Source organism: Granulicella mallensis (assembly GCF_014203225.1).
In the GTDB taxonomy this organism is placed as follows: Bacteria; Acidobacteriota; Terriglobia; order Terriglobales; family Acidobacteriaceae; genus Granulicella; species Granulicella mallensis_A.
Genome location: NZ_JACHIO010000012.1, coordinates 112,966 through 216,879 on the forward strand (window position 1 = coordinate 112,966; position 103,914 = coordinate 216,879).

79 protein-coding genes, 1 tRNA gene and 1 pseudogene (1 of these 81 only partly in view) are annotated in these 103,914 nt (G+C 57.0%); 30 read left to right on the forward strand and 51 right to left on the reverse strand.

Going from position 1 to position 103,914, the window contains the following annotated elements; all coding sequences use genetic code 11:
* On the reverse strand, positions 1-70 hold the start of the coding sequence (locus HDF15_RS14880; protein WP_184256872.1) for an acyl-CoA thioesterase. The gene continues 452 nt to the left of window position 1, outside the view; the window shows 70 of its 522 coding nt (coding positions 1-70); its start codon is at positions 68-70; its stop codon lies beyond the left edge, outside the window.
* 14 nt (positions 71-84) lie between these two features.
* On the opposite strand from HDF15_RS14880, the gene HDF15_RS14885 reads away from it, so the two are divergent.
* The 6 genes from HDF15_RS14885 (at position 85) to HDF15_RS14910 (ending at position 6,320) form a co-directional block, all read left to right on the forward strand.
* Positions 85-462 carry a tetratricopeptide repeat protein gene (locus tag HDF15_RS14885; protein ID WP_311733114.1) on the forward strand — a complete coding sequence of 126 codons (378 nt, stop codon included), beginning with the start codon at positions 85-87 and terminating at the stop codon, positions 460-462.
* Between the two features lie 335 nt (positions 463-797).
* The gene (locus HDF15_RS14890; RefSeq protein ID WP_184256874.1) at positions 798-2,360 is read left to right on the forward strand and encodes a sigma 54-interacting transcriptional regulator; all 1,563 of its coding nucleotides are present in this window, start codon (positions 798-800) and stop codon (positions 2,358-2,360) included.
* 341 nt (positions 2,361-2,701) lie between these two features.
* Complete coding sequence (locus HDF15_RS14895) at positions 2,702-3,376, forward strand: class I SAM-dependent methyltransferase (RefSeq protein ID WP_184256876.1); 675 nt, start codon at positions 2,702-2,704, stop codon at positions 3,374-3,376.
* Between the two features lie 364 nt (positions 3,377-3,740).
* Complete coding sequence (locus HDF15_RS14900; RefSeq protein WP_184256878.1) at positions 3,741-4,412, forward strand: trans-aconitate 2-methyltransferase; 672 nt, start codon at positions 3,741-3,743, stop codon at positions 4,410-4,412.
* 113 nt (positions 4,413-4,525) lie between these two features.
* Positions 4,526-5,758, forward strand: coding sequence for a VWA domain-containing protein (locus HDF15_RS14905; RefSeq protein WP_184256880.1), 1,233 nt, complete (start codon positions 4,526-4,528; stop codon positions 5,756-5,758).
* 1 nt (position 5,759) lies between these two features.
* Positions 5,760-6,320 carry a DNA-3-methyladenine glycosylase I gene (locus tag HDF15_RS14910; protein WP_184256882.1) on the forward strand — a complete coding sequence of 187 codons (561 nt, stop codon included), beginning with the start codon at positions 5,760-5,762 and terminating at the stop codon, positions 6,318-6,320.
* Between the two features lie 232 nt (positions 6,321-6,552).
* Here the strand turns inward: HDF15_RS14910 and HDF15_RS14915 are convergent, their stop codons facing one another.
* The 4 genes from HDF15_RS14915 to HDF15_RS14930 all read right to left on the reverse strand — a co-directional run bounded on the left by HDF15_RS14915 (position 6,553) and on the right by HDF15_RS14930 (position 13,688).
* A complete protein-coding gene (locus HDF15_RS14915; protein WP_184256884.1) occupies positions 6,553-7,149 on the reverse strand; it encodes an NUDIX hydrolase in 597 nt (198 codons plus the stop codon).
* 9 nt (positions 7,150-7,158) lie between these two features.
* Positions 7,159-8,916, reverse strand: coding sequence for a malto-oligosyltrehalose trehalohydrolase (gene treZ / locus HDF15_RS14920; protein WP_184256886.1), 1,758 nt, complete (start codon positions 8,914-8,916; stop codon positions 7,159-7,161).
* Between the two features lie 24 nt (positions 8,917-8,940).
* A complete protein-coding gene (gene treY, locus HDF15_RS14925; RefSeq protein ID WP_184256888.1) occupies positions 8,941-11,589 on the reverse strand; it encodes a malto-oligosyltrehalose synthase in 2,649 nt (882 codons plus the stop codon).
* Between the two features lie 254 nt (positions 11,590-11,843).
* Positions 11,844-13,688: a glycoside hydrolase family 15 protein gene (locus HDF15_RS14930; protein ID WP_184256890.1), complete on the reverse strand. Its 1,845-nt coding sequence runs from the start codon at positions 13,686-13,688 to the stop codon at positions 11,844-11,846.
* Positions 13,689-13,900: 212 nt separating this feature from the next.
* Here HDF15_RS14930 and HDF15_RS14935 point away from each other — a divergent pair, with 212 nt between their 5' ends.
* From HDF15_RS14935 to HDF15_RS14955, 5 genes are all read left to right on the forward strand, one after another.
* On the forward strand, positions 13,901-15,922 hold the full coding sequence (locus HDF15_RS14935) for an alpha-1,4-glucan--maltose-1-phosphate maltosyltransferase (RefSeq protein ID WP_184256892.1): 2,022 nt from the start codon (positions 13,901-13,903) through the stop codon (positions 15,920-15,922).
* A gap of 157 nt (positions 15,923-16,079) precedes the next feature.
* On the forward strand, positions 16,080-19,427 hold the full coding sequence (treS, locus tag HDF15_RS14940) for a maltose alpha-D-glucosyltransferase (RefSeq protein ID WP_184256894.1): 3,348 nt from the start codon (positions 16,080-16,082) through the stop codon (positions 19,425-19,427).
* 32 nt (positions 19,428-19,459) lie between these two features.
* Positions 19,460-20,686, forward strand: coding sequence for a hypothetical protein (locus HDF15_RS14945; protein WP_184256896.1), 1,227 nt, complete (start codon positions 19,460-19,462; stop codon positions 20,684-20,686).
* A gap of 63 nt (positions 20,687-20,749) precedes the next feature.
* Positions 20,750-21,508, forward strand: coding sequence for a hypothetical protein (locus HDF15_RS14950; protein WP_014264391.1), 759 nt, complete (start codon positions 20,750-20,752; stop codon positions 21,506-21,508).
* A 25-nt stretch (positions 21,509-21,533) separates the two neighbouring features.
* On the forward strand, positions 21,534-21,788 hold the full coding sequence (locus tag HDF15_RS14955; RefSeq protein WP_014264390.1) for an acyl carrier protein: 255 nt from the start codon (positions 21,534-21,536) through the stop codon (positions 21,786-21,788).
* A 98-nt stretch (positions 21,789-21,886) separates the two neighbouring features.
* Here HDF15_RS14955 and HDF15_RS14960 read toward each other — a convergent pair whose 3' ends face one another.
* Genes HDF15_RS14960 through cysD form a run of 5 tightly spaced genes read right to left on the reverse strand, consistent with a single transcriptional unit; the run spans position 21,887 to position 26,801 of the window.
* Positions 21,887-22,447: an NTP transferase domain-containing protein gene (locus HDF15_RS14960; RefSeq protein ID WP_184256898.1), complete on the reverse strand. Its 561-nt coding sequence runs from the start codon at positions 22,445-22,447 to the stop codon at positions 21,887-21,889.
* The gene (locus tag HDF15_RS14965; RefSeq protein WP_184256900.1) at positions 22,444-23,505 is read right to left on the reverse strand and encodes an XdhC family protein; all 1,062 of its coding nucleotides are present in this window, start codon (positions 23,503-23,505) and stop codon (positions 22,444-22,446) included. The genes HDF15_RS14960 and HDF15_RS14965 overlap by 4 nt, the downstream gene beginning before the upstream one ends.
* A 21-nt stretch (positions 23,506-23,526) precedes the next feature.
* Positions 23,527-24,216, reverse strand: a complete 690-nt coding sequence (locus tag HDF15_RS14970; RefSeq protein ID WP_184256902.1) for a phosphoadenylyl-sulfate reductase — start codon at positions 24,214-24,216, stop codon at positions 23,527-23,529.
* Entirely contained in the window at positions 24,213-25,856 is a 1,644-nt protein-coding gene (gene cysN, locus HDF15_RS14975) for a sulfate adenylyltransferase subunit CysN (protein ID WP_184256904.1), read from the reverse strand. Before cysN ends, HDF15_RS14970 begins: the two co-directional genes overlap by 4 nt.
* Positions 25,857-26,801: a sulfate adenylyltransferase subunit CysD gene (cysD, locus tag HDF15_RS14980; RefSeq protein ID WP_184256906.1), complete on the reverse strand. Its 945-nt coding sequence runs from the start codon at positions 26,799-26,801 to the stop codon at positions 25,857-25,859.
* Between the two features lie 421 nt (positions 26,802-27,222).
* Here cysD and HDF15_RS14985 point away from each other — a divergent pair.
* A tRNA-Pro gene (locus HDF15_RS14985) sits at positions 27,223-27,299 on the forward strand.
* A 73-nt stretch (positions 27,300-27,372) separates the two neighbouring features.
* Here the strand turns inward: HDF15_RS14985 and HDF15_RS14990 are convergent.
* Together HDF15_RS14990 and HDF15_RS14995 are read right to left on the reverse strand one after the other, a co-directional pair.
* Positions 27,373-27,687, reverse strand: a complete 315-nt coding sequence (locus tag HDF15_RS14990) for a recombinase family protein (RefSeq protein ID WP_184256908.1) — start codon at positions 27,685-27,687, stop codon at positions 27,373-27,375.
* A gap of 187 nt (positions 27,688-27,874) precedes the next feature.
* Positions 27,875-28,984 carry an acyltransferase gene (locus HDF15_RS14995; protein ID WP_184256910.1) on the reverse strand — a complete coding sequence of 370 codons (1,110 nt, stop codon included), beginning with the start codon at positions 28,982-28,984 and terminating at the stop codon, positions 27,875-27,877.
* Positions 28,985-29,108: 124 nt separating this feature from the next.
* Here HDF15_RS14995 and HDF15_RS15000 point away from each other — a divergent pair.
* Positions 29,109-29,282, forward strand: a pseudogene (locus HDF15_RS15000) (transposase); the annotation flags it as partial.
* A 287-nt stretch (positions 29,283-29,569) separates the two neighbouring features.
* On the opposite strand, the gene HDF15_RS15005 reads toward HDF15_RS15000, so the two are convergent.
* On the reverse strand, positions 29,570-29,887 hold the full coding sequence (locus HDF15_RS15005) for a hypothetical protein (protein ID WP_184256912.1): 318 nt from the start codon (positions 29,885-29,887) through the stop codon (positions 29,570-29,572).
* Between the two features lie 67 nt (positions 29,888-29,954).
* A complete protein-coding gene (locus HDF15_RS15010; protein ID WP_260331110.1) occupies positions 29,955-32,237 on the reverse strand; it encodes a sulfatase-like hydrolase/transferase in 2,283 nt (760 codons plus the stop codon).
* Positions 32,238-32,745: 508 nt separating this feature from the next.
* Between HDF15_RS15010 and HDF15_RS15015 the strand changes: the two genes are divergently transcribed.
* The 3 genes from HDF15_RS15015 to HDF15_RS15025 all read left to right on the forward strand — a co-directional run bounded on the left by HDF15_RS15015 (position 32,746) and on the right by HDF15_RS15025 (position 37,616).
* Entirely contained in the window at positions 32,746-34,245 is a 1,500-nt protein-coding gene (locus HDF15_RS15015) for a multicopper oxidase family protein (protein ID WP_260331104.1), read from the forward strand.
* 230 nt (positions 34,246-34,475) lie between these two features.
* The gene (locus tag HDF15_RS15020) at positions 34,476-36,452 is read left to right on the forward strand and encodes an alkaline phosphatase family protein (protein WP_260331105.1); all 1,977 of its coding nucleotides are present in this window, start codon (positions 34,476-34,478) and stop codon (positions 36,450-36,452) included.
* Between the two features lie 81 nt (positions 36,453-36,533).
* Entirely contained in the window at positions 36,534-37,616 is a 1,083-nt protein-coding gene (locus HDF15_RS15025; protein WP_184256918.1) for a YncE family protein, read from the forward strand.
* Positions 37,617-37,683: 67 nt separating this feature from the next.
* Here HDF15_RS15025 and HDF15_RS26460 read toward each other — a convergent pair whose 3' ends face one another.
* On the reverse strand, positions 37,684-38,241 hold the full coding sequence (locus HDF15_RS26460) for a transposase (protein ID WP_409254880.1): 558 nt from the start codon (positions 38,239-38,241) through the stop codon (positions 37,684-37,686).
* An 853-nt stretch (positions 38,242-39,094) separates the two neighbouring features.
* Between HDF15_RS26460 and HDF15_RS15035 the strand changes: the two genes are divergently transcribed.
* The gene (locus HDF15_RS15035; RefSeq protein ID WP_184256922.1) at positions 39,095-40,642 is read left to right on the forward strand and encodes a glycoside hydrolase family 71 protein; all 1,548 of its coding nucleotides are present in this window, start codon (positions 39,095-39,097) and stop codon (positions 40,640-40,642) included.
* A gap of 1,476 nt (positions 40,643-42,118) precedes the next feature.
* On the opposite strand, the gene HDF15_RS15040 is transcribed toward HDF15_RS15035, so the two are convergent.
* Together HDF15_RS15040 and HDF15_RS15045 are read right to left on the reverse strand one after the other, a co-directional pair.
* Positions 42,119-43,030 carry an alpha/beta fold hydrolase gene (locus tag HDF15_RS15040; RefSeq protein ID WP_184256924.1) on the reverse strand — a complete coding sequence of 304 codons (912 nt, stop codon included), beginning with the start codon at positions 43,028-43,030 and terminating at the stop codon, positions 42,119-42,121.
* A 222-nt stretch (positions 43,031-43,252) separates the two neighbouring features.
* Positions 43,253-44,149, reverse strand: coding sequence for an alcohol dehydrogenase catalytic domain-containing protein (locus tag HDF15_RS15045; protein ID WP_221314439.1), 897 nt, complete (start codon positions 44,147-44,149; stop codon positions 43,253-43,255).
* 759 nt (positions 44,150-44,908) lie between these two features.
* On the opposite strand from HDF15_RS15045, the gene HDF15_RS15050 reads away from it, so the two are divergent.
* Positions 44,909-46,999 carry a hypothetical protein gene (locus tag HDF15_RS15050; RefSeq protein WP_184256926.1) on the forward strand — a complete coding sequence of 697 codons (2,091 nt, stop codon included), beginning with the start codon at positions 44,909-44,911 and terminating at the stop codon, positions 46,997-46,999.
* Between the two features lie 606 nt (positions 47,000-47,605).
* Entirely contained in the window at positions 47,606-48,580 is a 975-nt protein-coding gene (locus HDF15_RS15055) for a patatin-like phospholipase family protein (RefSeq protein ID WP_184256927.1), read from the forward strand.
* A 144-nt stretch (positions 48,581-48,724) separates the two neighbouring features.
* On the opposite strand, the gene HDF15_RS15060 is transcribed toward HDF15_RS15055, so the two are convergent.
* The 12 genes from HDF15_RS15060 to HDF15_RS15115 all read right to left on the reverse strand — a co-directional run bounded on the left by HDF15_RS15060 (position 48,725) and on the right by HDF15_RS15115 (position 62,258).
* Positions 48,725-50,095, reverse strand: coding sequence for a DUF1624 domain-containing protein (locus tag HDF15_RS15060; protein ID WP_184256929.1), 1,371 nt, complete (start codon positions 50,093-50,095; stop codon positions 48,725-48,727).
* 230 nt (positions 50,096-50,325) lie between these two features.
* Positions 50,326-51,723, reverse strand: a complete 1,398-nt coding sequence (locus HDF15_RS15065; RefSeq protein ID WP_184256931.1) for an NAD(P)/FAD-dependent oxidoreductase — start codon at positions 51,721-51,723, stop codon at positions 50,326-50,328.
* Between the two features lie 135 nt (positions 51,724-51,858).
* Complete coding sequence (locus HDF15_RS15070) at positions 51,859-52,422, reverse strand: DUF417 family protein (protein ID WP_184256933.1); 564 nt, start codon at positions 52,420-52,422, stop codon at positions 51,859-51,861.
* Positions 52,423-52,642: 220 nt separating this feature from the next.
* On the reverse strand, positions 52,643-53,263 hold the full coding sequence (locus HDF15_RS15075) for a sigma-70 family RNA polymerase sigma factor (RefSeq protein ID WP_260331106.1): 621 nt from the start codon (positions 53,261-53,263) through the stop codon (positions 52,643-52,645).
* A 106-nt stretch (positions 53,264-53,369) separates the two neighbouring features.
* Positions 53,370-53,987, reverse strand: coding sequence for a TMEM175 family protein (locus HDF15_RS15080; protein WP_184256937.1), 618 nt, complete (start codon positions 53,985-53,987; stop codon positions 53,370-53,372).
* A 66-nt stretch (positions 53,988-54,053) separates the two neighbouring features.
* Positions 54,054-54,827 (reverse strand): SDR family oxidoreductase, encoded by a 774-nt coding sequence (locus tag HDF15_RS15085; RefSeq protein WP_184256939.1) that lies wholly within the window; start codon positions 54,825-54,827, stop codon positions 54,054-54,056.
* 89 nt (positions 54,828-54,916) lie between these two features.
* The gene (locus tag HDF15_RS15090) at positions 54,917-55,618 is read right to left on the reverse strand and encodes an alpha/beta hydrolase (RefSeq protein ID WP_184256941.1); all 702 of its coding nucleotides are present in this window, start codon (positions 55,616-55,618) and stop codon (positions 54,917-54,919) included.
* A gap of 20 nt (positions 55,619-55,638) precedes the next feature.
* Positions 55,639-56,520, reverse strand: a complete 882-nt coding sequence (locus HDF15_RS15095) for an alpha/beta fold hydrolase (protein ID WP_184256942.1) — start codon at positions 56,518-56,520, stop codon at positions 55,639-55,641.
* Positions 56,521-56,766: 246 nt separating this feature from the next.
* On the reverse strand, positions 56,767-57,636 hold the full coding sequence (locus HDF15_RS15100; RefSeq protein ID WP_184256944.1) for a class II fructose-bisphosphate aldolase: 870 nt from the start codon (positions 57,634-57,636) through the stop codon (positions 56,767-56,769).
* A 355-nt stretch (positions 57,637-57,991) separates the two neighbouring features.
* A complete protein-coding gene (locus HDF15_RS15105) occupies positions 57,992-58,348 on the reverse strand; it encodes a response regulator (protein ID WP_184256946.1) in 357 nt (118 codons plus the stop codon).
* Between the two features lie 203 nt (positions 58,349-58,551).
* Positions 58,552-59,814 carry an ergothioneine biosynthesis protein EgtB gene (egtB, locus tag HDF15_RS15110; RefSeq protein ID WP_184256948.1) on the reverse strand — a complete coding sequence of 421 codons (1,263 nt, stop codon included), beginning with the start codon at positions 59,812-59,814 and terminating at the stop codon, positions 58,552-58,554.
* Between the two features lie 287 nt (positions 59,815-60,101).
* Entirely contained in the window at positions 60,102-62,258 is a 2,157-nt protein-coding gene (locus HDF15_RS15115; protein ID WP_184256950.1) for a sigma 54-interacting transcriptional regulator, read from the reverse strand.
* A 436-nt stretch (positions 62,259-62,694) separates the two neighbouring features.
* On the opposite strand from HDF15_RS15115, the gene HDF15_RS15120 reads away from it, so the two are divergent.
* A complete protein-coding gene (locus HDF15_RS15120; protein ID WP_184256952.1) occupies positions 62,695-63,609 on the forward strand; it encodes an MIP/aquaporin family protein in 915 nt (304 codons plus the stop codon).
* A gap of 237 nt (positions 63,610-63,846) precedes the next feature.
* Here HDF15_RS15120 and HDF15_RS15125 read toward each other — a convergent pair whose 3' ends face one another.
* From HDF15_RS15125 to HDF15_RS15155, 7 genes are all read right to left on the reverse strand, one after another.
* Positions 63,847-64,452 (reverse strand): hypothetical protein, encoded by a 606-nt coding sequence (locus HDF15_RS15125; RefSeq protein ID WP_184256954.1) that lies wholly within the window; start codon positions 64,450-64,452, stop codon positions 63,847-63,849.
* The gene (locus HDF15_RS15130) at positions 64,453-64,848 is read right to left on the reverse strand and encodes a hypothetical protein (protein WP_184256956.1); all 396 of its coding nucleotides are present in this window, start codon (positions 64,846-64,848) and stop codon (positions 64,453-64,455) included.
* 25 nt (positions 64,849-64,873) lie between these two features.
* A complete protein-coding gene (locus HDF15_RS15135; RefSeq protein WP_184256958.1) occupies positions 64,874-65,665 on the reverse strand; it encodes a hypothetical protein in 792 nt (263 codons plus the stop codon).
* A 39-nt stretch (positions 65,666-65,704) separates the two neighbouring features.
* On the reverse strand, positions 65,705-66,211 hold the full coding sequence (locus HDF15_RS15140; protein ID WP_184256960.1) for a hypothetical protein: 507 nt from the start codon (positions 66,209-66,211) through the stop codon (positions 65,705-65,707).
* Positions 66,212-66,255: 44 nt separating this feature from the next.
* The gene (locus tag HDF15_RS15145) at positions 66,256-67,827 is read right to left on the reverse strand and encodes a hypothetical protein (RefSeq protein WP_184256962.1); all 1,572 of its coding nucleotides are present in this window, start codon (positions 67,825-67,827) and stop codon (positions 66,256-66,258) included.
* Positions 67,827-69,374: a pyridoxal-dependent decarboxylase gene (locus tag HDF15_RS15150; protein ID WP_184256964.1), complete on the reverse strand. Its 1,548-nt coding sequence runs from the start codon at positions 69,372-69,374 to the stop codon at positions 67,827-67,829. Before HDF15_RS15150 ends, HDF15_RS15145 begins: the two co-directional genes overlap by 1 nt.
* Positions 69,375-69,918: 544 nt before the next feature.
* Positions 69,919-70,482, reverse strand: coding sequence for a methylated-DNA--[protein]-cysteine S-methyltransferase (locus tag HDF15_RS15155; protein WP_184256966.1), 564 nt, complete (start codon positions 70,480-70,482; stop codon positions 69,919-69,921).
* Between the two features lie 125 nt (positions 70,483-70,607).
* On the opposite strand from HDF15_RS15155, the gene HDF15_RS15160 reads away from it, so the two are divergent.
* On the forward strand, positions 70,608-70,928 hold the full coding sequence (locus tag HDF15_RS15160) for a GNAT family N-acetyltransferase (RefSeq protein ID WP_184256968.1): 321 nt from the start codon (positions 70,608-70,610) through the stop codon (positions 70,926-70,928).
* Here the strand turns inward: HDF15_RS15160 and mug are convergent.
* From mug to HDF15_RS15180, 4 genes are all read right to left on the reverse strand, one after another.
* Positions 70,895-71,434 carry a G/U mismatch-specific DNA glycosylase gene (mug, locus tag HDF15_RS15165; protein WP_221314440.1) on the reverse strand — a complete coding sequence of 180 codons (540 nt, stop codon included), beginning with the start codon at positions 71,432-71,434 and terminating at the stop codon, positions 70,895-70,897. The genes HDF15_RS15160 and mug overlap by 34 nt on opposite strands.
* Positions 71,435-71,533: 99 nt before the next feature.
* Positions 71,534-72,367, reverse strand: coding sequence for an oxaloacetate decarboxylase (locus HDF15_RS15170; RefSeq protein ID WP_184256970.1), 834 nt, complete (start codon positions 72,365-72,367; stop codon positions 71,534-71,536).
* A 108-nt stretch (positions 72,368-72,475) separates the two neighbouring features.
* A complete protein-coding gene (locus tag HDF15_RS15175; protein WP_184256972.1) occupies positions 72,476-72,856 on the reverse strand; it encodes an MGMT family protein in 381 nt (126 codons plus the stop codon).
* Positions 72,857-72,864: 8 nt separating this feature from the next.
* Positions 72,865-73,383 (reverse strand): DoxX family protein, encoded by a 519-nt coding sequence (locus HDF15_RS15180; protein ID WP_184256974.1) that lies wholly within the window; start codon positions 73,381-73,383, stop codon positions 72,865-72,867.
* A 233-nt stretch (positions 73,384-73,616) separates the two neighbouring features.
* On the opposite strand from HDF15_RS15180, the gene HDF15_RS15185 reads away from it, so the two are divergent.
* From HDF15_RS15185 to HDF15_RS15195, 3 genes are all read left to right on the forward strand, one after another.
* On the forward strand, positions 73,617-74,819 hold the full coding sequence (locus HDF15_RS15185) for a Gfo/Idh/MocA family protein (RefSeq protein WP_260331108.1): 1,203 nt from the start codon (positions 73,617-73,619) through the stop codon (positions 74,817-74,819).
* 175 nt (positions 74,820-74,994) lie between these two features.
* Positions 74,995-77,529 (forward strand): glycoside hydrolase family 2 TIM barrel-domain containing protein, encoded by a 2,535-nt coding sequence (locus HDF15_RS15190; protein ID WP_184256976.1) that lies wholly within the window; start codon positions 74,995-74,997, stop codon positions 77,527-77,529.
* A 73-nt stretch (positions 77,530-77,602) separates the two neighbouring features.
* On the forward strand, positions 77,603-78,808 hold the full coding sequence (locus tag HDF15_RS15195; protein ID WP_184256978.1) for an alginate lyase family protein: 1,206 nt from the start codon (positions 77,603-77,605) through the stop codon (positions 78,806-78,808).
* Positions 78,809-79,164: 356 nt separating this feature from the next.
* On the opposite strand, the gene HDF15_RS26260 is transcribed toward HDF15_RS15195, so the two are convergent.
* The 8 genes from HDF15_RS26260 to HDF15_RS15235 form a co-directional block, all read right to left on the reverse strand.
* Positions 79,165-79,857, reverse strand: a complete 693-nt coding sequence (locus HDF15_RS26260) for a response regulator transcription factor (RefSeq protein WP_014264345.1) — start codon at positions 79,855-79,857, stop codon at positions 79,165-79,167.
* Between the two features lie 11 nt (positions 79,858-79,868).
* Positions 79,869-81,314, reverse strand: coding sequence for an ATP-binding protein (locus HDF15_RS15205; RefSeq protein ID WP_184256980.1), 1,446 nt, complete (start codon positions 81,312-81,314; stop codon positions 79,869-79,871).
* Positions 81,315-81,475: 161 nt separating this feature from the next.
* The gene (locus HDF15_RS15210; protein ID WP_184256982.1) at positions 81,476-85,432 is read right to left on the reverse strand and encodes a carboxypeptidase-like regulatory domain-containing protein; all 3,957 of its coding nucleotides are present in this window, start codon (positions 85,430-85,432) and stop codon (positions 81,476-81,478) included.
* Between the two features lie 844 nt (positions 85,433-86,276).
* The gene (locus HDF15_RS15215) at positions 86,277-87,665 is read right to left on the reverse strand and encodes an APC family permease (RefSeq protein WP_184256984.1); all 1,389 of its coding nucleotides are present in this window, start codon (positions 87,663-87,665) and stop codon (positions 86,277-86,279) included.
* Positions 87,666-88,060: 395 nt separating this feature from the next.
* A complete protein-coding gene (locus tag HDF15_RS15220) occupies positions 88,061-89,521 on the reverse strand; it encodes a rhamnulokinase family protein (protein WP_184256986.1) in 1,461 nt (486 codons plus the stop codon).
* Positions 89,518-91,719: a bifunctional rhamnulose-1-phosphate aldolase/short-chain dehydrogenase gene (locus tag HDF15_RS15225; RefSeq protein ID WP_184256988.1), complete on the reverse strand. Its 2,202-nt coding sequence runs from the start codon at positions 91,717-91,719 to the stop codon at positions 89,518-89,520. The genes HDF15_RS15220 and HDF15_RS15225 overlap by 4 nt, the downstream gene beginning before the upstream one ends.
* Before the next feature lie 594 nt (positions 91,720-92,313).
* Positions 92,314-93,525, reverse strand: coding sequence for a substrate-binding domain-containing protein (locus HDF15_RS15230; protein ID WP_184256990.1), 1,212 nt, complete (start codon positions 93,523-93,525; stop codon positions 92,314-92,316).
* 144 nt (positions 93,526-93,669) lie between these two features.
* Entirely contained in the window at positions 93,670-94,863 is a 1,194-nt protein-coding gene (locus tag HDF15_RS15235; RefSeq protein WP_184256992.1) for a TIM barrel protein, read from the reverse strand.
* A gap of 228 nt (positions 94,864-95,091) precedes the next feature.
* Here HDF15_RS15235 and HDF15_RS15240 point away from each other — a divergent pair, with 228 nt between their 5' ends.
* From HDF15_RS15240 to HDF15_RS15265, 6 genes are all read left to right on the forward strand, one after another.
* Positions 95,092-96,240 (forward strand): L-rhamnose/proton symporter RhaT, encoded by a 1,149-nt coding sequence (locus HDF15_RS15240; protein ID WP_184256994.1) that lies wholly within the window; start codon positions 95,092-95,094, stop codon positions 96,238-96,240.
* A 326-nt stretch (positions 96,241-96,566) separates the two neighbouring features.
* Positions 96,567-97,313 (forward strand): (Fe-S)-binding protein, encoded by a 747-nt coding sequence (locus HDF15_RS15245; protein WP_184257035.1) that lies wholly within the window; start codon positions 96,567-96,569, stop codon positions 97,311-97,313.
* On the forward strand, positions 97,310-98,797 hold the full coding sequence (locus tag HDF15_RS15250) for a LutB/LldF family L-lactate oxidation iron-sulfur protein (protein WP_184256996.1): 1,488 nt from the start codon (positions 97,310-97,312) through the stop codon (positions 98,795-98,797). The genes HDF15_RS15245 and HDF15_RS15250 overlap by 4 nt, the downstream gene beginning before the upstream one ends.
* Positions 98,794-99,432 (forward strand): LUD domain-containing protein, encoded by a 639-nt coding sequence (locus HDF15_RS15255; RefSeq protein ID WP_184256998.1) that lies wholly within the window; start codon positions 98,794-98,796, stop codon positions 99,430-99,432. The genes HDF15_RS15250 and HDF15_RS15255 overlap by 4 nt, the downstream gene beginning before the upstream one ends.
* A gap of 73 nt (positions 99,433-99,505) precedes the next feature.
* Positions 99,506-99,844 (forward strand): L-rhamnose mutarotase, encoded by a 339-nt coding sequence (locus HDF15_RS15260; protein WP_184257000.1) that lies wholly within the window; start codon positions 99,506-99,508, stop codon positions 99,842-99,844.
* Between the two features lie 280 nt (positions 99,845-100,124).
* On the forward strand, positions 100,125-100,598 hold the full coding sequence (locus HDF15_RS15265; RefSeq protein WP_184257002.1) for a hypothetical protein: 474 nt from the start codon (positions 100,125-100,127) through the stop codon (positions 100,596-100,598).
* A 226-nt stretch (positions 100,599-100,824) separates the two neighbouring features.
* Here the strand turns inward: HDF15_RS15265 and HDF15_RS15270 are convergent, their stop codons facing one another.
* The 3 genes from HDF15_RS15270 to HDF15_RS15280 all read right to left on the reverse strand — a co-directional run bounded on the left by HDF15_RS15270 (position 100,825) and on the right by HDF15_RS15280 (position 103,649).
* Positions 100,825-101,256, reverse strand: a complete 432-nt coding sequence (locus tag HDF15_RS15270) for a hypothetical protein (protein WP_184257004.1) — start codon at positions 101,254-101,256, stop codon at positions 100,825-100,827.
* A gap of 447 nt (positions 101,257-101,703) precedes the next feature.
* A complete protein-coding gene (locus tag HDF15_RS15275; protein WP_184257006.1) occupies positions 101,704-101,871 on the reverse strand; it encodes a VOC family protein in 168 nt (55 codons plus the stop codon).
* A 692-nt stretch (positions 101,872-102,563) separates the two neighbouring features.
* A complete protein-coding gene (locus HDF15_RS15280) occupies positions 102,564-103,649 on the reverse strand; it encodes an IS110 family transposase (RefSeq protein ID WP_184257008.1) in 1,086 nt (361 codons plus the stop codon).
* Positions 103,650-103,914: the final 265 nt, after the last annotated feature.

Genomic DNA, 103,914 nt, shown 5'->3' on the forward strand with positions numbered 1-103,914 from the left:
CCGGAAAAATAATCTCGCTGCGCTCCGATTGCGACTCACTCACGGGCCGCACTAACATGCCTTCACTCATCTCTCCATTCTAAATTGCCCGTCAAATCATTGCTCTCCGGCACCCCTTTTGCATTTCGCCAGCGTTCCCCGCATCCTAAGCAGATGGACAAGATCGCGATGCTCACCGAAATCCTGAAGCAGAACCCCACCGACGCCTTCGCCCGCTATGGCCTCGCCATGGCCTACTCCTCCGAGGGCAAGCAGGAGGCGGCGCTCACGGAGTTCTCGACCATCCTGCAGTACACTCCGGACTACGTGCCGGCCTATCAGATGTCCGCCCAGGAGCTGCTGAAGGCCGGCCGTGCAGACGAGGCCCGCGAGCGCCTTACTGCCGGTCTGGCCGCCGCTGCCCGCACCGGCAACGCTCACGCTGCCAGCGAGATGCAGGCGATGCTGGATGATTTGAGCTAAGCCTTAGCATGTTGAAGAAAGAATCAGGGCGCCCCCTAACGCGAAGCGCAAACCGTGACGCTTCAGCGTCACGGGGCGGAGGGAGCCGTAGCCTTCAGGCTACGGAATAAGGGCCAGGCGAGAATCGGGCTTTAGCCCCGGGCTCTTTGCCCGCAGCCGAAAGAAGGCCCGGGCCTAAAGGCCAATTCTTTGCTAAGCCTCTATTCCGTAGCCTAAAGGCTACGGCTCCCTCCGTCTCGCTGACCCTAAGGCGTCAACGAACGCGCTTCGCGCAATTGAGAACAGACAGCCATCCGCGAATCCTCCCTCCCTGTAAGACATCTATACTTCTACATATGCCGTCGACTGCACTTCCGCGCACCCTGGGTCAACTCCGCACCTCTGCTTACACCGCCGATCGCGTCTCCCGCAGCGTCAAGGACGAGCTTCGCGACAACCTGATCGCCCGCCTGCGCGAGATCGCTCCCGGTGGGCCGAAGGAAGGCGAATCGCTCTTCCCCGGCATCGTCGGCTATGACGACACGGTCGTCCCGCAGGTGATCAATGCCGTGCTTTCGCGGCATAACTTCATCCTGCTGGGCCTGCGCGGCCAGGCGAAGTCACGCATTCTGCGCTCGCTGACGACGCTGCTCGATCCCTTCAGCCCCTACGTCGCCGGCTCCGAGCTGCGCGACAACCCCTACGCCCCGCTCTCGAAGTTCTCGCGCGACCTTGTCGCCTCGCTCGGCGACGACACCCCCATCGCGTGGATGACGCCAATAGAGCGCTACGTCGAAAAACTGGCAACGCCGGACGTGACCGTGGCCGATCTCATCGGCGACGTCGATCCGATCAAAGCCGCGCGCAGCGGCCACGAGCTCGGCAGCGAGCTGACCATGCACTACGGGCTGCTGCCCCGCGCCAATCGTGGCATCTTCGCCATCAACGAGGTCCCCGACCTCGCCGGCAAGATCCAGGTCGCTCTCTTCAACATCATGCAGGAGGGCGACGTACAGATTAAGGGCTATCCCGTGCGCCTGGAGCTCGACGTCGCCATCGTCTTCTCGGCCAACCCCGAGGACTACACAGCGCGCGGCAAGATCGTCACTCCGCTCAAGGACCGCATCGGCAGCGAGATTCGCACGCACTACCCCGAGTCGCTCGACGAAGCCATCAGCATCACGGAGCAGGAGGCCTGGACGGCGCGCAGCTATGCCCCTTCGAATGATGCCATCCAGCGTATCGAGATTCCGCATTACATCCGCCAGATCGTCGAGCAGATCGCCTTTGTCGCGCGTGAGGACAAGAAGGTCGACAAGCGCTCGGGTGTATCGCAGCGTCTGCCCATCAGCACGATGGAGCTTGTGGTCTCGAACGCCGAACGCCGGGCATTGATTCATGGCGAGTCGCTCGTCGTCCCTCGGGTCGGCGATATCTTCGCCGCGCTGCCGGGCATCACGGGCAAGATCGAGCTTGAGTACGAAGGCGAGATGCGCGGTTCGGACAACGTCATCCGCGAGTTGATTCGCAGCTCTGTCGCCAACATCTTCGACAGCTACTTTGCCGATACCAACACGCAGCAGATCGAGCAGTGGTTCAACCTCGGCGGTGCTGTGGAGTTGAACGACAAGCAGCCCGCCGCAACTGTTCTGGCAGAACTCCAACAGATCCAGGGCCTCTTCGAGAAGCTGACACCGTTCAAGATCACCTCGAAGTCTCAGCCTGAGGTAGCCGTCTCAGCGGCGGAGTTCCTGCTCGAAGGTATGACCGCGCACAAGCGCATCTCGCGCAGCGAGGCACGCAAGTTCAGCGCCGGTGAAAAACGCAAGCGAAACGAAGAGGCAGCGAACTTCGCCGAACGCAAGCGCGAGCAGGAGCGGGAAGACGCACACAACCGCACTCGGCGCGGATTCAACTAAACGGTTCCGCAACAGAGGGGTCACCTAACAGCTGCGTTTCACGTGTGTTACCGAAACGCTGTCATCTCGACCGATGCATGATGACTTTATCGTCATGCGTAGTGGAGAGACCTGCAGTTTGCTTATGCGGGGCATCGGTGCTAGCGCAAGCAAGCTGCAGGTCTTTCCACTACGACGGCAAAGAACGCCGTCTTCGGTCGAGATGACAGGGTTTGGGTAGTACGTGAATACAACTTGCCGCGTTCACACCTCTGGGGCAACTCCAATCTCATTAGCTTTGAAACCCATTAGATTTTCTTATTCTTATTGCGCTATCCATCACATCCACTTATGTTCTAGGCATGAGATCGAATAACACTCGCGCCGTCTTTGATGCCACCGCCGCCACCTACAACCGTGATCGCATGCGGCTCATCCCCGGCCATGAAGCCTTCTATGCCGCCGCACTGGAGCAGATTCCCGCAGAGGCTACGCGCATCGTGGAACTCGGCGCGGGTTCGGGACTCTTCTCCGCGATGATCCGTGCGGCCTTTCCTGAGGCGCATCTTCACCTGATCGACTTCTCTCAGCCGATGCTCGATCTCGCCCGCCAGCGGCTTGGGGACAGTCCTACCCTCACCTATACGCTCGCCGATTACACCACCGAGCCATTGCCAACACCCTGTGATGCCGTGATCTCTGCGCTCTCCATCCATCATCTTGAGGACGAACAGAAACGCGTCATCCTTCCCTTGATCTTTGCGGCGCTTCGGCCGGGCGGGCTGTTCATCAACGCCGACCACATCGCCGGTCCTACCCCTGAGCTCGAAACGCTCTACCAGCAGCGCTGGCTGAACGACGTCCGTGCCCTGGGCGCGACCGAGCAGCAGGTCGCCGACTCGCTTTATCGCCAGCAGGAAGATCGCCGCACCCCCGTTGAGCCGCAACTTGCATGGTTGCGCGACGCCGGGTTTACCGAGGTCGACTGCTGGTACAAGGCCAGCAGCTTTGCCGTGCTTAGCGGTGTCCGGGGCTGATTCTTATTGTCTTTGCTTTTGCTTTTGCTTTTGCTTTTGCTTTTGCCTTTGCCTTTCTGGTTGTCATTCCGAGCGCAGCGAGCGAACCTGCTGTCTCCCGTTTTTTGCTGATGTCGCCATGAATGCTATGCGGCGGCGAAGAGAACTCCTTGCTTTTCGCCTATATTTTCTGGGCAGTTCAGTCGAAGAACGGGAGACAGCAGGTTCGCTCGCTGCGCTCGGAATGACAACCAGAAAAACAAAAGCAAGAACAAAGACAGAGGCAGTCACAGCACCAAAGCGGGTTCTAAAGTGAACCGTACTACCCACCCGTCACTCCAGCCAGCGACATAATTCGCTCAAACGCTTATCCTTGGAAACAACCATGTCTAACCCTACCCAGGAAATCTTCGATATCACCGCCGCCACCTACGACGCCGACCGCGCCAAGCTGATTCCCTGCTATGACGCCTTCTATCGCCGCACCACAGACCTCATCGTCGGCGGCGCAGAACGCGTGCTCGACCTCGGCGCAGGTACAGGGCTGCTCTCGACCTTTGTGCGCACGTGGTATCCCAAGGCTCACATTCACCTGATGGACGTCTCCGAGCCGATGCTCGAACGGGCTCGCACCCGTCTCGGCACCGATTCGAATGTGAGCTTTGAGGTCGCCGACTACGCCACAGCAGCGCTGCCTCACAACCAGGACTCCATCGTCTCGGCGCTCTCGATCCATCACCTCGACAACGAGGCCAAGAAGTCGCTCTTCAAAAAGATCTACGCCGCGCTCCGGCCCGGCGGCACCTTCGTCAATGCCGAGCAAGTGGCAGGCCCCACGCCCGCCCTCGACGCGCACTACAAGGTGATCTGGCTGCAGCAGGTACGTGAAGCCGGGGCCACCCCCCAGCAGATCGCCGACTCACTCTACCGACAGCAGGACGATCGCTGCGCCTCCGTCGAAGACCAACTCCACTGGATGCGTGAAGCGGGCTTCACCGATGCCGATTGCTGGTTCAAGGACAACCGGTTCGCCGTTCTCTCAGGAACCAAGTCGTAGTTTGTAAGGTAGTTGTCAGCTCTCCTTTCGCTGGTTCGGCGGAATGGAGAACTGACAACTACTCCCCGCATCCTCCACCATCGCCGAGCGTCTAATGTAGAACGCAGGCCCCTATGAAGCTCACCCGCTATACCAAGTTCACCGGCGACCTCTCCACGAGCTTCGGGCTCGACGACCTGATGCAGGCGCTCTCCGACTTCCTGCTCGACTCCGGCTTTCAGGACCCCTTCTCGCCTTTCCAGAACATGGACGGCGAGCAGACCATGGACGACCTGCGCGAGGCCATCCGCCAGGCGCTGGAGTCCGGCGACCTGCTCGACGAAGACGCGCAGGAGCAGTTCGACAGCCTGCCGGAAGATCAGGTCGAGGCGCTGATCGATAAGATCGTCCAGCGCATGAAGGACGAGAACTTCCTCAACGCCGAGGAGCCCGCCGAAGGCCAGGGACAAGGCGAAGAGGGAGACGGTGAGTCCTCGCGCTTTGAGGTCACCGATAAGGGTATGGACTTCCTCGGCTACAAGGCGCTGCGTGATCTGCTCGGTCCTCTGGGCAAGTCGTCGCTCGGCCGCCATGACACGAGCTACGAAGCCGCCGGAGTGGAGACCAATGGGTCTTCGAAGCAGTATGAGTTCGGCGATTCGCTCAATCTCGACATCACCGCCACGCTCAACTCGGTCTTCGCTCGCGAAGGCGCGCCGACGGGCAGTGGCGTACTCAACCTGGAGTACAGCGATCTCCATGTGCAGCAGGCCGACTACCAGAGCTCCTGCGCTACTGTCGTTCTGCTCGACTGCTCGCACTCGATGATCCTCTACGGCGAAGACCGCTTCACCCCGGCGAAGCGGGTCGCGATGGCGCTCAGCCATCTCATCCGCACGCAGTATCCGGGCGATACGCTTTCGCTGGTGCTCTTCCATGATTCCGCCGAGGAGATTCCCATCTCGCAACTGCCGCGCGTCAAGGTCGGCCCGCACTACACCAACACCCGCGAGGGTCTGCGTGTTGCGCATCGCATCCTGCAACGGTCGAACAAGGACATGAAGCAGATCGTGATGATCACCGACGGCAAGCCCTCCGCGCTGACACTCGCTGACGGCCGCATCTACAAGAACGCTTTCGGGCTCGATCCCATCGTGATCGAAGAGACGCTGCAGGAGGTCAGCCGCTGCAAGCGCGCGGGCATCATGATCAACACCTTCATGCTGGCGCAGGACTTCGCCCTCGTCCAGTTCGTGCAGAAAGTCAGTGCCATGTGCCGCGGCAAAGCCTACTTCACCACGCCGCAAAACCTGGGCAACTATCTATTGATGGACTTCATGTCCCGCCGCCAGAAGATGGTGAACTGAGATGGCAAAACAGGATCTCCAACGCTGCGCGTGGTCTGGGAATGACCCGTTATACCAGACCTATCACGATGAAGAGTGGGGCGTGCCAATGTACGACAGCCGCGCGCTCTGGGAGATGCTGATGCTGGAGGGCTTCCAGGCCGGACTCTCCTGGATCACCATCCTGCGCAAGCGTGAGGCTTTCCGTGAGGCCTTTGCAGACTTCGATCCAGCCATTGTCGCGAAGTTCTCAGAGCGCGATATTACACGCCTGATGAAGAACGAGGGCATCGTCCGCTCGCGCGCCAAGATTGAAGCTACGATCAATGGTGCTCGCATCTTCGTTGAAATGCAGAAGGCTGGTGAGGATTTTTCCACCTATATCTGGAACATGGCCGGGAATAAACCGATCCGCAACAAAGGTCCTGTGCCGGCGAAGACACCGCTCTCCGAAGAGATCTCCGCGACGCTTAAGAAACGTGGCTTCAAGTTCGTCGGGCCGGTCATCGTCTATGCCTGGATGCAGGCGACGGGGATCGTCAACGACCACAGCGCGGATTGCTTTCGGCGCAATAAGGTTTAGGGCAGAGTTCAGTGTCAATGATGAAACGCTTCTACCTCTAAATAGTCCCCACAAATCTGTCATCTCGACCGAAGGCGCGCACTTTGCGCCGTAATGTAGAGCCTGCAGTTTGCTCGTGCAAGCACTATTGCCTGTACGGGCAAGCTGCGGGTCTCTCCACTACGCATGACGATAAAGCCATCATGCTTCGGTCGAGATGACAATGTTTCGGTGATCCGATAATAAAACCATTTTACGAACCGCGAACAACGCCATCCCTGCGATCGCGCCAGACCCGATACACCCCCCAGGCTGACGCCGTGCAGTTATCCATCACGCGGCCATCCAGCAGCATCGCTTCAAACTCACTCACCGGGACTCGATGCACGGTCATGTCCTGCTCTTCGGGATCGCGTTCCGTCTCGCCGTGCGTCAGCCCTTCAGCCAGATAGACATGGTGAATCTGCCGCATCGCTCCATAGGCAATCCATAGATCGGTCAAGTGTGTCATGCGATCGACCAGCAGACCGGTCTCCTCGCGCAGTTCACCGCGAGCCAGCTCCTCGGGGTCGACGTCGGCCGTCTCCCAGCCGCCCTGCGGCAGCTCGAAGAACGTGTCTCCCACCGTGTAGCGATACTGCCGCACCAGCCAAAGAAAATCGCCCTCCGGTGTTTGCTCCAGCGGAATGACGATGCAGGCCGGGTCCTTGTCCATAACACCGTAGATCCCACGCGTGCCGTTCTCGCGCTCGATTACATCCTCACGCACACGCGTCCACGGGTTGCGGTACACCTCTCGGCTGCTGATGGTCTTGATGGGGGGCGACTGTACATCCTTTATAGATGGCATAAATCGATGCTACGACACCCGCTCCCTGCCCTCGGCGGAGAATACCGCAAAGCTCATGGGAGGCATGCCCACCTCACCCGGTGCGACCGCGACCTCCGGCTTCGACGCCAGCGCCAGGACATATTGTCCCGGCGTCTTTACCCGCGCCAGCTTGTCTCCCAGGTTCAACACCACAAGCATCCTGCCGCGCTGCATCGTGAGCCACCGCTCTTCTTCGTGGCAGTCGATCAACACGTGGCTCAGATCGCCATCATTGAGCGAAAGCGAGTGACGGCGCAGATGAAGCAGCTTCTTCGTCCAATCCAGCATCTCCGCATGCTTGCCTTCATGGACTTCGTCCCATTTCAGCTTGGACGCTTCAAAGGTCTCCGGCTTCTCCGGGTTGGGGATCTGTTCCGCCTCTTCAAAGCCGAACGCTGCAAACTCATTCTTACGGCCCTCGAAGACCAGCTTCGCCATCTGCTCGTCTTCGTGATCGGCAAAGTAGAGGAACGGTGTCGATGCGGCGAACTCTTCGCCCATAAACAGCATGGGGATAAAGGGCGCGGTCAGCACCATTCCCAGCGCAACCTTTGCCGCATCAAGACCAACAATGTGCTCCAGACGATCTCCTGTCGCGCGATTGCCGACCTGGTCATGGTTCTGGATGAAGCTAATGAAGTGGTGCGCCGAGAGTCCATCGATCGGCCTGCCGTGCGAGCGGCCGCGATAGATGGAGTAGTTGCCGTCAAACACGAACATCTCCTTCAGAGCCTTCGCCAGGTAGGAGAAGCGTCCGAAGTCGTCGTAGTAACCCCCGTTCCCGGTGTGCAGCAGAGTAAAGAGTGCGTGATGGAAGTCATCCGACCACTGAGCATCCATTCCGTACCCACCCGCTTCGCGTGGGCGTACGACCTTCGGATCGTTCAGATCGCTTTCGGCGATGAGCACCAGCTTGCGCCCGAGCATCGCGCCGACCGTCTCCACCTCGGCCGAGAGCTGCTCCATGAAGTGAACGGCGGACCGGTCTGTAAGCTCGTGCACGGCGTCCAGGCGCAGACCGTCGATGTGATATTCGAGCAGCCACATGATGGCGTTGTCGCAGAAGAAGCGGCGCACTTCGTCGCTGCCGGTATCTTCGAAGTTCACGCCATCGCCCCAGGGCGTCTTGTGCTTTTCGGTCAGGTACGGTCCGAACTTATGCGTGTAGTTCCCTGTCGGGCCAAAGTGGTTGTAGACGACATCGAGAATGACGGCGAGGCCCTTGTTATGGCACGCGTCGACGAAGCGCTTCAGGCCATCCGGCCCGCCGTACTTGTTCGTCACTGCGGACAGAGCGACGCCGTCATAGCCCCAGCCGTGATTGCCGGGAGACTCCGCCACCGGCATGATCTCCACATGTGTAATCCCAAGCTCTACCAGGTGATCGAGCCTCTCAATCGCGGAGTCAAACGTTCCTTCCTTCGTGAAGGTCCCGATGTGCAACTCGTAGAGGACTGCTCCGAACAGAGGCGGCCCCTGCCAGCGCTGGTCGGTCCACGGAAAGAGGCGATGGTCGTACAGCCGCGAAACTCCATGGACTCCATACGGCTGCCACAGGCTGCGGGGATCGGGATAGGGAGTCGGATCATCGTCGATCAGATAGGCATAGTCATCGCCACACCGCGCTTCCATGCAAACCGTACGCCACCAGCCATGATCGTTCGGGCCTTCCATGGGGAGCAGTTGCTCACCCAGCTTCAAAGTCATGCGTTTCGCCTTCGGCGCCCACACTGCAAACTCATGCATTGATTCTTTTCTCCTAAAGAAACTTCACCCCTCACGGGTCAACAAAGCGACGGGAAACTCTCGCAACAGCTCGGAGAGCCTTATCGTTCCGCCAGGCATCGTCTGGTTGGTCATCACATTCTTCCAGTTGCCGTCGGGCAGCACGATCGAGGTGTCACCCCAGTCACCGCGCAGCGTCATCCAGAAACGAGGCATCACGGTCAGTACATAGACCCCACGGCGATACGCGATCACATGCCCGCTCTTTGTTCCGTTCGCCAACAGAGGCACATAGTCTGCTTCGCGGCCAAACCAATCCGGATGCCGTTCCCGCAACCGTAGTGCGCGACGAATCACCCACAACTTCGGCAGCCCTTCATCCATTCTCGCCATGACGCCTGCAGCGTCAAGATCTTCCATCTCCGCCAGCAGCTTGCGTCTCAGCTCATACTCTACCGGCCTCCGATTATCCGGATCGACCAGCGACAGATCCCATAGCTCGCCGCCCTGATAAAGGTCCGGCACACCGGGCGCGGTGTACTTCAACAAGGTCTGCGACAACGAATTAATGCGCCCGGCGAGAAGGATGTTGGATACAAACTCCCCAAGCTCACCAACGAACTCTTCATCGCCGAGGATCGAATCGATGAATTGATTGACCGCATTCTCGTACGCCTCGTTATTCGCGACCCAGCTGGTGCGCACCTTGGCTTCGCGCATGGCCTTCTGCATGTACTCCCGCAGACGTTCCGCGCTGATGGGCCACGCTCCGATCATGGTCTGATACAGAAACCATTGCGTGCCCCGATCTGGAAACTCACCGGTACGATAGTGCGCATTGCGCCTGGACCATCGCCTGACCGTCTGCGCAAAAGCCTTCTGCACCTCGGCAAGCACGATCAGGCGCGCGCGCACGTCGTCGCTGCGCTTGGTGTCATGCGTGCCCAGCGAGGTCATCGTCTCCGGATGGGTGTGCTGCATCGTCGAGTTGTACTCATGGAACTGCGCGAGACTGATGCCATCGTGCGAAGGGTCGGAGCCCACTTCATTCAGCGCGATCAGCCGATTGAAGCAGTAAAAAGCCGTGTCCTCCACGCCCTTTGCCATCACCGGGCTGGTGAACTGCTGAAAGCGATAGACAAACTCGCTCTCGTTGGCGCCCCGCACCTTCAGTTGCAGAACATCGCGCATGAAGTCGAAGAGCGCGCCATCGATGTCCGGACGATTGTCCTTGGCGCACTGGGTTGCGCGTTCGATCACCTGGCGATCCTCGTCGTTGATCTCCTCGCGATCGGGCATTACATACGTTCGATAAACCGAGAAGCAGGCGGCTACCTCGCGGATCGACCGGCGAATCTCGGCGCGTGTAAAGTCGCGTTGCTCACGATGGCTCTCGCAGATGTCGACGAGGATGTTCGTTAGCCGGTTCACATCGCTGCCCAGGGCCTCCTGGGCAACGGCGATCTTCTTGTCGTGCACGATCACCGGAAAGTCCGTGGACTCACCTGTAAATTTCTCGTAGTACCTGCCCAGCTCGCGCAGGCCTTCGGGCTTTACAAGTACGTTCATGGCGGCGTTCAGAAAGTCGTAACCGCTGGTTCCCTGTATCGGCCACGTATCGCGCAGAAACTCTCCAGGCTCAAGAATCTTTTCGCCGACGATCCATGCGTCCGGCGCACGATCGCGCAGGCGCTGGCAGTATTGCAGCGGATCGCGCAAGCCGTCCGGGTGGTCAATACGAACGCCGTCGAGCAGCCCCTGCTTCAGCCACTTCACGATCAACGCATGCGTCTCATCGAAGACATACTCCCGCTCGACGCGCAGGCCGATCAGAGTGTTGACATCGAAGAAGCGGCGATAGCCAAGCTGCTGGTCCGCCGTCTTCCAGTAAGCGAGGCGATAGTGCTGTTGCGTCAGGAACGCGTCGAGCGCGTCCGGGTTCGCGTTCAACTCCTTCACCGTTCGATCGATAGCTTCGCAGATATCGATCTCTTCCCCGCATAGCCGGTCGAGCAGGCGATGCAGCACGTTCTTATCGCGGTGGCGCGCCAGTGTAGTCCGCCGGTCCGACAGGTCCGGATACGGCAGCCGTCCATAGCTGGCGGCCAGAAAGTTCAGCGTGTCGCTCTTGGCATACTCCGCAGCTTTGTTCAGGATGGCAAACAGGCTCTCGGGAGCAACCGGAAGCGCCTGCCCAGCGGCTTCCACCGTGAAGGCGCTTCCTCTCCGCACAACTTTGATGCCGCCCTCTGTGACGACATGGCCATACTGGTCCGCAAGAATCGGCACCAGAACCTTGTCGCGCAGACGCTCTTCCGCCGAGTTCCAGTCGATGTCGAAGAAGCTGGCATAGCGGCTGCTGGTGCCGTTTTCCAGCACATCCCACCAGTAGCGATTCTGTTCGCCAAGGCTCATGTGGTTCGGCACGATGTCCAGCACCTGCCCCAGCCCCAGCTCTTTCAATCGTGCGCAGAAACGCTCGTGCGCCTCCGCGCCGCCAAGTTCCTCATTCACCTTGCGATGGTCGACCACATCGTAGCCGTGCATACTTCCCGGCGCTGCCTGTAGATAGGGCGACGTGTAGACATGGGTAACACCAAGAGCCTTCAGATAATCGGCGATCGACGCAGCATCGTCGAACGTAAAGTTTTTATGCAGCTGCAGCCGATATGTCGACCCCGGAGTCTTCGCCATAGGTTAGGTTTTGTCCCATCTGTGGTTATGTACGTTAGGGCGGTTTCACGATTGCGGTCATCCCGCAACCTTGCGCCATGTGATTTCCCATGAGGAAACCCATGAGTCTCCTACACTTTTGCTCTACACATAGGATGAAACCGCTTGAGCCCGCAGGAATGCCCCACACTCGTGAGCCACCTATAGTATCGATAGAGTCACTTCACGAGGTATGAGGTTGCATTGGGGCGATAATCAACTACTTCTGGGTAACCTCAAGGGGTATAAGGAGTGGGTTTCCAGTGATCTGAAAGTGTAAAGGCTGTATGAACCAGCGCAATATGAGAGAGCGCCTGTGGAAAGTTGCCCAGCATGCGTTTATTGACCGGATCGTACTCCTCACTCAATAAACCTACATCGTTACGCAGTGCCAGCAGCCTGTGAAATATCTCCCTGGCTTCCTCTCTGCGCCCCATAAGGTGCAAGCAACTTACCAGCCAAAAGCTGCACGCCAGGAAAGTACCTTCATCCCCTTTCAATCCATCGGGAGCCTCCGCCGGAATATAGCGTCGCACCAATCCGTCTTTCATGAGGTCTCTCTGGATCGCATCTACAGTACCGATGATGCGTGGATCGTCCATCGGCAGAAATCCGACAAGACCTAAACGCAGGCACGACGCATCCAGCTCCTTTGAGCCATAGCTCTGCGTAAAGGCGTTTTGTTTCTTATCGAAGCCTTTCTCGCAGATCTCCTTGTGCAGCATGTCGCGGTTCTTACGCCAGCGTTTGACGTCACCCCGCCCATCGAAGCGCTCATGATTCTTGAGCGCGCGATCGAGCGCCACCCACGCCATGACCTTGCTGTGTACAAAGTGTTTGCGTCCTCCACGCGTCTCCCAGATACCCTCATCCGGCTCCTCCCAGACATGGCATAAGTGATCGACGAGGGAAGCCTGTAGCGCGGAGGCCGGAACTCGGATATCTTCATCGGCGTCGGGCACACGATACAGTGCCGTCACGACCTCTCCAAAGACATCCAGTTGGAACTGCCCGGCCGCAGCGTTACCAAAACGTACCGGCGAGGAATCCTCATAGCCGCGTAGCCAGGTCGCATTCCATTCAACCAGGAGCCGTTCGCCACCGATGCCATAAAGACTCTGCACCTGGCCGGGGGCTCCGGCGATGGCACGCAGCAGCCATAGCCGCCACTGCACCGCCTCTTCCGTATAACCAGCGCTCATCAGCACCAGCAGCGTAAAGGACGTGTCGCGCAGCCAGCAGTAGCGGTAGTCCCAGTTACGCTCACCGCCAATCTTCTCCGGCAACCCCGAGGTCACTGCGGCAACGATACCGCCCGTCGGACGATAGGTCATCGCCTTCAGCGTCATCAGGCTTCGCGCCACAGCATCGCCATACTCGCCCTCGTACTTCGAGCGCGCCGTCCACTCACACCAATAGTCCTGCGTGTCGGCAAGAGCGTCTTCTGGAGTTACCGGCGTTGGCGCCTCTTCCGTCGAGTTCGCGTACGTCAGCACGAAGCAAGCACGATCCCCTTCCCGGAGCGTGAACTCGCTGACGGTCTTCAGGCCTTCGCCCTCTAACTCGATAGCTACGCCACTCGTGCATATGCTGCGCAGCACCACCATGTGCGGCCCAGCGACGGCGCGCAGGTCCTGATCTTTTTTAGTGACCCAGGGAACAGTAAGACCATAGTCGAAGCGTATCGCGAGTTCCATGCGCATCTTCACTTTGCCGCGAACACCGGTCGCGATGCGGATCACGTCGGAGTGCTTGCCGCGCGGCGGCATGAAGTCGGTAAGAGTAACCTCGCCCTCTTTGGTAACAAACGTAGTCTCGACGATCATCGTGCCGGGAAGATAACGCCGGGTAGTCGACTGAATTTCAGCCTCGGGCCTCACTCTCCAATAGCCGTTATCTGCCGTTCCCAATAGAGCCGCAAAACAGGCGCCGGACGAAAAGGACGGCCAGCACAGCCAGTCGATCGAGCCCTCACGGCTAACCAGTGCCGCCGTCTCGCAATCTCCGATGAGAGCGTAGTCTTCAATGCGAGCCGCATGGAGCGGAGCTTGCTTTTCTTCTTTCCCGAACCACTTCGACACAAGTTCCTCCGTGCTGGCTCAGCCCTATCACTATCCACGGCACAACCAGCTCTTACCCCAGCGCATCCCTTACCCTAGAGAAAGAACGGTGTAAGGTGGAGACGCTGGAAAGACATCTTCCACCGTTGGATGCGTCGTAGCCGGACAAGCGTTTCGCGTTGGCTGCAAACGATTGAATTTACATAAAGATTGACGCAGGAGAGACGTACAGCATGAAACCGAGTGAAGGCCGCCGCCGCATTGTCATCGAAGAGATTCAACCCCAGGTCGATGCAGGCCGCTATCCCGCAAAACGCGTCGTCGGAGACCTCGTCGAGGTCACGGCAGCGATCTTTGGCGATGGCCACGATCATGTTGCAGCCCGCCTGCTCTATCGGCACTCCTCACAGCGCAAATGGAACTCCGTTCCCTTCAGCGAGCTTTCGAATGATCTGTGGACGGCAACCTTTCCCGTCGACAAGGTCGGCCCCTGGAACTTCACTGTCGAAGCCTGGGTCGACCACTTCGATACGTGGGTGCACGATCTCGGCAAACGGCTGGCAGCTCAACCGGACCCGAAAGAGCCAACGCAGCAAACGACGCCGCAGGACATTCCACTGGCGCTTCGCATCGGAGCCAACCATCTGGATGCGGCCTCTTCGCGGGCCAAGGGAGGCGACGCGAAGGAACTGAAGCTTGCCGCCGGACAACTGCGAGCCCTCGCCGAGGCGAACCTGCCGTTCTACGAATCGCCCATCACCGCTGAACTGGAAGCGCTTGTAGCGAAGTATCCCGACCTCTCGTTTGCTACGAAGTACCCGGTGGAGTTGCCGCTTTGGGTGGATCGCGAACGCGCGCGCTTTTCGAGCTGGTACGAGTTGTTTCCGCGCTCCGCCTCTTCGGTTGCGGGCCGGCATGGCACCCTGAAGGACGTCGAGGCCCGGCTTCCGGAGATCGCCGCGATGGGCTTCGACGTGGTCTATATGCCGCCGATTCATCCCATCGGTGTCGCGTTTCGCAAGGGGAAAAACAACTCCGTAACCGCTGAACCCGGTGAAGAGGGCAGTCCCTGGGCTATCGGTGCGGTGGAGGGTGGTCACACCGAGATTCATCCGAAGCTGGGCACACTGGCCGACTTCGACGACCTGGTAAAAGCAGCGCAGGAGCAAGGCATGGAGCTGGCACTGGACATCGCCTTCCAGTGCTCGCCCGATCACCCCTGGGTAAAACAGCATCCTGCTTGGTTCGTTCACCGTCCCGACGGCACGATCCAATACGCCGAGAATCCCCCGAAGAAATATCAGGACATCTATCCGCTGAACTTCGAGTCGAGCGACTGGCGCGGCCTCTGGGATGCTCTCTTCGGCGTCTTCAAGTTCTGGGTCGACCGCGGTGTACGCGTCTTCCGCGTCGATAACCCCCACACCAAGGCGCTGCGGTTCTGGGAGTGGTGCATAGCCGAGGTCCAGGCCGTCGCCCCCGATGCTCTCTTCCTCGCCGAGGCCTTCACGCGTCCGCACGTCATGTACTCGCTGGCCAAGGGCGGCTTTACCCAGAGCTACACCTACTTCACCTGGCGCACCGATAAGCCCGGCCTGCAAAGCTACTTCGAAGAGCTGATAAAGCCACCCGTCTCGGATTTCTTCCGCCCCAACGTCTGGCCGAATACGCCTGACATCCTGCATGAGCAGCTCCAGACCGGCGGCCGGCCCATGTTCATGCAGCGCGTGATCCTGGCAGCCACACTGTCTGCCAACTACGGCATCTACGGCCCGGCCTATGAACTGTGCGAGGGCCGTCCCGCCAAGCCGACAGCCGGAAAGACCGGATCGGAAGAGTATCTCGACAGCGAAAAGTACCAGATTCGCGAGTGGGATCGCTCATCGCCGCTGTCCATCGCTCCGCTCATCACGCAGCTCAACAAGATTCGTCACGAGAGCCTTGCGCTGCAGCGCAACGAGAGTCTGCACTTCCACTCGTGCCCCAATCCAAATCTGCTCTGCTACTCGAAGTCGACTCCGGATTTTTCGGACACGATCCTCATCGCGGTCAATCTCGACCCGCTCCATGAGCAGGCCGGGATCATCGACCTCGCGCTCGACAAGCTCGGTCTGCCCTGGCAGGGCAGCTTTGAGGTCGAAGACCTGCTCACCGGCGCGCGTTATCAATGGCACGACCAATGGAACTACGTCGCGCTCAACCCCAGCGTGATGCCGGCGCATGTGTTCCGAATTGTGAGGCCGCAGAAGGCCTAAGCCTTGCAGCTGCCTTTGTGGTTGCCTGTATTTCGTCGTCATCCTTCGCCTATGCTCAGGATGACGACGAAATACAGGCAACCACAATAACCACCGCGAACCATCAAATCTGCATCCAACCACCTCAGAAGCCCCGCACGAGAGAGGCATTTCACGAGTGAAGAAATCCTGCAGCGCCACCGACCCACTTTGGTATAAAGACGCGATCATCTACGAGTTGCACGTACGCGCCTTCGCGGACTCCAACGACGACGGCATCGGCGACTTTCAGGGCTTGATCTCCAAGCTCGACTACCTGCAGGACCTCGGCGTCACCTGCCTATGGATTCTGCCGTTCTTCCCCTCACCGCTGCGTGACGACGGCTACGACATCGCCGACTACACCAACGTCAATCCTTCCTACGGGACCATCGCGGACTTCCAGCAGTTTCTCGACGCTGCGCACGCGCGCAACATGCAGGTAATGATCGAGCTGGTCATCAACCACACCAGCGACCAGCACCCCTGGTTCCAGCGTGCCCGTCACGCGCCCAAGGGCAGTCCCGAACGCGACTACTACGTGTGGAGCGACAGCGACCAGATCTACAAGGACGCCCGCATCATCTTCACCGACACCGAGAAGTCGAACTGGACCTGGGACGAAGAGGCCCAGCAGTACTATTGGCATCGCTTCTTCTCCCACCAGCCCGACCTGAACTTCGACAACCCGGCCGTGATGGAAGAGGTGCTGAAGGCCATGCGCTTCTGGCTCGACATGGGTGTCGACGCCATGCGCATGGATGCGATTCCCTACCTGGTGGAACGCGACGGCACCAACTGCGAGAACCTGCCCGAGACTCACGCCGCAATCAAGGCCATCCGCGCTGCGATCGATGAAGGCTATGAGAACCGTCTGGTGCTGGCCGAAGCCAACCAGTGGCCCGCCGACGTGCGACCCTACTTCGGCGACGGCGACGAGTGCCACATGGCCTTCCACTTCCCGCTGATGCCGCGCATGTACATGGCGCTGCGGCAGGAAGATCGCCTGCCTATCACCGACATCATGGCGCAGACCCCGGACATCCCCGCCAACTGCCAGTGGGGACTGTTTCTGCGCAACCACGACGAGCTCACGCTCGAGATGGTGACCGACGACGAACGCGACTACATGTACATGGCCTACTCGGCCGATCCGCGCATGCGCGTCAATGTCGGCATCCGCCGCCGCCTCGCTCCCCTGCTCGACAACAACCGCCGCCGCATCGAGCTGATGAATTCCCTGCTGCTGAGCTTTCCCGGAACGCCGATCATGTACTACGGCGACGAGCTGGGCATGGGCGACAACATCTATCTCGGCGACCGCAACGGCGTGCGCACCCCCATGCAGTGGAACTCCGACCGCAACGCCGGATTCAGCAAGGCCGTGCCCGCGAGACTCTACTTCCCGGTCATCATGGACCCCATCTGGGGCTACCAGGCGATCAACGTGGAGGCTCAACTCAGCGATCCCTCCTCGCTGCTCCACTGGACGCGCAACATGATTGCGCTGCGCAAGCTGTTCCAGGTCTTCGGCCGTGGCTCGCTCGAATTTCTGCACCCGTCGAACCGCAAGGTTCTCGCCTACATCCGCGACCACAAATATGAGGACGGCGCGTCGGAGACGGTGCTCTGCGTCGCCAACCTGTCGCGCTTTGCCCAGCCTGTCGCGCTCGACCTGGCCCAGTTTGTCGGACGTCAGCCCATGGAGATGCTGGGCTACGTCGCCTTCCCCGAGATCACCGATCAGCCCTATACTCTGACGCTTGCGCCGTACAGCTTCTTCTGGCTCGAACTGCAGCCTGCACCACCTAAGCCGGAAGCCCCGACCATTGAGGCAACCGCTGAGAACGAAGCTCTGGCGGGCATCGTGCCAAACAAGACGCAGGCATCGCCCACCTTGTCCATCGGAATCCTTCTGCAGGGCGGCGGGCACGAACTCCTGCAGCAATTGCTGCCGAACTATCTCGAGCAACAACGCTGGTTCGGCAGCAAGTCGCGCAAGATCCGTTCCGCGACTGTTGGCTCTTCGCTGGCGCTCGCCAACAGCGAGTATGCCGTTACGTTGATCGATGTCACCTATGACAACGGTAGCTCCGAGCGTTATCAGCTTCCACTCGCCATCGCCGCAGGCGATGCAGCAGAGGCCCTGCGCAAGAACTCACCGAAGGCGATCCTGGCAACGCTGGGAGATGCTTCGAGCGGTTCGGTGCTCTACGACGCCACCGCAAGCGAGGGCTTTCGACAGGCGCTGCTGGAGATGTTCATCACCTCTCCGAAAGCCGGTGCAACGCTTGTGGCCTCGCATTCCCCCGCCTTCGATCCCGCGAGCCTCACGCAAACGGAGTCGCGCGTCGGCTCCGCGGAGCAGTCCAACACCAGCCTCCTGTTCGGTCAGACAGCCATCCTCAAGCTCTTCCGCCGCCTGCAGCCCGGCGAAAATCCAGACGTCGAGATCAGCCGCTTTCTCACCGATGTGGCGCACTTCGACCGCATCCCCGCCTATTTGGGCGAGCTGCATCACGAGGCCGATGGAACAACCCTCGCCTTCCTGCAGTCCTTCGCAGCCAATGAAGGCGATGGATGGTCGTGGTTTTCAGAAGAGTTGATTCGCTTCTATGAGTCGGTCGCGAACACCCCGCAACCTGCGTCGTACGGCAAGCCCGCAAGTTTCCTTACGGAAGCGGAGATCCCGCAGGATGCGCAGGAGCACGCAGGTTTCTCGCTCGAGGCCGCGGCACTGATCGGCACTCGCACCGCGCAGATGCATCTTGCCCTGGCAACGCCAACAGACGATGCCGCCTTTGCCGCAAAGGCTACCGCAGCCAAGGATCTCGCTCTCGATTCCGCACGCATCCGCGAACAGGTCGAGCACACGCTCGGAGCTCTCAAGCGCAACCTTGCAGCGATTCCCGACGACCTGGTCGACCGTGCAGCCTTGCTCCTGAGCCACCGCAGCGAACTCTTGAAGCGCACCCAGTCCCTGGCTGCGGCTGCCCCCGAGGCCTTCGGTCAACGCATCCGCATCCACGGGGACTATCATCTAGGTCAACTGCTGCATGTAAAGTCCGACTTCCTCATCGTAGACTTTGAAGGAGAACCTGCGCGGCCGCTGGAAGAGCGGCGTCTGAAACAATCTCCGTTGAAGGATGTTGCCGGAATGTTACGAAGCTTCAGCTATGCTTCGCGCTCCACGCTTGACCGCTACACCCAGCGCCGCCCGGAACAGTCGGTAACTCTCACGGGATGGGCGTCACTCTGGGAAAATGCCGTATCCACAAAGTTTCTTCAGGCCTATCGCGATGCAATCCACTCCGCCGGTAGGCAGGGGGAGTCACTGCTTCCCAGATCGTCTCAGGCAGATACGATGCTGCGTGTCCTGCTGCTGGAAAAATCGCTCTACGAGTTGCTGTATGAATTGAACAATCGTCCCGAATGGCTGCATATTCCCTTGAGTGGCCTGTTGGCACTCGCCCGTGATACTGCTTAACCGTCTACTGTTGCACTGTCTAGTGAACCCTCATGTCCTCATTGCCCATCGCCGACATCTCGAATGAAAACCCGCTGGGAACAGCGGCACGCAGCGCTGCCTCGGTGCTCATCTGCCTTCCGTCACTAAGCGCTGAGGCGTTGCAGACGATGCACGAACGCATCGCCGCCGCTCTTCCCGGGCAATCCGTTCTGCTCGCTTCGCCCGATGTTCTGCCGGAGAACACACCGGCCAGCGAGACCATTCAACTGGTCGAATATCCCGCATCGCTTCCCCATGCAGGTTGGGCCCTTACAGCGAGCGATTATCTCGGCGCGGCCGATCTCGCACAAAAACACGGGGCATCGACGATCTTGGTGCTGGGTGCGGAGACCGTTTCGCTCTCGACCGGCGGCCTGCATGCCCTGGTCGCCTCCGTCCTGAGCCAGCGGGTCGACCTGGCGTTGCCGCGCTACCAGACAGGTCCGCACGATGCCCTCGTGAGTTCCGCGCTGCTCTATCCCCTGACACACGCGCTCTTCGGAGCGGGCACGCATCTGCCCCTGCCCCTCGACGTAGCCTTCTCTTCGCGTATGGCGGAACGTCTCGCCGCAGCCGCCCGCAGATTGGGAAGCGCCGCTCAGAGCACGCCGCTTCTCTGGCCAGTGGCGGAAGCTTCCGTCGCGGCATTCGTTGTTCGTGAGGTCGAAGCGGGTGAAAGGACGATGCCGCACCCCGGCGATGCCGATCTGAACTCGCTGCTTGCCGAGGTCGCAGGTTCGCTCTTTACCGACATCGAAGCCAAGGCTCCCTTCTGGCAGCGCAGCCGGGCTTCCATCTCTGCCCTTCCGACCGCCGAGCCCATCCCCCTGGGGGCAGAAACCGAAGAGCTTGCGGAAGTTCGCGCCATGGCGGAGAGCTTCCGCAGCGCCTATCTGAACCTGCAGGAGATCTGGTCGCTGGTGCTTCCGCCGCAGTCCTTGCTGGCGCTGAAGAAGCTGTCGCTCGCACCGGCGGAGAGCTTCCTGATGCCGCCAGACCTGTGGGCGCGAGTCGTCTATGACTTTGTCCTCGCCTATCACCTGCGGACGATCAATCGCGGCCATCTGCTCGGCGCACTGACACCGCTCTACCTGGCATGGGTCACCTCGCATCTTCGCCGCGCAGCCGGCGATGCAACGCGCTCCGCCCTTCATGTCGAAGAGACGGCCGCTGCATTCGCCGCCGAAAAACCTTACGTCGTTGCCCGCTGGCGCTGGCCGGACCGTTTCAATCCTTAGCAATCGGCCGATACCCTCGGAATCACAGCATCCCGGCACCAACGAACTCAGGAGCCAATCATCATGGGTCAGCAAATCAAATTCGCCCTTCTTCAGTCCACCCATCGCGTAGTGGTCGTGCTCGTCCGCTTTCTTCCCGGCTTGCTGGCCTTTCTGCTCGCTGTCTTCGTGCTGACAGCCATAGGCTTCCTGCTTGCCTCACTCGTACGACGACTGCTTACCGCAACTCGCTTCGACGAACGCATCGCCGCCAGCGAGAAGATCAGTTCGCCGGTCAACTTCTCTGATTGGGCACCTTCTAACTCGCCCACACTGCTGGTTGCGCGTGTGGTCTTCTGGCTCTGCATCCTTGCGGGTGTCGCCGTCGGTATCTCTGCCTTCGACGCGTCCTACTCCGCCGACGATCAGGTCTCGCTCTTCGTTCTTCCCTACCTGACACACCTCCTCGGCGCCATCCTGATCCTCTTCACCGGCAATCTGCTGGCGCGGTTTCTCGCGCGTTCCGTGCTCATTGGAGCCGTCAACGCACAACTGCAATATGCGCGTTTTCTTTCGTTTGGTGTGAAGTGGCTCGTTCTGGTGCTTACCGCAGCCATGGCGCTCGACCACCTGCACATCGGCGGCACGGTCGTTGAACTGGCCTTCGGGATTCTCTTCGGCGGCATCGTCCTGACGCTTTCGCTGGCAATCGGACTCGGCTCGCGCGACCTGGTCAGCCGCTCCATCGAGAAGAGCATCGAAAAACCACTTCCCAGCCGTCCAGAGGCCTCGGCCGCGACCGAAATACGCGAGACCCCAGGCCCCAAGCTGCGCCACTTCTAACAGGAGCCGCCGATATAATGTGCTGATGCAACAGCACGATATTTACGAGCGGCTCACCACAATCTTTCACGATCTCTTTGATGACGATTCCATCGAACTCAGCCCCGGCCTCACGGCTGCGGACGTTCCCGAGTGGGACTCGTTCAACCACATCAACCTGATCGTAGCCATCGAGTCGCGCTTCGGCATCAAGTTCCAGACCGCCGAGCTGGAATCGATGCACACGGTGGGCCACCTCGCCGACATCGTTCAGTCGAAGCTGGTCGCTCAGGGACGCTAAACCCGTTCGATCTTGTGCTTCGCAGCCAAAACCACCTCGTAGCTCGTCACCTCATAGCTCGAAGCTGAACAAGACATCTGCCCCAGTCCGGACCCACGCTACGAGAGCGTATCTCGTACGCGTGCTAGATCCTCTTCCGTATCGATATCGAGCTCAAGCTTTTCATTCGCCACCACTCGCGCAGTCCGCAGCAGCTCACGCGCACCCACATCGCCACTCAACTGCTGCAAGCCTTCGAAGCTCGACGCAGGAAAGTACGCTGGAATGCCAACTCTGCCTGCGTATCCTGAACCAGCGATGTTTGCAGGCTCCTCGCATAGAGCCCGCAGATGCTCAGGACTTATTGCGACCTGATCGCAGGTCATCAATACGGCGCCACTGACCTTCAGCATCTTCGCCACAACTACACCGCGGCGAATCGAGGACGCCATACCCTCTGCGGCACTTTCGTTGATCACGACAAGGCAGCCCAACTGTTGCAGCGAGTGACCGAAGTCGCCCTCAGGATTAATAACAGCGATCACCGGCGAAAGTCCGGCCTCCTGCGCCACACGCACGGCACGCTCCACCAGCGTTTCACCATCGAGCACAACTGTCTGCTTTGGCCTGCCCAGCCGGGTCGAAGAACCTGCTGCCAGAACAATACCCGCAATACTCATAGAGCACACTGCGTCTGTACGTAGCGCGACGCTCCTTCTTTGGCGATCAGCGCCATAACCGTTTCGGGGGCCATGCGCCGCGAGGCACCAAGCTTCCCTTCGCGACAGGCTTGAATCTCCGCAACGATTGAAAGAGCAATCGCCTCCGCGCCATCGCCGCCAAGATCCAGCCCAACAGGAGCGAAGATTCCCGCGCAGACACGTTCCAGCGTCCACCCCAACAGGACAGCCGCTTCGCTCACCAGCAGGGCGCTGCGATGCCGCGCTCCCAGCAATCCGAGATAGCGTGGGCTGTGGGGCAAGACAGCCGCAAGCCACGCTCGGTCCTGCTCATAACTATGCGTCATCACGGCAACGGCATCTCTTGAATCGATATGCAAATCGTCAGCAACTGGCAATACGAGCACACGCTCCGCTTCGGGAAAGCGCTCGGCCCGCGCCCATTGGGGACGCGCATCCACCACAATAACGCTCCACCCCAGCAGCGATGCCATGCGCACAACCGGCCGAGCATCGTCGCCCGCCCCAAAGACAAAGAGCCGCTGTGGCGGCTCAAGCGTTTCGCAGAAGGTGTTGCCGGAATCGGAATGACAGTCAGAACTGACACGTGAAGGAAAAGCAGTCTTCACGCTCTGGACGATACGGTACAGTGCCGTTCCAACGATCGGAAGCCCCGTTTCGACAAACAGCGTCTCGCCCCGCAGGGACGAACGCATGGCCTCCATCAGCCTCTCGAACTCGGGTGTCCCCGCTGGTTCGAGCAAGAGGTTCACCGTGCCACCGCACCCGAGACCGTAAGGAATCTCAGCCGTGTCATCGAACAAGGTCGAGTAGCGCTGAATCGTAGCGCCCTCGCGGACGAGCCATTTCGCCTTGCGAACGACCTCGGCCTCCAAACAGCCACCAGAGATAGAACCTGCATAATCGCCGTTCGCAGCCACCAATAGCCGTGCGCCTGTACGACGATAGCTCGAGCCTTCCACGCGCACGAGCGTTACCAGGGCTTCGGCATCGCCCCGCTCCCAAAGCTCAACAATCTGGCGACGTTCGCGCATCATGCGCAGAATACTCCTTTGCGCTTATTCTTTCTCGCTAAAGGTATGGATGCCGCATTCCAGCTTTTTGCCGCCCCAGCGTCCGCTGCGCGCATCCGCACCCGCTGCTGGAATGGCCGTGCAGGGCTCGCAGCCGATACTCGTATAGCCCTGGTCGTAGAGCGAGAGCCGTGGAATCCCGTGCTCCTGCGCGTAGGCCTCAACCCGTGCCCAGTCCCAGTCCGCCAGGATGCTGATCTTCTTCATCTGCTTGCCGGTCGGCAGCTTATGGTCTTCAATCTTCTTGAGCCCCGCGCGTGTCGGAGACTGCTCACGCCGCAGCCCTGTAAACCACCAGGAGTACGGCTCCAGCGAGCGCATGAGCGGCTCGACCTTGCGAATCTGGCAGCACTTGGTGGGCTCCACAATATGCAGGAGGCCAAACTCTTTCTCATGCTCGGCGAGCGTCGTGCGCGGCATCGCGTTAATGAGGTTCAAATCCCACTCCTGCGCCAGACGATCGCGATACTCGATCAGTGCGGGAAAGTGATATCCCGTCTCGAGAAAGATCACCGGCACATGCGGCAGCTGTTTGCGCAGCAGATGCAGCACGACCATGTCTTCGGTCTGGAAGCTGCTCGTCAGGCACACAGATTCACCGTGCGACTCGCGCACGATCTCTGCGACCAGCTCTTCCGCCTGCAACGATTCGACATCGACTGACACCGTGCTCATCGCTTCGCCTCCAGCCAGGTCCGCGCAGCCTCAAGGCCCTGCACGAAGTGGTCTTCAGTAGATGATTGAAGCGCGGCAACAGTTTCAGAGCTCAGAGCTGCGCGCGCGGAGATGGCTGTTACACCCGCAAGCTGCAGAGCACGAGTCACCGCTACCAGAGCACTCTCCGGAATCAGTGAATCGTCGACGATCACCGCCCGCTGACCGAGATGATGCAGTTCTTCACGGAACGAAATGGCCGCAGCTTCATCGCCCTGGAAGAAGAGGAAGGCCGGTTTGTGCTCGATGGCACTCTCGGAGTCATCTATCGACGCGTTAATCATCGCCGCACCCACCGTTGCGTTGGTTACCGCGTCGATCAGGATCAACGATCCCGCGCCGCGGCTCTCGGCATAGGTATCAAAGAACAGCGGCAGGCTGGTCTCGAACTCCACCTCGGCGATGTCGTTCATCGCGAGCTTCGCAGCATCGCGATGCTCGGTCGTGTTCACGTCCACGCGATAGCGGATCGTCCGCACAGTGGCACGCACGGTGCGGGTCGTGTGTTTGGCCAGGTAGGTCTTGCCTACGACGAGCGGGTCTTCGCCCATCCACACCACCATCGCGCGGAACTGCGTGCTGATGAGCGGCGATGCCTGATCTTCTGCCACCAGCATCTCGCCGCGGCTGAGATCGATCTCGTCCTCAAGCTCAAGGGTTACGCTCTGCGGAAAGCTCGCGGACTTCAACTCGCCATCGTAGGTCACGATGCTCTTCACGCGCGTGGTGCGCCCGCTCGGCAACGCCTTCACCCGCAGACCGGGCTTCACCTCACCGCGTTCAACGCGGCCGGCAAACCCTCGAAAAGTCGCATCGGGCCGTACAACCAACTGCACGGGAAAACGCAGTGGTCCATGCTTGGCCTCAACCAGTTCCAGAGGCACGGTCTCCAGGTACTCCAGCAGCGTGGGACCGGTGTACCACGGCATGGCCGTCGAGGGCTCCACTACATTGTCGCCAGCCAACGCGCTCACGGGGATGATCTCCACACTCGGCAGACCGAGCTGCGTCGTAAGTTTGCCGTACTCCTCGCGAATGCGCTGGAACAGCTCTTCGGAGTAACCGACGAGATCCATCTTGTTCACCGCCGCCACCACATGCGGAATCCGCAGCAGGCTGGCGATATACGTGTGGCGGCGCGACTGCGGCAGTAAGCCATCGGCCTTCGCAAAAGCGTTCGCATCGATGAGAACAATTGCTACGTCGGCGGTGGAAGCTCCAGTCGCCATATTGCGCGTGTACTGCTCGTGCCCGGGAGTATCGGCGATGATGAACTTCCGCTTCGAGGTCGAAAAGTAGCGATAGGCCACATCGATCGTGATGCCCTGCTCGCGCTCCGCCTTCAGACCATCAGTCAGCAGCGAGAGATCGACGACACCCGCACCCGCGCGGTTCACTCGGCTGGCACGGATCGAAGCGAGTTGGTCTTCATACACACTCTTGGTGTCGTGCAGCAGACGGCCAATGAGCGTGCTCTTGCCGTCGTCGACACTACCGGCGGTAGTAAAGCGCAGCATCTCCTGGTCGAGATGCGCATCGAGAAAAGCGCGGAAGGCCGTCTCGCGCACACTATCGTTCAAACCCAATCCCTGTGTGCTCATTTAGAAGTAGCCCTCCCGCTTCTTCAGCTCCATGGAGCCCTCTTCATCGTGATCGATCGCGCGGTTCTCGCGCTCGCTGCGGCGGAACGTAATCAGCTCCTCGATAATCTTCGGCAGCGTATCCGCATCGCTGCGAATCGCACCTGTGCAGGGCAGGCAGCCCAGCGAACGCATCCGCACCTTCATCAGCTCAGGCTTCTCGCCGGGCAACAGCCGTACGCCATCATGTATCAGCGTGATCGAACCGCCACGCACAACCGCCAGACGCTCTTCCGCAAAGTACAGTGGGACGATAGGGATCTGCTCCGAGTAGAGGTAGAGCCAGATATCGAGCTCCGTCCAGTTTGATAGCGGAAATACGCGGATGCTCTCGCCCTTGCGCAGGCGCGAGTTGTAGAGGCTCCACAGCTCGGGCCGCTGGTTCTTGGGGTCCCACTGTCCTGCCCCGTCACGGAAGCTGTAAACACGCTCCTTCGCACGGCTCTTCTCTTCATCGCGCCGCGCGCCGCCAAAGGCAGCGTCAAAGCCTCCCTCTTCCAGGGCATCCAGCAGAGACCGCGTCTTCAAAGCACCGCAGCAGTTCTGCGTGCCGAGCTTCCAGGGGCTGGCTCCATCGGCGATCGCCGCCTCGTTACGATGCACAATGAGATCGGCGCCGATCTCCTTCGTATAGGTGTCGCGAAATGAGATCATCTCCGGAAACTTGTAGCTGGTATCGATGTGCAGCAGCGGAAACGGAATCTTGCCCGGATAAAACGCCTTCTGCGCCAGCCGCAACATCACGCTCGAGTCCTTGCCGATGGAGTACAGCATCACCGGCTTCGCGAACTCGGCCACAGCCTCGCGCAGAATATAGAGGCTCTCGGCTTCAAGCGCCTGCAGATGGTTCAGCCGCTCGCGCAGCACCTCCGAGACGTTTTCTTCTGGAGCAGTTTTGATTGGCAAGGAATCCTCCTGGTTCGGCGCATTTGCACCCGCGCCTCCGGCTGACCTGCCGGCAATGGATAAATCTGGAATTTGATGGGGGTAAAGGTACCAACTACAGGCTGTAAAAGAGAAGGACAGCCAGGTTGCGGAAAGGTGTCAACAACAGCCAAAGAGCTGTGGACAGCGACAACCGCACATACAGGTAACATTCACTCCTTCTATTCTACGCGGGCCGTATAGCTTCAGCAATCTCCGGCTCAACGTTCAGAAGATGCCCTGGAACAGTTTTGGACAGCTTCTCAGGTCGCAACATCGAGGCAAGACCCTTATTTTCTGCTAGACTAGATCAGTCGGTCGGCAAGTGGCAGGTTCCAGAGGTTTTAGGAACTGAGCGTCTTGCTCCCCATCACAAGCCGGCAAGACAACACCACCAGAGGTTCGGGGCGTAGCGCAGTCTGGTAGCGCACCTGGTTCGGGACCAGGGGGTCGGAGGTTCGAATCCTCTCGCCCCGACCATTTATAGAATCAATGAGTTATGCGGTTTCCCCAATGGCCTGAATTCCAAGCCGGGGGTCAATCGCCGCAAGCATCAGGCCGTCCGGCTCATCGCGCGGGACACTTGCATGGGCGTCCACTCGCCACCCCGCCGCGTCACAATGCCACGCTCATTTAGACCCTCGGCGATTGCCTTGAGGCTGACAGGGTCAGCCAGTTGAATATCTTCGATCACAGGCAGAACGTCGTGCGCCCACTCATCGGCTTTTTGCGACCGTATCGCTGTCCCGGCTTTGCGCCCCTCAGCCGCGATACCGACACAGGCTTTCGCAGATACGCGGCGTCCGCCTAGCACCGTGCCGCGAGCCTTCGCAGCCTCAAGAGCCGCTTTTGTGCGTTGGGAGCTCAATTCGGGCTTTAGCGCGAGTCTGCCAGGAAGCGGAGCAGGAGGTCGCTCAACTCCTCGGGCGCCTCCAGGAAACGCCTCGGTCTGCATGGAGCTACAACGCACATTTCAGATACTACCGATGCAATGGCGAGTGCGAATATCCAGCAAGAAAACGGATAGAGGCAGACGAAGTGTTTTCGACTGCATGTTAAGACGTGAATACGACCTGACGGGCCTTGACGAAGCGAGCGGCCAGCTTCCGGGGCCAGTTGGGGTCCATGCATGGCCGTTCGATGAAAACAAAGTAGGCCGTACAGAAGAAAAAGATGCAGATCCCAAGGGGGACAACCTGGAGGAGAAAGCTTATCGGGATGCTGGACGGAACAATCAGACGGCGGGTGACCTTGAAGGCCATCGTGATGACGAGTATGTGCATGAGGTAGAAGGAGTAGCACATACCGCCAGTGAGAGCGACCCATCGGGTCTGGAAGAAACGCCGGGTGATGGGGCCATTGAACGCAGAAAGATAGGCTGGGAGCATGAGAAGGGGGAGGGAAAACGAGATGTACCGGTTCGGAATCGCAAAGATTGCAATCCAGGCGACAAAACCGACGATATCCCACCACGGCTTGATGGTCGATGAGGTGCGAGTGGCGCGGAGATCGGCCACCAGAAATCCCACGAGAAAGAACTGCAATTGACCAGGCAGGCTGGTGGCAGCGATGCCAGGCAAGAGACGTTGGAGAGTGGCGCTGGCCAACAAGATCGCGAGGAGAATGCCCCGGCGCTTTGCCGTGGATGAGATCGCGTAGAGATATCCAAAGAGGGGAGCAAGAAGATAGAACTGGACCTCCACTTCAAGGCTCCAAGTGACAAAGTTAAGCTGCATCAGGTGGGTGAAGTTGTGCACGTAAAAGATGTGGGCCAACAGAGGCTCGATCAACATGTGCAGAGGATGATGCACGTGCAATGCAGTGGTGTAGATGAGGAGGGAGAGAATGTATGGCGGCTCGAGTCGCGTCAGCCGACGGCGATAGAAACGCCTGACGGAGACTGCCTCGCCGTGGAGCAGATGATGGCGAAGGAAGGGTTGAGCCAGAATGAATCCGCTGATGGCAAAGAACAGAGGCACTCCGCGGCCCCCACGATACATAACTTCATTGAAGAGTTTGTGAGAATCAGGGGAGAGCACCCATCTGCCCTGGATGACCGTCTCGCCGAGGATATGGGTAAACAGCGTGGAGACGATAGCGATGAAACGCAGGCTGTCGACCTCCGGAATCCAGTTGCCATGTGTCGTGATCCGGCGGAGTTGCATTCAATCCTAATCCGAACGGGAGTTCCCCGGCTCAGCCGGGGAGGCAGTAGAAGTTTGACATTTTCGTGAGTCACCCAGAGACTCCGAGTCGTGAGCCGCCAAGCACACTTCAAGGAGAAACTGGATGGACGACTTCGAGAGCTTGAGCCACTCGAAGTGGGAGTGCAAGTACCACGTTGTATTTATACCGAAGTCCCGCCGGAAGGTGTTGTACGGCAGTCTTCGGAAGCATTTGGGCGAGGTGTTCCGGAAGCTTGCCGAGCAGAAGAAGTGCAGGATCGAAGACGGGCATCTGCTGTGCATCAGATTGGCGACGTAGCCAAAGGGAACGTCGCAGTTGAGAACATAGTCGAAGGCGGCGTCAATGTGGCCGTGTTCGAGCATGATGTTGAGGAGCCTCTCGGATTGGTAGTCGCTCGGAAAGGGGTATGGCAACGATTCGGCACAAAATGGGCCATTTTGCTGAATACAACGGTTCGCTGCAGCCGTCGGATAAGCCGGAACCCACTTGGCATTACATGGAACGGACAACCAGCATCGGTATATCCCGTTGCTCTGGTATTAACGCGAGTCCCAAATGCTCTCTCAGCATGTCGAAGAACTCATCGCGTGCGCGATCTTCCCTGACCACATTGAAGTCATAACGACCGTGAGGTAGGTCTCATCGACGACCTTGCGATCCAGCCCTTTTTCCAGCTCTTTGCAGAAATCTGCGATGGTGCCGCTGGATACCGAAGTGCTTCCCAGGGTAATACCGCCTGATGCTCTCTGCTGTTCTATGGAGTTTTTTATGTTCTCCGGCGTCGGCTGCTGTCCCTTGCGCAAAGCAAAGACCGCACTGGAAGAGCCAATACTGCCTCCCAGGGAATTCTCCGCAGGCCGGATACTACGAGGCTGTTCCATGGGATGAGCCGATTATTGAAGACATCTTTGAAATCTCCCCTGGCATAGAAATGATCAGCTAAGCCCTCTAGGGTTCAATATCCAGATCGATATGCTCGATGGTGCCGGTGAACGGGAAGGGACTCTCGTAGTCTCCAACGGGCGATGCGGTATCCTCGCCGATATCGAACGTATCTTCGAACGAGAACGCCATTTTAACCGTTTCAGGCAGCCTGCCTGCTGCCACGGGCTTATCGTTCACTAACAACGTAATGTTCGCGCCTTTGCCCGAGCCAAGCCCGTCATAGGCGAACTCCAATGTCACTTTAGCTCGACCCGGCTGAAGAGGTTGAGGTGAGGACAACGTGGTCACGCGGCGTTTAAAGTAGTTGTACGTGTACGTCGGTCTCCCATCCTTTAGGAAGAGACTGAAGCCCCCGTTCTTTGAACCGTCTGCCATAAGGACACCGTTCGCACCGTCGCGGGGAATATCCAGATAGGCCGTAATTCTATGAGAATGATTCTCATAAGCGGGCGTAAGTGAAAGATACAGGTGTCCTGTGTCCGTAAAATACGTGAAATGTCTGCCTTCCGGCCGAGGCTGCCTGCCTCCGAACCTCGGATCCAGAGGATAGACATTGTTCCTCTTTGCCTCGGCGTCAAAGATCGTCGCAAGTTCAGCAACCTTTTCGGGATATTGCAAGGCGACATTGTTTGCTTCGGAGTAGTCCTGACTCAGGTGATAGAGCTCCCATGGCCGGGAATTCGGGTCTGGAGGAGGCTGATTCGTGTACACCCACGGGAGCAAGCCGCTCGTGGACGCCGCCATCCACCCGTCGTTATAGATCGCTCGATTTCCCAGCATTTCGAAGTATTGTGTTGTGCGCAGACCGGGTGCTGACGCAGAGGCAAACGTAGGTAACATGCTGATACCATCCATCCGTTGTTGCCTGACGCCATTCACCTCAACGGGGATTGGAACATGTGCTGCATCCAGAATCGTTGGAGTTACATCGGTAAGGTCTTCAAACTGGTCGCGTATTCCGCCGTGATCGTGAATTCCCTTCGGCCAGGACACGACCAGAGGGTCGCGAGTACCGCCAAGATGTGAGCCTATTCGTTTTCCCCACTGAAACGGGGTATTCCCAGCCCACGCCCAGCCGACAGGATAATGTGGCGTCGTTGTTGGACCGCCAAGTTGGTCCAACAGTTTCAATACGTCATCGGTGGATTCGGGGACGCCATTGATCGCAGCCATCCCATTGGCCGTTCCATTCAGGCCACCTTCCAAACTGGCGCCATTGTCACCGGCGATAAAGAAGATCAGCGTATTGTCGAATTGGCCTGTGTCACGAATGGCCTGAATCACGCGCCCGACCTCATGATCGGTCTGCGCCATGAAGCCGGCAAACACCTCCATCAAGCGGGCGGCAACCTTTTTCTGATCGGGGGTAAGCGAGTCCCATGCGGGAATTTCCTTCGGGCGCGGTGTCAGCTTCGCGTCAGCAGGAATTACCCCCAATGCCTTCTGACGTTCAAAGACAAGCTCACGATATCGATCCCACCCCATATCGAACTTGCCTCGGAACATGTCGATCCACATCTTCGGAGCCTGTAGCGGCGCATGCGTTGCCCCGGGCGCGAAGTATACGAAGAACGGCTTGTCCGGCGCTAACGACTTCTCAGACTTGATCCAGCGGATCGCATGATTAGCAAGGTCTTCGTTCAGCGTGAAATCAGCTTTTCTGCCCGGCGGTGGAATCATCTCCACGGGCTGAGTGCCGGACGTAAGCTCTGGAAACCACTGATCTGTTTCGCCGTTCAGGAAACCGTAAAACTCGTCAAACCCTTGCCGTGTGGGCCAATGATCGAACGGCCCCGAAGGCGTGTCCTCATTCTCAGGGATCAGATGCCACTTCCCGAAAGCCGCAGTAGCATAGCCGTTCATCTGTAGCACTTGAGGCAGAAGAGCGGCACTCTTCGGTATAGCTCCCGTGTATCCGGGGAAGTCGGTTGCAAGGTTTGTAATTGTGCCCATTCCCACAGCGTGGTGATTCCGGCCGGTCAGTAAGGCGGCCCTGCTGGGCGAGCAAAGTGCAGTGACGTGAAAACGATCATAGCGGAGGCCCGACGAGGCAAGCGAGTCCAGGGTCGGCGTCGGAATGAGCCCGCCGAAAGTACCGCATTGCCCATAACCCGCGTCATCCATTAGCACTAGCAGAACATTGGGCGCACCCTCTGGTGGTCGGATGGTCGACAGAGCTACACCGGTAGAATTTGCGAGGCTACTCCCGATTTTCCCTCTGAAGGGCGCTGGCTGAATCGGCAGAACTGATCGGTCTGGTGCCTGAGCATCAAGCGCCTGAGACATACCGCTCGCCGCCAATGCACAGAGCAGCAATGTGGATTTGTATTTCAACGATATATGCCTCCTGAGGATGTCTACACCAAGTATCACTCATCGCACTTCAAGCAAATCATCACAAATACGCTCACTTTACTTCCTCCCATTCTGGACGAATGCTAAATCGCCGATGCACGAAGCCATTCACGTATTCGTAATAGATGATGGATATATTTCTTTGGAAGTCTTATGCTTCAGGGGCAATTCGAAGAACACGCCTAATGCAAATTCCACCATCCATCACTGACATCGGCTTGGGCTCCAAGCCATGTTGAGCAGGCGACGACTTCTTCGTAGCAGCTTCTACACTGCAGCAGGGCTCACCCTCAAGAAGGGTGTTCCGGCTCTCGGTCAGGCCATGGCCTCACCCCCTCCGGTTCGAAGCGCCGTCAAATTGACTCGCTATATTGATCCGCTGCCCCTTCCGCCCGTCATCCGCCCTACCGGGGATGTTGACGAACTGATCGAGATAGAAATGCGACAGTTCCAGCAGAAGGTGCATCGGGATCTTCCCCCTACGCTCCTCTGGGGCTACAACGGGTCATGGCCGGGACCGACTATCGAAGCACAAAGCGCGCATCCTCTCAGCATTAAATGGATCAGCAAACTACCTACAAGGCATCTCCTCCCTATCGATCACTCGATTCACGGTGCGGAATCCTCTCTGCCTGCGGTCCGAAACGTTGCCCATCTCCACGGCGCCTGCGTTCTTCCAGACGACGACGGTTACCCCGAGGCGTGGTTCACTGCAAAGGGTGAGCACGGCCCCAAATTCAATCCCCGGCCGTCGTCTTATCCAAACTGCCAGCCCTCAACGACGCTTTGGTATCACGATCATTGCCTCGGCCTCACCCGGTTGAACGTATACGCCGGTCTGGCTGGCTTCTATCTCATCCGCGACGAGGCAGAGAAGGCCCTTAACCTTCCTCAAGGTGAGTTTGAGATTCCACTCATGCTGCAGGACCGCCTCTTCCATCACGACGGTTCTCTCTACTACCCCACCGTCGTCAACGGTCCCAAAGAACATCCTGTCTGGGTCCAGGAATTCTATGGTGACTACAATTGCGTCAACGGCATGGTAACGCCGTTCCTCAACGTCGAGCCAAGAAGATATCGCTTCCGCATCCTTAACGCCGCTAACTCTCGTTTCTACCATCTCCGTCTTTTCAATTCAGACCCAACAGGTAAGATCCAGAACGAATCCTTCGATGTGCCAGCGTTCCATCAGATTGGATCCGACGGCGGTTTACTTCCTGTTCCCTTAGAGTTGCGTTACCTGTTGTTGGGGCCGGCGGAGCGTTTTGATATCGTTGTCGATTTTTCCGGCTTCGAAGGCAAATCTTTCGCTCTTGTTAATGATGCTCCTGCTCCGTATACGATGGGCGGCCAGTATCTTGCCGAAGATGTCATGCTGTTCAAGGTAACCAAGCCCCTCACAGGTAAGGACACTAGCTCCCTGCCAGAGACGTTAGTCCCGTTCGTGCCCCTCAACCCGACCTACGCCACGCGCGAACGTCTTCTTCTCGTATCGGAGAAGGAACGGCCGTCCGACGGCTATGTGATCATCGGTCTCCTGGGCAATGCACGCTGGCACGAGCCCATCACCGAAGACCCGAAGGCCGGCAGCACCGAGATCTGGTCTTTCGTCAACATCACAGGCGATGTTCATCCGCTGCACGTTCATCTCGTGCAATTCCAGGTCTTGAATCGTCAGTCCTTCGATGTGCCAACCTACCAGCAGACCGGCAAGCTGGTCTTCACCGGCAAACCCATGCCTCCCGAAAGTAACGAGCGTCCCGCAAGCAAGGACACCATTAAGTCCTACCCCGGCTACGTCACCCGCGTCATCATGCGCTTCGATCTACCGCCGGGTGCAGCCGTTACACCTGGCCAGGAACTTCTATACGTATGGCACTGTCATATCCTCGAGCACGAGGATAACGAGATGATGAGACCGTACAAAGTTATCGCCTAGCTCGCATCGAACAACTCGAATTTAATTCGCATAAGATGCGAATGATTTATATTGCGTTGCCGCTTCTTTCATTATTTTTTTTGCGACGGAATATAGCGAATTTCGTAAGCGTAATTCTTGATCAATTCATCTTTGCATGACAATTTCACGATCCCAAACCTCTACTTTTGTCTGGCTGAGGGTTATTGCCCAACGGTCCAAACCGTTCCTCAGTTTCTGGAGGTTGCATCTTGAAATCGAGCCGTAAAGCTACTGTCCATAATGGAACATTGAAGTGTGGCGCAATGATGTTGATCGCGCTGCAAGTGTTCGCGGGACTTCAACAATCCGTGTACGCCCAAACTGCTGCTCCTGACACCACCACTCCGATCAAGCACGTCATCGTCATCATCGGAGAAAACCGCAGCTTCGATCACGTCTACGCGACCTACACCCCAAAGGAAGGTGAGACCATCACCAACCTTCTCTCCAAGAAGATCGTCAAGGCGAACGGCAAGCCTGGCGTCAACTACGCCCTCTCCGCACAGTTCTCTGCAGTCGATAGCACCACCGCCGGCATCGGAGCTTACGCCATCAGTCCCCAGTCCAAGAGCATCTTTGGCATTCTTCCTCCCGCTCTGGCCGGTGGTCCGGAAGCGCCTACTGTAGCTGGCCCCGCTCCCTTTACGACTCTGAAGGTTGCTAAACTTGTGGATCAGGGTCTTGCCCCTGCCTACAACCAGTTCCTCATTACGGGTGCAACCGGTATCCCTAGCGGTCAGATAGATACCCGCATCACCGATGCAACCTCCTTGCGCGAAGGTGTCTTCCAGATCAGTGGCCCGAAGATGCCATACGACGCCTACACCGCAAGCCCCGTCCACCGCTTCTTCCAGATGTGGCAGCAAACCGACTGCAGCATCGACTTCACCACGGAAGAGAACGCCAGCGGCTGCTTGAACGACCTCTTCCCCTGGGTTGAGACCACGGTCGGTACCGGCAGTAACGGCGCAGCCCAGCCTAGCAACTTCAACAACACCAGCACCGGCGAAGGCTCCGCATCCATGGGCTTCTACAACATGGCGCAGGGTGACGCCCCCTACCTCAAGCAACTCGCCGACGACTACACCATCAGCGATAACTTCCACCAGTCGGTCATGGGTGGAACCGGAGCTAACCACATCATGTTTGGCTTCGGCGACTCGATCTTCTTCACCAACGCCAATGGAGTTGCTGTACAACCTCCGATGACGAACCAGATCGAGAACCCCAACCCGCAGGTCAACACCAATAACTTCTATGACCAGGACGGCTACAGTGGCGGCAGCTACGTCAACTGCGGCGATATCAGCCAGCCTGGCGTCCCGGCTGTTACTAACTACCTTCAGTCCCTCAAGCACCCCATCAGCCCCAACTGCGTCAAAGGCAACTACTATCTCGTCAACAACTACAACCCCGGCTTCAACGGTGATGGTAGTTCCACAACCGCCCTGTCGCCCTTCACCATTCCTCCCACCAGCCAGAAGAGCATCGGTGACGACCTCGTTGCCCACAACGTGCCCTTCAAGTACTTCGGCGAAGACTGGGATCTCTATGTAACCGACCCCACTGAGTCGAACACCTCCGACGAATATTGCAACATCTGCAACCCCTTCCAGTACCAGACCCAGTTCATGGGCACCCAGGCTACTCGCGAGCAGTTCATCGCGGACACGACCGAGCTCTACGAAGACATCGATACGGGCAACCTGCCGGCAGTCTCCATCGTCAAGCCCAGCGGCTTCAACGATGGTCACCCGGCATCCTCCAAACTCGATCTCTTTGAAGGCTTCACCAAGAAAATCGTCGATGCGGTCAAAGCCAACCCGGCTCTCTGGGCTGACACTGCCATCTTCATCACCTGGGATGAGGGCGGCGGATACTATGATTCGGGTTACATTCAGCCGGTTGACTTCTTCGGCGATGGCACTCGCATCCCCCTGATCGTCGTCTCGAAGTACTCCAAAGGCGGCCACGTATCGCACGAGTATGGCGATCACGTTTCTCTCCTCAAGTTCATCGAAAAGAACTGGAGTCTCCCAACTGTCTCCACTCGTAGCCGCGATAATCTGCCGAATCCGGTCCAGAAGGAAGCCAATCCCTACGTCCCGACCAACAGCCCGGCTATCGGCGACCTGACGGATGACTTTAAATTCCCCTCCAAAAATTCCCCTCCAACTAATAACTAATGCAATTAGCTTCACCGCTTCGACGGCCGGTCTACACTGGCCGTCGAAGCAGATTTTCTTGAGAAGGAATTCAAAGTAAAAATGAACAATCTGTGCATCCGGAAATTGGCCTCAAAGACCTTTGCTTTTCGATTCTTCATGCTGGCAATGGGAGTCCTCTTCTTACCCCACTGCCTCCAGGCCTCCGGCCCAACGGTCCTGCCGCAGTTTCACGTGAAGAGCCAGTGGAATCTGGGTGGCGAAGGAGGATGGGGATTTCTCGTTCTTGACGCTCCCGCACATCGTCTTTACATTCCCCGCACCAATCTCGTGATGGTCGTCGACAGCGAGACAGGCAAGTTGATTGGCGAAGTCGAAGACATGAAGAATATTCGTGATATCGCTCTCGACGATTCCGGTAGATACGGTTATGTCACCGACCTCACCGACGGAAGCGAGGGCTTTGTCCGCGTCTTCGATCGCTCCAGCCTCAAACTCGTGACCTCAGTGAGCACAGGAGCAGTGCCCGCCGCCATTATCTTCGACCCGGTCTCTAAATCTGTCTTCGCCTTCAACTCGCACGGCCACAGCGTAACCGTCATCGACGCCGCAACCAACCAGGTTGTCGCAACCATTCCTCTCTCCGGCCGCCCGAGCTCAGCTATCACAGATGGAAAGGGTTCCATCTTCGTAGCACTGCCCGCGCGGGGCGAAATCACTCGCATCGATGCAGTGACGCGAAGCGTTGCAGCTAACTGGCAGCTTGCGCCCTGCACTGGGCCTAACAGTCTCGCTATCGACGCGGCCCACCATCAACTCTTCACGACCTGCGAAAACCATAATCTAGTCGCCGTCGATGCGGGGACAGGCCATGTTACAACCATCGGTCAGGTTTCGCCGGGAGCCGGGGATATTGACTTCTCTCCGAAACAAAACCTGGTCTTCGTAGCCGATATCGACGGAACACTTTCCATCTTCCGCCGTGAATCTCCGACTCGATATGCCAAGGTGCAACAGGTAAAAACTCAGACGGGCGCTAGAACGATGATCGCAAGCCATCAAGATTCGAAAGCCTATCTTGTGACCTCAAAATATGGACAAAACTCCACAGTAGTTTCCGAAGAGCTTCAATATCGTCCAACTCCTGTTCCAGGAACTTTCTCTGTGATTGTTGTTCAACGCTGAAATGCTTTTGTCGAGTTCGGCGGGAAGGCTACATGGGGTCAACCCAACATTGACACTGGTAGCGAAATCAAGCTGCTTGGAATTGCAAAGCGGCGAAGTGTGAGCAGCCTGTGCTTGCGACGGGTGTTCCATTCGTCCAGGATGCGATCCGCACTATGTTAATGGCGGCTGCGGTGAGGACGTGCTGAAGATGGGTCTTCGCAAGTCCTCGATAGCGGGCATTTCGCAAGCCGCTACGCCGACTTGCCTGAGCGTGGGTGCTTTCGACGCCCGCACGTAATGCATAGGCTTTGCGGAACTCCTCAGTTGTCTGTTGCGTTCGCATCGTCTGTAGCGCTTCATGATGTTCGCGGCTTTGCAGACCGACGATACGTGGCTCCAGCTTTGATCGCGTGCATTGAGGCCGAGAGGGGCAGGGCGTGCAGTCGCGTCGGGCAAAGCGGGCCTCGAAGACCACCCCATTTGACGGATATGTGTTTGGCAACCAAGAGATGCTTTGTTTGCCAGAAGGACAGGTAACCGTCTTGCGTTCCCAGTCGACAGCGAAAGCACTCTTGTCGAATCCGGTTTTCTCTCGAACTTGCCAACCTGGGCCTGTGCCACAGGACTGTAGCTTAGATCGCAATATGGCGTAAATCTTTGAGCAGTCTATGGCGCTTAAGAGGTCAGCCGCTGCAACGGGAGTTCAGGATTTCATTGCGGATTCCGATGCGGTCGTGCTCATTGTCGAGTAACTGACTCATTCTAAGTGGTACGCGGCAATTGAGCCTTTTTCGGCGACGGCTCAGCTCGCAGTCTTGGGATGTTCATTACGCCATTTATCGCTCAAAGATTTACGCCAAATAATTCTCAAAGCAACATGCTTCATGGCCGATGAAGATGGAACAGCTTTTAGAGGGTGCTGCGATCTTCGGACTGAATGGTGTGCCACAAAGGAGCGGTTTGGGTCTCTTGAAAAGCCCAATGATTTATTAGGTTTGAGTGCCTCGAATCGTGCGGGCACAAACGACCGTTTGTGGCACAGCGTGCGAAATTCGCGCCCCGCTCATTAGGGCGCACAGCTGCGAAGCGGCAAGACTGTAGAGCATCATTGAGCACTTCCGATCAGCGAAGGCCCGATAAGCCAGCAATTCAGGCATAGTGTGACAATCCAACACGAATCCTTACCGTGGGGCAATTTCTCCCGGATTGTCAGCAATACAGAAGTAACTGCCTCGCCTTGGCTAGCCAACTACTCAATAGGTAAAAAATGCCTCAATCTCAACCAAGCCCTATCTCTCTGTTCAAGGCGTGCCGATCATACATCCTCGCTTGCCTATTGCAATTTTTCAGACTTATTTTTTGTTAGAAGTAAATCGCCCTTGACAGTACTCCTTGGCATGCTATGGTGGCTGGTGCCAGTGTCCCGCGCATATTTGGATTGAACCTGGAGGTTACCCGCCGTGCCCTCGCCTAAACAAACGCTTCGAATCTCACGCATGGACATCCTTTTGCCGCTTCTGGTGCTCACACTCTTCTCTCTTCTGGCCCCGCAGAAGATCATGGGGCAGAAAAAAGTCTTCGCTCACTACCTGTTAACGAATCAGGACTACCAAGGCAATACGGATACGACAGGCCAGCTGAAAGTTCAGGCGTACGAAAAAGAGATCCAGCAGGCGCAGGCCGCCGGCATTGACGGCTTTGCCCTCGATGTTGGAAGTTGGCTGAGCGAAGGTGTCTCCTCGGAATATTACATTGCGTATGCCTCGCAGATGTTTGAGGCAGCTTACGAACTCCATACCGGATTCAAACTGTTTTTCTCCGACGATTTTTGCTGCGGCAACACGGTCAGCGACGCGGAAGACATGATGCGGCGTTTCGCCAACGACCCCATCTTTTCGACTGTCTACTATCAGTACAACGGTGCTTTTGTGCTGAGCACGTTTTCCGGTGAAACACAGATCGGGACCTCCGGCTTTCAGCAAATCCGCTCCGACCTGGCCAACGGGACCAAACCATCCATGCAGTCGGTTTCTTCCACATGGCCGACGATTGAGGTGGGTGGAGCTCCGAGCAACGCCGACTTACAGATCTTCCTGGTTCCGGCGTTCTTTAACGGATGGGGCGGAGATATCCCAACCCTTTCAGAGGTTCAATCCGGTTTCAATTCGTGGAGCTCTACTATCAACGGATCGCTCTACTGGGGAATCGCAGGCGTTCCAGGGTCGGGTGGAACGATCGACCAGATTCCCAGCAGCGAAGACTATGCCACCGTTGTTCAGGATAATGGAGGCAAGGTCTATATGGCGCCGATCGCCCTGCAGTTCTGGGGCGCGAACGCAGCCAGCTCCTATAAATACTACGAATACAGCGGATATAGCGGCATGCGGAAGATGTGGATGGACGCCATCAACGTCTCTCATCCCGACTGGGTCGAGATCATCACATGGAACGACTTCGTGGAAGGCACTTATGTAAGTCCCATCGACGACCCTAATAAATACGAGTACGCAAACTATCTCACCGGGAGCGGACTGCCGACCGGAGTGTTACGTTACTTCCACACCCATGCCGGAGCCACGGCTCTACTGCCGTACTTCATCCAATGGTATAAAACAGGGGTTCAGCCCGCGATCACCAACGATTCGATTTATTGGGCGTATCGAACACAATCGGTGAACGATAAGGCATCCAACAACACTCCCACCATCTCCGCAAGCACCGATAACGGCCCCATTGCCGACGAGATCTATGTCACCGCCAACCTGGCGCAGCCGGGAACACTCGTCGTTACATCGGGCAGCAAAGTAACCGCCTTCACTCTTGCCGCGGGCAGCACCGACGTGAAGGCGCCCTTCGTGGATGGCAACACACCAACCTTCACCTTCCGTCCCACCTCAACCGGTACCGTCGAACTGAGCGGAACCGGCACGGACCCGATTGGCCTCGCGACCTATGCAATAGCTTCTTGGGCCGGATCTTCGAGCACGTCGACCGCCGCGAACGATTACTACTATTCGACGGGATCGGTGGCTGGCAAACCTTGACGACCGTGCCAGCCACCGTCACACTCCCCGCAGGCCAGCAGGTTTTAACGATCAACCAGGATAACGCCGTTCCGTGCTAACCTCCCTCATCTCACAGAGGGTTCGGCCCCATGCTCACCTATAGTTCCGAATCCATGGGCTTCTCGTTCTCATGCCCCGGCTGTGGCAAAGCCATCTGCACCTTCCCCCGATCACGAGTGGCGCATTTCCGAGCACTATTCACTAAGGCGACAGAACTGCTCGTCGGTAAGGTCGAGATAGGTCGATCCCTTCCCGGCTTCCGTCACCCTCCTCAGCGGGCCTGCTCGAGTCTGTTACGAATGTACGGTCCGCAGAATCGATATGATTTTTTGCAAATTTAGGGAACCATAGAAAAACTCCCTTCGTATGAGTCTATGTAAGCAGAGATGAGATCGCTAAGCGGCAAACAACGCCAAGCGACCAACCTAATAACCTACTACTGAAAAGTTGAATGCTTTTACACAAGCGGTCGCTGCCCCCGTGCGCGACAAAGGAGACCTACCTATGTACTTCGCTATCGCTACAACCGTCCTTGTCCTCACCGTGTTCGTTCCGTCCTTCATCGGACTTCGCTCAAGCAGCAATGCCAACTGGCACTCGCTGTAATCGCAAACGGAACACAACACCCAACTCCAACCATTCACCGAATAAGGAGACTCACCATGTATTTCGCTACTGAAGTTGCCGTTTTTGCTCTTATCGTTCTCGTTCCTTCGCTCATCGGCCTGCGCGACCGCTCCAACGCAAACTGGCACAACAACAACTAAACAAACCAGGTCACGTAACTCTAGCTTGCGCAGATGGGCCGCCCCAGTGGTGGCCCTTGGTGTGTTCGGCCTCCTCGAGTTCTGGCCCAGTCATCTGTTGAACGTCTCCTGAAACGCAGGCTCGAACGAGGGAGTTACGAAACTCTTGCGGCACTAATCCACATCAGAAGCGCGTTCAGAAGGAGCAGCCGTTCAAGCCGTCTGCTTTATGCGCATTTCACCAATTCAGGGCTTGACTGGACAGGTCAGCTTTGCAGATCGGTTGGGCCAACATATCAGCCAGAGATTGGCTGGGAAACCGGCCATCTCTCTCGCCAAGTAGCACAGCCGGAACCATTCCGCGGATCACACAGGGCATTCCATAAATTGGGCCTGCCTGATGTAATACGGGGTTTTCGGCAACTACGGTCGGAGTGAAGGTCTAAAGGGACCCCAAAGGGAGCCAAGGGCTGATTCTGAACCCTGGAAAGTTCGAAAATCGTCCACCAGGGCCGACCATTTACACACCAAAGAATCAACTAGTTAAAGCCATGGGCATTTTCGCCCCAGACCCAATTCGGGTCCATTTGGCATGATGTACTCATGCCCCAGCGCGTATAGTTTCGCCATCGGAAGACGGCCATAGGCATGTTCTCTCTTCTCGACTAATCGCGGCTACCCCTAAAAGCGCGAAAGCATGGCGGCATCATTACTCTTCGCCAAGAAACGCATTTACCACCCGCACATACTTCTCCGGTTCTTCATAGCTTGGCAGATGCCCGCTCTCTTCGAAGACTTCAAACTTCGCTCCGGGGATCGCCTTATAGATGCGCCACGCCGTCAGCGGCGCCACGTTCATGTCATAGCGCCCCGTGATGACCAATGCCGGAACAGAGAACTTCGGTAGCGCCGGCATCAAGTCCAGGTCTTCCGTTGCAGCCTGCACCGCCTGGCCCGTCGCAGGCGAGTTGCCCAAGTCCTTCGCGTGGCTCATGTAGTAGTCCAGCTTCTCGCGGCTGTAGAAGATCATGCCGAAGTGGTCGCGCAGCCCCTGCTGCGCCTTCTCCTCGTCGTTTGCGGTGGAGGCCCTCATACTCGCCTCCTGCGCCTCCAGTTTGTCCGGAAACACCTGCGGAAACAGGTGTACGATGCTCTTCCAACCCACTGTGCCGTCGGAGATGATCAACTTATGTACGTGCTCCGGGTGAGCCGCCGTGTAGGCCGTCACCAGAAAGCCTCCATACGAGTCGCCACACAGATCGATCTTGTCCAGGTGCAGTGCCGCGCGTACGGCATCAAGGTCTGCCACCTGTGCGTCCATTCCCATCGCCGCATCTGCGTGCTTCAGAGGAGACCTGCCCGTCCCGCGCTGGTCATAGAACACCACCTGCCGATGCCTCGCAATTTGCAGCCATACATCGTTCTGCACCATGTAGATGTGCGAAAGCCCTGGACCACCGTTCACCGCAAACACCGGCGTTGCCTTGCTCGGCTGGCCATAGACCCAGTACGCGAGATTGACATCGGCACCCCCAACGTAACCTGTGGGCGGAATCAACGGCATCGGTGTTTGCGCCGCCACCGGCGCAGATAGAGCAAGCAATGCAAGCAGCATCTTCATCACAGACCTTCCTCAGATCCTTGAATTTGTCTAATGCAACTTTACGACAAATCTCTGCAGCGCCCGAAATGAACGCGCAGCTCAACGGTATCCTTCCTCCCAACCGCTTGGTCGACTTGGAGAAAGAATCAATGCAAGCGTGAAACGTCAACGACGACCTTGCCGATCGTCCCTGCCGCTACCAGGTCGAAAGCTGCCGCCGTCCGCTCGGGCGTGAAGACCTCACTTGCGAGCATGGGGATTAGCTTTCCGGCATCGGCTAATGCGGCCGCGTTTCTTAGAATCTGGCCGTGCTGTTCTTGCCCTCTGCCAGTCAGAAGCGGAAGTAATGTGAACACTCCCGAGTAGCTGGCGGCGCGAAAGGATAATGGCGCAAGGGAGTGGCCTCCCCCAGCCGAGACAGCTGACAACATGCCCTGTGTAGGTCTTGGCCGCATGGAAGGACGCATCGAGCGTGGAACCACCGACCGTATCGTAGACGATGTCGAACCCGGCGCCATTTGTGTATTTCTGGACGTACTGCTCAACGGAGTTAGAACGATAGTCGATGGGCGTCGCCCCAAGCCGGACGACAACGTCCTGCTTCTCTGGAGACACGGTTGCAAATACCTCAGATCCTTGAGCCCTCGCGAGTTGCACGACGATATGTCCCACCCCACCCGCCCCAGCATGCACGAGCACGGTTTGGCCTGCATGAACTTTGGCGCGGTCGATCAGTCCTTCCCACGCAGTGATCGTGACGAGCGGAAGCGCGGAAGCTTGATGCATGCTCAGCATCCTGGGCTTGTGGGCGAGCAGAACTGCGGGTACGGAGATATACTCCGCCAAGGTCCCCTGATGGCCACCTACACCACCGACCATGCCAAAGACTTCGTCTCCAACCGAATAATCCAGGACACCTTTGCCCACGCGCTCCACCACCCCTGCCATGTCAAGTCCGAGAACGGCCGGGAGAGGCTGTTTAGCGTGAGCGGCCGCTCCGGCGCGGATCTTTGTGTCGAGGGGATTGATGCATGACGCCTGAATCCTGACCAGCACATGGCCAGGCTCCGGCTCTGGTGTGGGGACAGAATGAACTTCGAAGTCCCCGCCCGGTTGACTCACCACAAGTGCCTTCATGAGTTCTCCTTTACCTGGATCGAGGTTCTCGGAACCAGGTTCAACAAGCTCTCAGCCGAGGCTACTACAGCTTCTTCTCCTGACCGAGGCGACCAGCCCAGGATTAAGTCGCTGGTGTTTTACGGTCATCACTTCAACAAGCACGCTCGCCTCTTGGAGAGCATTGCGAATAAGCAACCAGCTAGCTCGAAAATATTGTGCATGCACAACGGATTCTCATCGAACACGCTAAATAGACCTAGCTTCGTACCTACACTCGCATCTGAGAAGCGCCTAGCTGTATGCCTTGTTAGTTATCTGCCATTTCCTATTTCCCAGGTATGGGGAGGCAACCGAAATTCAATCTTCGATCAGCGCCCCCCAGGGTAATCGGAGTTATGCACCGAGACTCCGACCCCTAGCAAGTTATGCCACCTTGGGCACAGGCCTCTTCAACAAAGAGTGCGTGGCGCAAAAAATGTGGCGGCCAATGGAGTGTCTGCGAAACAACGCTTGCAGGAAAATTCGTTGAATTTTTTTAAATCTCTTGACCAAAAGCCACATGAATAGCAAAGTAGAATTCTCACCAAATTACTTGCGGGCCATTCAACCAATCTAGAGACAGAGGGCTGGCATGGCGGGTAACGCGCGGGATATCAATCCGTCAGCAACGCTGCGGAAAATATCGACGCCTATCCAACAGCACAACATGCCGGCTGGACCTATATCGATTGCGCAAACGATTCGGAGATCTCGCTGCGACTTTCAGCGCAGCTTCCGGTGGGAACCGCGCTCTCGACGACAGTCGTATCTCCAGATGGAAAAACTATTGTCTCAGAAGGCTGGCACACGATCTCGGCCACGGGTTCCGGTCTGGCGGCAAGCGGCACAGGCTATCAATTTGTAGTTAATTACAGGGGGGACATCACGTTGAGAATTTCTCTGATCTCAAAGATTTTTCGCATAGCAGCCGGAACGATCGGTCTGCTCTCTTTTCTTCCTCTCACGGCCCAAACCATGGTGCCCTGGGTTACCCGCTCGGCGGACAACTCCAGGAGCGGCTGGAACTCGCACGAGACGATACTGACGCAGGCGTCCATTGGCACCAAAGGCATCGTGAGAAGCACAATTATCCCACTGGTCGGAGACGCTCGCGGCATGGAAGCGCAGCCGCTCATCCTGCCGCAGGTGACAACTCCACGAGGGGTACGGGATGTCATGGTGCTGCCGTCGATGGCCAACGTTGTGCGCGGAGTGGATGCGCATGACGGATCGGGCATCTGGCAGGTCCAGCTGGGAACCCCGATCGACGGGACCAGGGCTATTGATGGCTGGGGCATCAACCAACACTGGGGCTGCGTGTCGACAGGGGCCATCGACCCGGAACTGAAGCGTCTCTATCAGGTTTGCTGGGTGGTGCCGAATGCCCAGGGGACTCCCATGCCGGCTGCTCCCGCCAGTAGTGATCCGAAGGCAGCGCGATACTTTATGTTTGTTCTCAATGTGGGCGACGGCAGCATGGTCACCCCGCCGGTCATGATCCAGGGATCCAGCAATGGGCAGGACTTCAACGGTTTTCCCCGGAAGCAGAGATCCTCTCTCGTCGAAACCAATGTCGCAGGCGTCAAGACAGTGCTTGGCTGTTCAGGCACCATCGATGAGACAGACCCTGGCGCCGCCGGCTATTGCTTCGCCTTCGATGTTGCCAGCAATACCCAGACGGCGATCTTCGCGACCACTGCCGGAGAGGGTGCCGGCATTTGGATGGCCGGACAAGGCGCAGCGGCAGACGCGCAGGGCAATCTGTACGTGATTACCGGTAACGGAGATTTCGACGGCGCGACCCAGTGGGGAGAGTCATTCCTCAAGCTGAAGTACACACCCCCTTCAGGGAACACCAAAGCCAGTATTGCGGTTGTGGACCATTGGACTCCTTGGACCGATATGGGCCGAAGTGGCGGCCAGGCGCCTCCCGCTGGCAAGCTCGCCGGAATGAATGCCGCGACCGAGGCGATGAGCAAGCCTGTGGGCAGCGGGATGAACATGTCGCTCAAGAATGCCAGAGTGGAAACCTCCATGAGCGCGGAGGGCAAGCTGAGCGTCCGCGTCTATCCCGATATGGCCCAGGGCGCCTGGGCGGACGAAGACTGGGGCTCCGCCGGTCCGGCCTGCATCTTTCCCCTTGGCGTATGTGTCGCCAGTGGTAAGGATGGAATTGCCTTTCCCATCAAGACGACGAACATGGGAGGAACGACCGTTGCCGATCTGAAGAATTCCCCGGCCAACTGCGCGAAGCTCGCCGGCGCTCCAGTGTGGCTGACGGTTGATCCGGGACCAGTCGATCCATGTCCCACAGATCCGACGGTCCTGAACTTCTTTCCCTGGGGAGACACGGCGCACATGCACATGACGCCGGTCCAGTATTTCGATCCTGTCTTGAATTCATGGACGATCTTCGCCTGGGGCGAGAACAACCAACTCCACAAATGGAAGGTGAGTGACACAGGAACGTTGTCCTATCTCGCCCAGAGCAATGAGTTTGCCAGCTCAGAGGTTCGCACAACCGTTCAACACGGTGGCATGCCCGGAGGCTTCTGCAGCGGATCCAGCAATGGGGCCGACCCGAACACGGCTATCCTGGCCTGCACGATTCCCTACCGCGACGCCAACAAGGCCGTAACGAACGGGCGCTTACTGGTATACGACCCGGTCCACGTTGCTGCCGATGGCTCGTTGAAAGTCCTATGGGATTCGCAGGCCGAAGGCATTGCATTCCTGTTCAACAAGTTTGACCCGCCGGTGATCGACGGCGGCCACATCTACGTACCGAATTACAACGGCGGCGTCGATGTATACCAATTGACACGATAACGACCACTGGTGATCGGGCCGAACTCAACTCTCGCTTGAAGGCGAGAGTTGAGTTCGGTTCGCATTAGTATAATGGCTCCCGCCTCAGGAGAGGCCTTTGCACTAGGTAATGTCTGACGAATCGGAGATAGCGGCTTTTGCTTTTGTCTTTGCTTCTGAGATAGGTCCGGGCTTTAGCCCGGACATTCAAGACAGCCGATAAATGGGGCTTCAGCCCCTGGGATAGGCTCTCCCCTCCACAGGCAGAGATACCAAGGGAAAGGAAGACTTGTCCCAGGGGCTGAAGCCCCATTCGTATTGGTCCCGTATTGCACGGACTAAAGCCCGGGCCTATCTCCACCTCCTCTTTCGGGACCAGAGGACGGAGATAGTTACCCATGAACGATCTTCATGATGCTTATGAAGCAACCATTATGAAGATCGAATACTCCGTCAAGAAACAGAGGAACTTCCCTAATATGCCATTTACTTAATTCCCGGACTGAAACCCTGCCCATGCCGGCTACGAGGCCAAAGCAAGCGTTCTCATCTCCGCTGTAGCTGCGCGATCATCCACCCACATAGCCCCGTTCCAAATGGCCGGGCAACACAAGCAGGAGAATCATCATGAGCAGTTTTACGATTCTGTCGTTCGTCGGCGGGGGCATCCGCGGACTAGCCTCCGCTACGTTGTTGAATGCGCTTTTTGAGAAACACTCCAATGTCGTCTCAGGCGCCAGCATGCTGGCTGGAACCTCCACCGGCGGTACCATCATCGCCGCTCTGGTGAATGGGGTGAGCCCGCAGGAGATCGTCACCACCTATAGGACCACGGACCGTGAGTTCTATATCAAATACTACAGCGGCGGCGATCCTACCAAGCCAGCCTATCCCGTCGAGCTCTTTGCTGCGGGGATGTACGCAAAGTACGGACTCAAGAAACTCAGTGACATCAATCAGAAACTTCTCTTCACGACCTTCGACGTCGGCCAGAAGGGCACGCCCTGGCAACCGCTTCTCCTTAACAACTTTCCCCAATCGACTACCTCCGACACCAAACTCGCGGATGCGGTCGTTGCCACATCGGCCATGCCTGGCATGTTTGGCTCCCATCAGTTCGGCAACTATCAAGGCACGATAGATGGTGCCTTCGTTAACCACGACCCCACCCTCGCGGCGATCGCCCTGGCCATTCACTCGGGTGTCAATCCAAGTGATATCGTTGCTATCTGCTTCGGTACAGGTCTCATGGCAAATAGTCTTGGAAGCGCAACGAAGACCTGGGGCTTCCAGCAATGGCAAACAGGCGACCCCGACAACCCTTACAACGTTCCGCCTCTCCTCATCAACGGAACACCATCGCCAATCCTGAACGCCTCTCTCAACGGAACGTCCACCTGTCTCATCCCCGACCTCGCTCGCATGATGCTGCCTGGTCGCTATGCCTATCTCAACCCCACCCTCCCCAACTACATTCCCGAGAATGAGACCGACAATCTGGTGCTCGATGAACTGGAAGGACTGGCGAAAGCTGTCACCCTTACCCCCGAATTCGATACCGCAGAAAGACTCGTAAAAGACCACTGGTCCCTGGCCATCTAACCCTTCCCTGCTCCCGCGAGAGATGCGAGTGGCCCCACTCGCATCTCTCACAAATACAGAGTCACAACTACTTTTCTTACAGCTGCAACTGGTACTTGGCCGAACCGCCTATGGAAAACCACTTAGGTGAACGCTTCACCGCGATTAGAGATAACTGAGCCATTTGTTTTCGGGATAAGTTCTCTTATAGTTCGCGTAACGCTTCATAGGCCAATATAGCGATGCGACGATGCCAATCCAGATGAGATAAATAATAGGCAAGCTAAAGCCGTAACCTTGCGGCGTCCCAAGTGCCACGCTGCCGTATGGAAGCGGTGTCGTGAAGCGATGCCAGTCATGGCCGGTAAGAGCACACGTAATAATCGTGAGGAGATGGATCAAGCCCACGTGCAGTACGTAGTAGGCGAGAGGAACACGTCCATAGACTTCCGCGGTGCTCCGCAGCCAGGGCGCGCGGCCGGAAGAGATCAACGATTCGAACCAGGCTAAGAGCAGGAGGGAGAGTCCCATCGTGATGCAGATATATTGCAGCGAGGGTGGGTACTTTTCTACGTTGAGGAAGGTCGTAATGGCAGGCGCTATGCCGTGCTGGCTGGTCCACGTATTGGGATCGCCGTATCCGTGGAAAGCTCGGAGTATCGAAAAGAGTGCAACGAACCCCGCGCCCAGCCCGGCTGACCAGCGAATGCGCTGCGCAGTTGGCGATATCCATAAGCGGCCAAAGCAGAAGCCCAGGGCCATCAGTCCATTCCAGGGAACGATAGGGTACAAAATATACAGGATCGGTCTGCCGTGAAAATTCACGAAGCCCGACTCGTGTCCGATCATCCAAAGACCGGACCAATGCCCCAGGGAAGCCGCATGGATGCCATCCAGAGCGTTATGCCCCGCAACGAAGATCACTCCTATCGCAGCGACCACGGGAATGGGTAACCAGACCAATCCGGACAGAAAGACCATCGACACGCCAATCGCCCAGATCACCTGCAGAATGCTGACTCCAGGCATCCCGATCCAGACAAAATAGACGACTGTCAGTTCAAGAAAGATCAACCAGCAACCGCGTATGGCGAGAAAACGCGAAACTGCGCCTTTGCTTTGTCCCCGTGCGAGTTGCATGTACGCTCCCACTCCAGCGAGAAAGACGAATGTAGGCGCACAGAGGTGAGTAATCCAGCGGGTAAAGAAATAAGGCAGGCTCAGATGGGAAGGGTCCATCAGGTCGATGTTCTGATTCGTGAAGAAGTCCCTTGTGTGATCGAGCGCCATGAGAATCATGACCACACCACGGAGCACATCAAGCGAGGGGATACGTGAATTGCTCTTCACGCGATCTGAAGTGGATGTTCCGTTCAAGCCCTCGTATTTGTCTTGAGGTCGACGAGCGTCAGTGACTTCGTTGCGGGAGTCATGGGCCATCTGTTCGTGCTTAAGTTCCTTCGCCGACAGTTTTAGATCAGATTGGCGCTGAGTGAAGCCGCCAATGGCAAACTCCGTGCGGAGAAATCGTAGCAATGGATGAACCTCGTCGAGTGGGAGCTGCCTATGGGGGTGCAGGAAACGCAAAGAACCCCATAGGCATTACAACCCGCTAACTCACGAAATATTCCCGGAGAATGAACGATTCAGGCGCTAGAGCAAATCTCCTGTAGGTGTATAGCGAAGCCACGACCTTTATGGCCGTTTTTCCCCAGAAAAACGGTACTGCACGCCCGATTCAACTTCCCAGTAACAGGAGATTTGCTCTAAGATGCAGCGGAAGAAAACAGAGCGATCAATCCCTCTGGAATCGTAGGATGTGCGAGGATAGCCTCTCGTAGCAAGGTGTAGGGCATCCCTCCCAGCATGGCAATCTGCACGCAACCCATAATCTCGCCTGCTCCCACACCGAACGCCGCAAATCCGAGGATGCGGTCGCTGTCTCGCTCCACCAGGCACTTGAGGAATCCACGCGTTTCCATAAGGCTGCGCGCCCGCAGCACATGCGTCATCGGGACCTTGAAGAGACGGTAGGCGATCCCCCTGGCCCGGGCCTCCTTCTCGTTCATTCCAATGCGTGCGAATTCAGGGTCTGTAAAGAGACAGAAGGGTACCTGTCTCCCCGTAGTCACGTGGTTCCCGCCGAGCAGGTTGTCGCGAACAACGCGGAAGTCATCCTCGCTGATGTGGGTGAACTGCGGGCTGCCCGCGACCTCACCCACCGCCCACACTCCGGGCGCAGTCGTCTCCAGGCGCTCGTTTACTTTGATGTAGCCGCGCTCTGTCAGTTCCACTCCAACGAGGTCCAGCCCGATGTCTTTCGTGTTTGGCACACGTCCAGCCGCTACCAGAAGATGCGTTCCCTCCAGCAACTTCTCCGTACCATTCTGCGAGAGAGTGACACGGACTGACTTTCCTGAGACTCCAGCGATGCTCTTCAACTTGGCATTCAAAACCAGTTTGATGCCTTCGTCTTCGAGGAGGCTCTGCAATCCCTCCGTGGTGTCTTCATCCTCGCCATGAATCACACGCTCGTTGCGGTCTACGACCGTGACCTGGCTGCCGAACCGGCGCATCGCCTGTGCGAACTCCAGCCCTACGTACCCGGCTCCGAGAATGATCAGGTGCTCGGGCACGACATCGAGCTCCAGAGCCTCAACATGGGTCAGCGGCTGTGCCACTGCCATCCCGGGAATGTTCTCGATAGCCGCGTGCGTCCCTGTTCCGATCACAATATTCTTGCCGGTCAGCAATCGCTTCGTTCCATCCGCCAGAGTTGCTTCCAGTATCCTGGGTTCCACAAATCTGCCGGATGCCATGATCAGCTCCGCGCCACTCTGCTTGTAGAGAGCGAGATGCGTGTCTACCAATCCCTGGACCATCCTGCGCTTGCGATCTCTAACCGCCGGCATATTGACACGAAAGTTATCAACGCTGACGCCAAACTCGTCGCTGCGCCGAACGTTGTGCGCGATCTGCGCCGTATGAATCACATTCTTACTGGGAAGGCATGCGATGTTCGGGCAGGCTCCTCCAACATACTTGCGCTCGACCACAGCGACGCGCTGGCCTTGCCCCGCAAAGGTCCAGGCCAGCAATTTCGCGCCTGCACCGCTACCAAGGATCAGAAGATCGTAAACTTCGGGTTGTGCTTGAAGATCCATAGGTGATGTTCTCCGTTGTAGAGGATGCGTGTGAGGATCTCGGCCTCTTTGCATGCTTGTGCCATCAACGCCCTGTTGTCATCCCGAGCGCTCCAAACGGAGAGGAGCGTTGCAACGCTTCGTCCCGCTTCGCGATTAGCTTTTATTCTCGGAGAGGATAGCCCTTTTGCCGAAATAGGTGACGAGGTAGAACGCTACCCCAAGGGAGATGATGTCCTTGAAAAGAAACAAGCCCGTGAGACTCATATACCGTAGCCCTTTAACCACAATCGTTGCGCCCGGAGTAGTAATGATCATCGTACTGGTGATGAAGAACATGACGCATGCGATGAGCCCACCCACGATACCGGCTTTAGGTTTCAAATAGCCTACGATCATCAAGGTGGCAGCGATCCATTCGGTAAGGCCAATTAAATCAGAGCCGACATAAGGACCGAATACTTTAAAGTGCCAACTGATCAGCGGGCTATTTGAAACCAGCGGAATAATGCCTTCGGCACCGGGAGCCGTCATCTTGAAAGACCCCGCCCAAAGGAGCATCACGATCATGCCGATACTGGAAATCAGGAAAGGGATATTACGATCACTTACCCAGGCAGCTACCTTGGTTAGGATGCTTTTGGCTTCCATTGAGGAGCCAGCAGAAACCAGGTCTTGATTCTCCGCGTTCATTGATTGTCCAGACGAGACCCGATCCATAAGTACTTCTCCTTACTGTGGTTGATGTAACTGCATATAAGCGATGACGTAACGAAAGTTAACTGTTTGGCTGCAATCGAAAGACCAAACTCAGCGCATCCCCTTTTCAACCAGGTTATCGAGCTAAGTGATTCCTGCTCTGCAAAATCGATTGCAGCGTCATGATCAATCGCCGTCTCCAACTGACGAAGCCACGACGGATCTTCGACAGTGACGGACTTTAGCTGCTTGATTCGTCGCAGTGCGTGAATACCTTCTTGAACCTCATCTCCTTAGAGGTGACGTTGATTGCCTTCAATTGTGGCGTCAGCAAGCTCTGCAGCATGATTCGAGCCCGGTGGGACATGATATTCACCAGCGAGGCATCCATCTCCAGAATCTGTGCCGTGTCATTTAGATCGAGTTCCTCTACATCGCGCAGGAGAAACACTCGCTGGTAAATGTCAGGAAGCCTCCCAAAGCCATGCTGCAGCAGGCTTCTGATCTCCTCGTGCTCGACCACGTCAGAAAGAACTTCTTTCCAGTCGCTCAAAAGTGCCGGAGACATAAGCCACTCTTCGCTCTCAGGTTCTAGTAGAGAAGCGGTCTGGATGATCGCCTGTTGCTGCAATCGGCTCTTTGCCTCATTGATCGCGATATGGATAAACCACGTCCTGAGTTTTCTATCGCCCCGGAAGGAGCCTAGATTCTGAAAGGCCCTAACGAACGTTTCCTGCGCTACGTCCTCAGCATCCTTATCGTTCTTCATGTAGGAAAGCGAAATCAGGTAGACGCTCCGCTCATAAGGGAGAATTAACTGATGATAAAGCTGGGTATTTCCAGCCAAAATAACATCAATCAACTCCGACTCTCCTCCGCTTTGGACCATGGGGATCATTCTTTTGAAGCTGTTTCCAGCGATGTCTTAACCAAACGAGCCCGGCTGCTGTTGAGTCCTTCCAGGGCAGTCATACCGTTTTCAGAGAGATCGAGTCCGTGCTCTCACCTGGGGGCACTGGAGGTTCCGGCACCAGATAAAGCAGGACAGCGCAACACACCAGTGCGAAGCTGCATCGCGGAAACTCGAACCATACGAGCATCGCAGTGAGAAAGAGTCCGAGCGCAACGAGTGAGCGTATCCAGGCAAGCCTGCGAGTGCGAGGCGAAATCTCCTCAACTACTGCCCGGGTCAGGGCATGGTGCTCGAACTGAAGATAAGCCAACTCCACCAGAACAAATACCGCTGCATAAAGGAAGACAGGAACCGCAGCTATACGTGTGCTCGCAACCCATGCCGTTGCAAACGGCACCAGCGATACTGTGAACAAGTGCGCGAAATTAATCCAAATCAACCGCGGCGTCGACTCATCGGTAAAACGCAGCAGGTGATGGTGATTCGTCCAAACGATGGCGATGAACAGGTAACTTACCAGGTAGCTCAGCGCAGTCGGCCACAATGGCAGAAGGCATGCGAAGGTGGGGTGCTCTGGCGGCCTCAGGTCCAGAACCATGATCGTGATGATGACCGCAAACACCCCGTCTGAAAAGGTAGCCAGTCGTTCAATGTTCGCTTTTCGCGGAGACATAGGTTCTCCCGTCATGCTGGTTTAGCAAATAGCATTCGCGAACCAAAGCTGTACTGGGCTCCTGATTCAGATGCCTTTGACTTCGCCGCCATCCATTCGTATAGAAGATCCCGTCATCCACTTCGCCGCCGGCGATACCAGATACGCCATCAGATCAGCGATCTCCTCTGGCTTGCCGAAACGGCTGATACCGGCTTCCTCTGGAAACTTCTTCAGCGCCTCTTCCACGGTGAGGTTGTGCGCGGGAGCCCATTTCGCGAAGAACGATTGCCTGCGTCCGGTCATCACAGCACCTGGAACCACGCTGTTGACCTGCACTCCATCCTTGATCCCCTGCTCTGCAAACGCTTTTGCGAGGGCAATGATTGCAGCGTTGATCGCGGCGACCGCGGCGAACCCAGGCTTTGGGTCGAGAGCGGCGCTGCCGGAGATCAGGACGACAGATCCACCTGAGGCTTTCAACGCATCCCAGGCTCGTACCGTCAGGCGGCGTGCGCCGTGCAGCTTGAGTTCCAATCCGTCATTCCACTGCGCATCCGTCATCTCAAACAGATCAATCTGGGGAACAGCTCCCGCAATATTCACCAGGGCGTCGATCCTGCCAAAGCGTTCCAATGTTCCCTTAACGACCGTCTCTACTGCCTGCGGGTCTCGCAGGTCGAGCGCATAGATAAGCGACTCGGCGCCTGCGGCGCTGACATCGGCCGCAGCCTTTTGCAGTTCATCCTGATTTCTGGCGACGAGCACTACGGCTGAAAAATCACGCGCCAAACGCACTGCGGTAGCGCGGCCAATTCCCTGGCTTGCACCGGTAACAACAGCAACAGAGTTGGGCTTCATAAGCACCTTTCTTCGTCGACACGAGTGTCGTTGAGCACGTTCCATGTTTCTAACGAAGAGGAGGTGCGCCCCTCCTCTTCATTAGCGATTTACGAGGCGAGCGCTCCACGCGCAGCTTCCAGAATCACCTCGACCACAAGGTACGGAGCTGTGAGCATGGGAGAGTGATCCACTTTATGCGACCAGATCTTGGCATTCATACGATTTGCCATGTACCGCTGAGTCTCAGGAAGAATCATGCGGTCTTCTTCCGCAATCAGGAACCACGAGGGCTTCGTCTTCCATGCGGGTGCAGGAACTTTCTCCTGAATGCACTTCACAGAGATAGGCCTCTGTACTGCAGACGCAATCGTCGTTTGATCCGCAGATGCGTTGTGTGCCACGGCGTTGCTGAAGCCTTCTTCCGGCATCCAGATAAAGCCATGCTCATCGGGTGCGAGTTGCGGAGCTTTGGAATGTGGAGCAGCGCGATAAAACACATCCGCGACCGTCTCCCCCTCATCAGGCGCCAGGGCCGCCACATACACGAGCGACTTGACTCGATCGTCAGACGGGCCAGCGATCACAGCCCCTCCATACGCGTGACCAACCAGAACAACAGGTCCCGTGGTTCTCTCGATTGCGCGCTGGAGGGCAGCGATGTCATCCGTGAGCGATGTAAGTGGAATCGTTGCGCATGTGACCTTCAGACCCTGTCGCTTCAGGGGCAGAATGACGTTCTGCCAGCAGGACCCGTCAGCCCATGCCCCATGAACGAGTACAACCGTTACATTTTCAGAAAAAGAATTCATCGTGATTCCCTGCCGCCTTTCTATCGCGAGATGCCGTTCGACCCCAGAAACTCTTTGATCGCAGCGGCAATTTCGACGGAGTGTGTCTCTGTAGCAAAATGCCCTGTATCCAGAAACTGGACCTTCGCGTTCGGCAGATCCTTGCGGAAGGCCTCGGCCCCTGCCGGAATGAAGAAGGGATCGTTCTTGCCCCAGATTGCCAGCAGCGGCGGCTTCGACTTCCGAAGATACTCTTGGAATTTGGGATAAAGCTTCACGTTCGACGCGTAGTCAAGGAACAGATCGAGCTGAATATCCGTATTCCCCGGTCTTTCCAGCAAAGCAGCGTCCAAAGTGTAAGACTCGGGCGGCACGCTCTCGGGATTTGCGACACCGTGCGTGTACTGCCAGCGAGTTCCATCAAAATTCAAGATGTTCTTCCGGATCACTTCCCGGTTCTCTGCTGTCGGCGTAGCCCAATACGTTCTGATCGGCCCCCAGGCATCGCCCAATCCTTCTTCGTAGGCGTTACCGTTCTGCGAGACGATCGCGGTAATTCGCTCGGGGCGGCTCATGGCCAGACGGAGGCCTGTAGGCGCTCCATAGTCGAAGATGTAGATCGCGTAGCGAGTGAGGCCAAGCGCGTCCGTGAAGGCCTGCACCGTACCGGCCAGCGCGTCGAATGAGTATGTGTAGTTTCGCTTTTCGGGTACTTCCGTAAACCCAAATCCAGGCAGATCCGGCGCGATCACCCTGTAGCTGTCCGCAAGACGAGAGATGAGATCGCGGAACATGAAGGATGATGTCGGAAACCCATGCAGCAAGAGCAACACAGGCGCGGCTGCATCGCCGGCTTCACGGTAGAAGACTTGGATTCCGTCCGCTTCAACTTTATGCACGGATGTCACAGGGACTTGACTCATAAGATCTCTCCTCACTACTGCTGGTCATCGTTAACACCACGAGCCGCACCCTATTACGATGCAAGCAAACAGCCAATCTCAAATTGAGATTGGCTGTTTGCTAAGTCGTTTGAGTACAGCAAGATCCCCCTATACAAACGCCGAGGGGTCCTGCCTCAAACTGACGAACTCGCGACGGACTTCCAACACTGACGAGATTCGGTCGTGACGTCGTCACAGTACCTGATCTGCCGCAGATTCCGGCGGCTACTGCACTTGATTGAATAGCCGCAACCGGGCAAGAACAACCTGCTTAACAGCTTCTTCCGCTACCGGTAAGAGCTTGTAGGGAACAACCTCTCGCGGCTGCTTCGCAAAAGCGTCTTCCAGGCCGTGCCGCCACGCAACGCGCAGTTCGGTGTTGATGTGAATGATATTGATCCCGGCCTTGATCGCTTCCTGCAGGTCACGATCCTCCGTACCGGAGCCACCATGCAAGGTCAGGAAGCTTCCGGAGGCACGCTTGATCTCGCGTATCCGGGGAATGTCGAGGTGCTTCTTCACATCTCCCTTCAACATGCTCTGCAACATGCCGTGCGCGTTCCCGACCGCAGGAGCGAGGATATCGACTCCGGTGCTTTCGACATACTGCCTGGCTTCTTCTGGTGTCGTAAGCTCGCTCGAGAGATCAGCCATGGATTCATGAATCTCAGATCCTGTTCCAATGTTTCCAATCTCTCCCTCTATCAGGATCATCGGATTGATTGACTTCAACGCCTCCACCGCCTGCTTTGTCTGTTTGATATTTTCCTCAAACGGCAGTGCGGACAGGTCGAACACAATGGAATCAAATCCGGCTTTGGCTGCTGCGATGGCGCTGTCCAGGGAATGCGTATGGTCGGCATTGAGGAAGATCGGGGCACCCTGTTCCTCACGAAGGCTCTTCACCAGGGCCGCGACTTGAGCGACCCCCACAAAGGCTCGCTCGCCTTCCGATAAACCGACGACTACCGGAACCTTTAGTTCCTGCGCAGCCGAAAATACAGCCTTCAGCAAAACCCAATCGGAGATGTTGAAGTGTCCAATGGCCGTCCCATTGCTTTGCGCTGCTGCTAACGATGTTCTTAGGTTGTCCATGATTCCTCCACTGATTTATTAGCTATTGAATGATCCACTCAGACGAAGCAAGTCTTGAGGTATCCCGCATGAGTAGATAGAAAAGCAATCGACGGGCCATCGAGAAGACCTGTAATGAGAAGAAGAACTCTCTGCTATAAGCCTCTTCCTGCTAGTGATTAGATCACGCAGTCAGGCGGGCAGAGTTAAGGCTCTGGGTGACGAACAGATGACTAGAGCCCGACACTGACGGGATTCGGACGTAGCGACCGTCGCAGAATACTATTTTGCCTTCCTATATTTATTCACGGCCCAGATAGCGCATCCACAATTTCGCCGCAGAACCGCGCAAAACATCTAAGTAGCATATCTGTCCTCAAGTGCAAGGATCAGGCGCCTGATTTGGATCCAGAACTTTCGCTATCGTTTCGAGCAGGTGTCCGATAGGCATGCCCTTGTCGATGCACCTCACAAATAGAACGCGCTCTTCATGTGAAAGTGTATTCACGCCTCCTGAGAGCAATACAATTGGAAACCTTGCACCCAATGCCCGCATGCGCAGAAAGAGCTCTCGTCCATTTAATCCCGGCATCTGAAAGTCCAGAATCGCGAGATCGAACCTGGAGAGGTCGCAGCGAAGAGCCGCAAGCGGACAATGATAGAGAACAACGGAGTAACCGTGTTCTTTGAGCTTCTCTCCGCGCATGGTGGCACCTAGAATCTCATCATCCACGCACAGAATGTGATACCTGCGTAATTCGGGAGCCTCATCTCTCAAAACCACACATGCTCCTTAAACATCCAGGGGGCGAGTGATCGAGGCCTCGTAATTAGACCACGCTGAACTTCGATGATAAGTTCTGAGTGCTTACCGTTAGCCGATGCGCACTCCAGATCGAGTACTTGAGTGTACTTAGTCATTGCGAATGAAGACCTTCAAATTGCCAGACGTATGCCCGTGAACTGCCAGCGGGTCGCCGGATGAAAGAAATTGCGATAGGTTGCACGCACATGATCCGCGGGGGTGACGCACGACCCTCCCCGCAAGATCATCTGGTTAGACATAAACTTGCCGTTGTATTCTCCGAGTGCACCAGGAAGGGGTTTATACCCCGGATAGCCCATGTAGGGGCTGGCTGTCCATTCCCAGCAGTCTCCGAATAGTTGCTCCATGCCGGTGCCAGTCGCCACAGCAGGATGCAGCCTTCCGGTATCCAGCAGATTTCCATGCCGGCGTTCCCTGCTCGCAATCGATTCCCACTCTGCCTCTGTTGGAAGCCGGCAGGCACGCCAACGCGCAAAGGCGTCTGCCTCGAAGAAGCTAACGTGACAGACGGGAGTATCAAGCAACTCCGCAAGGCCATGCCATCCCTTGAGCGTGAAGACGCGCCAACCTGCCGCATCGCCGGCGTCTCGCTCCCAATAGAGCGGTGCTTTCCAGGCCCCTCGCGCTACAGCTTCCCACCCCTCAGACAGCCAGAGCGAAGGGCGCGTATAAGCCTCATCAGCCATGAACTCTAAATACTCACGGCAGGTTACCTTACGGTTCGCAATCAGGAATGGGGCCAGGTAAACCTTATGGCACGGAGTCTCGTTGTCAAAACAAAAGTCCAGAGGCTCGGCAACGTTCAGCGTATACCCGATCTCGGTAATCCCACCCTCAAAATCAAGCCATCTGAGTTGAGGACTCGGCTGAGGAGCTTCTTTCGGCAGCGCCGCAGATCCGTAGGAGAGACGTAGGGGATTCGAAAAAAAGGCATGCTTGATATCCGTCAGGGCAAGTTCCTGATGCTGTTGTTCGTGATTCAGCCCCAGCATGATCCGCCTTGATACTTCTGGGTCGATGGAACACGCAAACAATCTCTCCATCTCCTGATCGACATGGGCACGGAAAGCCAGAACCTCATCGAGCGACGGCCGAGAAAACGAGGCTCGCAACTTCTTCTCGGGAATCTCTTCACCAAGCGCGAGGTAATAACTATTGAAGAGGCGATGAAACTCTTCGCGAAAGGGCCTGTAGTCGCAGAGATACGGCCGTAAAACAAAGGTCTCGAAGAACCAGGTGGTATGCGCCTGGTGCCATTTGACCGGACTGGCCTCCGGACACGACTGCACCATTTGATCCTCCGCGGACAAAGGAGCAACGAGAGAGCGCGTCATCGATCGCACAGCTTGATATTTTGACTGGAGAGTAGACATGAGGGGTAATCATCCGCTGAGGCTCTGATTGCAGACGGCATGTCCGCCACAAACTGGACAGTACATTCCGAATGTCGACACAGCTTCTGTGCTGCAAGCAACGTGCCAAAAAAAATGGAACTCTATCGTCCAGCGAAACCGAGGTATAAGTTATGTATTTGCAATGCTATATCGTCACCAACGACGTGAAGCACACGGGTCATCCCTGACGAAATCAGGACTGATTTTCGCCACTGACGGGTTTCCGTCGCAAGACTTGGCACGTGATGCAGCCTAAGAGAAGTCGATCACTTCGAGCGTAGAGGACTCCCAACACTCTTCTGTTCAGCGGACATGGCACGACTTATCCCGAGTTTCTGCATTTTAGAAACCAGGGTTGTTCGCTTCATGCCCAATCGTTCCGCAGCGCCCTTTGGGCCACCGACAACCCCATCGCTGGCATCCAGCGCCCGGAGGATATGATCCCGCTCCAGATCCTCGAGACCTGTCAACGGTGGGTTCGATCCTTTATGAGTACTGAACGGTTCTAACTCCGAAATGGGAGCTCGCAAAACCGTATGGGGCGAGAGAATCATTGCCCGCTCGATAAAATTCTGCAACTCGCGAACGTTACCAGGCCAGCGATACCGTACCAGGGCATCCATCGTTTCGGAAGGAATCTCCTCGATTCTCTTGTCCATTCGGCGCGCATAGAATTCCACAAAATGCTGGACCAGGTTCGGAATATCTTCCGTTCGCTGTCGCAAGGCTGGAATATGAATCGGAAATACTTTTAACCGATAGTAAAGATCCTCGCGAAACGTGCCCTGCTTGACCATGGCGGGAAGATCGCGGTGTGTCGCTGCTATGAGACGGACGTCGACTTTATGAGTGTGATTGCTGCCGAGCCGCTCAAACTCCCGTTCCTGCAGGACTCGTAACAACTTCGCTTGAAGTTCCAAGGGAATGTCGCCGACCTCATCCAGGAAGAGGGTGCCTTTATTCGCAAGCTCAAAGCGCCCGGTCTTCTGCGCAATCGCTCCGGTGAACGCTCCTTTTTCATGCCCGAATAACTCGCTTTCGAGAAGTCCAAGTGGGATTGCAGCGCAGTTCAACTTAACAAAGGACCGGCTCCGGCGGCCGCTCAAATTATGGATCGCGCGCGCGACCAGCTCTTTGCCGGTTCCTGTCTCGCCCATGATCAGCACGCTTGAATCCGTCGGCGCCACGATGGATACCAGGTCCAGCGCGGTCTTCAACGCAGGGCTATCTCCGACAATCTCTCCAAACTGGGCGCGAATCTCTTCTTCAAGATAAAGCCTATGTTTCGCCTCTTTGTCTCGATCCCTTATCGCTTTCTCATAATCCAACGCGTTCTCGACAGCTATGGCCACCTGGCCCGCGACCTGTTCAAGAAAGGTAATTTCCACCTGGTCGAAGGCTCTCTCTGAGCGGTTTAGAGCACTCAACACCCCAATCACACCATTCTTCGTGAGCAATGGAATGCTGCATCCCGACACCAGGCCTTCGTCCATCAAGCTCTGATAGATCCGTTGAGCTGCGCTGTTACCGGAACGTTCAGCATCGGAGCGAACGGACTCCAGGTTGTCAAAGTATTGAGTCTTGCCGGTCCGCACGACCTTGCTACAGAAGGAACCATCGTTAGGGATGATAGCCCCGTCACGCAGAGAGCCTCGCGCGCCAGGGTTGTACAGTGGAGTTACGCGCAATCCCCCGTTATCGCTATCGGGTAGAAGCAAAGCACAAAAATCACACCGGGTTACTCGCAACAAATCCGTAGACAACACCTCCACCAAACGACGCATGTCTAACTTCGATGCCATGCTGTTAGTAATCTCCAGAAGCAGATGCAACCGGTTCCGTTCAAGCCGCAATTGCTCTTCATTCAGGTGGCGCTCAATCGCAATTCCAGCAATGTGGCTGGCGTTTTCGATCAACTTCAGATCAGCTTCGTCAGGGCTGCGTACTTCCCGATAATGAATGGCGAACGTTCCAAGGGTTTGCCCCTCGCTGGTAAATAACGGCAGCGACCAGACCGCACGAATTCCGAACGGCAGAAGCCGATGCCGATAATGATCCCAGACAGGATCTTCGAGGATATCGCTCACATAGACTGGCTGCTTTCGGTAAACGGCGGTGCCGCAGGACCCGCCCTGGGGGCCAATCAACATGGACCCTGTCCCCTCGATAAATCCGGGAAGACCTGGCGCCGCGGCGCAATGAAGATGTCTTCCATCATCGTCCGGAAGCCAGATCGTGCACAATGTGCCGTCCCCGCGAGATTCGACCAATTGAGCGATGATCGTGAGCACCTCGGGCAGCGGAGATCCGGCAAGAATCAACTTTAAAATGTTGAGTACAGATTCACTGGAAAAAAGACCCATTTCGCCGAGTTCATCCTTTGCGTTCAATGCCGGCCGGGAGGATTGTGTCGTTGACTCCATTAGCTCTCCTTTCTCAACGCCACTCCGGAGCAGAAGAATGTCCCACTTGTGCGGAGGGTTTGATATTTCTATATAGTGTCAGATTGCACGATGAAACTCGTCAACACTCGCTTCGTCAGTGATGCTTCGTGCGGGCAATCCCCAGCATACGCTGCGATCCCCGGAACAACCACTCGACCGGCTGAGCCATAGACCATCTCCGCGACGAGGGTCGCGACCAATCTTCGCCAGTGTTGGCTATCCGTCACGTCTTCGTCACTCCGACCGCCGGCTCTCCGTGCCTCTTACAGAAGGAATCCCCGTCAGTTTAGAGCGTTTTCCCCATCGTCCCTCCTGAGTAAAGGCGTTTTGTTTTTGGCATTCCAGATGCACGACCTACCTCATCTCGCCATGGAGCATGAGAGCAGCCATCCCATGCAGGGTGACTGGAAAACAAATGGCTAAAGACATAACCGGCGCGGAAATGGAGGACTACCCGCAAATACTCCGCCGGGGTGACACATTGAATGCAGCCGACAGCCTGCGCTTGCACTGGCCCGAATACCTGATGGAAGCTACCGGGCTAGCCTTATATATGTTCTTTGTCTGCATATTTGCAGCTCTGCTACAACATCCTGCTTCTCCGGTTCGACATATGATTGCCAGTCCTGTCTTACGTCGAGCCCTCATGGGATTGGGCGTAGGAACGATGCTGGCTGCGATTATCATGACGCCGTGGGGCAAGCAGTCCGGTGGTCATTTCAATCCAGCCATCACCTTTACCTTTTATCGGCTGGGGAAGGTGAAGTTCTGGGATGCACTGTTTTACGCCATGGCACAGTTCTTTGGCGCGATGAGTGGTGTCTCAATCGCCGCCTACGTATTGAGAAGTATCGTGCAGAACGATACGATCCACTATGCAGTAACAGCGCCGGGCGTCTACGGAAGTCTGGTCGCATTTATTGCCGAACTGGTGATCTCGTTTACGCTGATGAGCACGATCCTGTTCGTATCCAATCACAAATCACTGGCACAATTTACACCCTATTTTGTGGGGGTACTGTACGCAACGTACATAACCTTCGAAACACCGTTGTCAGGGATGAGCATGAACCCCGCGCGAACGTTTGGGTCCGCATCCTATATCAGCTACTGGCACGCGCTTTGGATCTACTTCATCGCCCCTACACTAGGAATGTTGGCCGGAGCCAAGCTCTTCTTACTAGCTCGCGGGGGAGCCGCTCCCTGCTGTGCAAAGCTACATCACGCCAATAACAAACGCTGTATCTTCATCTGCGGATATGAAACAGCGAAGATCAGGAGTAACTCCATGCAATCCCGCAACTCATTGTCTCCGGAAAGTCGGCTATAAGATCTATTCCCTACAACACTGTCAGACCGCACTCTCCGTTGGGATACAGACCACTCACCACAAACCTGACTGCCGTAAGCAGACAAGGGGCATGGAGAAATGGAAACCGCTATGCGTTTTCCACCTCTGCACGCCCCTTGACGGCGGCTCTCTCGAATTACAAAAGATCAAGCGATACTAACAATCAAAGCTGACACATAGCCCTGTTCAGGATGCTATAGATCCAGGCGATAACAGCTAGTCTTTATGAGGATGCTGGGGCACAAAATCGTACGGCAGTACACGCAGCGATGGCTCTGAGAGCTGGAAATAATGTTTCATTCCGCCACCGTCGGCGTCGAGTTCGTAAACCAACCGATACTTGTAAATTCCCGGCTCCAGGTCTGGACGAACCATTCCCGCCCAATAGTAATAAGAGGGCGTGTAAGGGCTACGGATCTCGTCAGGACCTCCGTAGATCTTCAGGTCAGAACAGACCTGCGTTCCCAGGACCTCTTCGCCACCTTCGTCCAGAAAGACGATGTTGACGATACGGGCCATCGGCGGCCAGGTTTTATCCTGGCGCTGGTCCATATCCAAACAATAGATAAGCCAGTTCAGCACTTGTCCTTGCTTGCAGATGGTCTGCAGTTGGGGCGTTCCCTTGCCCTTACTGTGGGGGCTATTGTCCATCAGGAACGCACGCCCGTCGATCGACTTCGACGCAACAGTATTAGCGACATCAAGGGTTGTAACAACATTGAGCTGGGTCGAATTGAATTGACCAGGCAGTGGGTTATCCAAATTTTTATCATTCGGCGCCATGACTGGTTTCTCCTGTATCTGTTCCGCTGTAGTGGTCATTTAGGCGTTTCCTTTAATGAGTCTCGATCCGTGGTCACAGGTCATGCTGAACGAGTGAGAACCTACATTGAGAGTGATGGAATAAGGCAGATCATCCACGGCCTCTTTCACAGTTCCGAGCCAATAGACGATTGCGGTGCCGTCATAGGTGTAGCGCTTTACTTCACAGATATCCTGGGGAACATTGATCGCTGTAATGTCCGCATAGGCTTCGCATTCCATCGGTGTAACCGTCCAAAGGATCTGGTCACCCTTTTTAACTGCTGTTGCCAGTTTGTGAGTTCCCTGATTCAGGGAGCCTCCGCGGCGGTTGTCATCGTACAGGTAGCAATTCCCTGCAAGCGTGTTATCGTCGAGTGCGCCGACAACATCAATGATGGATTTCACGTTGATCATATTTAGTCTCCTTTGTTGCCATCACTTATGCTGCTGTTAGTTGCGGTACGAGCGGAAGTACACCAGGTCCATACCCAGTGAAGCCATTGGCGATAGTGCCGGCCGTGACGTTGATCTTTGCATTTACGACAAAAGTTTCAGGCTTCCACACCACAGGCTCGCCTTTCTTACCGACGGGGCGATGGACAAGCAAGTGGATCTGGTAGACATGAAGACCGGTCTTATGCGTATCCACGGTCGCACTCCAATACCAGCCTTCTGTGATGGCATCCGGAGACCCGTATTGAGCCGGGTAGAGCACTCCGTTGTCCACAGCAGGACCGGTGATGTCGGAGATCAATGGCGACAAATCCCCTGCGCTGACGGTGGTTTCTCCCTTCGAGACTCCAGCAGGATGCGCAAAAGCCATGGGGACCTCGTGATGACGTCCATCCTTACGCTCGAAGGTCGCGCACTCTTGCTGGTTCGCAATCTTCTCGTGACGGGCGACGATCTTCGCTACATTTGCAGGGGATGCCGTTTTAAGCTCGGCGAGGAGCTCATGAAATCTCGCAGCGCCATGATCTTTTCTCGCCGCAACCCGCAACACTGGATTCGGTGCGGCGGCGATTCCGTAGGGCAGCCAATTCATGACGGCTTCGCCGGCTATGGACCCATCAGGATTAAGAGCACCAACAATATTCGTTGTTAGATCCGTGGTTCCCTCACCAATAGATCCAAGTTTTTTCGTGTTGTCTAAGAGATAGACATTGTTCTCGACCCGGCGCTCTTCCAGCAGGGCGTCGACATCCACCAACAAGATGATTCCGTTTTGCATAGATTCCTCTTTTAGGGTTCGTTGTGCTAGTAGCGGATATTAGAGGACGCTGTCCGTCCTAACGGGGGCAGGAGCATACATCGTGGGAAAAGCGAGTTGTGGACCAGCGACGCTGATCATTTTTCCCGTTGTGCCGAATTGCAGATGAAGCGTATAGGGGTGCCCATAATTCGGAAGCATGCAGAGCGGTGCATAGCCCGTCCAGGTGCAGAGCCAGGGGGTCTCGCTACCTACGAGGCCTTGGCCTGCCTGAGCTCCATTTGACGAATTGGTTGTTGCGGTAGAACCTGCCTGCGGGGTCGCAGCGGCTCCGGTCTCCTGAGGGCCGAAGGTAATGCCACCGAGCCACACCGGTGTCTGGACATCCACTGGATACAGGTTCCACTGGATCAGTTGACCGGGATAGACTGCGGAAATTGCTTTATGGGTGCCTTTGCCAACGCTACCTGAAGGGCTGTCGTCATAGATAAAAACTGTTTTCTCGACAGGACTTCCGGTCATCATCGCAATGACATCGACGAATATCTGAATATTAAGCTTACTCACTGGGCATTTCCTTTCGCTGAAATCGTTTATGTGAATGGAACAATTTAGAGCCCGGATCCATCGTTGCCTGATACCACATCAACCAACAAAGGAACCTTACCGACCTCTGTCCGCACCAGATCTGGAGAGGAAGGAGCGATCAGCCGCAAGCCGAAGTTATATCCGGTGCGTCGTAACGACGCGTCGTTGGCTTCCAGGCTGTTGAATACGGAGAGAGAGCGGATCAGGCCATTGATCATGACCGGCGATGCACCTGCCGGACCAAGTCGCTGAGCCACTACCGGAAGCAGCTCAAGATAGGCGGGGGTAGCCACCAATAAGTGCAGCTCCTTCCGTTCCCGGTAGTTGATGAATTGAACCTCTGCCGCTACTTCATCAATATCGAGGATTCCCTGTTTTTGGAACTCCTGTGCGATGTTTTCGAACGCCTGCTTGACGTTGTACTGGGTATCGCCAATATGCATAAAATCGCCACTGCGTCCGACAAACTCGAACTGCGCCGTATTGAGCAAGGGTGTCGCGAGGTAGGGCCGGCGAATAACCCGGTCACCTATCTTGTAACGGAAGACCGGAGCCTCATTCGCGTGCAAACGTGTGACAACCAGCTCCCCTTCTTCCCCCTCCGCGACCCATCGGCCATCGGCATCGACAACCTCGATGAAGTGCAGTCCGGGCACCGCCGAAAGTAGATTGGAGTCCTCGCTAAGTTGCAACCCGATCGCTTCCGCCTGCGTAGCGGCAAAGTAGCTGAGAATAGCGATGTTGGGATAAGCGGTCTTCAAGTCGTCGCGGATCTTCTTCCGCAAGACACCACTGCCATAGAGCGCCACCCGGAAGCTATCACGCTCTTCAATGTCCAGGCCCTCCGCAAAGCTGGCAAGCAGGGCGATGCTCTGGGTGATGCCCATGATGGCTTTGGTGCCCGGATAGGACATCATGAGTCGATAGACTTCCGGACTCATGGGGCCCGCCCCGATGTAGTTCACGCCAGGGATCTTCTGCAGGACCCCTCCCACCATCGTTCCGCTGCTCCACATCTGGTAGTCGGCCAGTGTCGTCGCAACCCATCGCGGCCCACTCTCGCCCAGATGCCGAAGCATCATATGGCGGCCGATAAACTCTCCAGAAAGCTCGTAGGTGCTCTGTAACTCCTTCAGGGAGTACACCGTCTCAGACGGCTTGCCGGAACTAGTCCCACCGCTGGCTACAACCTCGAAGCCGCCGCGCTCGATAGGCACGACCATACCGGCCCGGTCCCCTGTAAAGAAATCACGGAAGGTCTCTTTATCAGTGAGCGGAATGGCTTGAAAGTCTTCGAAGCTGTGGATGCCTCCCGACAGACCGGCCGCGTCCATCCGTTCGCGCCATAAGGGATTGAGTCGCGCGATATTCACTAACTGGCGCAGGCGGCGCAACACAATCGTGTGTTGTATCTCGATCGGAAGACAATCGTAGGAGACTTGAGTGCGCTGCTCTATGTCTCGCAGCGCAGACAGAAATTGAGGAAGAGCCAGAACTGCTTCAATGGAATCCGGGGTTAGCTGATCGTCGGAGATAACCGAATTTGCAAGCTGCTCGTGTGCAGTATCGATTGGAGAGAGAGTAGCTTCGGTCATTATTGAGCCACCATCGTTCCGTCGAGGGCCTGTACGTCCCAGGACTTCATAATTTCTGCGGCCTTGCTCCGTATTTCAAATATCAAAGCAGCTATGTGGTCCATCTCTATTTCATGGTTCATCATGACAATGCGAAGCACGTTTCTACCCTCGATCTCTACTTTGGAAATAAAAAATCGCCCACCATCGCGAATAGCATCGCGCAGAGTAAGTTGCAGTTCACTTATCTGGGCGGAGTCGAATCCCTTGGGCCTGTATTCAAAGCACAAGATATTTGCCTCCGGTTCGTGGACAGTTGCAAAATCCGGCAGGGACGAGAGATAGCTATAGGCATCCCAGGTGAGATCTACCAAATACTCCAGCTTTTGTGCGATAACTTGTGGCCCGAACATAGCCCAGATCAACCATAGGTTGAGAATCGCCGGACGCTTCGTGCATTCAAAGTTCTTCGCACCACTCTCAAATCGCGTCATGGAATTCTCGTGATGATCAAAGACGTAGCTGGCCTCTTGCGAAAAGGCGCCGCGTGCCTTCGACCGGTCACGATAGAACAAGAGCGTGCAGAGGGCTGGGACAAACAAGGTCTTGTGCGCATCAATGCAGAAGGAGTCTGCTCGTTCGATTCCACGCAGCCTGGGTCTGAGTCGCTCCGATAGCAGAAAAGCGCCACAGTGTGCCGCATCTACGTGGAGCCATATGCCATGTTCTTCTGCAAAATCAGCCAGTTCTTCGAGGGGATCGATGGCCCCAACGGGTGTAGTACCCGCCGAGATAACCAGGCAGAAAATGTCTTTGCCTTCCGCAAGCGCTTCCTTGAGGATAGGGACCGCTCTACGAACACAGATCTGGCGGCGATCGTTGAGTGGCAGACGGATGATATTGTCCTGGCCAATTCCAATGATTCCAGGGACCCGGCATACGCTGTAGTGGATGTCATCACTTACTGCGATAGCAGGAGTACCGTTTCGCCGCGTAACACCGGTCTTCCAACTGGCATACAGGCGGTCGTTCCGTGCAGCGAGAACCGCCGTAAGGTTTGCCAGAGAACCACCTGACGTCGTGATCATGTCGCAGGTATCGGGATCCCATCCGATGCGACGGGCAAACTCTTCCGCGATGATCTTATCGGCGACATTGGCAAGCTGCCCGGCCTCATAAAACGAAGCAGGCTGTGGCGAAATGGCCGTGATCATATCGAAGACCGCAGCTACAGGGAAGACAGAAGAAAACTGCCGTGCCATATAGCCGGTAGATCCGACCTTAATGCTGGTTCGGAAGTACAGGTCGATAATCTTGGAGAATCGCTCAGGATCGAAGGGAGCGTCAGATCCGCTATGAGCGGTCATGAGTCCACGCGCTTCAGACATCAAGTCTTCAGGCTGTTCGAGCGTAACGCCTTCTATTTTTTTCCGGCGCAGCAACTCGCTGATCTTTTCAATCGCAACTTGAGCGGAGAGATCGAACGTGGATGGTGAGAAGGCGCACCGGAAATTTTCGGCGCAAGAATTCTGCCCATTAAGAATGGGCTCTTCCTTTTGGAACAACATCGTACATCTCCTTACCTGACGTAACAGTGCTCAGCGGTTGCGATTTACGACCAACGGGAGACCCAACTCGTACTACTTACATCAATTGCTGTGATCAGGTTGACTCACCACAGGCAATAGCTGATGAAGGAATGATTAAAAAGCTACAACAGAATCGTTAAAATGATCAATCCTCACCACGAAGTTTCAATCGGTAAATTGACTGGGGAAAATTTCATTTAATAACTTTTTCGCCCCTGATGTCGGGAGTTCTTTCTACTTGCAAATATCGGTTTGCCCTATCGCTGCGGATGAGCTCGCACTGAAACAAAAGAAACCAGCTCTTCTGCATGGTCGACACAAAGTTTCATTCCTGAAGCATTTTTTTTGAAAATTAAAAACGTCATTAATTTTTTAAACACAGTATTTTAAATATTCCGAAAGGTGTAGTTACCGCGCATTGCCCAGTAGATCACGAAAATTACCACGTAGAGGGCGATATATTCTCTACGTGGTAATTTTTAGAAAAAATAATTAAATATATTCGTGTATTTCGCGGCTGTTACTAACCGAACAAAGTTGGCTGAGCTACTCGGTCAACGTGCGACTCAGACAGGGATCTTTTGGCTGCTATCCCACGTGCAGGTCTAGCGTTGCCTTCCAAGTCCAGCAAGCGCGCTTTCCTATCAAGGCCGCCTGCGAACCCTGTTAGTTTGCCGGATGATCCAATCACACGATGGCATGGAACAATGATAGAGATCGGATTTCTGCCATTGGCGGCGCCAACTGCTCGTGTTGCTTTAGGATTCCCTAACTGTTTCGCAAGTTGGCCGTAACTCCGCGTCTCGCCGAAGGGTATAGCCAGAAGAGCTTCCCAGACATTCTTCTGGAACCGAGTGCCTCTCATATCAAGCGGAAGCGAAAATGACTTTCGTTTTCCCCTAAAGTATTCACCCAACTGGCTCTCTGTTTCGAGAAGGATAGGATGTTTCTCATCCTCCGCAAGTTTTCCCAAACGTACTCGGCGCGGATTGTTGTTCTCCCAAAGAATGGCAACGAGTCCTTTATCGCTCGCTACAAGCTTTAACTTTCCGACGAGAGAATCGATGATTTTGTAGACCATAGTCATTGCCTTTTTCTATGATGACGCGAAGGCCAACAAGATGCATCTCACTCTACAGAGAGTAATGCAGAGGGCTTCAAGAGTAAGCTTGTGCTTGTGAAGCACCAACCGCAAAATATAAGACGAGGTCAATGATGAACAATGATCCTTCACAGAAATTAATGGGCCGGTTCAAGATCGAGCGCGAGGGCCAGATCTCCTACCTTGCCTATGAGATCGACGGCCATAAATCAATATCGCTTTTGCATACCAAAGTGGCTCCTGCACTTCGAAGTCGCGGTATCGCCACAGAGCTTGCCCAAATGGCGTTTGAATATGCAAAGGAGAACCACTTGAAGGTCGAAATCATTTGTCCGTTTGTCTATCACTTTCTCAATAAACATCCTGAGTACAAACCGCTTGTCCGAACCTCCTCTGCCTACAATCCTGCGGCTTCAACCAACTCCCGGTAAGCAGTGACCAAATTTTCAAGAGTGAAGGCACGGTTAAGTCCGCTGGGGTTCGGTAGCACCCATACCTTGGCACCGCCAAAACGCATAGACTGCTGCCCCCACGGAAGCTCCCGCTGATTAAAGATCGCCGAACACGCTGGCTTTCCCAGAAAGGCAATGTAACGTGGACCATACTGCCGGATCTTCCGCTCCAGTTCAGGACGCGCGTCAATAAAATCACTTTTCCTCAGATCGTTGGCACAGACCGTGGGCCTTTCTACAGCGGAAGTGAGCCCACAGCGATAGTCAAGCAACGAACAGGCATGTTCAGGCAGTATTTGTTTCGGCGTGAATCCCGAAAGATGAAGAACACACCAGAAGCGATTGCTGCGGCCAGCGAAATGGTATCCAAGTACAGCCGAACGCAGACCGGGATTGATTCCGCAGAAGACTACGCTCAAACCATTTGCGAGGATATCAGGGAGACCCTGAATGGGATTTTCAGCTGGCATGGTTTGACGATTCATCACACTTGTACCTTGCCGTAAGGATGCGGCGGCTAATCTATTCTCAGCGCTCCTGGGCATGAAGATGTCCTTTTCCGGCATCTCCATGATGCTGCAGTTTTAGACAAAGCGGCCAAACATCTCGTTGAGTTGTCGATTAAGAGACCCGCCTGCCAATCCATTGAAGGAGCCGTCCCTCAACTGTTTCGCCGCCGCTAATGTCGCGCCCCATGAAATCTGCGCGAGAGCGCCACCCACGCTGATCCTTCGCACGCCGAGATCGGCATACTCCGCAAGGGTAGTACCTGGTCCTACCACCAGAATATTGACCGGCTTAGGTGCCACTGCTTTCACGAGCGCGATGACGTCCTCCTTCGTGCTCAGGGCCGGCATGCCCAGACCCGGCGCATAGAGGCAATCGGCGCCAGCATCGGCCAGCGCAACCAGCTTATCGATCGCAACGGAGACAGATCCCCCAATCAACAGTCCCTCCGTGCGGCCCACTAACAGTACGTCTTCACCTGTTTTATCGATGGCGGCACGTGCGGCACGAATCCGTTCCACGGCGAGAGACGTTTCGTAGAGCTTATTTACATCGCCAACGACCCGGTCCTCAATAGACAATCCCGCCACACCGCTTTTTACCGCGAGTGTGACATTCGCCGCTACATCCTGGAGATCGGCAGCAAAACCGGATTCGAAATCGGCGTTCACCGGCAAATCGACAGCGCCGCTGACGGCAGTCAGATGTTGCAAAACATCGCCAAGTGTCACCGCGTAGTCTGGTCTACCTATGGTCCATGCAAACCCTGTGCTGGTGGTAGCCAGAGCGGCAAACCCCAGGTCCTGGAATATCCTGGCACTTCCTATATCCCAGGGGTTCGGAAGAACAAAGCAGCCCTGTTGATGAAGAGCACGAAATGCAGCGCGTTTTTCAACGAGAGTTCTAGACATCAAAGACCTCCTGGTTACAAAAGGTAAATCCTGTTTCAGGATTTGACAGCCCTGATAGCTGTCGGTGGACCACAATGTCTCAAGACCTGAAGATAGGGCTGTCTCTTTTTACTCCCATGGTTTTAAAAAGTGCTCGTACTTCTCCATGTCGACATGCTTGCCAGAAAACTTGATACCTTCCATCTGCAGGCGCAGTCGTTGCTCAGCCGTACCCTCACCGCGCACCTTGATCTCTCCGCCCACACCTACCACACGATGCCAAGGTAAAGCGTCTGGGTCTATCCGCAGCAACCGCGCCACCGCGCGATGGTAGAGAGGATATCCTGCCGCAGCCGCGACCTTTCCATAGGTACTCACTTTGCCTTTGGGAATAGAACGGATGACGCGACGGAACGCGGCATCGCGATCGTCGTTCGGCCTCATCCCGGACTTGATGAGTTGCCTCTTCAGCTTGTTCCTATCGACAGGTTCGATTCCAAATGTCGGCATGGAAACGATTATTCTACTTTCAAGCGCCTCTTGACGAGACCATCTATCGATAACGGTCCTGAACCACCCAGGACGAGTGTCGCGAGGCAAGCGAGATAGAGCAAGTCGCACTCATAACCCGGCGGCCCGAACTGAGCGCCAGCAGCAGTCACAGCCTTAATCTTGATGGAGCTAAAACCGTAGGGCAGATGCACCGTAAAAACAGCTACCAGTAGAACCACGGCCATCGGTAAGCTGGCGAGCGGCACAAATGCGCCCAGAAGAACAGCCAGGCCGCCGAACAATTCGATCAGAATCGTGAGCCAGGCCATAAGATGTGGACTCGGCACACCAAGAGCATGCAGAATCACGGCAAAGGCTTCAGGGCCTTTGGTCAACTTTGCGTAACCGTGCTGCATAAAACCGTAGCCAACGATCAGTCGTATGGGAATGGGTGCCCAGCGGTTGAGAGGATATCGATAGAGCGAGTCAAAGTAGCCAAAGAGTGACGCTTTATCACGGTTTGATGTTTCACTCTGATTGTTCATGCTGGATCAACTCTCCTGTTAAAGGGCGCGATGCCGCAGACATTCTGAAAGGAAACACACACCAACGCATACTGTTAGAGTCTCCTGGGCGCGATAGGTTACGTTCGAACATCAAACCACGGTTCCCCCCGGAGACGGACACCTCTTCGTTCCACATGTCATGGCAGCGCGACAGCCGTTGCTCCATCGGAATAAGATGAAACACGCAATTTGCAGGTAAAGGGGATGAATAGATGAGTGCAGGCAGTGGAATGGACCGGCGGTCGTTCTTGCAGACAATAGGCTCGGTGGGACTCATGGGAGCCTTGCCGGAATCGGCCTTCGCAGCGCATACCGGAAGTGGACATATCGTGCATGAGATCGCACAGCCATCGCAGGAGACGGAGGCGAAACCCAGCCACACCATTCGCTTCGCCGTATGCGGCATGAGCCACGACCACATCTACGGAATGATCGGCGCCATCCAACGCGGCGGTGGTGTCATGGTGGCGGCCTATGGCTCAGAACCGGATAAGATTGCCACGTTCCGCAAGCGCTTCCCCGACGTCAAAGTCGCCTCTTCGGAAGAGGAGATCCTGAACGATCAGTCGATCCAGTTGGTTATGAGCTCGAAGATCGCCAGCGAGCGTGCCGCCCTTGGCATCAAAGTAATGAAGCACGGCAAGGATTACCTGAGCGACAAACCCGGCATCACGACACTGGAGCAGCTTGCCGAAGTTCGGAAGACCATCGCCGAAACCAAGCGCATCTACGGCATCATGTACAGCGAGCTGCTGGAGGTGAAAGCAGCGGTCAAGGCTGGAGAATTGGTCCAGGCAGGAGCGATCGGCCGCGTCATCCAGACCATCAACATTGCGCCGCACCAGATCATGCAGAAGGTCGGCGACAACGGCGGCGGAGCACCCCGCCCCGACTGGTTCTGGAACCCCGATCAGTACGGCGGCATTCTCTGCGATATCGGCTCGCACCAGGTGGATCAATTTCTCTACTACACAGGATCGACGAAGGCTGAAATCGTCGAGTCGCAGATCGCCAATATCGCGCACCCGGAGCACCCGCGCTTCCAGGACTTCGGAGACATGGTTCTGCGCGGCAATAAGGGGTTCGGCTACGTTCGGCTGGACTGGTTCACGCCCGACGCGCTCGGAACCTGGGGTGACGGAAGACTCTTCATCCTCGGCACGCAAGGGTATATCGAGGTGCGTAAGTACACCGACGTCGCCGTCAAACCCCAGGGCAACAACCTCTTTATCGTGGACGGAAAGCAATCGCGCTACATCGACTGCAACAACATCGATCTGCCCTTCGGCCCCCAGTTTGTCGCGGATATCGTCAACCGCACGCACACGGCGCAGGACCAGGAACAGGCTCTCTTAGCCGCAGAATTGGTCATCACCGCGCAGAAGAACGCCAAGTTCGTACATATGAACGCCTAAGACGAGATCACAAAGAGAGGCCGGAAGCGTAGACCATGCGCTATCCGGCCTTCTTCCTTTCCATCAATCTCAAGCGCGCGACATCTTTCCTTTCTGTACAACCGCTTGACAAGCGCAACCCGGCCTAGATATACCGCAGGAGACGGCTTTATCCTGGCCGAGCGATTTCATACCCATGCCACCCACCTTTTCTTCTCCTTCTCGCCGCCAGTTTTTGAAGTCTCTCGCCGCAACCGCGGCCATCGCACAGGGAACTATTCCCTTGCGCGCGTCCCTCTTGAGCGCATCCATTGTGCGGCCCTTCCTTGCTGCGGCGGATGCCTCGTCCACCTCGCTCAAACTGGACCAGCCCTGGGAGTACTATCAGGGCCCGCTGGCCGGTCCCTGGGCGGTCTGGCACGGAGACGAGATTGCCGTGTGGGAGAAGGTCTCTCTCCCGCACTGTTTCAATCACTATGACGCCTGCGATCCCGACACACCGTATTACCGCGGCCATGGCTGGTATCGCACCCACATTCCAGCCACGAATCCCCTGAAGAACGGCCGCACCCTGCTGCACTTTGAAGGCGCCGGCCAAACCTCTCAGGTCTACATCGGCACCAAGCTCATAGGGACGCATGTAGGCGGCTATGACGAGTTCGTCTACGACATCACCGAAGCTCTCGCCACCGCCACGCCGGTCCCCGGAGCAGCTACCAAAGGCAAAGAGAGCGGCATTGCACTCGCCGTCCTATGCGACAACTCTCAGGACCTCGAACGCTCGCCCTCGGACCTCAGCGACTTCAGCCTCTATGGCGGACTCTATCGCCATGTGCACCTCGTCTATGCCCCTGCGGTATCGTTCGAATCACTCCACATCACACCGACAGTAGCTCTCGGCGCTCCAACCAAAGTCGCTCTAAAAGGCCGCCTGCACAACCCAACGAATCTCTCCGGCAAGACCACCCTTGCCATCCGAGTAAACGACGCCGACGGCAAGGTAGTCCATCAGGCGACAAAGGCCCTTGCGATGTGGAACGACGAGACAGAGATTGCCTCCTTCGAGATCACCGCACCGAAGCTCTGGTCGCCAAAGACGCCGCACCTGTACACCTGCAGCGTCAAGCTCAGCAGCGAGTACGGCGACAGTGAGATGACGGAGCGCTTCGGCCTCAAGCACACGGAATGGGTCGACCACGGGCCCTTCAAGTTGAACGGCGAACGTCTTCTGCTGCGCGGCACGCAGCGTCACATGGACCACGCCGGTTATGCGGCCGCGCAGCCTGACGACCTCGTCCGCAAGGAGATGGAGCTGGTCAAGAAGATGGGCGCCAACTTCATCCGTCTCGGGCACTATCAGCAGACCAGCCAGGTGCTCGACCTCTGCGACGAACTCGGCATCCTCGTCTGGGAAGAAGCACCATGGTGCCGCGCCGGTATTGGCGATGAGCAGTGGAAGCAGCAGACACGCACGATGCTCGCGCACCTGATCGACCAGCACTACAACCATCCCTCCATTCTGATGTGGGGCTTAGGCAATGAAGATGACTGGCCTAATGAATATCCCACGCTCGATCAGCAGGCCATCCGCGGCTTCATGCAGGAGATGAACGAGCTCGCGCACAGCCTCGATCCCACGCGCGTCACCTCCTTCCGCCGCTGTGACTTCGCACGCGATATCCCAGACGTATACTCGCCCTCCATCTGGGCAGGCTGGTATCGCGGCGTCTATACCGAATATCAGCAGTCGCTCGAGACGGAACGCGAACGCGTCAAACACTTCATCCACATCGAATGGGGCGCGGACAGCCACGCACGCCGCCACTCCGAAAACCCCGACGCCTCCCTCGCCAGGATCGCCACCGGCACAGGCACTGATGAGCGCGGCCTCGACTACCTGCCCACCGGCGGCGCGCCGCGCATCTCCAAGGATGGCGACTGGTCCGAGAGCTACGCCTGCAATCTCTTCGACTGGCACCTCAAGGTGCAGGAGACACTGCCCTGGTTTACCGGCTCCGCGCAATGGATCTTCAAGGACTTCACCACGCCGTTGCGCGCGGAGAATCCTGTTCCTCGCATCAACCAGAAGGGCCTGCTCGAACGCGATATGACGTTGAAGGAAGGCTACTTCGTCTTCCAGTCCTTTTGGAGCGAAGAGCCGATGGTGCATCTCTACGGCCACTCATGGCCGGTGCGCTGGGGTGCGGAAGGCGAGCAGCGCATGGTGAAGGTCTACTCCAATTGCCCGTCCGCCGAGCTCTTCGTCAACGGCAAATCCGTGGGTACCAAGCAACGTGACAGCCAGAACTTTCCCGCCGCCGGCCTGCGCTGGATGGCTAACTTCGTGCCCGGCAAGAACCATCTGCGCGTCGTCGCGAAGAAAAATGGCATCACCCTCACCGACGAGATCGAGTTCGAGTACCAAACCGCCAAGTGGGGCAAACCCGCAAAGCTGGTGCTGCGTGAGCTTGCGCGCGAAGGGGGCAAGGCCACCGTCGAAGCCACCTTGCTCGATGCCAACGGCGTGCTCTGCCTCGACTCGCATGCCATCGTTCACTACACTCTCGCGGGCAGCGGCAAGCTGATCGACAACCTCGGCACCTCCACCGGCTCCCGCGTCGTGCAGATGTACAACGGGCGCTCCCAGATCAGCCTTCAGCGCAACAACGGAGCCAACACAGTGGGGGTCGTCACCGAAGGCGTACCAGCCGCCTTTGTCTCCATCGTCTGAAGCACTAGCTCATCCCTCGTAGCTCGTCACCTCATAGCTCGTAGCTGCCCCCCTCAGCTCACCAGGAGCCACCATGATCGACCGCCGCCGCTTCACTCTCTCCGCCGCCGCACTGGCACTCACACCCCAGCTGCGTGCCCTCGCACCCACAGCGGCTCCTCTGATCACCGCAAAAGAGGTGGCCCGCATCGACCACGACCGTGTTCTGCGCGCCGCAAATGAGTACCTTCCGCAACCGCCAATCACTCTCACTGCGTCACACTCGCCACGCAGCGCCGGCGGCCCGCACGACTACTTCTCCGAGGGCGACTACTGGTGGCCGGACCCGAAGAACCCCGGCGGCCCCTACATCCGCCGCGACGGCCTCTCCAACCCCCAGAACTTCAACGACCATCGTGAAGCCCTCATTCGCCTGAGCCTGCACGTCCCCGCGCTGACAGCCGCCTGGCTGCTCACCAAAGACACTCGCTACGCCAAACATGCCGCACTCCATCTGCGTGCTTGGTTCCTCGATCCGACGACGAAGATGAACCCCAACCTGCAATATGCGCAGGCGATCTTCGGAGTCAGCCCCGGCCGTGGCACTGGCATCATCGACACGCTGCATCTCATCGAGGTTACGCGCGCGATGCGGCACCTCGAGAAGGCCAACGTCCTCACACCTGCGGAGATCCAGGGTCTGCACGAGTGGTTCGCGCAATATCTCGACTGGATGAGCACCTCCAAAAACGGCATTGAGGAAGAACTGGCCAAGAACAATCACGGCACCTGCTGGGTCGCGCAGGCTGCGGCATTCGCCGTCTACATCGGCAATCAGGATGCGATCGCACTCTGCCGCAAGCGCTTCAAAGAAAACCTGATGCCCGACCAGCTCGCGCCCAACGGCAGCTTCCCGCTGGAGCTGGCACGCACCAAGCCTTATAGTTATTCGCTCTTCGACCTCGACGTAACAGCCATCCTCTGCCAGCTCATCTCCACGAACGACGGCTCGGCCAACGACCTCTGGCAGTTCGCTCTGCCCAATGGCAATCGCTATAAGAAGGCCGTCGACTTCATGTTCCCGTTCATCCAGGACAAGAGCAAGTGGCCCTACCCCAAGGACGTGGAGTACTTCGACGACATGCCCAACCGCCAGCCCAGCCTGCTCTTCGCTGGCCTTGCCTACAACGAGCAGAAGTTTATTGCCCTCTGGCGCACGCTCCCGCCAGACCCGAAGACCGCGGAGATCATCCGCAACTTCCCTGTTCGGCAGCCGCTGCTATGGGTGACAACGGTGTAAACCAAAACCAGGATATATGTCCCCGATCTTCTTGTTCAATCCCTCCACAGAAACGTCATCCTGAGCGGAGCACCTCGCGCTTTTTGCGAGGTGCGCAGTCGAAGGACCCCGAGGGGACTTGATCTCGCCCATACCGTCGGGACCTTTTCCACCACAGAAGTCCAGGCTCAGGCGCTTGAGGTAGAAAAGTTCCGGAGAGCTTGGGCAGGGATTATAGCCCTCGGGGTCCTTCGACTCCGCGTCCCAAAAACGGGACGCTCCGCTCAGGATGACGCTTTAGTGGCGAGATAGAACGATATTAAAGACTACGAATAAACCAATTGAGGTATGGCTAACTGAAGCCATACCTCAAGCACCTACTCCTGCCGAAACCTATACCCGACATAATTCTCAGTAAGAAGATACTGCGGCGCAGCAGGATCATCCTCGATCTTCTTCCGCAACTGGCTAATGTAGGTCCGCAGATACTCCCGCTCGCCGCCATACTCCGACCCCCAGATCGTCTTCAACAGACGATTATGCGCGAGCGGCTTTCCCGCATGCTGCATCAGCAGATGCAGCAGCTCGAACTCCTTGGGCGTCATGTGCAACTCTTCATCGCGCTTCGTAACGCGATGCGTAACCGGATCGATTGCCACATCGCCAATCTGTATCGCGCGTGTATCTTCTCCTACCGGAGTGCGCACCCGGCGAACAGCCGCGCGAATGCGTGCTGCCAGCTCAGACAACTGGAAGGGCTTGGTGACATAGTCGTCAGCACCGGCGTCCAGTGCGAGCACTTTATCTTCTTCCTTGTCGCGAACGGTCAACACGATAATAGGCAGCCGGGGATAGGCTTCCCGCATCTTGTGACAGGTTGCCATGCCTCCGATACCCGGCATATTCAGATCGAGCAGCACGACGTCATAAGCGGTCTTGCGCAGCTCCAGCAGACCGTTCTCTCCATTGGAGGCATCGGCCACAGTAAATCCAAGGGCCTGCAGTGTGCTGTGCAAACTGTGCCTTAGAGCAGAATCATCTTCAACGATTAATACCGAGCCTTGTGTCACTGGCTTCTCCTTTATGCAGATAACGAAATAGAAAGACCTTTAGCGGGGAGCGAGATAGAGAAGGTAGTTCCCGTATCGCGCTCGCTCTCCACCCATAGCTCACCACCATGCGCTTCGACCGCTCGCAATGCGACGGAAAGCCCAATTCCCGTCCCAGGTGCCCGATGCTCCACATCCTGGCTGCGATAGAAGCGCCGGAAGATCAAAGCCCGTTCTTCCACTGGAATGTACGAGCCGTCATTGTGAATCGAAAGAATCACGGAGCCTCCATCCGCCTTCGCGGACAACTCAATGGCAGAGGCTGCCGGGCTATACTTCAGCGCGTTCTCGAGAATCTGGGCCAGGGCCATACTGAGCAACTCACGATCCCCTTCAATAGCCAGCCCCTCTTCAAAGTGCGTATGAAGCCGCTCGGTATCGAACTCGGAGCCCAGCTCTTCGATCGTCGCCTGCAGCAGCGCACGCAACTCCAGTGGCTTTCGGTGCAGCTTCATCTCACCAACATCAAGCCTGGAGGTACGAAGCAACTTATTGGTAAGGCTCGACAGCCGGGACGCCTGCCCTTCGATGAGATCGACGAGTTCGATCTGGACCGGCGTAAGTCCGCCGATCTCGGACAGTCCCGCACTCGAAATGGCAATCGTCGTCAGCGGTGTCTTCACCGCGTGCGCCAGCCCATCGAGCACCGCCGAACGAAGCTGTTCGGAGAGCTTTTCAGACTCGGCCACAACCTCTGCTTTGAGCGCGCGAGCCCTTTCCAGCGCGGAGGCCATCAGCGTGCCGATCGCGCTGGCCATCAGCGGATCGATCAAGTCTCCACGCAACAGCACCGCCCCGACCGGGCGTGTTCCGGAACGCAGCACACGAATCGCTTCTTTCCTGCTTTCGGAATCGACATCCCGGTCTGCCAACAAGGCCGCTCTCAGAGACTCGGAGGCCCCTTCGGCATCGCCAGTCCAGGCAAAGCGTTCTCCATGAGCCTCCCAGAGACCGACACCGTCAAGATGAAAGCACTGCTGCACCAGCATGCTGAGATGGATGCCGACGGACTCTCTCCAGTCCAGGAGCAACATGCGTTGCAATAACTCATAGAGCGCCAATTGCTGCTCATCGTGACGCTGTAAGGCCCGGTCCGTCCGCCTCACCGTATGGGAAAGATAGCTTACCAGCAGCGACACGCAGATGAATGTGGCGAGGGCCGTGATGTTCTCTGGCGAGGCGACGCGAAGCGTAAAGAGCGGCTCCGAAAAAAACAGGTCCAGGCTCACCGTAGCGCAGATCGATACCACCATGGCTGCGCGAAACCCGACTCGCCACGCCACCAGGAGCGTCAGCAGCATATAGAGCGGAATCATGGTCGCGAGACCCAACGTATGCCGAACGTTGATAGCCCCGAACGCAACAACCAATACGCAGGCTGCGAGTGTGGCAATGACGGATCTGAGGCGAACGGACAAAGTATCTCCTCTATAAGGATAGATAAATATGCCTAAAGAAGGCATGAAGCTGTTATTCGGCGATCTTCATCAGCTCACCCCTGCAAATCATCCTCCGGATAGCAAAACAAAATGGCGAAGCCCCTAGGCTTCGCCATTTTATGCTTCGGTAACGAACCACGTCAGAAACTCAACTGCAACGACATCTGAATCTGGCGCGCGCTGCCGATGGTGTGGGTGACAGAACCGAGACTAAAGGGGCAATTATAGAAACCCGTGTTGCTGGCATTGCAGGATGTAGGTAGAACCGGGGTCCCAGCGACCGGGAATCCATTGTAGTTCTGGTTCTGCGACACCTCGTTGCCAGGAACATCGAAGCTGCTGGTGTTGGTGAGGTTGTAGACATCGAACGTGTACTTGAGGCTGTAACGATCCGTAATGCTGGTGACCTTGACCAGGGAGGCGTCCGCGCGCTTCTGAAAGGCCTGGCGGAAGATATTGCGTTGTCCGGTAGTGAAGTTCGTTTCGTAAGGATCGGAGGCGGGGATAGCACCATTCAACCCTCCTGCGGGCAGTACCGGGATAGCGAAGCAGGAGGTCTTGAGAGCAAAGTCTCCAAACGCTCCGGAGAGACCGGTCTTGGCATTCTTCGGCGTACAGCCAGGAGCCAGCGGCACAATGGGGTTGGTAATGCCGTCGCTGACACCGTAGTAAACACTGCCGATGGCACCGCTGAAATCGATGACGCTATAGGGCTGGCCGCTCTGTAGCACGGTAAGGCCGACCAGCGACCAGCCATTTTCCAGGTAGCCTTTAGCAGTGAACTTGGTAGCAAAATCCGGCAGCTTGTAAACGTAATTGAAGTTGATGACATGGGTGCGGTCAAAGTCGGACGAAGCGTATCCGTCCCGCAGGTTGAGTGGGTTATTGCCGTTATAGAAGAGCCCCAGGCCGCTCTGTTCGTCGAGCGCGTGGGAGTAGGTGTAAGACGCAGCGACCTGCAGGCCGTGGCTCATGCGCTTTTCAATGTGGGCCGTCAGCGCGTTATAGGCATCGACGCCAGCGGCCTTATAGTCGATCGATTCCGCCGCGTAGCCGATATAAGGAACGCGATGGTCGACGTTGCCTCCCTCATAATCGGTGTCGTAGCTGCTGCCATTATTCAGCGTAGCTCCGCCTACGTTGTAACCGTAGGAGAGGGTTTCACCATGAATGGGGCTAGTAGGCGAGGCAATTCCCGGCTGGTTGAACGGAACAGGAATGACCTGATGGCGCCCAAGATTGCCAACGTAGCCAAGCTCGATAGCCAGATCGTTGCGTGGCTGCCATTGAACGTCCAGCGTGTAGTTATAGGTATAGGGCAGCTTGTTGCCACGATCATAAACGCCCAGCGAGATAGGCCGCCCTCCGTTGTTAATCTCCCCCAGGTTCGGCAGGTACTTACTCAGGTCAGAGGCCTTGGGATTGGAAGGGGCCGCGGACTGAACATTCGTATAAGGATTAGCCAGGTTACCGGTTGCCGCCGTAGGCGTCTGGTTCGGAGGGGAGAAGGGATCGTTCGTATTACCCGGCCCCAGGTTATTCGCGCCGCAGGTAGGAATGTAACCGTCGTAGAGAGTATTGTTCGGGCAGCTCTGCGCAGTTACAAAAGGCAACTGCTGATTGACGCCGAAGGGGCCACCCGTAACGGTGCCGATCGCATATCCAGGCGAGAAGTAGCTGAACAGCTCGCCACGGTCGTAGTACATGCCAAAGCCGCTACGAATAACGACTTTGTTATGGAACATCTCGGGCTGCCAGGCTGCCCCGATACGCGGACCAATCCCCCATTGGCGGCCAGTAAGAGTCGTTGGACTTACGCCTGAAGTACCGTTCGCATTGTTACCGGCGATGATGAAGCCGGGCTGCGTGATCACGTCCGCTACCGCGTTGTACTGATAGGCGTTCGGATCGTTGGGATGGCTGGCATCGGGGAAATCGAAGTTGAAGATGCGCCCCTGCTTCTCCGTTAGTCCACCGTCCCAATCGTAGCGCACACCGGCCGTCAAGCTGAGAGTCGGCGTGACCTGGAACTTGTCCTGCACGTAGCTTCCGATCTGGTTCGCCCGATAGTAACGGCTGGCATCGCCCTGCAGAAAAGAGCTGACATAGAAGCTCGTAGAAGAGCTGCCAGGAGTGACGTAGCCCTGCGCAAACGCACTCAGGTCATCCGTGGCGACGGTACCTGTACCCGTACGCTTGTCGATGGTGTTGAGTTGGGTATAGCTGTAGCTGGTTCCGAAGCTGACCGTGTGTTTGCCGATCGTCCAGATCGCGTTACCGGTAGGCTGCAAGCGGTTCTGAAAGACACCCGTGTTCGACGATTGCCCTTCCGCATTGGGACCGATGTTCAGGATGCCCGTGCCGGAGAGACCGGCGTTGGCTGCAGCGCTGCCCAATACATTCACGATCGAAACACCGGGAAAGTAGTTCGAACCAAATTCGTTGATGGAGACATTACCCTCCGAACCGCCGGGGATAGCGCTCGGACCGAAGGGCTGCTCGTTGTCGCCCCAGGTCTTCTCGCGCAGAAAACCCAGTGTCTCTGTCGTACTCAGGTTGGACTTCACCAGGTAGGTGTTGACGATGGAGAAGACCTGCGCGCCGGAGTCGAGGTGCTCGGTGAAGCCGGGAACATTGGAGTAGGAATAGGGCGCGAGCGTGGGATCGTGCTGATAGTAGTACTTCAGCGCGATCGTGTCCTTGGTCGTGGCGTTGTAGTCGAGGTTCGCGACCAGCATGTCCGCCTTGAAGCGGCCGGTTCCCGGCAAGAAGGCGTTGAAGGGATGCGTCGGAGACAGACTTGCCGATCCGGTGTCATTGGGGATGAGCCACTTACCAGGCTCTCCGGGCAATGCGGGCGAGTTGAAAAGAGCCAGGGCTGTCCGATCGATATTGCCGGCACTAAGAGTCTGGTTGGCATCTGGAAATTGTGCGTTCACGATGCTTGCAAAGCCTGAGGCGCTGCGAGTGCTGTCGGAGAGCCCGACAGGGACGTTCATGAAGGAGTCGCCGATCTCCTGATCGGAGACATGCAGATGCTGGTAGGAGAGAAAGCCGAAGAGCTTGTCCTTGAGGATGGGACCACCGAACGTACCGCCGACAAGATAGCGGTGCAGCTCGGGGTTCTTCAGGTTGTCGGGAACATCCATATCGTTCTTGAAGAAGAAGGGAGCGGCATTGATCCAGTTCGTGCCGCGACGGCCATAGAGCGTGCCGTGATAGGTGTTCGTGCCGGAGGCGGTGCTCAGGTCGATGTGCGCACCGGAGGTAGAACCCTGCTGCGCGTCGTACATCGAAGCGTTGACACGAACCTCCGCGATTGTCTCAGGAGCCGGAGTAGGAATAGCATTACCGATCGAAAGGTAGATAGAGGCTGCGGATTGAATGACGCCAGCCGCGCCATTGCTGGTAGAAACGCCCGTGCTGTTGATCACGCGAGCCGAACCCACCTGGCTGGTGCTCTTGCCGTTGAACAGGCTGCTGGCGTCGACGCCATTCAACGAGAAGCTGTTGCTCGTATCGCGCTGGCCATTGGCCCAGATGGGAGCGTTGCCCAGGCCGGAGTTCGCACCCGTACCGCCCGCAAGTTCGGAGTTAACTCCGGGCGAAAGAATCGCCACTCCGGTAAAGCTGCCCGTCGGCAGTGGAATCGCTTCAATCTGCGACTTGTCAAGCACATAGCCGTTCGTGGTGTCGGTCGCATTCAGCAGCGGATTGACATCGACGGTTACGGAATCCGATACAGCTCCCACCGCAAGCTGCGCCGGAAGGGTGATCGTACGGTCAGCCTGGACCAGGATGCCGGGATATCTCTGGCTCGAAAAACCGTCGCGCGTAAACGTCAGAGTGTACTTACCGATAGGCAGGTCATTCAATGTGTAGGAACCTTGCGCGCTGGACTGTGCGGTACGGGTAAGCTTCGTATCGTCCGAAACAGCCTTCACCTGCACCCCAGGTACGACGCTTCCCGAAGGATCGGTCACGGTTCCAACGATCCCTCCGAGAGTCTGCTGCGCTCGCGCAACAAGCGGCGCAAGCAGGAAGAGACAGAAAGTGGAAAGAGCAAAGGCCGCGGCCATTCTGCGTAGGGAGAGCAAGGTGTTACCTCCTGGGAAGAACCTACGGGAGAGCTGCAAAGAAGAAACACGTATCGCATGCAGCCCAGCGGCCGTCGTTCTGAAACTCGTTTCCGGTGCAATCGGTATGTCTGAAAACGGAGGGACAGCCCTCTGTATTCCGGGGTTGTACGTTCTAGTTTCGACGGCAGATACAACTCCGCGCCGTGCCTCAAGGACACTTACTGAGCAATTCGACTAAATGCAAAAATGCATTTGATCGAATGGTTAAGTTCGAAGCCAGATACTGGATGAGGGCAGCAGATTGCGTCCCATGAATTGTTGCGATGACCAAAGAATAACCGAGAATTCATCTCAGGCCAATAGGAATATGCTTTTCGACGCTCCAGGGTGTGTCATCCAACTGCTGTTCGAGATAAAGACAAGGTCTGCTCACTTTGCGCCTACATCCACACAAGATGGAGTGTAGAAGCTCAAACAGCCACGGGTATAAGCCCCAAAGGGGCGATATATCCCAGCCCAGGGTGAGGCGACTCACGAGCGTTCTTTGCTCGCCGTGTCGCCGTAACCCTGGGTTGGGAGCCCAGTGAAGGTAGAGCCCTGTAGGGGCGATCTATCGCTGTTGCACGATAGGTCGCGCTTACAGCGCTCAATCTAATTTGCCACTTGCCCCAAGGTTCCGGCACCCCGGCGAGGATAAAACACTCGCTGCGCATGCCTCCACCCTGGGCTGGTATAGGTCGCCCCTTCGGGGCTTATACCCGTGACTGTTTGAACATTTCCTCTCCCTTTTGTATTTCTGTAGGCACGAAATGGGTCGGCCAATCTTTATCTCAAATAGCAATGTCGAATTAGGTGACACACCCTACGCTTCACGCTTGCTGATTCCATACCAGGCCATCGCTAACACCAGGTACACAAGGTAGATGTAAGGAAAATAACGCTGTGGCGCAGGCGGCACGGGAAAGATATTCCAGAGTAGTGCGGCAATCATCGCCACTGTGGCAACGGCGGCGAGCAAACCTGACCCCACGCTCAGACGCTGCTCTCGCCGCAGATGCACGGCGAGCGCAATCGCCGCCAACGTGTATGCCGTAAGAAAGCCAAAGACGGCGAGCGTGCCCATCCAGCCATAGATATCGGCGCCGCTGGCTCCTCGATGGGCGAGCACTCCTACAGGCACAAAGGCGAGTACTGCCGCAAGAATACTGGCCATACCAGGCGTCTCGTTCCGGGCATGCGTGACTCCGAACCGGCTATGCGCCAGGCCGTGATGAGCCATCAACAGCAGAACGCGCGAAGCGGCGATAACGCAAGCCAGCGTCGCCGCCAGCATGCTAACGAGCACGCCCGCATCGATGATCGGGCCAACAAACCTGACACCAGCCTGCGCGGAGAGGTAGTGAAAGGGCGCGGCGCTGGCATCCAGCGTGGTGGAGGCTCCGTGGAATCCAAGCACCTCACCATACGCGCAGACAATGAAGAATAAGCCCGCCAGCAGAGCACTTTGGATCACAGCGCGAGGAATCGTCTTCAGAGGTTCGCGGGCCTCCGCACCAAGGGTCGTTGCACTCTCGAAGCCTACGAAGCTGAAGATCGCCAGCATGACGCCCATCCTTACCTGCGGCGCTGAAACTCCTCGGAGGCGGACCTGCGACATGTCAAAATGCAGACCATGCTTCCACAGCGTAATACCGACGACGAAGGTAATCAGGCATACCGAGATCGCCTCGATCCAGAGCATCAGCTCCGCCGATACCTTTACATCGCGGTACGCGACCGCCATCGCTCCACCCGCCGCCACCAGCGAAAGCAGCACAGGAGACACATGCAGATGGTATTCATCGAGAAAGATGTAGGCGTAGTTGAGGAAGCCTCCGATGACCGATGACGCAGTCATCACATACGCAAAGAACAGTGCCCATGCGGTAAGCGCACTCCACGCCGGAGAAAGCGACGAGCGCGTATAGCTATACAGCGAACCGGGTGAAGCCGACTCTCGCGCAAAACTCGCCACGCACATGGCAACCAGTACGATTGCAGCCAGAGCGATCAGATAGGCAAGCCCCGTACCCGCCCCACACAATCCGAAGACCAGCGGCACTGTAAGCGTAGGTGTCGTGCTGGGTGCAATCAGAGAGATGGACTGCGCCAGGGTTTCGAGCGGCGAGAGTACCTGCTGCCGCAACCCATACGAGGGCGAGGCCGCTGTCTCCGGACCGTCGCTGATCGTCGCGACCGTGGAAGAATCCATCGTTCAACCTCGCAGGTAGAAGTTCGGTTAAGGACCCAGATAACTGGGCCGGTGTAACCGGCTGGATGATTCGTGTGGATTCAGCATAGCGCAGTTTTTGCTGCGGCCTGTTCTTGGCTGTCGCTTGTTCCGCTGTTGTTTGTTTTTGCCGTTGCTTGTTCTTGTGGTTGCTTGTTCTTCGTCGTCATCCTGAGCCGTAGGCGAAGGACCCCCGCATTGGGCGAGGCACAACTGCGCTGCGGTGGCGAGACCTGGAAGGGCGACAATCTCTGCCTCAGCTATGCTCCCTTGATCTGTGGCTTCCCATATCGCTACTGGTGATCCAAAATGCGGGGGTCCTTCGCATACGGCTCAGGATGACGACGAAAAACAAACAACAGCAAAACTTAGAAGCTCTAACCCTGCTGCGCGTTCGCAAGCCTCGCCGCCCAGACACACGCCGGTCGCGACACCGTCTCACCCGTCTTCTCCAGGGTCGCAAGCTGAACAGCGAAGTTCCCCAGGGTCGAGCACTCCGTCCCAGCCCGCAGCACCTCAAGTCCCGTAGCCTCCGCCGTCAGCCGATTCAGAAACTCATTCTGGCTTCCACCACCCATAAGGTAGAGCCGCCGAAAGCGCTTGCCCGTAATCTCCGCCACGCTGTGCAGCACATGCGCATAACGCGCCGCCAGACTGTAGAAGAGAAACGAAGCCATCTCCGCCGCATCCTTCACATCCACACTCAACTCCGCCAACCCGCGCCGGCGAAGCTGCGCGTTGATGCGCTCCGGCATATGGCCTTGCAGCATCAGGTCAGGGTCGTCCACATCCAGCACATACTCACGAGGGCCGAACGCCGTCGAAGCCTCCACCAGTACCGGCAGATCAAGCGTCGTGCCCTTTGCGCTCCAGCTCTCGATGCACTGGCGCAGAAGCCACATGCCGTTCACGTTCTTATGGAAGCAGATCGTTCCATCGACGCCGCCCAGGTTGGTGAAGTTCTCTTCCCGCGCGGCAGCCGAATTTACAGGAGCCTCCAACTGCGCTCCCACCAGCGACCACGTACCCGAACTGATGTAAGCCCAGTCATCGCCTGGGTCAGGAATCGCCGCAATCGCCGAAGCCGTATCGTGACACGCCGGAGCGATCAGACGCGTGTTCTCAAACGCCGGCAGCATGGCCAACTCGCCCTGCACTTTTCCGATATCGGTTCCCGGAGGAACAATCGGAGGCGCATCCGCGATCGTCTGCCCAAGCACGCCAAAGATCTCACTCGACCACTCGCCATCGAGGCCCACCATCTGCGTATGCGTCGCGTTCGTACGCTCCGAGACCGCCCGGCCGCCAAGCCGATGCAGAACATACTCCGGCAGGTTAAGCCAGCAGTGTTTCTTCTTCTCTACATCGTCGGCAAACATCTGGTAGACGCTGTTGATGCGCAGCAGCTGCAAGCCCGTGATCTCGCGCATCCGCTCAGCGGAGAGACGTTCATGCAACACCGGCTCAGCCGCAACCGTACGTTCATCGCGATAACAAAAGGGATCGGCAATAGCCGTGCCCTGGTCGTCCAGCCGCACATAGTCCACGGCCCAACCGTCAACAGCGATCGACCGTACCCCTTCGGTCGCGATCTCCGCGCACTGGCGCAGACCGGCGTAGAGCCCTTCGAGGATCATCCCGAGATCCCACCGCAGACCATCCGCGCGTTCAACAGCGTGGTTCGCAAAGCGATGGACAAGCTGGATCCGGGGCCCCTGCTCCAGCCAGCGCAGTAACGATACGCGGCAACTCTCTGCTCCTAGATCGATGGCAACCAGAGCCCGTCGGTCGTTTGGAACCGGAAGAGGAAGAGTTGCCGCTGTACCGTCCACGCTCATCGCAGATAAGCCTCGGTCAGGCCGCCGTCCACCGGGATCAGGTGGCCCGTCGTCACCGGAGCCTTCGGGCCGCCAACAAACAGGATCGCCTCAGCGCAGTCCTTCGGATCGATGGGCACATGCGTCAGCGTACGCTTGGCGTAGAACGCCGCCAGCAGGTTGCGAATCTCGTCATCGCTGCCGCTCTCATCGAACGGAATTCCATACTTCGTGAGCGACGCCTTCACACGGTCGCGCGGGAACATCGTCGATCCCTTGACCACCGTCGCCGGACTGATGCCGTTCACGCGCAGCAGCGGCGAGTACGTAATCGCCAACTCGCGCACCAGGTGGCTCAGCGCCGCCTTGCTCACGTCATAGGCCTCGGAGCCGCGCTTGGCCACAACTGCATTGGCCGAGCTCGTCAGCACCACGCTGCCCGGAATTCCCTGCGCCTTGAAGACCTTCTGCGCTTCATCGGTGAGCAGGTAGTTCGCCGTGACATTAATCTCCAGCGTCACACCCCACTGCGCGTCCGTGATAATGCCGTCGGGCGAGGTCGGGAAGATGGCAGCGGTATTGACCAGGATGTCGATGCCGCCAAAGGCCGCAATCGTCGCGTCCAGCGCGCTCTTGATCGCATCGCGCTTGCGAATGTCGATCACTGCTGCCACCGCGCATTCTTTGCCACCGATAGCTTTGGCCTCGTCCGCAACCTTCTGCGCGGCTTCAAGCGAAAGGTCCGCAACAACGATGTGCGCGCCGCGTTCCGCAGCCAGCAAGACGGTCTCACGCCCAATCCCGCTCGCTCCGCCGACGACCAACACCACGCGCCGGCTCAGTTCCTTCTCCGGAGGCTGACGGCGAATCTTCGCCTCTTCCAGCGCCCAGTACTCGATACGGAAGGCCTCGCTCGGCGGAAGCGCTACGTAGTTCTCATGCACGCTGAACGCCGAAGTCGGCGCACAGCCTGCCTGCGGCAGCTCCGAGGGCAGCTTGCCCTCGTCCATACTGCCCGCGCCTTCCATTACATGGATGGCGTTGATATAGAACTCACCCGTAATGCGCGACTCTGCCTTGTTCTTGCCGAAGCTGAACATGCCGACGCCCGGCACCAGTACCACCGTCGGGCTGGCATCGCGCATGGCCGGAGATTCCGGCGTCGCATGGGCCTTGTAGTACTCCGCATACTCGGCGCGATAGGTTTCGAGGGCCTCATCCAGCTTGGCCTCGAGATCGGTAATGCTCCCCGTCGGATTCCAGTCGATAAATAGCGGACGAATCTTCGTGCGAATGAAGTGGTCCGGGCAGCTCGTGCCGAGATGCGCCAACTGCTTCGCCGAGTTCGAGTTCACAAATGCGAGCACATCCGGCGCATCCGTAAAGCTGCCGATGACCCGCTGCTTTGCCGAGACACGGCCGCGAATCGCAGGCATCAACTGCACCGCAAGACTCTTCCGCTCATCATGCGATGAGTACCTCGCGCCGCTAAAGCTCGGTCCCTTCTTCGCTGCGTGTTCCTGAATAAATTGTCCGAGCTGATCGATGATCGTGATCGTGTTCAGGTAGCTCTCGCGCTGCGTCTGTCCCCACGTAAACAAACCGTGTCCGCCGAGCACAACACCGTCGCAGCCGGGCGTAGCCGCCACGGCCTTCTGCAGCATCATCGCCAGCTCAAAGCCGGGACGCTGCCACGGCACCCAGACCATCTTGTGGCCGAAGCGCTGATTGAACTCTTCCATCTTCTCCTTGCCGTTGGCCGAGGCAGCCAGGGCAATCGCCCAGTCGGGGTGCAGATGGTCCACATGCGGCGCGGGCAGAAAGCCATGCAGCGGCGTGTCGATCGAAGCCGCCGTCGGATTGTTGTTGAACGTGCAGAGCGGATACATCGAAACGATCTCGTCTTCGAACTCAACGCCCTTGTAGCTCTTGGCCAGCGACAGCACCTTGTCGAGGTACAGCGTCGCAAAGCCGGAACGCTTGATGCTGCCCAGATCGCCGCCAGATCCCTTGACCCAGAGCACCGTCTTCTTCTGCCCGTCGAGCGGGTCAGTCTCTTCGATCTTCGAGCTCGTGTTTCCCCCACCAAAGTTCGTCAGTCGCAGGTCGGAGCCCAGCAGATTCGAGCGGTAGCGCAACAACTCTGGAGCGTCGAGCTTGGAAGCTACGGCTTCATCCCAGCGGTCTTCGAGAAAGTGGAGTTTGTTCGAGGTCGTCATTCTGATATCGGTTCCTGTGGTGGGTCTCGCGCCAGTTTCGCGGCGTAATGATGATTACACACCAACTATCAATAGAACAACTATTTCTATAGGGGTATTTATCCGATCCTCACAGAACAGATTCAATCTGCTTTTGCCTTTCTTGTTTGTCTTTCTTTTGTCATTCCCGCAGGGAATCTGTTTTTCGTTTCGGAGAGGCAAGGCTTTGGCCACGAGGGCGAATGCCAGGATCTGCTATCAAACTGTTTTATGGAGTGAAGGGTGCAAACAGTTTGTTGAGGCACAAACCGGGAGGGCCTGGCTTCAGCCAGGCCACCAAGGCATCGCCCAAAGGTTCCTTCCTCTCTGCCGAAGGCCGGAGTGAAGGCGTAGCCGCAACGACTGAATTGCCTTCTTTAGCCATGGCGAGACAAGCTGCCCTAGACTTATCCCTGAATTGCTTTCGTAGAAGCCAAACCGCAGCTCAGAAACTCGTAGCGGGAGGACCGAAGTCCTCCCGCTCAAGAGCGTGCCACTCCAGCCAGCAGATTCCCTGCGGGAATGACAGAAAGAAAAACAAAGGCAGCCACATGGGCTATGGCAAAAATTGCCAGGCTACGACGTCTTCCGCGCCGCGCCCTGCTTCAGCTTCTGGCTACGCTTCGGCGCGGATTTATTCTCGCCACCAGCATGCGAAGCCGCAGCCGCCACGGTAAGCCCCGCATCCGCCTCCAGCACACGCCCGGCACGGTCCGCCGTAATCGCCCGATGCTCCACATAGTTGTACGGAGCCACCGTCTCACCGCGCAGCAACGCCAGGCCAAGGTCAATCAACCTCGGACCGTAGAGCCCCACCTCATGGGAGATCGAAGCAATCGCCGGGCTTCCCGGCCGTTGCATCTCGATCACCATCTCCTCCAGGCAATCCTGTCCCACAATGGCCACGTGCTTCTCGCGGTCCAGATCGCGAACGGCTGCGATAGCGCCCATCGCGCTCGTATCGTTCGCCGCCGCAATCAGGATGTGCTTGTCCTTCGGGTGGCGCTTCAAAAAGTCGAGGACCACCTTGTAACTGATGTCGCGCATTCCCCTGCCATCGATCCGCACAAAGCATTCGACGGGCAGATTGGGCAGCCGCGTCTTCACGCCCTCAAACGCCCCGGTAATGCGGCTCTGCACCAGTTGTCCGGCCTCCGCAAGATCAAGCCCTACCATCCAGTCAATCTCCCCGTCCCAGCGCTGCTGCGCAAACTCCGCCAGCACCCCACCCGCTTCGCGACCCGCACGATAGTTGTCGATGCCCAGGTACGTCGCATGAGGATGCGGAATATCGACTGCAATCAGGGGTATCTTCGCCTCGGCGATCTTGTCGGCAATAATCGGCGCGGCGTGCTCGTCCACCTGGAACTCGATGATGACATCGACGCGCTCGCGGATGAACGTCTCCGCATTCTCGATGGCCGTCTCCGCGTTGTAGCGGTTGTCCAGCACCAGCAGGTCGACGCCGACCGCCGCAGCCGCCTCGCGCAGGCTTACGGTCACGGCTTCGGAAAACGGCATCTCCGCACTCTGGCTGCCGAAGCCGAAGCGCAGCTTCTTGGGCCGTGCGATGTGCCGATAGTGCCGGTCCGCCGTCTGCCCAACGTAGCCCCGATGCACCAGGGTCTTCAGAATTCGATAGACCGTCGTCTTCGAGATCTTGGTACGCTTGTGGATCGTCTCCAGCACCATCGGCTGGTTTTCATTCTGCAGAAGCTCAAGGATATCGAGAGCCTTGGTGAGTACGGGGATCAGGTACAGCCGCTTGGTCTTCGTCTTGGGCGCCATTACAACCTCTTTAGGACTAGTTAGAAACCTACGCGTCCATTATCGGCAAGGAGCGCCAATTCCCCTAATGAATTCGTGCGGCCTCAAGATGAAATTGCAATTTTGCGGCCCCTCATTCGGCACTCTACGCCCTTGACAAGGGTCTCAGGCGTATGAGCTTCCGCCCCCGGCATTTTTCTCCCTGCGCTCTTCGGTGGTGCGCTCGACATAGCGGCTCTCGCGCAGGGCAGCCAGCGGATGAGCGGGCAGACCGCGCGCCTCACGCCACTCCGCCAGCAGCGGACGCACATCCTGCCAGAACGCCCCGCGGAAGGCCTCTTCCGCATCGACCAGGCTGCAGCTGTCCTGCAGCTTGGCCAGCGTGTCCTGATCCACCAGAGAAGCCTTCGCGTAGAGTTCCTGTGCCGTGACGACAGTCTGCACCATCGCCTCCACCTTGCCCTTCAGATTGTGGCTCTGGTCGATCATGAACGCCGGAGACTTGAACGCCCCGCCCTTGCTCTGCTCGAACAGAATCTCGTGGAAGATACGGAAGATCTGGTACGGGTCGATCGAGCCCAGCGTCAGGTCGTCATCCGCATACTTGCGGTCGTTGAAATGGAACCCACCCAGCGCATTCAGTTCGATCAGCCACGCGACAATCTGCTCGATGTTCGTGCCCTGGTAGTGGTGGCCCGTGTCGACCAGCACCTTCGCCTGCGGCCCGGCGCTGCGTGCGAGCTCAAGCGCCATGCCCCAATCGGCGATGTCAGTGTGATAGAAAGCCGGCTCAAAGGGCTTGTACTCCACCAGCATGATCTGTCCCGGCGCGAGTGCCGCATGGGTCTTCGCAAGAGCTTCCTTCATCCAGCCGATACGACGGCGCATGCTCTGCGTACCGGGGTAGTTCGATCCGTCGGACACCCACATGGAGACCTCAGCGGCTCCCAGGGCCTTGCCGATCGCGACCGAGTCCAGCAGATGAGCGGTGGCCTTCGCACGAACCTCCGCACTCGGGTTACAGATGGAGCCGTACTTGTACTCGGCCTCCTGGAACAGGTTCGGATTGATCGACCCCGCACGGATGCCGGTCTTCTCGACCAGCGACTGGATCTTCGGAGCGTCGGCCACGCCGTTCGGCAGGTCCCACAGCACATGCAGCGCCAGCGTCGGCGTAACCCCCGTCAGCCGATGGACCTCGGCGGCGTCGGCAAACTTCTCTTCGATATTGGTGGCCGCCGCGGCCTGGATGTACTTGCCGAAGCGCGTCCCCGTATTGGCAAAGCCCCAGGAGGGAATCTCAATGGCGAATGTATCGAGTGCGCGAAACACCCGCTCTTTGATTGGATCGGTTGGCATGGAGCGATTCACCTCGGGCTGACGCAAAAGCGGGCCTTCTTCTCAAACGGAACTATAATACGTATTGAAACTTTTTGGCAGGAGAAATGCTACGTACTTTCTTTTACTCCCTCAAAAAGCTCCCTTCAATAGGAAAATTGTTTCTTATCGATCTCCCTATCAGTTAGGATAGCTGCGCCACCGGAAGTTGTCGAAATTCAATCGCCGGAACGTGCGTTCGAGGTCAACGTGGGACCGAATCCCTTTATCGGCGTCATCTTTCACTGGCTTGGCGGTCTCTGCTCAGCCAGCAATTTCATACCGTTTCGCGGCATTAAACGCTGGTCGTGGGAGATCTACTGGATCATCCAGGGTGTTGCCGCCTGGCTGATCGCCCCTCCGCTGCTGGCCTCCATCTTTGTTCCTCACCTCTTTCGGGTGCTGCACGCCGCACCGGCTTCGAGCATCGGCTGGGCGATCTTCTGGGGCATTCTCTGGGGCGTCGGCGGCCTGACCTTCGGCCTGGCGATTCGCTACCTGGGCCTGGGCCTGGGCTATGCTATCGCGCTGGGCTTCTGCACGGCCTTCGGGACCCTGATCCCGCCCATCTTTCACGGCCAGATGCACACCATTATCAGCGAGCGCTCCGGACAGGTGATCCTGTGCGGTGTAGCGATGTGCATCCTCGCCATCGCTGTCAGCGGAGCCGCCGGCTACTCCAAGGAACAGGAGATCAGCGAAGAGGACAAGGCCGCCGCCGGGGAACGCGACTTCTCCTTCGTCAAGGGCCTCGTCATCGCGATCTTCGCGGGCATCATGAGCTCCTTCTTCGCCTTCGGCCTTGACGCCGGCAAGCCGATCGCCGACATCGCCCGCACCGAACTGGTTGCCGCGGGCAGCACCGATCTCTGGTCCAACCTTCCCGTCCTGATCGTCGTCCTCTGGGGAGGCTTCGTTACCAACCTCATCTGGTCGGCGATCCTGATCGTTCGCAACCGCTCCATCGGCCAGTTCGCCGGCGAACCCGGCGACAACCCCATGGGCACCGCCGTCGTCACCGGCGAGACGCTGCAGGACATCGACCCCCGCCACCTCACCCAGCGCATCAGCAGCAGCGTCCTCACGCGCAACTACCTGCTGGCGGCCGCTGCCGGTGTGATCTGGTACTTCCAGTTCTTCTTCTACTCCATGGGCACCACCAAGATGGGCAAGTACGACTTCGCCAGTTGGACGCTGCACATGGCGAGTATCATCATCTTCGCGAACCTGTGGGGCATCGCCCTGAAAGAGTGGAAGGACACCAGCCTGCGCACGCGCCTGCTGGTCGGCTGCGGACTCGCTCTCCTTATTGGTTCGACGGTCGTGGTCGGTTATGGAAGTTATCTCAAGGTAAGTTGAGAATAGCGACCGGGTAAAAATTACCTCTGCCACGGCCACGGCCTTTGCTGTTGTCTTTGCCTTTCTGGTTGTCATTCCCGAAGGGAATCTGCTTTTGCTTCTGCTTCTGCTTCTGCTTCTGCTTCTGCTTTTGCTCTTGCTTTTCTGGTTTGTCATTCCGAGCGGAGCGAGTGAACCTGCTTCCTCCCGTTCTTCGCCCAAACCGCCCGAAAGCTACAGGCAACAACCAGAAGAGCTTCACATAACATTGCTGGCACCACCAAAGAGATTAGAATCTCTTTGAAAACTGTTTTTCGCTCCTGATATACGCTCCATGGAGGAGTTCCCTGCGTATCGCGCTCTTTGTCGCCTGCTATAACGACACGCTATTCCCTCAAACCGGAATCGCCGTCACCCATGTGATCGAACGCCTGGGCCACACCGTCGAGTTTCCCGTGCAGCAAACCTGCTGCGGGCAGATGCACTACAACACCGGCTACCATCGCGAGGCCGTGCCCCTCGTCCGCCGCTTCGTCGAAATGTTCCGCGATGCCGAAGCCGTCTGCGTTCCCTCGGCCTCCTGCGTGGCCATGATGCGAGAGCACTACGTGATGATGGCCGAAGCCGAAAACGATCCCGCCTTCCTCGCGGACGTCCACAGCCTGCTGCCACGCGTCTTCGAGTTCTCCGAACTGCTCGTCAACCGGCTCGGCATTGAAGACGTCGGCGCGACCTTCCCGCACAGCGTCACCTATCACCCTTCCTGCCACTCGCTCCGCATGCTGCACGTAGGCGATGCCCCCGTAAAGCTGCTGCGCTCCGTCCGCGGCCTTAATCTTCTGGAGCTTCCCAACAAAGAACAGTGCTGCGGTTTCGGCGGCACCTTTGCGGTAAAGAACCCCGACGTCTCCGTCGCCATGCTCACAGAAAAAGACGCCTGCGTCGTGCAGACCGGCGCGGAGATCGTGACGGCGCTCGACAACTCCTGCCTGATGCAGATCTACGGCGGCCTCCATCGCTCCGGCTCGAAGGTCCGCACGATGCACCTGGCCGAGATCCTCGAGTCCATCGAGCCCACGGGAGGCCTAGCGTGAGCGTCATCGTCGGCAAAACCTCCCAAGCGCCCGACTTCCCCATCGCCGCAAAGTCCGCGCTCAAGAACGACCAGCTTCGCCGCAACGTGGCCCATGCCACCAACGTCATCCGTAACAAGCGCGCGCTGCGCGTAGAAGAGATGCCCGACTGGGAAGACCTCCGCCAGGCCGGCAGCGACATCAAGGCGCACACCCTCGCGCACCTCGACCACTACCTCGAAGAGTTCGCCCGCAACTGCGAGTTGGCCGGAGGCAAGGTCCACTGGGCGCGCGACGCCGACGAAGCCAACAGCATCGCGATCAACCTCATCCGTCACTACGGCGGCACGGAGCCCGGCCTCGAAGTCATCAAGGTCAAGACGATGACCTCCGACGAAGTGCAGATGAACCACGCGCTCGAAGCCGCGGGCATCAAGCCCATCGAGACCGACCTCGCCGACATGATCGTGCAGCTCGGCCACGACGAGCCCTCGCACATCGTCGTTCCGGCACTGCACAAGAACCGTGTCGAGATCCGCGACATCTTCCGCAAGCAGATGGGCCTCCCCGAACTCACCGAGCAGCCCGAAGACCTGACCAACGCGGCTCGCCACTATCTGCGCGACCGCTTTCTGCGCGCAAAGATCGGTATCAGCGGAGCGAACTTCGCCATCGCCGCCACCGGCTCGGTCGGCGTCGTCGAGTCCGAAGGCAACGGCCGCATGTGCGTCACGCTGCCCGAGGTGCTCATCACGCTGATCGGCATCGAGAAGGTCCTCCCGACCTTCGCCGACCTCGAAGTCATCCTGCAGACGCTTCCCCGCTCCGCCACCGGCGAGCGCATGAATCCCTACAACTCCATCTGGACCGGGGTCACTCCGGGCGACGGCCCGCAGGCCTTTCACGTCATCCTGCTCGACAACGGCCGCACCAGGCTTCTCGAAGACGAGATCGAACGCGAGACCCTCGCCTGCATCCGCTGCGGAGCCTGCCTCAACGCCTGCCCGGTCTATCGCGAGACCGGCGGCCACGCCTACGGCTCCATCTACTCCGGCCCCATCGGCGCGATTCTCTCGCCGCAGTTGCAGTCGCTGGAACACTCTCGTTCCCTGCCCTTTGCGTCTACTCTCTGCGGTGCCTGCTACGAGGTCTGCCCGGTAAAGATCAACATCCCCGAGGTGCTGATCCATCTCCGCGGACGCGTCGTTCGCGAAGACCAGAAGACGCTCGGCGGCAAGCTCTCCGCCGAGAACATCGCGATGCAAACCGTCGCAACGGTCTTCCAGGATCATCGCCGCTACGAGGCCGCGCAGCGCCTCGCACGCATCGGCCAGACAATCTTCAAACGCGACGGCCAGCTCACCAACCTGCCCGGCATGGCCGGCGGCTGGACACGCTCACGCGACCTGCGCCCCATCCCTAAACAGAGCTTCCGCGACTGGTGGAAAGCACGCGATAAAAATGGAGAGGAAACACGCGAAAAGAAAGCCGAGGAAAGAGCATGACCGCCCGCGAAGAGATTCTTGCCCGCGTCCGTTCCGCACTGCACACCGCGCCCTCCGACCCTGTCGCCGCGCACGCCCGCCTCTCTCACACCTACAACCGCATCGGAAAGCTCAGCCGCGAAGCCTGCCTGGAACTCTTCATCGACCGGCTCGTCGACTACGACAGCGAGATCCTCCAGGTCACCGCCGAATCCGAGATACCGCAAGCCATCGCAAAAGCCCTGCAGCACGCGGACGAGCACCGCGCCCTCGTCGCCCCTGTATTCCCCGCTGCCTGTCTTCCCCCAGGCTTCGAGTTCAAGCTCGACAATGCTCTCCCCACCTCCGAGATCGAAGGCGTTGCAGCCGTCGTCACCACCTGCGAGGCCGCCGTCGCCGCGACCGGCACAATCATCCTGGTACACGACGGCGCCCAGGGCCGCCGCGTCATCACGCTCATGCCCGACCACCACATCTGCCTCGTACACCGCGACCAGGTCTTCGAGCTTCTGCCTGAAGCGATGACCGCCATCGCAGGCAGAACCACCAAGCCCATCACCACGATCTCCGGACCATCGGCGACCTCCGACATCGAGATGACACGCATCCGCGGCGTCCACGGTCCACGCCGGTTGACCGTCATCCTCTACGGCTAAAACAACGCAACCGAGCGACCCAATATCGACTCGCCACGCAACGACAGTACCCACGCCTCAGGAGAACAATCCCTTGCAACGTTACGCCCAGGTCATCCAACTCCGCGCCGAAGACGAAGCCGAATACATTCGCTACCACGCCGACGTCTGGCCCGGTGTACTTGAAAGAATTGCGGACTGCGGCATTCGCAACTACAGCATCTTCCTGCGCAACGGCGTGTTATTCGCCTACTTCGAGTACCACGGCACCGATTACGAAGCCGACATGCTCAAGATGGCAGCCGACCCCGAAACCCAACGCTGGTGGAAGATCATGGACCCCATGCAGGCCCAGATGCCCGATGCCCTGCCGGGCGAGAAGTGGTCACCGTTGCGCGAGGTATTTCACTTCGACGGGCCACCGGTGAAGTAGCGAGGCTGTCAGGAGACTTCTAGCCCTTCCATCACTAAACCCTCGAACGGATCACTTAAGAAGCTGACTTATCAGGATTTATGGGCTGCTGAGTATCCTAATCTTTATTTTGAGGACCTACCTACCTTTCATGACCTGTGGAAGTCTATGAAGACATACTTTCGCGTTGCCGAAGCGGAAGGGAAAGATTGATCTACACTTCCCGGCGAATTTTCGAAGGTTTCAGTTTCGGACTCGATTTCCGTTTTGCAGATTGCACCTTTCAAATTGAGGTTTGTGAATGAAAACTCTTGTTGCGCTTTCGCTGATCCTCGCGTGGTCTAGTGCTGTCGCTCAGACCCAAGCTCCACCTTCTCGCGCCGAGCAAGAAGCCAACGTGGAATTCCAATTTGGGCAGTTAGAGGAGATTGCCATGTGCCACCATGCAATCAAAGCCGCTCGTCATGACGGATTAGCCTTAGGGCAGAACCCTTACTATCGGTACATCCTCAACTCTCCGCAAAAGGGTCACGACGAAAATGTTTACCCGATTCCCGCGCGCTGCAAAAATCTTGAGACGCAGTGGGTTCTCGACTACGCCCAGTTGAGCCAGAAGTTCAAGGACATGCAAGATTCAACCATTCAGACACAGATTCAGATGACAATTCCCGAGATTTCAGCCGACGCACAATTCATGACCGTAGTCATCAACAAGATGGAGCTTGAGGGCTCCAAGGCAACGTTTTTGGATAACCGAGACAAAGACACACCATAGGCCCAGCATTGTCTCCCCCACGTACGGGGGACAATGGTCATGCGTTTTATGCAGCAGTCTAAAGAAACAATAATATTGCTGGACTGATGGGGGTCCCCGTTGTCTGGTGGCCGGACAGAGCGAACTGGAATCAGAACACCAGATGTCGGCGTTTAGCTTGGGACCAACAACATCGCGTTCGGCTGCTTATACGGCCAGGATAGCAACCCGCCGCAGCACGTCAACGCTAGTTGTCCCCAAGGCTGGAGCGCCACTGGAAGGTTCTTTCAGGAAGAACGTAGCGTCGATTTCTAGTATCGATAAATGTGATGGTCGCCTGTAGAGGTTCACCATGAGTCCCAATCGGCGGCACTACGTTCGTAAAGAATTGTTTTCGGTTCGAGCGTCCTCCCAAATGAATAGAAGGAATGGAGACTGTTTCGCTGCCGTTAACGGAAGCCTGAACCAACACACACGCCGAAGCTCCGTAATGAATTGAAAAGAAAGCCCACCCCGACAGATAAATAGCCGGTTGACCGTCGACCGTATCCTCTCCCCAAAAGCTTTCTTCCCATACCGCTTCGAGACACGGTGCAGGAACGCGAATTGCGTTCATTTCCCTTTGGTGCGTGTTGATAAGGTCCATCGTCTCTTGCCGCTGTGTCTCGCTGGCACTCACAGCCTCAGTCTCCAGAGTCTGGCTCTTCCTGCGTTCCTCATTGAGTGCCGTACGTGAGCGCCAGTACAAACAGGAGATGCAGCCAGCCGCAACCAGGACAACCAAAACGACCCAAGCTGAAACCGGCGCGAACCAGAGGTTCTTGATTCCAGCGAAGGTAACGACTGTCCGCATCGGAACATTGGTCAGCCACGCAGCCACAGGGATGAGGACAAGTCCCCACACGAGTGTCACGATACTCGGAATAACCCATAGTTCCTTGTTCTTTTGATTCACCGCGCCAGTTTACCTCGCATCAGTGGGACTTACGCACAAGCGCGATGATTGAAATGACTCTTTGGAGTGACGCAAAGCCCCTTCCAAGCGTACCGAGAAACGCGCTTGCCGTCAGCAACCAATCACTGACGACAAGCCGCCCTACGAGAACCAATCTGGGCCAACTCAGCATCATTCCGTTACGACAGGCTGCCAAAGCTCGGCACGATTTCCTTCCGGGTCGATGATCCAGCCGAACTTTCCGAAGTCATAGCTTTCGCGTTTTGGATCGACCGTGACGCCTTCCTCTATCAAACGGTCCAGCACTACCTCCAGATCATCCACCTGCAGATTGATCATCGCTTTCTGTGCCGAAGCACGAATCGGAAGGGCATGGCTTCAGCCATGCCGAACAAGTTGGTGAGCAGATCTCTTCCTCTCTGCCGAAGGCTGAAGCGAAGGCATAGCCGGAGCGACTGAATTGCTTTCCTCCGTGCTGCCAAGACTCTGTAGGGCTCGCCGGAGTGGGATTTGTGGCTCGGGTGGCGGTTTCGCCACAACCAAAGAAAGCAATTCAGTCGTTGCGGCTACGCCTTCGCTCCAGCCTTCGGCAGAGAGGTAGACTCCTTCAGAGCGACTTTTATGGCATAGCTGAAGCTATGCCCTTCCGCAACTTGCCTCAACAAACTGGTTACACAGTTCGATTTCGTTCCAGAAAGAATTTGATGACACGCCCTGGGCCTCCCGTCACTAAATCTTCTAACAGATCACTTCCCAAAAGCCGACTTTCTATGAGCAGGTCACTAGTGTCAAGGGATTGTTCTTTATTTTTTCCTTCATAGGGCTTTTGCTTTTGTTGTTGCTCTTGGTTTCGTTGCTCTCCACCGTGTTTCTATTCGCACTCTTGATGAGCTGTCTTCATGCAAGCTCGGTGCCTGTTGGGGTTCGAGAGGAGAGTCGATGCTGCCATTTATCGGTCGGCCTCGAAGGCCGAAGTCGGCTCGCAGTCATCGGAACACGGTGTCGTCGCAACGGGTGAACATGTTGATCCCTCAAGCAGCTTGTTCGTAGAACGGCATATACGTAGCTTGGGTGCTCCAGAGATGATGAAGCAACACCGCAAGCTTGCGGGCCACGGCAACGACGGCCTTACTTCTGGCCTGCTTGCCACCTCGGGCGGCTAGGCGCAGGCCCCACTGTCGTAAGGCCGAGTCTCGTCCGTGCGGTCGAAGGATGTGATTGGAGCACTCGATTAGCAGACTTCGGAGATAGGCGTTACCGGCGTGGGTGATGCCGAGCTGCGGATCATGATCTCCAGACTGACTTCGACGCGGTCGCAGGCCCAGATAGCACCCAACGTCGCGACTTCGTCCGAACCGCTCTTTGCTTCCGAGCGTCAACACGAAGGTTAGGGCGGTGAGATGACCGACGCCGTGAACCTTCAGCAGCGCCTGCGTCTCCGGATACTCGGTCTGGCCGAGGTGTTGGATCTGCCGGTCGTACAGCTTGATCTTTACTGTCATCTCCGCGATCTGCTGAAGTACCGGACCGAGCGCCTGTGCCAGTCCAGGCGGCATAACGGCCAGGCTGCGCTGGGCGAAGCACGTTGTGGCGGAAGCAGGCATACGGTAGCCACACGACTTCGTCAGACCACGAACGGCGTTCACCGCTGCCGTGCGCAGCCGCACCAGCAAAGCCCGCGCACGGATCAGTGTGAGAGCCTCCTGCTGTGCGACAGTTCGGTGGGCGATCGGCCGGAGTATGTTCGGATCAAGCCGGGCATAACGCGCCAGCTTCTCAGCATCGACCTGATCGCTCTTCCGGTCACTGTGCGAGATCGCCCGCAACTCGCGAACGTTCGCCACGATGACTTCGTGACCTAGTTCCTGCAACTGTGCGCTGATCCAGATCGAGTGTGTTCCAGCCTCCATCGCAACCCGCGCTGGAGCCACGTCGGTGAACCACTTCTCGATCGCCTTCGGGGTAGTTCTGAAGCGGCCACGGTCGACCACTTCTCCGTCCTGGTTCAGGGTGCAGTAATGGCTCCAGACGTCGCCAAGGTCGATGCCGATCGTGATCTCAACCTTGGCCTGTCTGCGTGGGACTTCAGCGATGAGGTGCTGCGCTGGCTTCTTCATGGGAACAGTCTGCTCCTCCTTCGGAGGACCTGCTCATCCCATTTATCGGTACCGATTAGCCGTGTGCAGGAAGGAATCCGGCGGAAGTGATAGTGCGGCGGCTGGCATGCCATGCTGCACCGTCGGACACCGCCGTATTCTACGAGGAACTTCGGGTGACGCTAGCTACAGCCCGCACCGTTCCGTCCCTCGCACAAAACAGGTAAGCGTCTCTTTGAACCTCAGCATGGAAGGCGGCAGCTTGGTCGCCGGCAGCGCGTGAGGA

What these genes read in the sequence shown, in the direction of transcription:
- HDF15_RS14890 (WP_184256874.1), top strand. Translation starts at nt 798, where the DNA reads ATGCCGTCGACTGCACTTCCGCGCACCCTGGGTCAACTCCGCACCTCT.
- HDF15_RS14895 (WP_184256876.1), top strand. Translation starts at nt 2,702, where the DNA reads ATGAGATCGAATAACACTCGCGCCGTCTTTGATGCCACCGCCGCCACC.
- HDF15_RS14900 (WP_184256878.1), top strand. Translation starts at nt 3,741, where the DNA reads ATGTCTAACCCTACCCAGGAAATCTTCGATATCACCGCCGCCACCTAC.
- HDF15_RS14905 (WP_184256880.1), top strand. Translation starts at nt 4,526, where the DNA reads ATGAAGCTCACCCGCTATACCAAGTTCACCGGCGACCTCTCCACGAGC.
- HDF15_RS14910 (WP_184256882.1), top strand. Translation starts at nt 5,760, where the DNA reads ATGGCAAAACAGGATCTCCAACGCTGCGCGTGGTCTGGGAATGACCCG.
- HDF15_RS14915 (WP_184256884.1), bottom strand. Translation starts at nt 7,149, where the DNA reads ATGCCATCTATAAAGGATGTACAGTCGCCCCCCATCAAGACCATCAGC.
- treZ (WP_184256886.1), bottom strand. Translation starts at nt 8,916, where the DNA reads ATGCATGAGTTTGCAGTGTGGGCGCCGAAGGCGAAACGCATGACTTTG.
- treY (WP_184256888.1), bottom strand. Translation starts at nt 11,589, where the DNA reads ATGGCGAAGACTCCGGGGTCGACATATCGGCTGCAGCTGCATAAAAAC.
- HDF15_RS14935 (WP_184256892.1), top strand. Translation starts at nt 13,901, where the DNA reads ATGAAACCGAGTGAAGGCCGCCGCCGCATTGTCATCGAAGAGATTCAA.
- HDF15_RS14945 (WP_184256896.1), top strand. Translation starts at nt 19,460, where the DNA reads ATGTCCTCATTGCCCATCGCCGACATCTCGAATGAAAACCCGCTGGGA.
- HDF15_RS14950 (WP_014264391.1), top strand. Translation starts at nt 20,750, where the DNA reads ATGGGTCAGCAAATCAAATTCGCCCTTCTTCAGTCCACCCATCGCGTA.
- HDF15_RS14955 (WP_014264390.1), top strand. Translation starts at nt 21,534, where the DNA reads ATGCAACAGCACGATATTTACGAGCGGCTCACCACAATCTTTCACGAT.
- HDF15_RS14960 (WP_184256898.1), bottom strand. Translation starts at nt 22,447, where the DNA reads ATGAGTATTGCGGGTATTGTTCTGGCAGCAGGTTCTTCGACCCGGCTG.
- HDF15_RS14965 (WP_184256900.1), bottom strand. Translation starts at nt 23,505, where the DNA reads ATGATGCGCGAACGTCGCCAGATTGTTGAGCTTTGGGAGCGGGGCGAT.
- HDF15_RS14970 (WP_184256902.1), bottom strand. Translation starts at nt 24,216, where the DNA reads ATGAGCACGGTGTCAGTCGATGTCGAATCGTTGCAGGCGGAAGAGCTG.
- cysN (WP_184256904.1), bottom strand. Translation starts at nt 25,856, where the DNA reads ATGAGCACACAGGGATTGGGTTTGAACGATAGTGTGCGCGAGACGGCC.
- HDF15_RS14995 (WP_184256910.1), bottom strand. Translation starts at nt 28,984, where the DNA reads ATGCAACTCCGCCGGATCACGACACATGGCAACTGGATTCCGGAGGTC.
- HDF15_RS15005 (WP_184256912.1), bottom strand. Translation starts at nt 29,887, where the DNA reads ATGGAACAGCCTCGTAGTATCCGGCCTGCGGAGAATTCCCTGGGAGGC.
- HDF15_RS15010 (WP_260331110.1), bottom strand. Translation starts at nt 32,237, where the DNA reads ATGTCTCAGGCGCTTGATGCTCAGGCACCAGACCGATCAGTTCTGCCG.
- HDF15_RS15015 (WP_260331104.1), top strand. Translation starts at nt 32,746, where the DNA reads ATGCGACAGTTCCAGCAGAAGGTGCATCGGGATCTTCCCCCTACGCTC.
- HDF15_RS15025 (WP_184256918.1), top strand. Translation starts at nt 36,534, where the DNA reads ATGAACAATCTGTGCATCCGGAAATTGGCCTCAAAGACCTTTGCTTTT.
- HDF15_RS15035 (WP_184256922.1), top strand. Translation starts at nt 39,095, where the DNA reads ATGGACATCCTTTTGCCGCTTCTGGTGCTCACACTCTTCTCTCTTCTG.
- HDF15_RS15040 (WP_184256924.1), bottom strand. Translation starts at nt 43,030, where the DNA reads ATGAAGATGCTGCTTGCATTGCTTGCTCTATCTGCGCCGGTGGCGGCG.
- HDF15_RS15045 (WP_221314439.1), bottom strand. Translation starts at nt 44,149, where the DNA reads ATGAAGGCACTTGTGGTGAGTCAACCGGGCGGGGACTTCGAAGTTCAT.
- HDF15_RS15055 (WP_184256927.1), top strand. Translation starts at nt 47,606, where the DNA reads ATGAGCAGTTTTACGATTCTGTCGTTCGTCGGCGGGGGCATCCGCGGA.
- HDF15_RS15065 (WP_184256931.1), bottom strand. Translation starts at nt 51,723, where the DNA reads ATGGATCTTCAAGCACAACCCGAAGTTTACGATCTTCTGATCCTTGGT.
- HDF15_RS15070 (WP_184256933.1), bottom strand. Translation starts at nt 52,422, where the DNA reads ATGGATCGGGTCTCGTCTGGACAATCAATGAACGCGGAGAATCAAGAC.
- HDF15_RS15080 (WP_184256937.1), bottom strand. Translation starts at nt 53,987, where the DNA reads ATGTCTCCGCGAAAAGCGAACATTGAACGACTGGCTACCTTTTCAGAC.
- HDF15_RS15085 (WP_184256939.1), bottom strand. Translation starts at nt 54,827, where the DNA reads ATGAAGCCCAACTCTGTTGCTGTTGTTACCGGTGCAAGCCAGGGAATT.
- HDF15_RS15090 (WP_184256941.1), bottom strand. Translation starts at nt 55,618, where the DNA reads ATGAATTCTTTTTCTGAAAATGTAACGGTTGTACTCGTTCATGGGGCA.
- HDF15_RS15095 (WP_184256942.1), bottom strand. Translation starts at nt 56,520, where the DNA reads ATGAGTCAAGTCCCTGTGACATCCGTGCATAAAGTTGAAGCGGACGGA.
- HDF15_RS15100 (WP_184256944.1), bottom strand. Translation starts at nt 57,636, where the DNA reads ATGGACAACCTAAGAACATCGTTAGCAGCAGCGCAAAGCAATGGGACG.
- egtB (WP_184256948.1), bottom strand. Translation starts at nt 59,814, where the DNA reads ATGTCTACTCTCCAGTCAAAATATCAAGCTGTGCGATCGATGACGCGC.
- HDF15_RS15115 (WP_184256950.1), bottom strand. Translation starts at nt 62,258, where the DNA reads ATGGAGTCAACGACACAATCCTCCCGGCCGGCATTGAACGCAAAGGAT.
- HDF15_RS15120 (WP_184256952.1), top strand. Translation starts at nt 62,695, where the DNA reads ATGGCTAAAGACATAACCGGCGCGGAAATGGAGGACTACCCGCAAATA.
- HDF15_RS15125 (WP_184256954.1), bottom strand. Translation starts at nt 64,452, where the DNA reads ATGACCACTACAGCGGAACAGATACAGGAGAAACCAGTCATGGCGCCG.
- HDF15_RS15130 (WP_184256956.1), bottom strand. Translation starts at nt 64,848, where the DNA reads ATGATCAACGTGAAATCCATCATTGATGTTGTCGGCGCACTCGACGAT.
- HDF15_RS15135 (WP_184256958.1), bottom strand. Translation starts at nt 65,665, where the DNA reads ATGCAAAACGGAATCATCTTGTTGGTGGATGTCGACGCCCTGCTGGAA.
- HDF15_RS15145 (WP_184256962.1), bottom strand. Translation starts at nt 67,827, where the DNA reads ATGACCGAAGCTACTCTCTCTCCAATCGATACTGCACACGAGCAGCTT.
- HDF15_RS15150 (WP_184256964.1), bottom strand. Translation starts at nt 69,374, where the DNA reads ATGTTGTTCCAAAAGGAAGAGCCCATTCTTAATGGGCAGAATTCTTGC.
- HDF15_RS15155 (WP_184256966.1), bottom strand. Translation starts at nt 70,482, where the DNA reads ATGACTATGGTCTACAAAATCATCGATTCTCTCGTCGGAAAGTTAAAG.
- HDF15_RS15160 (WP_184256968.1), top strand. Translation starts at nt 70,608, where the DNA reads ATGATGAACAATGATCCTTCACAGAAATTAATGGGCCGGTTCAAGATC.
- mug (WP_221314440.1), bottom strand. Translation starts at nt 71,434, where the DNA reads ATGAATCGTCAAACCATGCCAGCTGAAAATCCCATTCAGGGTCTCCCT.
- HDF15_RS15170 (WP_184256970.1), bottom strand. Translation starts at nt 72,367, where the DNA reads ATGTCTAGAACTCTCGTTGAAAAACGCGCTGCATTTCGTGCTCTTCAT.
- HDF15_RS15175 (WP_184256972.1), bottom strand. Translation starts at nt 72,856, where the DNA reads ATGCCGACATTTGGAATCGAACCTGTCGATAGGAACAAGCTGAAGAGG.
- HDF15_RS15180 (WP_184256974.1), bottom strand. Translation starts at nt 73,383, where the DNA reads ATGAACAATCAGAGTGAAACATCAAACCGTGATAAAGCGTCACTCTTT.
- HDF15_RS15185 (WP_260331108.1), top strand. Translation starts at nt 73,617, where the DNA reads ATGAGTGCAGGCAGTGGAATGGACCGGCGGTCGTTCTTGCAGACAATA.
- HDF15_RS15190 (WP_184256976.1), top strand. Translation starts at nt 74,995, where the DNA reads ATGCCACCCACCTTTTCTTCTCCTTCTCGCCGCCAGTTTTTGAAGTCT.
- HDF15_RS15195 (WP_184256978.1), top strand. Translation starts at nt 77,603, where the DNA reads ATGATCGACCGCCGCCGCTTCACTCTCTCCGCCGCCGCACTGGCACTC.
- HDF15_RS15215 (WP_184256984.1), bottom strand. Translation starts at nt 87,665, where the DNA reads ATGGATTCTTCCACGGTCGCGACGATCAGCGACGGTCCGGAGACAGCG.
- HDF15_RS15220 (WP_184256986.1), bottom strand. Translation starts at nt 89,521, where the DNA reads ATGAGCGTGGACGGTACAGCGGCAACTCTTCCTCTTCCGGTTCCAAAC.
- HDF15_RS15225 (WP_184256988.1), bottom strand. Translation starts at nt 91,719, where the DNA reads ATGACGACCTCGAACAAACTCCACTTTCTCGAAGACCGCTGGGATGAA.
- HDF15_RS15230 (WP_184256990.1), bottom strand. Translation starts at nt 93,525, where the DNA reads ATGGCGCCCAAGACGAAGACCAAGCGGCTGTACCTGATCCCCGTACTC.
- HDF15_RS15235 (WP_184256992.1), bottom strand. Translation starts at nt 94,863, where the DNA reads ATGCCAACCGATCCAATCAAAGAGCGGGTGTTTCGCGCACTCGATACA.
- HDF15_RS15255 (WP_184256998.1), top strand. Translation starts at nt 98,794, where the DNA reads ATGACCGCCCGCGAAGAGATTCTTGCCCGCGTCCGTTCCGCACTGCAC.
- HDF15_RS15265 (WP_184257002.1), top strand. Translation starts at nt 100,125, where the DNA reads ATGAAAACTCTTGTTGCGCTTTCGCTGATCCTCGCGTGGTCTAGTGCT.
- HDF15_RS15275 (WP_184257006.1), bottom strand. Translation starts at nt 101,871, where the DNA reads ATGATCAATCTGCAGGTGGATGATCTGGAGGTAGTGCTGGACCGTTTG.
- HDF15_RS15280 (WP_184257008.1), bottom strand. Translation starts at nt 103,649, where the DNA reads ATGAAGAAGCCAGCGCAGCACCTCATCGCTGAAGTCCCACGCAGACAG.